The 115,343-nt window shown below is 39.1% G+C and carries 104 protein-coding genes, 1 tRNA gene and 1 pseudogene (2 of these 106 cut by a window edge); 56 read left to right on the top strand and 50 right to left on the bottom strand.

Going from position 1 to position 115,343, the window contains the following annotated elements:
- The 3 genes from H5126_RS02725 to H5126_RS02735 all read right to left on the bottom strand — a co-directional run.
- A protein-coding gene (locus H5126_RS02725) for an MBL fold metallo-hydrolase (protein ID WP_182720366.1) crosses the window boundary here: on the bottom strand, nucleotides 1–609 show its 5' portion. It extends 414 nt beyond the left edge of the window; only the first 609 of its 1,023 coding nucleotides appear in the window; it begins with the start codon at nucleotides 607–609; its stop codon lies off the left edge, out of view.
- Between the two features lie 63 nt (nucleotides 610–672).
- The gene (locus H5126_RS02730; protein WP_002957856.1) at nucleotides 673–978 is read right to left on the bottom strand and encodes a cell division protein ZapA; all 306 of its coding nucleotides are present in this window, start codon (nucleotides 976–978) and stop codon (nucleotides 673–675) included.
- On the bottom strand, nucleotides 978–1,208 hold the full coding sequence (locus H5126_RS02735; protein ID WP_182720367.1) for a cell division protein ZapB: 231 nt from the start codon (nucleotides 1,206–1,208) through the stop codon (nucleotides 978–980). The genes H5126_RS02730 and H5126_RS02735 overlap by 1 nt, the downstream gene beginning before the upstream one ends.
- A gap of 238 nt (nucleotides 1,209–1,446) precedes the next feature.
- On the opposite strand from H5126_RS02735, the gene H5126_RS02740 reads away from it, so the two are divergent.
- The gene (locus H5126_RS02740) at nucleotides 1,447–2,286 is read left to right on the top strand and encodes a 23S rRNA (adenine(2030)-N(6))-methyltransferase RlmJ (RefSeq protein ID WP_182720368.1); all 840 of its coding nucleotides are present in this window, start codon (nucleotides 1,447–1,449) and stop codon (nucleotides 2,284–2,286) included.
- A gap of 109 nt (nucleotides 2,287–2,395) precedes the next feature.
- On the opposite strand, the gene H5126_RS02745 is transcribed toward H5126_RS02740, so the two are convergent.
- The 3 genes from H5126_RS02745 to H5126_RS02755 all read right to left on the bottom strand — a co-directional run bounded on the left by H5126_RS02745 (nucleotide 2,396) and on the right by H5126_RS02755 (nucleotide 4,729).
- Nucleotides 2,396–3,214 (bottom strand): META domain-containing protein, encoded by an 819-nt coding sequence (locus tag H5126_RS02745; protein ID WP_138489730.1) that lies wholly within the window; start codon nucleotides 3,212–3,214, stop codon nucleotides 2,396–2,398.
- Nucleotides 3,215–3,334: 120 nt separating this feature from the next.
- Nucleotides 3,335–3,901, bottom strand: a complete 567-nt coding sequence (locus H5126_RS02750; protein ID WP_007586451.1) for a PhnA domain-containing protein — start codon at nucleotides 3,899–3,901, stop codon at nucleotides 3,335–3,337.
- Nucleotides 3,902–3,979: 78 nt separating this feature from the next.
- On the bottom strand, nucleotides 3,980–4,729 hold the full coding sequence (locus tag H5126_RS02755; RefSeq protein ID WP_024595823.1) for an ABC transporter substrate-binding protein: 750 nt from the start codon (nucleotides 4,727–4,729) through the stop codon (nucleotides 3,980–3,982).
- Nucleotides 4,730–4,878: 149 nt separating this feature from the next.
- Between H5126_RS02755 and H5126_RS02760 the strand changes: the two genes are divergently transcribed.
- The 7 genes from H5126_RS02760 to H5126_RS02790 all read left to right on the top strand — a co-directional run bounded on the left by H5126_RS02760 (nucleotide 4,879) and on the right by H5126_RS02790 (nucleotide 14,197).
- On the top strand, nucleotides 4,879–6,144 hold the full coding sequence (locus H5126_RS02760; RefSeq protein WP_024595824.1) for an EAL and HDOD domain-containing protein: 1,266 nt from the start codon (nucleotides 4,879–4,881) through the stop codon (nucleotides 6,142–6,144).
- 2 nt (nucleotides 6,145–6,146) lie between these two features.
- Nucleotides 6,147–6,761, top strand: a complete 615-nt coding sequence (locus H5126_RS02765) for a paraquat-inducible protein A (protein ID WP_024595825.1) — start codon at nucleotides 6,147–6,149, stop codon at nucleotides 6,759–6,761.
- Between the two features lie 94 nt (nucleotides 6,762–6,855).
- Nucleotides 6,856–7,218 carry a hypothetical protein gene (locus tag H5126_RS02770; protein WP_310736024.1) on the top strand — a complete coding sequence of 121 codons (363 nt, stop codon included), beginning with the start codon at nucleotides 6,856–6,858 and terminating at the stop codon, nucleotides 7,216–7,218.
- A gap of 257 nt (nucleotides 7,219–7,475) precedes the next feature.
- Nucleotides 7,476–8,852 carry a TolC family protein gene (locus tag H5126_RS02775; RefSeq protein WP_182720369.1) on the top strand — a complete coding sequence of 459 codons (1,377 nt, stop codon included), beginning with the start codon at nucleotides 7,476–7,478 and terminating at the stop codon, nucleotides 8,850–8,852.
- Nucleotides 8,842–10,413, top strand: coding sequence for an efflux RND transporter periplasmic adaptor subunit (locus tag H5126_RS02780; RefSeq protein WP_182758497.1), 1,572 nt, complete (start codon nucleotides 8,842–8,844; stop codon nucleotides 10,411–10,413). The genes H5126_RS02775 and H5126_RS02780 overlap by 11 nt, the downstream gene beginning before the upstream one ends.
- A gap of 8 nt (nucleotides 10,414–10,421) precedes the next feature.
- Nucleotides 10,422–13,541: an efflux RND transporter permease subunit gene (locus H5126_RS02785; RefSeq protein WP_182720008.1), complete on the top strand. Its 3,120-nt coding sequence runs from the start codon at nucleotides 10,422–10,424 to the stop codon at nucleotides 13,539–13,541.
- Between the two features lie 200 nt (nucleotides 13,542–13,741).
- Complete coding sequence (locus tag H5126_RS02790; protein ID WP_002957844.1) at nucleotides 13,742–14,197, top strand: hypothetical protein; 456 nt, start codon at nucleotides 13,742–13,744, stop codon at nucleotides 14,195–14,197.
- Nucleotides 14,198–14,334: 137 nt separating this feature from the next.
- Here the strand turns inward: H5126_RS02790 and H5126_RS02795 are convergent, their stop codons facing one another.
- Entirely contained in the window at nucleotides 14,335–14,841 is a 507-nt protein-coding gene (locus tag H5126_RS02795; protein ID WP_002957843.1) for a glycine cleavage system protein R, read from the bottom strand.
- Nucleotides 14,842–15,221: 380 nt separating this feature from the next.
- Here H5126_RS02795 and H5126_RS02800 point away from each other — a divergent pair, with 380 nt between their 5' ends.
- The 7 genes from H5126_RS02800 to H5126_RS02830 all read left to right on the top strand — a co-directional run bounded on the left by H5126_RS02800 (nucleotide 15,222) and on the right by H5126_RS02830 (nucleotide 23,869).
- Nucleotides 15,222–17,456 carry an ABC transporter permease subunit gene (locus tag H5126_RS02800; protein WP_182720009.1) on the top strand — a complete coding sequence of 745 codons (2,235 nt, stop codon included), beginning with the start codon at nucleotides 15,222–15,224 and terminating at the stop codon, nucleotides 17,454–17,456.
- Nucleotides 17,457–17,471: 15 nt separating this feature from the next.
- On the top strand, nucleotides 17,472–19,121 hold the full coding sequence (pstA, locus tag H5126_RS02805) for a phosphate ABC transporter permease PstA (protein ID WP_182720010.1): 1,650 nt from the start codon (nucleotides 17,472–17,474) through the stop codon (nucleotides 19,119–19,121).
- A 27-nt stretch (nucleotides 19,122–19,148) separates the two neighbouring features.
- Nucleotides 19,149–19,976, top strand: a complete 828-nt coding sequence (gene pstB / locus H5126_RS02810; protein ID WP_002957840.1) for a phosphate ABC transporter ATP-binding protein PstB — start codon at nucleotides 19,149–19,151, stop codon at nucleotides 19,974–19,976.
- A 46-nt stretch (nucleotides 19,977–20,022) separates the two neighbouring features.
- A complete protein-coding gene (gene phoU / locus H5126_RS02815; protein ID WP_007586465.1) occupies nucleotides 20,023–20,724 on the top strand; it encodes a phosphate signaling complex protein PhoU in 702 nt (233 codons plus the stop codon).
- Between the two features lie 150 nt (nucleotides 20,725–20,874).
- Complete coding sequence (locus tag H5126_RS02820) at nucleotides 20,875–21,552, top strand: TIGR00153 family protein (protein ID WP_002957838.1); 678 nt, start codon at nucleotides 20,875–20,877, stop codon at nucleotides 21,550–21,552.
- 39 nt (nucleotides 21,553–21,591) lie between these two features.
- The gene (locus H5126_RS02825; RefSeq protein WP_182720011.1) at nucleotides 21,592–22,860 is read left to right on the top strand and encodes an inorganic phosphate transporter; all 1,269 of its coding nucleotides are present in this window, start codon (nucleotides 21,592–21,594) and stop codon (nucleotides 22,858–22,860) included.
- A gap of 82 nt (nucleotides 22,861–22,942) precedes the next feature.
- On the top strand, nucleotides 22,943–23,869 hold the full coding sequence (locus tag H5126_RS02830) for a hydrogen peroxide-inducible genes activator (RefSeq protein ID WP_002957836.1): 927 nt from the start codon (nucleotides 22,943–22,945) through the stop codon (nucleotides 23,867–23,869).
- A gap of 18 nt (nucleotides 23,870–23,887) precedes the next feature.
- Here the strand turns inward: H5126_RS02830 and H5126_RS02835 are convergent, their stop codons facing one another.
- Nucleotides 23,888–24,100 (bottom strand): hypothetical protein, encoded by a 213-nt coding sequence (locus H5126_RS02835; RefSeq protein ID WP_002957835.1) that lies wholly within the window; start codon nucleotides 24,098–24,100, stop codon nucleotides 23,888–23,890.
- 191 nt (nucleotides 24,101–24,291) lie between these two features.
- Nucleotides 24,292–26,823: a GGDEF domain-containing protein gene (locus H5126_RS02840; protein WP_182720012.1), complete on the bottom strand. Its 2,532-nt coding sequence runs from the start codon at nucleotides 26,821–26,823 to the stop codon at nucleotides 24,292–24,294.
- A gap of 186 nt (nucleotides 26,824–27,009) precedes the next feature.
- Between H5126_RS02840 and queA the strand changes: the two genes are divergently transcribed.
- The 7 genes from queA (at nucleotide 27,010) to H5126_RS02875 (ending at nucleotide 35,295) form a co-directional block, all read left to right on the top strand.
- Nucleotides 27,010–28,041, top strand: coding sequence for a tRNA preQ1(34) S-adenosylmethionine ribosyltransferase-isomerase QueA (gene queA, locus H5126_RS02845; protein ID WP_182720013.1), 1,032 nt, complete (start codon nucleotides 27,010–27,012; stop codon nucleotides 28,039–28,041).
- Between the two features lie 183 nt (nucleotides 28,042–28,224).
- Nucleotides 28,225–29,352 (top strand): tRNA guanosine(34) transglycosylase Tgt, encoded by a 1,128-nt coding sequence (tgt, locus tag H5126_RS02850; RefSeq protein WP_002957831.1) that lies wholly within the window; start codon nucleotides 28,225–28,227, stop codon nucleotides 29,350–29,352.
- Between the two features lie 25 nt (nucleotides 29,353–29,377).
- Nucleotides 29,378–29,713, top strand: a complete 336-nt coding sequence (gene yajC, locus H5126_RS02855) for a preprotein translocase subunit YajC (RefSeq protein WP_002957830.1) — start codon at nucleotides 29,378–29,380, stop codon at nucleotides 29,711–29,713.
- A gap of 19 nt (nucleotides 29,714–29,732) precedes the next feature.
- Entirely contained in the window at nucleotides 29,733–31,592 is a 1,860-nt protein-coding gene (gene secD, locus H5126_RS02860) for a protein translocase subunit SecD (RefSeq protein ID WP_002957829.1), read from the top strand.
- Nucleotides 31,593–31,601: 9 nt separating this feature from the next.
- Nucleotides 31,602–32,549 (top strand): protein translocase subunit SecF, encoded by a 948-nt coding sequence (gene secF / locus H5126_RS02865; protein ID WP_002957828.1) that lies wholly within the window; start codon nucleotides 31,602–31,604, stop codon nucleotides 32,547–32,549.
- Between the two features lie 129 nt (nucleotides 32,550–32,678).
- On the top strand, nucleotides 32,679–34,466 hold the full coding sequence (locus H5126_RS02870; protein WP_182715871.1) for a GGDEF domain-containing protein: 1,788 nt from the start codon (nucleotides 32,679–32,681) through the stop codon (nucleotides 34,464–34,466).
- Nucleotides 34,467–34,485: 19 nt separating this feature from the next.
- Nucleotides 34,486–35,295: an ABC transporter substrate-binding protein gene (locus H5126_RS02875; RefSeq protein WP_182720014.1), complete on the top strand. Its 810-nt coding sequence runs from the start codon at nucleotides 34,486–34,488 to the stop codon at nucleotides 35,293–35,295.
- 53 nt (nucleotides 35,296–35,348) lie between these two features.
- On the opposite strand, the gene suhB is transcribed toward H5126_RS02875, so the two are convergent.
- Nucleotides 35,349–36,152, bottom strand: coding sequence for an inositol-1-monophosphatase (suhB, locus tag H5126_RS02880; protein WP_002957826.1), 804 nt, complete (start codon nucleotides 36,150–36,152; stop codon nucleotides 35,349–35,351).
- A 243-nt stretch (nucleotides 36,153–36,395) separates the two neighbouring features.
- On the opposite strand from suhB, the gene H5126_RS02885 reads away from it, so the two are divergent.
- Entirely contained in the window at nucleotides 36,396–36,812 is a 417-nt protein-coding gene (locus H5126_RS02885; RefSeq protein ID WP_002957825.1) for a VOC family protein, read from the top strand.
- Nucleotides 36,813–36,850: 38 nt separating this feature from the next.
- Here H5126_RS02885 and H5126_RS02890 read toward each other — a convergent pair whose 3' ends face one another.
- The gene (locus H5126_RS02890) at nucleotides 36,851–37,519 is read right to left on the bottom strand and encodes a LiaF domain-containing protein (protein ID WP_182720015.1); all 669 of its coding nucleotides are present in this window, start codon (nucleotides 37,517–37,519) and stop codon (nucleotides 36,851–36,853) included.
- A gap of 328 nt (nucleotides 37,520–37,847) precedes the next feature.
- Between H5126_RS02890 and H5126_RS02895 the strand changes: the two genes are divergently transcribed.
- The 4 genes and pseudogenes from H5126_RS02895 to H5126_RS02910 all read left to right on the top strand — a co-directional run bounded on the left by H5126_RS02895 (nucleotide 37,848) and on the right by H5126_RS02910 (nucleotide 39,842).
- Entirely contained in the window at nucleotides 37,848–38,414 is a 567-nt protein-coding gene (locus H5126_RS02895) for a BON domain-containing protein (RefSeq protein WP_024597541.1), read from the top strand.
- 72 nt (nucleotides 38,415–38,486) lie between these two features.
- Nucleotides 38,487–38,645, top strand: a complete 159-nt coding sequence (locus H5126_RS02900) for a YqaE/Pmp3 family membrane protein (protein ID WP_002957822.1) — start codon at nucleotides 38,487–38,489, stop codon at nucleotides 38,643–38,645.
- A 387-nt stretch (nucleotides 38,646–39,032) separates the two neighbouring features.
- A pseudogene (locus tag H5126_RS02905) lies at nucleotides 39,033–39,511 on the top strand (hypothetical protein).
- Nucleotides 39,512–39,765: 254 nt separating this feature from the next.
- Nucleotides 39,766–39,842: transfer RNA gene (locus H5126_RS02910), tRNA-Ile, on the top strand.
- A 223-nt stretch (nucleotides 39,843–40,065) separates the two neighbouring features.
- Here the strand turns inward: H5126_RS02910 and H5126_RS02915 are convergent.
- From H5126_RS02915 to H5126_RS02945, 7 genes are all read right to left on the bottom strand, one after another.
- Nucleotides 40,066–40,494 (bottom strand): JAB domain-containing protein, encoded by a 429-nt coding sequence (locus H5126_RS02915; RefSeq protein WP_182720016.1) that lies wholly within the window; start codon nucleotides 40,492–40,494, stop codon nucleotides 40,066–40,068.
- A 2-nt stretch (nucleotides 40,495–40,496) separates the two neighbouring features.
- Nucleotides 40,497–40,934, bottom strand: coding sequence for a DUF6641 family protein (locus H5126_RS02920; protein ID WP_182720017.1), 438 nt, complete (start codon nucleotides 40,932–40,934; stop codon nucleotides 40,497–40,499).
- 115 nt (nucleotides 40,935–41,049) lie between these two features.
- Nucleotides 41,050–42,582, bottom strand: a complete 1,533-nt coding sequence (locus H5126_RS02925; protein WP_182720018.1) for a hypothetical protein — start codon at nucleotides 42,580–42,582, stop codon at nucleotides 41,050–41,052.
- Between the two features lie 678 nt (nucleotides 42,583–43,260).
- Nucleotides 43,261–43,989: a hypothetical protein gene (locus H5126_RS02930; RefSeq protein WP_182720019.1), complete on the bottom strand. Its 729-nt coding sequence runs from the start codon at nucleotides 43,987–43,989 to the stop codon at nucleotides 43,261–43,263.
- A gap of 11 nt (nucleotides 43,990–44,000) precedes the next feature.
- Nucleotides 44,001–46,175: a hypothetical protein gene (locus H5126_RS02935; RefSeq protein ID WP_182720020.1), complete on the bottom strand. Its 2,175-nt coding sequence runs from the start codon at nucleotides 46,173–46,175 to the stop codon at nucleotides 44,001–44,003.
- Between the two features lie 62 nt (nucleotides 46,176–46,237).
- The gene (locus tag H5126_RS02940; protein ID WP_182720021.1) at nucleotides 46,238–46,597 is read right to left on the bottom strand and encodes a hypothetical protein; all 360 of its coding nucleotides are present in this window, start codon (nucleotides 46,595–46,597) and stop codon (nucleotides 46,238–46,240) included.
- Between the two features lie 151 nt (nucleotides 46,598–46,748).
- The gene (locus H5126_RS02945; protein WP_182720022.1) at nucleotides 46,749–50,675 is read right to left on the bottom strand and encodes a two-component regulator propeller domain-containing protein; all 3,927 of its coding nucleotides are present in this window, start codon (nucleotides 50,673–50,675) and stop codon (nucleotides 46,749–46,751) included.
- Between the two features lie 174 nt (nucleotides 50,676–50,849).
- Between H5126_RS02945 and H5126_RS02950 the strand changes: the two genes are divergently transcribed.
- The 3 genes from H5126_RS02950 (at nucleotide 50,850) to H5126_RS02960 (ending at nucleotide 52,490) form a co-directional block, all read left to right on the top strand.
- Nucleotides 50,850–51,041 (top strand): hypothetical protein, encoded by a 192-nt coding sequence (locus H5126_RS02950; RefSeq protein WP_182720023.1) that lies wholly within the window; start codon nucleotides 50,850–50,852, stop codon nucleotides 51,039–51,041.
- Nucleotides 51,042–51,567: 526 nt separating this feature from the next.
- On the top strand, nucleotides 51,568–52,092 hold the full coding sequence (locus H5126_RS02955) for a hypothetical protein (protein WP_024600169.1): 525 nt from the start codon (nucleotides 51,568–51,570) through the stop codon (nucleotides 52,090–52,092).
- Nucleotides 52,089–52,490, top strand: a complete 402-nt coding sequence (locus tag H5126_RS02960; protein ID WP_182720024.1) for a hypothetical protein — start codon at nucleotides 52,089–52,091, stop codon at nucleotides 52,488–52,490. Before H5126_RS02955 ends, H5126_RS02960 begins: the two co-directional genes overlap by 4 nt.
- Nucleotides 52,491–52,980: 490 nt before the next feature.
- Here the strand turns inward: H5126_RS02960 and H5126_RS02965 are convergent, their stop codons facing one another.
- Nucleotides 52,981–53,310: a 5-carboxymethyl-2-hydroxymuconate Delta-isomerase gene (locus tag H5126_RS02965; RefSeq protein WP_002957818.1), complete on the bottom strand. Its 330-nt coding sequence runs from the start codon at nucleotides 53,308–53,310 to the stop codon at nucleotides 52,981–52,983.
- 207 nt (nucleotides 53,311–53,517) lie between these two features.
- Here H5126_RS02965 and H5126_RS02970 point away from each other — a divergent pair, with 207 nt between their 5' ends.
- The 6 genes from H5126_RS02970 to H5126_RS02995 all read left to right on the top strand — a co-directional run bounded on the left by H5126_RS02970 (nucleotide 53,518) and on the right by H5126_RS02995 (nucleotide 58,571).
- A complete protein-coding gene (locus H5126_RS02970; RefSeq protein ID WP_182720025.1) occupies nucleotides 53,518–54,003 on the top strand; it encodes a CreA family protein in 486 nt (161 codons plus the stop codon).
- A 47-nt stretch (nucleotides 54,004–54,050) separates the two neighbouring features.
- Nucleotides 54,051–54,824: a hypothetical protein gene (locus H5126_RS02975; protein WP_002957816.1), complete on the top strand. Its 774-nt coding sequence runs from the start codon at nucleotides 54,051–54,053 to the stop codon at nucleotides 54,822–54,824.
- Nucleotides 54,825–54,835: 11 nt separating this feature from the next.
- Nucleotides 54,836–55,474: a LysE family transporter gene (locus tag H5126_RS02980; protein WP_182671445.1), complete on the top strand. Its 639-nt coding sequence runs from the start codon at nucleotides 54,836–54,838 to the stop codon at nucleotides 55,472–55,474.
- A gap of 27 nt (nucleotides 55,475–55,501) precedes the next feature.
- On the top strand, nucleotides 55,502–55,996 hold the full coding sequence (locus H5126_RS02985) for a gamma-glutamylcyclotransferase family protein (protein WP_024605481.1): 495 nt from the start codon (nucleotides 55,502–55,504) through the stop codon (nucleotides 55,994–55,996).
- A gap of 15 nt (nucleotides 55,997–56,011) precedes the next feature.
- Nucleotides 56,012–57,553, top strand: a complete 1,542-nt coding sequence (locus tag H5126_RS02990) for a serine hydrolase (RefSeq protein ID WP_182720026.1) — start codon at nucleotides 56,012–56,014, stop codon at nucleotides 57,551–57,553.
- Between the two features lie 100 nt (nucleotides 57,554–57,653).
- Nucleotides 57,654–58,571 carry a histone deacetylase family protein gene (locus H5126_RS02995; protein WP_182712045.1) on the top strand — a complete coding sequence of 306 codons (918 nt, stop codon included), beginning with the start codon at nucleotides 57,654–57,656 and terminating at the stop codon, nucleotides 58,569–58,571.
- A 13-nt stretch (nucleotides 58,572–58,584) separates the two neighbouring features.
- Here the strand turns inward: H5126_RS02995 and H5126_RS03000 are convergent, their stop codons facing one another.
- The 14 genes from H5126_RS03000 to rsmD all read right to left on the bottom strand — a co-directional run bounded on the left by H5126_RS03000 (nucleotide 58,585) and on the right by rsmD (nucleotide 74,692).
- The gene (locus H5126_RS03000) at nucleotides 58,585–58,878 is read right to left on the bottom strand and encodes a hypothetical protein (RefSeq protein WP_002957811.1); all 294 of its coding nucleotides are present in this window, start codon (nucleotides 58,876–58,878) and stop codon (nucleotides 58,585–58,587) included.
- Nucleotides 58,879–58,884: 6 nt separating this feature from the next.
- Nucleotides 58,885–59,694, bottom strand: coding sequence for a DUF2797 domain-containing protein (locus H5126_RS03005; RefSeq protein WP_024597548.1), 810 nt, complete (start codon nucleotides 59,692–59,694; stop codon nucleotides 58,885–58,887).
- 22 nt (nucleotides 59,695–59,716) lie between these two features.
- The gene (locus H5126_RS03010; RefSeq protein ID WP_182720027.1) at nucleotides 59,717–62,257 is read right to left on the bottom strand and encodes an EAL domain-containing protein; all 2,541 of its coding nucleotides are present in this window, start codon (nucleotides 62,255–62,257) and stop codon (nucleotides 59,717–59,719) included.
- 112 nt (nucleotides 62,258–62,369) lie between these two features.
- Entirely contained in the window at nucleotides 62,370–63,653 is a 1,284-nt protein-coding gene (gene purD / locus H5126_RS03015) for a phosphoribosylamine--glycine ligase (RefSeq protein WP_138489712.1), read from the bottom strand.
- Nucleotides 63,654–63,668: 15 nt separating this feature from the next.
- Complete coding sequence (locus H5126_RS03020) at nucleotides 63,669–64,490, bottom strand: class I SAM-dependent methyltransferase (RefSeq protein WP_182720028.1); 822 nt, start codon at nucleotides 64,488–64,490, stop codon at nucleotides 63,669–63,671.
- 106 nt (nucleotides 64,491–64,596) lie between these two features.
- Nucleotides 64,597–66,183 (bottom strand): bifunctional phosphoribosylaminoimidazolecarboxamide formyltransferase/IMP cyclohydrolase, encoded by a 1,587-nt coding sequence (gene purH, locus H5126_RS03025; RefSeq protein ID WP_024603688.1) that lies wholly within the window; start codon nucleotides 66,181–66,183, stop codon nucleotides 64,597–64,599.
- A gap of 325 nt (nucleotides 66,184–66,508) precedes the next feature.
- Nucleotides 66,509–66,799: a DNA-binding transcriptional regulator Fis gene (gene fis, locus H5126_RS03030; protein WP_002957804.1), complete on the bottom strand. Its 291-nt coding sequence runs from the start codon at nucleotides 66,797–66,799 to the stop codon at nucleotides 66,509–66,511.
- Nucleotides 66,800–66,818: 19 nt separating this feature from the next.
- Complete coding sequence (gene dusB, locus H5126_RS03035; RefSeq protein WP_024603689.1) at nucleotides 66,819–67,790, bottom strand: tRNA dihydrouridine synthase DusB; 972 nt, start codon at nucleotides 67,788–67,790, stop codon at nucleotides 66,819–66,821.
- A gap of 282 nt (nucleotides 67,791–68,072) precedes the next feature.
- Nucleotides 68,073–68,954, bottom strand: a complete 882-nt coding sequence (prmA, locus tag H5126_RS03040) for a 50S ribosomal protein L11 methyltransferase (RefSeq protein WP_002957801.1) — start codon at nucleotides 68,952–68,954, stop codon at nucleotides 68,073–68,075.
- A gap of 68 nt (nucleotides 68,955–69,022) precedes the next feature.
- Entirely contained in the window at nucleotides 69,023–70,873 is a 1,851-nt protein-coding gene (rpoD, locus tag H5126_RS03045) for an RNA polymerase sigma factor RpoD (RefSeq protein WP_002957800.1), read from the bottom strand.
- Nucleotides 70,874–71,263: 390 nt separating this feature from the next.
- Nucleotides 71,264–73,015 carry a DNA primase gene (dnaG, locus tag H5126_RS03050; RefSeq protein ID WP_165744708.1) on the bottom strand — a complete coding sequence of 584 codons (1,752 nt, stop codon included), beginning with the start codon at nucleotides 73,013–73,015 and terminating at the stop codon, nucleotides 71,264–71,266.
- 244 nt (nucleotides 73,016–73,259) lie between these two features.
- A complete protein-coding gene (locus H5126_RS03055; protein ID WP_007376027.1) occupies nucleotides 73,260–73,706 on the bottom strand; it encodes a GatB/YqeY domain-containing protein in 447 nt (148 codons plus the stop codon).
- 19 nt (nucleotides 73,707–73,725) lie between these two features.
- Nucleotides 73,726–73,941, bottom strand: a complete 216-nt coding sequence (rpsU, locus tag H5126_RS03060; RefSeq protein ID WP_002957797.1) for a 30S ribosomal protein S21 — start codon at nucleotides 73,939–73,941, stop codon at nucleotides 73,726–73,728.
- A 145-nt stretch (nucleotides 73,942–74,086) separates the two neighbouring features.
- Entirely contained in the window at nucleotides 74,087–74,692 is a 606-nt protein-coding gene (gene rsmD / locus H5126_RS03065; RefSeq protein WP_182720029.1) for a 16S rRNA (guanine(966)-N(2))-methyltransferase RsmD, read from the bottom strand.
- Nucleotides 74,693–74,899: 207 nt separating this feature from the next.
- Here rsmD and ftsY point away from each other — a divergent pair, with 207 nt between their 5' ends.
- From ftsY to rpoH, 4 genes are all read left to right on the top strand, one after another.
- Entirely contained in the window at nucleotides 74,900–76,939 is a 2,040-nt protein-coding gene (gene ftsY / locus H5126_RS03070; RefSeq protein ID WP_182720030.1) for a signal recognition particle-docking protein FtsY, read from the top strand.
- Nucleotides 76,940–77,026: 87 nt separating this feature from the next.
- Nucleotides 77,027–77,704: a cell division ATP-binding protein FtsE gene (ftsE, locus tag H5126_RS03075; protein WP_002957793.1), complete on the top strand. Its 678-nt coding sequence runs from the start codon at nucleotides 77,027–77,029 to the stop codon at nucleotides 77,702–77,704.
- A complete protein-coding gene (gene ftsX, locus H5126_RS03080; RefSeq protein WP_002957792.1) occupies nucleotides 77,701–78,687 on the top strand; it encodes a permease-like cell division protein FtsX in 987 nt (328 codons plus the stop codon). Before ftsE ends, ftsX begins: the two co-directional genes overlap by 4 nt.
- Nucleotides 78,688–79,001: 314 nt before the next feature.
- Complete coding sequence (rpoH, locus tag H5126_RS03085; protein ID WP_002957791.1) at nucleotides 79,002–79,865, top strand: RNA polymerase sigma factor RpoH; 864 nt, start codon at nucleotides 79,002–79,004, stop codon at nucleotides 79,863–79,865.
- Nucleotides 79,866–80,209: 344 nt separating this feature from the next.
- Here rpoH and H5126_RS03090 read toward each other — a convergent pair whose 3' ends face one another.
- The 4 genes from H5126_RS03090 to gpmM are packed head-to-tail and all read right to left on the bottom strand — an operon-like array spanning nucleotide 80,210 to nucleotide 85,009.
- A complete protein-coding gene (locus H5126_RS03090) occupies nucleotides 80,210–80,971 on the bottom strand; it encodes a divergent polysaccharide deacetylase family protein (protein ID WP_182720031.1) in 762 nt (253 codons plus the stop codon).
- Nucleotides 80,972–81,021: 50 nt separating this feature from the next.
- Nucleotides 81,022–82,287: a S41 family peptidase gene (locus H5126_RS03095; protein WP_182720032.1), complete on the bottom strand. Its 1,266-nt coding sequence runs from the start codon at nucleotides 82,285–82,287 to the stop codon at nucleotides 81,022–81,024.
- Nucleotides 82,288–82,321: 34 nt separating this feature from the next.
- The gene (locus tag H5126_RS03100) at nucleotides 82,322–83,461 is read right to left on the bottom strand and encodes a murein hydrolase activator EnvC (protein WP_182720033.1); all 1,140 of its coding nucleotides are present in this window, start codon (nucleotides 83,459–83,461) and stop codon (nucleotides 82,322–82,324) included.
- Between the two features lie 3 nt (nucleotides 83,462–83,464).
- On the bottom strand, nucleotides 83,465–85,009 hold the full coding sequence (gpmM, locus tag H5126_RS03105) for a 2,3-bisphosphoglycerate-independent phosphoglycerate mutase (protein ID WP_002957786.1): 1,545 nt from the start codon (nucleotides 85,007–85,009) through the stop codon (nucleotides 83,465–83,467).
- A gap of 339 nt (nucleotides 85,010–85,348) precedes the next feature.
- On the opposite strand from gpmM, the gene H5126_RS03110 reads away from it, so the two are divergent.
- The 4 genes from H5126_RS03110 to gpsA are packed head-to-tail and all read left to right on the top strand — an operon-like array spanning nucleotide 85,349 to nucleotide 87,600.
- Nucleotides 85,349–85,780, top strand: a complete 432-nt coding sequence (locus tag H5126_RS03110) for a rhodanese-like domain-containing protein (protein ID WP_002957784.1) — start codon at nucleotides 85,349–85,351, stop codon at nucleotides 85,778–85,780.
- Nucleotides 85,781–85,811: 31 nt separating this feature from the next.
- A complete protein-coding gene (grxC, locus tag H5126_RS03115; protein WP_002957783.1) occupies nucleotides 85,812–86,069 on the top strand; it encodes a glutaredoxin 3 in 258 nt (85 codons plus the stop codon).
- Nucleotides 86,070–86,103: 34 nt separating this feature from the next.
- Entirely contained in the window at nucleotides 86,104–86,589 is a 486-nt protein-coding gene (gene secB, locus H5126_RS03120) for a protein-export chaperone SecB (protein WP_002957782.1), read from the top strand.
- Between the two features lie 3 nt (nucleotides 86,590–86,592).
- On the top strand, nucleotides 86,593–87,600 hold the full coding sequence (gpsA, locus tag H5126_RS03125; protein WP_024597561.1) for an NAD(P)H-dependent glycerol-3-phosphate dehydrogenase: 1,008 nt from the start codon (nucleotides 86,593–86,595) through the stop codon (nucleotides 87,598–87,600).
- Nucleotides 87,601–87,668: 68 nt separating this feature from the next.
- On the opposite strand, the gene trmL is transcribed toward gpsA, so the two are convergent.
- Entirely contained in the window at nucleotides 87,669–88,133 is a 465-nt protein-coding gene (gene trmL, locus H5126_RS03130) for a tRNA (uridine(34)/cytosine(34)/5-carboxymethylaminomethyluridine(34)-2'-O)-methyltransferase TrmL (RefSeq protein ID WP_002957780.1), read from the bottom strand.
- Between the two features lie 160 nt (nucleotides 88,134–88,293).
- On the opposite strand from trmL, the gene H5126_RS03135 reads away from it, so the two are divergent.
- Complete coding sequence (locus tag H5126_RS03135) at nucleotides 88,294–89,160, top strand: cation diffusion facilitator family transporter (protein ID WP_182720059.1); 867 nt, start codon at nucleotides 88,294–88,296, stop codon at nucleotides 89,158–89,160.
- Here H5126_RS03135 and H5126_RS03140 read toward each other — a convergent pair.
- Genes H5126_RS03140 through H5126_RS03150 form a run of 3 tightly spaced genes read right to left on the bottom strand, consistent with a single transcriptional unit; the run spans nucleotide 89,120 to nucleotide 92,153 of the window.
- Nucleotides 89,120–90,067, bottom strand: coding sequence for an alpha/beta fold hydrolase (locus H5126_RS03140; protein WP_182720034.1), 948 nt, complete (start codon nucleotides 90,065–90,067; stop codon nucleotides 89,120–89,122). The genes H5126_RS03135 and H5126_RS03140 overlap by 41 nt on opposite strands.
- A gap of 3 nt (nucleotides 90,068–90,070) precedes the next feature.
- Nucleotides 90,071–91,486, bottom strand: coding sequence for an ATP-binding protein (locus H5126_RS03145; RefSeq protein ID WP_182720035.1), 1,416 nt, complete (start codon nucleotides 91,484–91,486; stop codon nucleotides 90,071–90,073).
- A complete protein-coding gene (locus H5126_RS03150; RefSeq protein ID WP_182720036.1) occupies nucleotides 91,464–92,153 on the bottom strand; it encodes a response regulator in 690 nt (229 codons plus the stop codon). Before H5126_RS03150 ends, H5126_RS03145 begins: the two co-directional genes overlap by 23 nt.
- A gap of 164 nt (nucleotides 92,154–92,317) precedes the next feature.
- Here H5126_RS03150 and H5126_RS03155 point away from each other — a divergent pair, with 164 nt between their 5' ends.
- Nucleotides 92,318–92,806: a periplasmic heavy metal sensor gene (locus H5126_RS03155; RefSeq protein ID WP_182695579.1), complete on the top strand. Its 489-nt coding sequence runs from the start codon at nucleotides 92,318–92,320 to the stop codon at nucleotides 92,804–92,806.
- 72 nt (nucleotides 92,807–92,878) lie between these two features.
- Here the strand turns inward: H5126_RS03155 and yacG are convergent, their stop codons facing one another.
- The 8 genes from yacG to nadC form a co-directional block, all read right to left on the bottom strand.
- A complete protein-coding gene (yacG, locus tag H5126_RS03160) occupies nucleotides 92,879–93,109 on the bottom strand; it encodes a DNA gyrase inhibitor YacG (RefSeq protein WP_002957774.1) in 231 nt (76 codons plus the stop codon).
- A 101-nt stretch (nucleotides 93,110–93,210) separates the two neighbouring features.
- Nucleotides 93,211–94,887, bottom strand: coding sequence for a type IV-A pilus assembly ATPase PilB (gene pilB / locus H5126_RS03165; protein WP_182675564.1), 1,677 nt, complete (start codon nucleotides 94,885–94,887; stop codon nucleotides 93,211–93,213).
- Nucleotides 94,888–95,013: 126 nt separating this feature from the next.
- Entirely contained in the window at nucleotides 95,014–95,655 is a 642-nt protein-coding gene (coaE, locus tag H5126_RS03170; RefSeq protein WP_182695578.1) for a dephospho-CoA kinase, read from the bottom strand.
- A gap of 1 nt (nucleotide 95,656) precedes the next feature.
- The gene (locus tag H5126_RS03175; RefSeq protein ID WP_182720037.1) at nucleotides 95,657–96,550 is read right to left on the bottom strand and encodes an A24 family peptidase; all 894 of its coding nucleotides are present in this window, start codon (nucleotides 96,548–96,550) and stop codon (nucleotides 95,657–95,659) included.
- A gap of 164 nt (nucleotides 96,551–96,714) precedes the next feature.
- The gene (locus tag H5126_RS03180; protein ID WP_182720038.1) at nucleotides 96,715–97,944 is read right to left on the bottom strand and encodes a type II secretion system F family protein; all 1,230 of its coding nucleotides are present in this window, start codon (nucleotides 97,942–97,944) and stop codon (nucleotides 96,715–96,717) included.
- Nucleotides 97,945–98,031: 87 nt separating this feature from the next.
- A complete protein-coding gene (locus H5126_RS03185) occupies nucleotides 98,032–99,054 on the bottom strand; it encodes an O-antigen ligase (RefSeq protein WP_259418319.1) in 1,023 nt (340 codons plus the stop codon).
- A 383-nt stretch (nucleotides 99,055–99,437) separates the two neighbouring features.
- The gene (locus H5126_RS03190; RefSeq protein WP_182694596.1) at nucleotides 99,438–99,860 is read right to left on the bottom strand and encodes a pilin; all 423 of its coding nucleotides are present in this window, start codon (nucleotides 99,858–99,860) and stop codon (nucleotides 99,438–99,440) included.
- Between the two features lie 483 nt (nucleotides 99,861–100,343).
- Nucleotides 100,344–101,195 carry a carboxylating nicotinate-nucleotide diphosphorylase gene (gene nadC / locus H5126_RS03195; protein WP_182720040.1) on the bottom strand — a complete coding sequence of 284 codons (852 nt, stop codon included), beginning with the start codon at nucleotides 101,193–101,195 and terminating at the stop codon, nucleotides 100,344–100,346.
- Between the two features lie 215 nt (nucleotides 101,196–101,410).
- Here nadC and ampD point away from each other — a divergent pair, with 215 nt between their 5' ends.
- The 7 genes from ampD to H5126_RS03230 all read left to right on the top strand — a co-directional run bounded on the left by ampD (nucleotide 101,411) and on the right by H5126_RS03230 (nucleotide 111,063).
- Entirely contained in the window at nucleotides 101,411–101,965 is a 555-nt protein-coding gene (gene ampD, locus H5126_RS03200) for a 1,6-anhydro-N-acetylmuramyl-L-alanine amidase AmpD (protein ID WP_182720041.1), read from the top strand.
- A 13-nt stretch (nucleotides 101,966–101,978) separates the two neighbouring features.
- The gene (gene ampE, locus H5126_RS03205; protein WP_182720042.1) at nucleotides 101,979–102,830 is read left to right on the top strand and encodes a beta-lactamase regulator AmpE; all 852 of its coding nucleotides are present in this window, start codon (nucleotides 101,979–101,981) and stop codon (nucleotides 102,828–102,830) included.
- A 352-nt stretch (nucleotides 102,831–103,182) separates the two neighbouring features.
- Nucleotides 103,183–103,932, top strand: coding sequence for a pyruvate dehydrogenase complex transcriptional repressor PdhR (pdhR, locus tag H5126_RS03210; RefSeq protein ID WP_002957764.1), 750 nt, complete (start codon nucleotides 103,183–103,185; stop codon nucleotides 103,930–103,932).
- A 90-nt stretch (nucleotides 103,933–104,022) separates the two neighbouring features.
- Nucleotides 104,023–106,689, top strand: a complete 2,667-nt coding sequence (gene aceE / locus H5126_RS03215) for a pyruvate dehydrogenase (acetyl-transferring), homodimeric type (RefSeq protein WP_002957763.1) — start codon at nucleotides 104,023–104,025, stop codon at nucleotides 106,687–106,689.
- Nucleotides 106,690–106,699: 10 nt separating this feature from the next.
- On the top strand, nucleotides 106,700–108,616 hold the full coding sequence (gene aceF, locus H5126_RS03220) for a pyruvate dehydrogenase complex dihydrolipoyllysine-residue acetyltransferase (protein ID WP_182720043.1): 1,917 nt from the start codon (nucleotides 106,700–106,702) through the stop codon (nucleotides 108,614–108,616).
- A gap of 205 nt (nucleotides 108,617–108,821) precedes the next feature.
- Nucleotides 108,822–110,246 (top strand): dihydrolipoyl dehydrogenase, encoded by a 1,425-nt coding sequence (lpdA, locus tag H5126_RS03225; RefSeq protein ID WP_002957761.1) that lies wholly within the window; start codon nucleotides 108,822–108,824, stop codon nucleotides 110,244–110,246.
- 136 nt (nucleotides 110,247–110,382) lie between these two features.
- Complete coding sequence (locus H5126_RS03230) at nucleotides 110,383–111,063, top strand: tRNA-uridine aminocarboxypropyltransferase (RefSeq protein WP_024594643.1); 681 nt, start codon at nucleotides 110,383–110,385, stop codon at nucleotides 111,061–111,063.
- A gap of 10 nt (nucleotides 111,064–111,073) precedes the next feature.
- Here H5126_RS03230 and H5126_RS03235 read toward each other — a convergent pair whose 3' ends face one another.
- On the bottom strand, nucleotides 111,074–111,589 hold the full coding sequence (locus H5126_RS03235) for a hypothetical protein (protein ID WP_182720044.1): 516 nt from the start codon (nucleotides 111,587–111,589) through the stop codon (nucleotides 111,074–111,076).
- Between the two features lie 936 nt (nucleotides 111,590–112,525).
- On the opposite strand from H5126_RS03235, the gene H5126_RS03240 reads away from it, so the two are divergent.
- The 3 genes in view from H5126_RS03240 to H5126_RS03250 are tightly spaced (each overlapping or abutting the next) and all read left to right on the top strand, a layout consistent with a single transcriptional unit that may run on beyond the window.
- Nucleotides 112,526–113,530, top strand: a complete 1,005-nt coding sequence (locus H5126_RS03240) for a Fe(3+) ABC transporter substrate-binding protein (RefSeq protein ID WP_039488277.1) — start codon at nucleotides 112,526–112,528, stop codon at nucleotides 113,528–113,530.
- Nucleotides 113,530–115,161 (top strand): iron ABC transporter permease, encoded by a 1,632-nt coding sequence (locus H5126_RS03245; protein WP_182720045.1) that lies wholly within the window; start codon nucleotides 113,530–113,532, stop codon nucleotides 115,159–115,161. Before H5126_RS03240 ends, H5126_RS03245 begins: the two co-directional genes overlap by 1 nt.
- A protein-coding gene (locus H5126_RS03250; protein WP_182720046.1) for an ABC transporter ATP-binding protein crosses the window boundary here: on the top strand, nucleotides 115,162–115,343 show its 5' portion. The gene runs 868 nt beyond the window's last position; only the first 182 of its 1,050 coding nucleotides appear in the window; it begins with the start codon at nucleotides 115,162–115,164; its stop codon lies off the right edge, out of view. It abuts the gene before it with no gap.

Consider the following 115,343-nt stretch of genomic DNA (forward strand, 5'->3'; position numbering starts at 1 on the left):
ACCACCAAGGTCGATAACTTTACGACTATTAATGACTATTTCGGGTTTGCTAAGCTGATACTCCTGCCAGCGAAAAAGTCGCTTTTTTGCAAGCTTTAACTTATCACGCCATTTAGCTTGCTCTTCTTTAGGGACATTCGCTAATCGTTGGTAGCTCAGCTCAATGCTCTTTTCATAGGTGTCTAGTTTGTCGGTATATGCTGTTTGGTAAAGGCTAAAATTTTTATTTACTTGCTGATGAACAACGAGCTTGGCATCAGGATAAAAATTTTGCATAACCGCCATACCTAGCAAGTGATCGTCATGGTAATGCGTGGCAACCAAATAGCATAAAGGTGTTTTAAGGCGTTTTTTTAAATCTTCAGCAAGTTGTTCAACTGCAGCAAAATTGGCACTCGTATCAACCAGTAGGGCACATTTTTCGCCTTCAATTAATACTTGGTTAGAGTCGTAAAAGCGAAGCTTGTCTTGTTGCTTTAAAAACTGAATATGAGGGTTTATTGTATTCCAAATAACGGCAGCGTAGGTGCTAGGTGCTATTGATAGTAAAGTGCATGCCAATAGTAAGTGCTTACATGAAGAGGTTATGTTTGAAAGTTTTAACTTCATTTATTATCTCTACGCTGAGGTTTAATTACTTTAATAATAAACAAAAAGCGCAGTATGCGCTTTTTATTTTTGGTGTTTGGGGTCATTTGCCAAATGCTGACTGAGTTTATCAATCAATTGGTCTTGATGCTGTTGTTCAACTGTAGCCTGTGTTTTTGCTTCTAGCAATTCGTGGCTTAAGTTTAATGCTGCCATTAGTAGGGCTTTTTGATCGTTTCTAACGGTTGAGCGTTGTTTCATTTGCTCAACTAAGTCATTTAGATTTTTAGCTGCTGCTATTAATGCATCTTCCTGCCCTTCGGGGCAAGCAAATTGCTGCTCTTTACCTAGCAACTCAACAGTGACCCGCTGGTTTTGCAGCTCAGACATTAGCTAGCCTGTTGTGCGCTTTGTAATTTATCAAGAAGACCAGATAAAGTAGTGCTGGCATCTTTTTGCTTTTCTTCATTTTCTAAAGCTTCAAGCTGTAGTAATTCGTTTTCATCGCTTAGTTTAGTGTTCTGTTCTTTTAAAGTAGCAACATCTGTTTGTAATTGATTATTACGTCCGATTAAAGAATCGATCAGTTGTTCGAGTTGTTGAAGAGTAGTGTTGTTCATAAAGGCGCTCATATAACTGTAATTAATGTCATGCAAATGTAAAGCAAAGTGTGTTGATTTGCCAGCATTTACGGTGGTTTTAGCTGATTTTTCTTCTGCGTTAAGGGATAATTCAGCATATGAGCTTTTTCATTCAGAAATGGTTCACTTTAACACTCTCTTATCTTGGTGTGAGTTGCCAAAGCCTAGTGCTTATGGTTCACTTACGATATTAAATTGCGTATGGCGAAAATAAATAATGCTTAGTTACAGACACTCATTTCATGCGGGTAATCCTGCCGATGTACTTAAACATTTAGTACTGGCACAAGTACTAAATTACCAAACAATTAAAGATAAACCGCTTGATTATATAGACACGCATTCAGGTGCTGGCTTTTTTGAACTGGCAGCTGCTGATGCGCAAAAAACGCAAGAGTATCAAGATGGTATTGAAAAACTTTGGCAACATAAAAGTGAACATGCTGAGCTTAATGAGTACATTGAATTAATTAAGTCATTTAACGACACTGACGAACTTGCATTTTATCCGGGTTCACCAAAAATTGCAGAGCATTACTTGCGCCGCCAAGATAAGGGTTGGTTTTTTGAACTGCACCCGCGCGATTTATTATTACTTGAAGAAAACATGCAAGGTAAGCGCTCCATTCGTGTGCGCGGAGAAGATGGCTTTACCGGCTTAGTAGGATTATTACCACCAGCATCTCGCAGAGCGTGTGTATTAATTGACCCACCGTACGAAATTAAAGATGACTACGAAACGGTTGTAAAAACGTTAGTTAAAGCTCACCAGCGTTTTGCTACAGGTACTTACATGATTTGGTATCCGGTAGTAGACAGAGAGCGCATTGATAATATGGAGCAGGGCTTAATTGATTCAGGAATGCGCAACATTCAGCTATTTGAATTAGGCACTGAAGCGGATACTGACGTACACGGCATGACAGCATCTGGCATGATTGTGATTAACCCTCCATGGAAGCTAAAGCAAACAATGGATGCAATAATGCCTGAACTTGTTGGTTTGTTAAGTGAGCCAAGTGGTTTTTATAGAAGTGAACAACTCGTTGATGAGTAGCTTTAAATAGCGCTTACAATGAATGATAAAATGCCCAGCTTTGCTGGGCATTTTATTTGAAATATATACGAATGTGTTAGGTAACACATATATAGGAGGGAGCTAAATATTAATTAAAATAAACAGCGTTAAAAGTAGCAAGCGTATTACCGCTGTTGTTTTTAAGTTTTAGTGACTCGCCTGTAATTTCCCACTTTGAAGTATTGTTAAGTACGTTAGACATAGCTGCCTCTTGGTCCATATTCTCCGAACACATCTTTTTTGTACTCGCTAATTGACTAAGTGTAATTGTGTGCTGCTCGGTGCTATAACTTCCGCTAAAATTATTACAGCCTAAAAAGCCATTAACACGGTAGTCTTTATCGAACTGAATAAACGGCTCTTTAGTTGTAACATTTACTGTTTGAGCATTGATTGTTATTGCTTTCCAGTACGTGTTTGTAAGCGTTACGTCTGGCTTTTCAACGGATACTTTTGAAAGCTCAATTTTATAAGGGCCAGTTAGCTGTGATTCTCTAAATGGGTCGTTATTTGTGGTACTTGTGTAAAGTACTTTGTCTTTATTTATGATTCTGGCGCTTAGGCTATAGCGGTGTTTATCGTTAACTTTACTGGCATCATAAGTTAGCTCTACAGTAAATGGTGGGGCTTGGGTAATATCAATCACTTCTTGGGTTATTATATCTGCTTTTACATCCATTTTAGATACATCCGAAAGCGTAACTATTAACTGTGAACCGGGGCGAAGCATACTGCGATCTTTGTAGCTAACTTGGGTAGTTAGAGTCGATATTGATTTTGCTTGCTCTGTATTTTCAGTCGGCTTTGTTTGTTGATCACAACCGGTTATAGCAAAAGCGCTCAGTGCTAATAAACTAAGTCCTGTAAGTGCTTTTTTACGTGAATGTACTGCTTGATGCTTTTCCATGTTTGTTATCCTTACTCAATATTATCCCCTAGTGTATTACCTAGTGACTTAATCATTCCTTAACTTATTTTAAACATAAAAAAAGGCGCATTAGCGCCTTTAATAATTAAAAACAAACGATTATTTTTTAACAAACTTAGTTAAAATAACTATGCGCTGGCCGTCAACTCGCCCTTCAATATGTTCAGGGTTGCTGGTTAGGCCAATATTACGAACAGCTGTTCCGCGTTTAGCTGTAAGGCTACTACCTTTAACGTCTAAGTCTTTAATTAGGGTAACAGTATCGCCTGCTTGAAGTACTACACCGTTGCTATCTACATGCTTTAAATCGTCATCTTCAGCAAGTGCTTTTTTAGCCCACGTTAGCGTATCTTCTTCAAGGTAAATCATGTCTAGCGCATCTTGTGCCCAGCCATTATCAGGCGCTAAACGAGAAAGCATTCTGTAAGCTACAACTTGTACTGCAGGAGTTTGGCTCCACATGCTATCGTTTAAACAGTGCCAATGCGTAGGCGTTATTTCGCTGTTATTCTCGATTTGATCTTTACATGTTTGACACGTGTAAATACATTTATCTGAGTGGGTTTCAGTTACCGGTGGTACTTCATAAACAGATAAGTTCTCGGTGGCTGCACACAATTCACATTGATTATTACTACGTTCGATTAAGGCTTTTTCAATACTCATGGGGCTCTTTCTGATTCTGGTCGAGTTAACATTTGCTGCTATTGTACTCCAAAACACGAGCTCTGCGCCATTAGTCCCTTAATTTTGTGTGGGTATATTACTCATATACTTATCTTCAATAGTTTTTATATATCCTTGAGCGTGAAGGTTTTTAATTGCTAGGTTTATCTGGGGCAATAATTCTTTGTGTTTGCTCAATAAGCGAATTCTTAAAAAACCATGGGAATGCTGTGCGCCAAAGGCAATGTTTATCCCTAACTGCTTTGCCCAATAGAGCGCAGTTAACTTACCTACTAGTGCAGCTTCTACACGGTTTCTTGATAGGGCTGTCATAAGTTCTTTTTCGGATGGAAAGTCAACACGCTCAAAGGTGTTGTCATTAAAGTAATAGTAACCTAGTACCGTTCCTATATTTTTACCCTTCAAGCTATCAGCGCTTTGCCAATGCTGGGCATTTTTAGGCAAGGTAACAATCATTTCTGTGGCATAAATAAGCGGCTCTGAAAAAACATAACGAGGGTCATTTCTCTCACTCTTTGAGAGCCATTCTAATGAAATAACATCAAAATCGATTATTTCATCTTGTAAATATTTGGTAATACGCTTTGTAGGTAGGTCGATATGAGAAGCTGCAATATTGGCATCATCGAGTACTTTTTCAATAATTTCGGGTAATATGCCAGGCTTTTCTGGATCATTTGTATAATATGGATAATGACTCCCTGACGCGCTAACATTATATTTGAGGGGAGTAGGATTAATGCTGGCATAGCTAAAAAATACAAATAGCAGAGGGCTCAGTACTAATAACCGAATAAAGTTAGTCAAATCTCTACCTTTTATATTAATATTTTATATTAGTGTTGTGTAATTTTAACGTTTTTGCAATGACGACTATATTTATCTTATGCGTGTTGCATTAAAGTACACATATTATTGGCTGTTTTGCCATCTTTTATTTATAGGTTTAGAGCCAAGTGAAATTACATAACATACCTGATGAAGTACAAAAAATAACTCAGTTTGTTGCGCGGCAACCTATTTTTGATATAGACCAGAATGTTTTCTCGTACGAATTGCTTTATAGAGACTCAGCCAATAATGCGTTTCCTGTAGGCACTTCAGATGTCCATGCGACAAGCCGCCTATTTTTTAATGCTTTAATGTTGGTTGGTTTAGATAGACTTACCGCACATCATTTAGCTTTTATAAACTTGTCATCAGAAACTATTCTCGATAACTTCCCCAAACTTTTATTGCCAGAAAATAGTGTTATTGAAATAGTGGAGCGCACGGGTAATATTCCTGCGGTGGCTGAGCGTGTGCAAGAACTTAAAAAAGAAGGCTATGTTTTTGCGTTAGATGATTACGATGGCGATCCAAAATGGGAGCCACTGTTAGCACATGTTGATTACATAAAAATTGAGATAGATGATCCGGTTATTAAAACCAATATGCGCATTAAAAAAATAAAACGCGCAAATCCACATGCAAAAATAATTGTTGAACGAATAGAGACGCATGAACAATTTAATGTATTAAAATTGGCTGGCTGCGATTTATTTCAGGGGTTCTTTTTTTCTCGCCCAGAAATGATTACGTATAAAGGTGTAGAGCCTTCAAAGCTAACCGTTTTTGATCTATTGCGTTTTACAGCAAAAGAAACACTTTGCTTTAAAGAAGTTCATCAACGAGTGGCCAGAGATGTCGCCATAACAGCGAGGGTTTTAAAGCTAGCTAACGCGCGTTCAGGCAAAGCAAATTTAGTCATTACGTCTATTTCACAAGCGGTTATTTATTTAGGTGAGGACACAATAAGACAATTTGTTCGCGTATTAGCAATTAGTGAGTTGGGGGTCGAAAAACCAACCGAATTAACTAAGCTTGCTTTAACGCGGGCTCAATTTATGTCGCTAATATTGGAGCAAAATAATAAAGAGTTGACCGAGCAAGGGTATCTGGTGGGTTTGTTCTCGGTGCTTGATGCTATTTTAGATGCTGAATTAAAAGACATAGTTAAAGAGTTTACTTTAGATGCTGCAATATCTGATGCGTTACTATTAGAGAGCGGCATCTTAGGGAACTGTTTATCGCTTATAAAAGAGTTTGAATTAGATAATATAGATGAAGCTATGGTCCATTTGGCCAACATAAACTCAGAGCTGCACATTGGCGATATATTTAATTTTTTATTGGATGCTGTTTTATACAGTGATGACATTATTGAGGCAATAACAGAATAAATATGCGTAATTGGTTGTCGGTTATAAGTGTAGTGGTTGCTCTTTGTTTATTGTTTCCTGGTATTACAAAACCAGTATTAACAATAGAGGGCAACATAGATAAATCAAAATTAGCGCAAGCGGGCATTGAAATGCTTGCTGAAGAGGGCGATGGTCGGACTCGTAGCATGCTAATGATGTTCTCGAATATGCTAGGGCTTGATAAGTTAGAGGGCGAGATCAGCGCCTATAACAAAACACAAAGTATTTTAGGCACAGTTCAAGAGCTTGCTAGTAATAATAATTTATTTGTAGCTGCTTTAGTGGGGTTGTTTTCTATTGTTATTCCAAGCTTGAAGCTGCTATTACAATTGCTTTATTGTTGCCTACCTTTGAATGGGTTGAAGCAAAAGCTCGGTCTGGTTATTTGTGCATTAAGTAAGTGGAGCATGGTTGATGTATTTGTTATTGCATTAATAGTGACTTACCTAGCAGGTAACGCTCATGGTAAAAGTGGTGAGCTACTTGTTATGAATACACAATTTGGTGAGGGCTTTTGGTATTTTAGCGCATATTGTATATTTGCAATTATAGCGAGTAACTTAATTAAAACACCTGATAAACCGCAGTCTACATAATTAAAGTATTTGTGGTTGCCGTTAGGTTATCTTACAATCATTTTAAAATTTATTAAAAGGCATAATGTTGCAACGTTTTTACTCTAGTTTACTCATGATAACTTTACTGCTCACTTTTGTGGGTCAGGCAGTTGCGTCTGTAGCTATGGTATGCGAAATGCCACATTTGCCAACGAAAACAGCAACGCATGCCCAAATGCCAATGACACACAGTAGTGATGCAACAGCTGTTGCTAGCATGTCTGAAAATATGATGCAGATGGATTGTTGCGACGACGAAAGTACGCCACAAAATGATTGCAAATGCCCTATCAGTGGCTGCGCTGCTAATTCAATGCTTAATGTTGATACTTTATTTAGCGTTACTTTATTTGAATCTGAAAAAGTAAATATAAGTGTATTTACTACACAAATTAATATACCTCGTTCACTTTACCGCCCTCCTATGTCTGCTTAATAGCAGGATAGGTGTAATATCAATTTTATTGAAAACATGCTCATTCTAGGAACTAAATACCTCTCTAACTGCGTTAAAAATTACTTATATAAAGCAACTATACTGCGTAATTTTTTCCTTGTTATAGAGCAATTTTCCTACCGCAATAATAGATCATTAATTCAATGCAATTGATATAAAAGGTTTTTGTAAAACTCCTAAACACCTTTTTTGCTTCCTAATTTAAGAATTTCTTTTATTTTTAGATGGAGCAGGTGATGAACCACGCTGTAAGTATTAAAGCCGTATTATGTAGTGTTGTGTTTTTTAGCACAGCTGTTAATGCGCAAAACAATTCAAATAACCTAAATATCGATACGCTAAAGCAAGCCCGCAATGAGCAAACGCTTAGCTTAACGCAAGCGCTTAATTATGCACTAACGCATGAGCCATGGCTAAAAGCGAGTGGCTACCAAGAAGATGCCGCAATAGCACAAAGTATTGCCGCAGGCACCTTACCCGATCCTGTTTTAACGGTTGGCTTACTTAACTTACCTACTAACGGTTATGCGTTTGATCAAGAAGGGATGACGCAGCTTAAAGTCGATTTGAGCCAAAAGTTTAGCCGAGGGAATAGTTTAGCGCTTAAACAAAAGGCATTAGCTCAGTCTGCTCAACAATACCCTTGGCAGCGCGCCGATCGCTTAGCACAAGTAAAAGCAATTGTGATTGAGTCGTGGTTAAACGCGTATCGTGCTCAGCGAAGTATTGCTTTAATTGAGCAAGATAAAGGGCTATTTACTCAGCTTATTGAAGTTACCGAAGCAAGCTACGCAAGTACCTTAGGTAAAACACGCCAGCAAGATATTATTCGTGCGCAATTAGAGCTCACTCGCCTTGAAGATAAGCTGGTTATGCTTGAGCAGCAATTTGAAAGTGCTAAAAACCGTTTAGCACAGTGGTTACCTATGAATATGCTTATGCAGCCCTTAAATGCCGAATTTACTAAAACCACAGGGCTGGTTGATTTTGCAAACCTTGAATTTGATAAATTAATACAGTTGCTTATGGCGCATCCCGCAATTATTGCGATAGAAAAAACCGTCACCGCAAAGCAAACCGAAGTTGCACTCGCCAAGCAAAGTTACAAACCTCAAATGGGCGTTAATGTGGGTTATGGTTACCGAGATGATACGCCTATGGGGGAGTCGCGAGCTGATTTACTTTCAGTAGGATTTAGCATTGATTTGCCATTGTTTACTGATAACAGACAAGATCAACAGGTTAAATCGGCTATTGCTAGTGCAGAAGCTACTAAAACACAAAAGCTGGTGGCGCTTCAAAAACTCAAAGGCATGTACTTTAAGGAGTTTAGCCAACTTGCTCGTTTGCAAAAACGCGATGCGCTTTATCAAAATACGTTATTACCGCAAATGTCAGAGCAATCTCAAGCAACACTTAATGCTTATACGCGCGACGATGGGGATTTTTCTGACGTGATGCGCGCGCGCATTGGTGAACTTAACGCCAAAATAGACGCGCTTAATATTCAAGTAGAGCAGCATATTATTACCGCTCGCCTTAATTATTATGCAAGTAGCTTAGACCCCCAAGTAATGAGCGAGCAAACTGGAGAATTACATAATGAATACTAATTTAAAGTTACTTGTTGCTGCCTTAGTTGGTGCGGTCGCATTTGCGTTAATTGGCGCCTTAGTGATGCAGTTTTTACCTAGCAGCTCGGAAATGAATGAACAGCAAAGTGCTGAAAAACAGCCCTTATATTGGGTAGCCCCTATGGATAGTAATTACAGGCGTGACGCGCCAGGGCTGTCGCCAATGGGAATGGATTTAGTCCCTGTATATGAAAACGATAGCAACGCTCAGGATGGACCAGGTGCAGTAACTATTTCGCCTGCAGTCATTAATAACTTGGGTGTAAGAACTGCCAAAGTAGAGCTTAAAACACTTCACAGCGATATAAATACTGTGGGGTATGTGCAATATAACCAAGACCAACTTATTCACATTCATCCGCGTGTAGAGGGCTGGATTGAAAGCTTGTACGTTAAAGCGCAAGGAGCACAAGTTAAAGCCGGTGAGCCTTTATATACTTTGTATTCACCACAATTGGTGAATGCACAGGAAGAGTTTTTATTGGCGGTTAATCGTAATAATACCGTGTTAATTCGCGCAGCAAAGGCACGTTTAGAGTCGTTAAATGTGTCTGATGGATTTATTGAACGTTTACAAAAAAATAAAAAGATAATGCAAAATATTACTTTTTACGCAAAGCAAAGTGGTGTGGTAGATGAGCTAACAGTACGAGAAGGCTTTTACGTTAAACCAGGCACATCAATGATGAGTATTGCTCAGCTTGATGAAATTTGGGTAGAGGCAGAAGTATTCGAGCGCCAATCAGAACAAGTGAGCGTGGGCTTGCCTGTTACAATGACGCTTGATTACTTAAAAGGTCAAAAGTGGGAAGGTAAGGTTGATTACATTTACCCCGCGCTTGATGCTAAAAACCGAACTTTGCGTGTAAGGCTTAGGTTTGAAAATGCAGATCATCGGTTAAAACCAAATATGTTTGCACAAGTGAGCATTCACGCTAAAGCGAGTAAGGCGCAATTTACAGTACCAAAAGAAGCGGTAATTCGCACGCAGCATCAAAACCGTGTAGTTATTGCATTAGGTGAGGGTCGTTTTAAATCGGTAGAAGTCGAAGTTGGGCAAATTAATAGTAATGAAGCGGTCATTTTGTCAGGTGTAATGACAGGTGACACGGTAGTGACCTCAGCGCAATTTTTAATAGATTCTGAGTCAAGTAAGAGCTCTGACTTTAAACGAATGGAAATGCCTAGTTCTAGCATTGGCTCAGGTATGAGTTCGGATTCTGGTTCAGACTCAAATATGAACATGGATATACAGCCACAAAGCGCCACGGTTAACGGCACTATTAATGCCATAGATACACAAAATCGCATTATTAATATTAGTCGAGAGGCCATTGAAAAATGGAATCGAGAACCCGCCACAATGGACTTTGTATTAGCGCCAGATATTGATATTACCAAGTTTGAAAATGCCCAGTATATTAATTTTACTTTTAGCATTATTAATGATGAATTTGTAATTACTAACGCGCAAAACGCAGAGCCGATTGATCATTCTACTATGCAACCTATGCAACCTATGCAACACAGTTCTCACTAGGAGCCATTATGATAACTGCCATTATTCGCTGGTCTGTTGGCAATCGCTTTTTTGTGTTGTTGCTTACATTAATTTTACTGGGTGGAGGATTGTTTGCACTAAAAAATACGCCCGTAGATGCCTTGCCTGACTTATCTGATGTTCAGGTCATTATAAAAACCACTTATCCGGGGCAAGCGCCGCAAGTAGTGCAAGACCAAGTTACATTTCCGCTCACCACTGCAATGCTTTCTGTGCCGGGTGCACAAACTGTAAGGGGTTTTTCGTTTTTTGGTGACTCGTACGTTTACGTTATTTTTGATGAAAAAACTGATTTGTATTGGGCTCGTAGCCGAGTACAAGAATACCTAAGCCAAGCAGCAAACCGATTGCCCGATAGCGCTACGCCAGAGCTTGGTCCTGATGCAACAGGCGTAGGTTGGATTTACTTATACGCACTAATTGATAAAACAAATAAACACGATATTAGTCAGCTACGAAGCTTACAAGATTGGTTTTTAAAGTTTGAGCTACAAACCGTACCAGGAGTCTCTGAAGTGGCTGCTGTTGGTGGCATGGTTAAGCAATATCAAGTTAATGTTGAGCCTGATAAATTACGCGCATATGGTATTCCGCTTAGCCTTATTCAAACCGCTATCCAGCAAGGCAACCAAGAGATGGGCGCCTCAGTAGTTGAAATGGCTGAAGCTGAATACATGGTAACAAGCACAGGCTACATTAAAAGTGTTGCCGACCTAGAAGCTATTCCGCTTGGCGTAAACGCTAATGGTACTGCGCTGCAATTGCGTGATGTAGCTGATATTAGAGTCGGGCCGCAAATGCGCCGTGGTATTGCAGAGCTTAATGGCGAAGGCGAAGTGACCGGCGGCATCGTTATTATGCGCTATGGCGAAAATGCACAAAAAACTATTGAGCTGGTAAAAGCAAAATTAGAATCGCTTAAAAAGGGATTACCAGAGGGCGTTGAAATAGTCCCTGTGTACGATCGCTCCAACTTAATAAATAACGCAGTAGATAATCTAACAAGTAAGCTAATTGAAGAGCTGATTGTAGTTGCTTTAGTGTGTGTGGTGTTTTTGTTTCATGTGCGCTCATCATTGGTGGCGATTATTACGTTACCGCTTGGGATTTTAACGGCATTTATAATTATGTACTGGCAGGGGATTAACGCCAACATTATGTCTTTAGGGGGAATTGCAATAGCGATAGGCGCAATGACCGACGGCGCTATCGTCATGATTGAAAATATGCACAAACATATGGAAAAAACGCCACTTACCAACGAAAACCGCTGGGAAGTTGTGGCTAAATCGGCGAGTGAAGTGGGTCCTGCATTATTTTTTAGTTTATTAATTATTACCGTCAGCTTTATGCCGGTATTTATTTTAGAAGCGCAAGAAGGACGTATGTTTGCGCCACTGGCTTACACTAAAACCTATGCTATGGCGGCGTCTGCTGGGCTTGCAATTACCTTAGTGCCGGTATTAATGGGTTACTTTATTAGAGGTAAAGTTATTTCGGAGCAAAAAAATCCAGTTAACCGATTACTCGTCGCAGCGTATCGCCCACTACTTAACTGGGTGCTTAAATTTCCAAAAATGACATTGGTACTCGCGGTGGTTGTTTCTGTTATTGGCTTTTACCCGGTAAACAAAATAGGCAGTGAATTTATTCCGCCACTTGATGAGGGCGACTTAATGTATATGCCCACAACGTATCCTGGTTTATCGGTAGGTAAAGCGCGCGAAATACTACAGCAAACCGACAAGCTAATTGCCACAGTACCTGAGGTTAAAACAGTATTTGGTAAAGTTGGGCGAGCAGAAACTGCAACAGATCCTGCGCCGCTTACAATGATAGAGACGTTTATTCAGCTAAAACCAAAAAACGAATGGCGCGAGGGTATGACGCTTGAAAAACTTAAAAAAGAACTCGACGGTTTGGTTAAGTTTCCGGGGTTGACGAACGCGTGGGTAATGCCAATTAAAACACGTATTGATATGCTCGCGACCGGTATTAAAACCCCTGTGGGTATTAAAGTTGCGGGACCAAAGTTGAGTGAAATTCAAAAAATTGGTCAACAAATAGAAGTGTTATTGAAAGATGTGCAAGGCACTGCATCGGTTTACTCAGAGCGAGTAGCCGGTGGACGTTATATAAAAGTAGATATAAATCGTGAAAAAGCCGCGCGCTATAGCTTAAATATTAGCGACATACAGCAAGTTGTATCTACTGCAATTGGTGGTACAAACGTAACTCAAACCGTAGAAGGGCAAGAGCGCTACCCAGTTAATTTGCGTTACCCGCAAGCATACAGAGACTCGCCAGAAGAGCTAATGCTGTTACCCATTGTAACGCCTACAGGGCAGCGTATAGCACTTGGTGATGTAGCCAATGTATTTATTGAAGATGGACCACCTGGTATAAAAAGCGAAAATGCACGTTTAAACGGTTGGAGTTTTATTGATATAGATGGCGTTGATATTGGTACTTACGTTGAGCACGCTCAGCAAGTGCTCGATAAGGACCTAATACTACCTGCTGGCTACTCAATTACGTGGGCTGGGCAGTATGAATACATGCAGCGCGCTAAAGACAAACTGACTTATGTATTACCACTTACATTAGCGATTATTATTGTGTTGCTTTATCTTAATTTTAGAAGCTTTGCTGAGGTCACTATTATTATGGCTACTTTGCCACTGGCAATGATTGGTGGCGTATGGCTAATGTATTTAGAGGGCTTTAACTTTTCAGTTGCAGTGGGTGTAGGTTTTATTGCCTTAGCTGGGGTAGCGGTAGAAATTGGGGTCATTATGTTGGTGTATTTAAACCAAGCCTATCAAGAAAAATGCATCGAAGCAGAGCAGGCAGATAAGCCACTTAGTTTAGTGCAATTACAGCAAGCTATTCTTGAAGGTGCAGGGCTTCGAGTACGCCCGGTTATGATGACTGTCGCGACAATTATTATTGGCTTGCTACCTGTGCTGTATGGCACAGGCACCGGAAGCGAAGTAATGAGTCGAATAGCTGCACCTATGGTTGGCGGTATGGGCAGTGCAATTGTACTCACCTTACTTGTTATTCCTGCGGTTTACCTACTGTGGCGCAAACAAGGACTTAAATAATATAAAGCAACAAGACGATAGAGCAGTGCGGTTACTACCCACGCATTGCTCTATAAAAATTACCTATAATTTGTAAGTTATTCTATTAAATTGCTAACTAATATCCATTTTAAAATTAACCTTCTGTTTTTAAATGGTTTTTTAATTGGCACGCTTTACGCAGTGTAGTACCTATACAGTCAACTAAGTAAGGAATGCACATGCAAGTTAAAACAATTAAAGAGGTATACGATTGGACCGTTTTGTTTCATACGCAAATGGCGGCTAATTTTCATAGCGTAAAGGATTTACTCGATGAACATAATGCAATGCTGGTGGACTACTACCTAAATTACGAAAAAAAACTCGCTGAAGATTTAGTCGGGTTTAAAGCGATAACCGAAATAAATACGCTCGATACGTACTGTTATGAATACTTTGCTAAAAATCCTGAGCTAATTACTTTCGAAGACATTAGTAAAGACCAGCAATTTGATGAGAAAGTTATTCAAGCTTATTTATCAGAGCAGCATCAAAAGGTAATTGAATTATACGAATACTTACTTGAGCGCGCTGAAACTCAAAGTGGCCAAGAAAAGCTGCAACAAATACTAGAGCTGGAAAAGCAAGGTATAAAGCAAATGATGCAAAGTACGAATCGTCATATGGATATGTAGCTTTATAAGATAACTATTCAAAATAGCCGATGCTTGCATCGGCTTATTTTATGTCTGCGTTAAATAACCCGCAGAGGGCTTTGATAAACTGGCTAAAATAATATGCGTGTCAACAGTGTGGCACGCACCTAGGGAGATCAAACTTCTTCTGTATCTACAATTAAATCACTTGTTATTGATTCCAATGCTTCAATGACTTCATCTTTATTCATACCATTGGGTAAAGTAACGGTAGCAACAGCGCTAAAAATAGGCACCCCCCAATTAGGCGCACTTTGCTGCCTTGAATTTAAATGAGTAATGTTAGCGCCTTTGTGGCGTATTACACTCGCCAACTCTTGAACAATACCTGGGCGATCGTTACCTGTTATAACCAGATTGATTTGTTCTAATGTTGATGGTTCAATTTCTGTGTTTCCGGTTTCAATTCGAACGTCTAACTTAGGTAACTTATTTAAAGCGCTTTGTAATGATTGAAAGTGTTCCTCAGCAACTTCAAGTTGAATAATACCTGCAAAATGACCTAATAAATGGCTTAAGTTACTGCTTAGCCAGTTGCCATGATTTTGTAACACGACGGATGAGATACTCTCTACTAAACCAGGGCGATCTTGCCCTAAAATAGTTATAACCAACTGCTTCATAAATAATTCTCTTTTTAAGCCCAAAGAAAGTAAATGCATAGGCATTAAGTGTATTGTCTAATCTAAATTGTGTGTTGTTGCACTTTTATAAATCGTTGATTTTAAAATAATAAAATTGAATTTGGTTGTGTTGACTATACGTGGTATTAATAGTCATTCTTATTTAGTAAGTACTCTTTTAGTATTGACCTCGATAAATGCTTTGTCCAATTATTTTATAATTTAGTTCACTTAAAAATCATCTATATGAGACTTATTTAGCGATTTTCTTCGCTAGTTTTATTTAAAACCGTTTTAACGTGCTTATTATTACTGCTGTAACATTACTGTCATCTTGATGAAATATAATTTATACAACGTTAAGATTTAAGGGTGTTTTGATGACTTCAAATCCGAATAAACCGACTTTTAATACGGATCGAAGCCGTCTATTTAAAGATCGGTTTGCCAAATTTGGTATAACCGCAGGTGGGATAATGGTATTGGTAGCACTGCTATTAATATTCTTTTACCTTCTTTATGTAGTACAGCCAATTTTTGAATCTGCAAAAGTAGAAAAACGCGATAGCTTTCAGGTCGCTAATTCGCAGCAAATAGCAGGCCTAGGTGTAGAAGAGCAAACTGAAGTTGCTTATTTACTCAGTCAGCAAGGGCAGGTTGATTTTTACAGTGTGCAAGATGGCAGCTTTGGTAAAAAGCTTAAAACATTAAACGCCGAGCTACCAAGTGATGCAACAAGCTTTGCAACTAGCGCGCCTTTTCAAGGGCATTATGCGTTTGGTTTAAAAGATGGCACTGTAATGGTCGTAGCACCTAAATTTTTGGTCACCTTTCCTAATAACGAGCGTAAATTAACGCCTCGTTTAGACTTTCCTCTTGGGGAAATGGCTTTGGAAGTAGATGAACAAGGCTCAGCTATTAAACGCTTTGCATTTAGCCACTATGAAGACAGAACAGCTGTTGTCGCACTTACAGAAGACAAACGGGTGCTGTTTAGCAGTTTTGTTGCTGAAGAGAATATGTTTACTGGCGAAGTTGAGTGGGTTGTTGAGCGCACAGAGCTAGATGTTGAAGGGCGTGTAGATGAGCTATTAATGTCGCCAGATACAACCCGTACTTTTGTACGTTCTGCTAATCAAGTTTACGTATACGATACACGTGACCCAAGTGATGTAGAGCAAATTCAGCTACTTTCAGCTAACGAAGAAAATGCCAATATTGTATCTGCACAATTACTAGCAGGTGCAAACTCATTAATGCTTGCCAATGATAACGGCGAAGTTTCGCAGTGGTTTGAAGTTAACACTGACACTGGCCGCGAATATGAAAAAATACGTTCATTTGAAACGACTAAGCAAAGTAAATTAAATGTATTTACAGAGTTCTACCGTCGTACTTTTTTTACGACCAGCAGTAACGGTGAGCTTGGGGTGTACTACACAACAAGCGAAGCAAAATTATGGCAAGGTAAAGTAAGTGAAGGCGCAATACAAAACTTTGCAATTTCACCGCGTTCAAATGCTGCATTAATTTTGGCGGATAACAAACTAACAGTATTAGAAATACATAACGAGCATCCAGAAGTCACTTGGTCAGCGCTTTGGCAAGAAGTGTGGTACGAAGGTTACCCAGAGCCAGGTTATATATGGCAGTCAACATCAGCCAGTGATGACTTTGAATCTAAGTTTTCATTAGTGCCAATTTCGTTCGGTACATTAAAAGCAGCCCTTTATGCGATGTTATTTGCAGTGCCTATTGCGCTTTCGGCGGCAATTTACACGGCATACTTTATGTCGAGTAAATTACGTAAGGTAGTTAAGCCTACTGTTGAAATAATGGAAGCATTACCAACCGTTATTTTAGGTTTTTTAGCCGGTCTTTGGTTAGCTCCTTTGATAGAAGAGCACTTACCTGCAATTGTTGGGTTACTCATATTATTACCTTTAGGTATGTTAGCGACAGGTTTAGCTTGGACTAAATTACCAACCAAAATCCGTCATCGAATTCCTGAAGGATCTCATTCAATTATCCTTATTCCGGTCGTTTTACTTATTGGCTGGTTTTCGTTTGCGATGAGTGAATTTGTTGAGCTTTGGATGTTTGACGGCAATGTACGTCAGTACTTAACAAATGAGCTAGGTATGACATTCGATCAACGTAACTCGCTGGTTGTAGGTATTGCGATGGGGTTTGCAGTTATTCCAACTATATTCTCAATTGCAGAAGACGCCGTATTTAGTGTTCCAAAGCATTTATCAAATGGCTCATTAGCATTAGGTGCAACGCAGTGGCAAACACTAATACGTGTTGTATTACTAACAGCAAGCCCTGGTATTTTCTCTGCGGTAATGATGGGACTTGGCCGCGCCGTTGGCGAAACCATGATTGTACTTATGGCAACGGGTAATACACCTATTATGGATTGGAGCATCTTCCAAGGTATGCGTACGCTTGCAGCAAATATTGCAGTTGAAATGCCTGAGTCAGAAGTAGGTAGTTCGCATTACAGAATATTGTTCTTAGCGGCCTTTGTACTATTCATATTCACATTCATTTTTAACACAGTCGCTGAGTTTGTTCGCCAGCAACTGCGTGAAAAATATAGCTCAATGTAAGCGGAGAGACATGACATGGTAAAGCAGTGGTTTAAGTCTGGTTCTCCTTGGATTTGGATGACCGGTGGTGCAGTGAGCATCAGTTTAATTTCAGTTCTAGGCTTATTAGCAATGATAGCCTGGAAAGGATTAAGTTTTTTCTGGCCTTCAGAAGTTGTGCAGTTTGAACTTGAAGGGTCAATTTCAAAACAAACCGTTATTGGCGAAGTTTATGACCGTGAATTAGTACCAAAAACGCGTTTAGCCGCGACAGGTATTGACGTTAGCGGATTTGAAAAAGAAGAAATAGAGCGCTTACTTATTAAAACAGGTAATCGTGAGTATGTAGATTTAGACTTTCGTTGGATATTAGAAACCGACATTAAAAATAAAACAACGCCTGCAACGCTTGCTGTATTTGAGCGTAGTAAAAACGGTAATTTTTATGGTTATGTTGAAAGTGTAATTAAAGATGGTAAACCAGTCGAAGGCGATAAAATTGAAGCTCTACATGAACTTGTAGAGCGTGCCGTGGATTTAAACGACGAAGCACTTGATTTACAAAATGGTGACATTGGGCATATTAACTATGAGCTTGAGCGTCTTCGTTTAAAAGAAAAGGGCTACTTACTAGATAACGCACTCACTGATGAACGTGTTGCTGAGCTTACTCAAGAGCGTGCTGAATTACGTGCGCAGTATGGTGTACTTGAAAAAGATTTATTTGCACTACGTAAACAAGCTAAACGTGATCACGTAACTGTAAAAGATATGCGCGGTGAAGTAGTTACGATTCCAATGTATCAAGTACTTGATGTTTGGTTTCCAAATGATATGGGCTTTTTTGCAAAGCTAGGGCACTACTTTGTGCAGCTAGGTAAGTTTGTATCTGATGACCCACGTGAAGCAAATACAGAGGGCGGTGTTTTCCCTGCTATATTTGGTACTGTGTTTATGGTTATGCTGATGGCTGTAATAGTGACGCCGTTTGGTGTTGTTGCTGCAATTTACTTACACGAGTATGCCGCTAAAAATGCAGTCACTAAGATGATTCGTATTGCGGTGATTAACTTGGCCGGTGTGCCTTCAATTGTGTACGGTGTGTTTGGCCTCGGCTTTTTTGTATACATGTTAGGTGGTAGCTTAGACCAATTATTTTACCCTGAAGCGGCACCAACGCCAGTATTTGGTACGCCAGGTGTAATGTGGTCGGCGTTAACGCTTGCTATATTAACTTTGCCAGTTGTTATTGTATCGACTGAGGAAGGCTTATCTCGTATTCCAAGTACCGTACGTGACGGTTCACTAGCGCTTGGCGCAACAAAGGTTGAAACGTTATGGCGCATAATTATTCCAATGGCAAGCCCTGCAATTATGACTGGTTTAATACTGGCAGTTGCGCGTGCTGCAGGTGAAGTTGCACCATTAATGTTAGTAGGCGTTGTAAAAATGGCCCCTACATTACCACTTGATGGTAACTTCCCGTATTTTCACTTAGATAGAAAGTTCATGCACTTAGGCTTTCATATATACGATGTTGGCTTCCAAAGCCCTAATGTTGAAGCGGCACGTCCGCTGGTATACGCCACTGCCTTTTTATTGGTGTCGGTGATTATTACCCTAAACATAACGGCCATTGGTATACGTAACCATTTACGTGAAAAATTCAGATCGCTTGAACACTAATTAGTAAAGATTTTATAGGTAACAAAAATGATTACAGTCGCTCCACAAGTAAACCAAGCTAATATCGGTCAAAAGTTAGACCTAGAAAATTTAACGGATGATCAAAAAGCGCTAGAGATTAAAGACCTCGATCTTTACTACGGTGATAAGCAGGCGCTTAATAAAGTAAATATGAACATTCCTAAAGGCCAAGTAACTGCGTTTATCGGGCCGTCTGGGTGTGGTAAATCAACATTACTGCGTTGTATTAATCGCATGAATGATTTGGTTGATATTTGCCGTATTGAAGGTGAAATATTACTCCATGGTCAAAATATTTACGATAAGAGCGTAGATGTAGCAGCACTTCGTCGTAATGTAGGCATGGTGTTTCAGCGCCCTAATCCATTTCCTAAATCAATTTATGAAAATGTAGTTTATGGCCTGCGCTTACAAGGCATTAAAGAGAAACGTAAATTAGATGAAGTAGTAGAGCAATCACTTCGTGGTGCTGCTTTGTGGGATGAAGTAAAAGATAGATTGCACGATAGCGCGTTTGGCTTATCGGGTGGTCAGCAACAACGTTTAGTTATAGCTCGCTCAATTGCAATTGAGCCTGAGGTACTTTTACTTGATGAACCAACATCAGCACTCGACCCTATTTCTACTTTGGTAATCGAAGAGCTAATAAACGATTTAAAAAACAAATTTACCGTTGTTATTGTTACACACAACATGCAACAAGCAGCGCGTGTATCTGATCAAACAGCCTTTATGTATATGGGCGAATTGATTGAATACTCAGACACAAATACCTTATTTACTACACCAACGAAGAAAAAGACTGAAGATTACATTACCGGTCGTTACGGTTAATTAGCCCGTTATAGCGTGTTGTACAAGATTAAGAGAGAAGGTAACTATGGAACATAATATTAATAAGCATATTTCTGGGCGCTTTAACCAAGAACTAGAAAATGTACGTAACCATGTATTGAGTATGGGTGGCTTAGTTGAGCAGCAATTAAATAGCGCGCTTGATGCGGTGAGTCGTAACGATGCTGAGCTTGCTCAAAAGGTACGTCAGAACGATTACAAAGTAAATGCAATGGAAGTCAGCATTGATGAAGAATGTACGCGTATCATTGCTCGTCGTCAGCCTGCAGCAAGTGACTTACGTTTAGTGATTGCAATTGCAAAAACTATTGCAGATTTAGAACGTATTGGCGATGAAGCTGAGCGAATTGCTAAAGTTGCACTAGACTCATTTACTAAAGATCAACAAGACTTGTTAGTAAATATTGAGAATATGGGCCGCCAAGTTCTAAAGATGTTACATGATGTACTAGACGCATTTGCACGTATGGATGTGCAGCGCGCATTTCAAGTACATAAAGAAGATGCAAAAGTTGACCGTGAATATGAAGCTATCACACGTCAAATAATGACTTATATGATGGAAGATCCACGCTCAATCCCTAAAATTATGGACTTAGTTTGGTCTGTTCGTTCATTAGAGCGCATAGGGGATCGTTGTCAAAATATTGCGGAATACATTATTTATTTTGTAAATGGCAAAGATATTCGTCATACATCTCAAGAAGATATAGAAAAATCGCTATAATTTTTTACCTATTTTTCTTTTTTATTAAAGCGGCTTAGTGCCGCTTTGTGCATTGCAAGCCTTAGTGAAGTAATAAAAAGCGTTCACAATCTTGGTTAATACTGTAAAATTCATGCTGCAAAGCATATCAATTTGATTAAAGGGTCAGTTATGCCTACAAACGCGTTTTTAGGAGTATTTGCAAAATCTCCTATCAAACCAATGGAAGAACACATCAAGAAGGTTCATCAAGCAAGTAAAGCTTTGATACCTTTTTTTAATCACGTATTTAAAGAAGAGTGGGTACAAGCTGAAGAGCTTCGCATCACTATTCGCAATTTAGAACGTGAAGCTGATGATATGAAAAGAGATATACGCTTACAATTGCCACGTGGTTTATTCATGCCGGTAGAGCGTACAGATCTTCTCGAATTAGTAACTCAACAAGATAAAATTGCCAATAAAGCAAAAGATATTGCAGGACGAGTGATTGGTCGTGAAATGACCATTCCTAAAGTGATGCAAGCTGATTTCTTAGCTTACTTAACCCGTTGTGTAGATGCGACTAAACAAGCATCTAAAGCAATTAACGAATTAGAAGAATTGCTAGAAACGGGTTTTAAAGGTCGAGAAGTCACCTTAGTAGAAAAAATGTTAGTTGAATTGGATGCCATAGAACAAGACACGGACGAAATGCAGATAAAAGTACGCCGCCAGCTACGTGATGTAGAGGGTGAGTTAAACCCAATTGATGTGATGTTTTTATATAAAATCATTGAATGGGTTGGCGAGCTTGCAGATATTGCAGAGCGCGTAGGATCACGTCTTGAGCTGATGTTAGCTCGTTAATTTAAAATCAGTTCAAACACGAAAGATTAAGGTTTTACAATGGATATCATTGCATCTTACGGCACGGTATTAATTTTAATTGCCGCAGCAGTCGGCTTTTTTATGGCTTATGGTATTGGCGCGAACGACGTAGCGAACGCCATGGGTACATCTGTAGGTTCAAAAGCGCTAACAATCAAACAAGCTATTTTTATAGCGATGATTTTTGAATTTGCAGGCGCCTATTTAGCAGGTGGTGAGGTTACATCAACAATTCGTAAAGGAATTATTGATGCAGCACCATTTACAGATATTCCGGAATTAATGGTTCTGGGTATGATTTCGTCTTTATTTGCAGCCGGCGCTTGGTTATTAATGGCCTCGTTCTTAGGCTGGCCTGTATCTACAACTCACTCAATCATTGGTGCAATCATTGGTTTTGCGTTAGTTGCAGTAGGTACTGAGGCGATTCAATGGGATAAAGTAGGTGGTATTGTAGGTAGTTGGATTATAACACCTGCCATATCAGGCTTTATTGCATACTTAATATTCATGAGTGCACAAAAACTTATTTTTAATACAGATGCACCACTAAAAAATGCTAAACGTTATGTCCCTCTTTATATGGGCTTAGCAGGTTTTATCATGGCATTGGTTACAATTAAAAAGGGCTTAAAGCACGTTGGTATAGACCTAGGCTCAGCTGAAGGCTATGCACTGTCAGTAGGTGTTGCAATAGTTGTTGCTGTGATTGGTAAAATTGCCATATCTCGCTTAAATATTGATCCAAAAGCAGATAAACAAATGCAGTTCAACAATGTTGAAAAAGTATTTGCTGTTCTTATGGTACTAACAGCATGTTGTATGGCATTTGCACATGGTTCTAATGACGTTGCTAATGCAATTGGTCCACTAGCAGCTGTTGTAAACATTGTTGAAAACAATGGTGAAATTGCTAAAAAAGCAGCTATTGCTTGGTGGATTCTACCTCTAGGTGGTTTTGGTATTGTTGCTGGTCTTGCTATTTTAGGCAAAAAAGTAATCAAAACAATCGGTGAAGGTATTACACATTTAACACCTAGCCGTGGTTTTGCTGCTGAACTAGCTGCTGCTTCTACCGTTGTTATTGCCTCAGGTACTGGTATGCCAATCTCTACTACTCAAACCCTAGTGGGTGCGGTATTAGGTGTAGGTATGGCACGTGGAATTGGCGCGCTTAACATGGGTGTTATCAGAAACATTGTAGTTTCTTGGGTAATTACATTGCCAGTTGGCGCTGCCCTTGCTATTGTTATTTTCTACGTACTAAGAACCGCATTTGGGGTTTAATAAAAAAGTACTCAAAGACTTTTAGCTTGAAAAGATCTCAATGCCCTAGGTGTTGGGGTCTTTTTATTTGTGGAAAGAAAAAATGACTAACCTTCCAAGTATTAAACAACTACAGTATTTATTAGCTGTTCATCAACATCAGCACTTTGGCAGAGCCGCTAGTGCCTGCTTTATAGGACAATCTACTTTAAGTAGCGCTATTCAAAATCTTGAAGAAACACTAGGCTGTCAGCTAATTGAGCGTGAAAATCGCAGCCTGATGTTTACCAGTATTGGTGAAGAAGTTGTTGAGCGTTCTCGTAAAATAATTAACGATACAATTAGTTTAAAAGAGCTTACAAAAAGCTTTTTAACACCACTAAGTGGTAAGCTGACTGTGGGTGTTATACCTACAATTGCAAGCTTTATAGCGGCTCCGCTTTATCATTTTTGTAAAGAAACCTTTTGTGATTTAGAGCTGGTATTAATTGAAGATACGAGTGACAAGCTACTGGATAAACTTGAACATGGGCATATTGATTTAGCGCTACTTGCACTGCCGTACGAAACAGATAAATTTCATACACAAGTATTGGCAAAAGATCAGTTTAGTTTAGTGCACCATAAGGATTACAGCGCTGCAAAGGGCGTAGTCGACTTTAATCTATTACCAGAGGCTAGCGTATTCTTATTAGAGCGCGAGCACTGCATGACGGGCCATGCGCTTAGTGCATGTCACTTAAACCGTGCCAGTTGTATTAACCCATTTGAAGCTGCAAGCTTACATACTCTATTAAGCATGGTTGAGCATCAGCTCGGGGTGACTTTTTTACCACAGATGGCGATTAATGCGGGTATTTTAGATAATAAAAATATGGTGGCTACACCATCACAAAGTGATGCATATAGAGATATTGGTATCTTGTGGCGTAAAACTACGGGCCGAATTCGAGACTTTAGGCTATTTAGTCAACAGCTTGAGGTGTTTTTAAAGCGTCAATGTAGTTTAGATTTTTCTAAAGCAGAATAATAAGTGAACTAAAGCAGCCTACAAAGGCTGCTTTTGATTTTGAAGATGGCTTTCAAAAGGCTCAAGTTCAGGTAAAAATAATAAATAAATCCATACCACCAAGTTAAAGTAAGGCACGCAGCCTAATACAGTAAATACCTTAACTGGGTAGCCTTTAATATTCGCGTAGCGGTAACACTGATACGCGATTGCAAAATGTATAATCAGTAATAACATAACTAGTTGTGTCATACCTTCTTCCTTAAAAGCTTAAATAGCTTTGAAACCCACTATAAATATCGGTACTACGCCGCCAAAAGGTAATGTCATGTTTTTAAAGTGAAATACATAAAAAGGAACGACATTTTTCATTTGATGCTGAAAGTATAGGCAAGAAAGGTAATATTGGTAGTAATAAAATGATTAAAATTGTTTAATTTTGTTTATTTTGGGCTAGCTTGTTGTTGGTAAAACGTTTTATTTTTAGAAATTTTTTCGAGTTCATCTTTTACTTTTTCAACAGGTATTGGGCGTGCAATAAAGTAGCCTTGCCCATAATCAACACCAATTTCTTTTAGTGCAAAAAATATCTCTTCGTTTTCAACGTACTCAGCTACAGAGCACTTATCGAGAGACCGACTAATATCATTTATTGCTTTTACTAACGCTAAATCTATAGGGTCATTGAGCATATCACTTACAAATGAGCCGTCAATTTTCACATGCTGTGCTGGTAGCTGTTTTAAATAATTAAATGTACTAAATCCAGTTCCAAAATCATCGATAGAAAAATGACAGCCTAAGCTATTAAGCTTCTCAATCATTTTACGAGTGGCCTTTAGGTTATTGATACTCGCAGATTCAGTTATTTCAAAAATTATCCGCGAAGCAGGCACGTTATACTTTTCAAGGTTTGATTCAATTAATGGCAATAAGCGTTCATCTAAGAACGATTGTGCTGACAAATTAATAGCAACTTGGTTTAACTCTGGGTGCTTAGATACACAAGCAATAGCATTACGTATAACGCATTGATCCATCAAAAATGTGTCGTTAAGCATTTCTAAAGAGGGAATAAACTGATTTGGGTATACGAGTTCACCTTTTAGTTTTAAGCGTAAAAGCGCTTCAAAATAAGCAACTTTACACTCTTTAAAATCCCAAATAGGTTGGTAATGTAGTTCAATATTATCTTGCTGTAGTGCTTGGCGAATTTCGTGGCCCCATTCAAGCCCTGTTTGTAGTGTATTGTTTTGAGCATCTTCTTTTGAATAGCAATGTACTAAGTTACGCCCTAGGTTTTTGGCAATATACAAAGCAATATCGGCTTGTTTTAAACACTCATTAGGGTCGTTATTTTGTGTCGTGATTTGAGTTAAACCAATAGAGCAGCTAATAGTGTATATCTGATCTTCTGATTTAAAAGCATGTTTTTCTATCGCACTACACACACCTTCTGCAATAAGGTGCGCATCCAGTAAATTCATATTGGTAAGTATGACTGCAAATTCATCCCCACCAATTCTGCATACCAGGTGATCGTCGCCAATATTTGCTTTAAATAATTGCGCCACTTCTTTTAAAACTATATCGCCCTGATGATGGCCTTTACTGTCGTTTATTATTTTAAAGTGATCGAGGTCAATATAAATAACAGCATGCTCTATGCCATCATAGGTGTATTTATCTTGGCATATTTTATTAAGCTGTTGATCAAAATAATAACGATTATGTAAACCAGTTAATGGGTCATGGTGTGCTAAATGACGTAGTTGAATCTCAGCTTGCTTTCGTTCGTGTATATTGTCGATAGTTGCGGTTATAGTCGCGTTGTTACGACTATTTTTTATTAGCTGCAATCTGCATTCAACCCAAATTAAATTGCCATTTTTGTGGGTTAACTTTACTTCTATTTGTTGCTGTTGCTCGCCACCATGTAAAATATCGTTAATAGTGTAGTCAAGCCTTCCTTTATCTTCGTTATTACAATAAGCGCTTAATGGGTTTTGTAGTGATGATTTAACACCAAAACCGCTTAATGTTTCCCATGCGGGGTTAATAAAACGAATATTACCTTGCTGATCGAGCTCTAAAACAACTGTATTTAAGTGCAATAAAATACGCTGATGAGCTGAAAATAACTCTTTGTAACGCACTTCGCTCACGCTTAATTGTTCTACTTTGTAAGCAAATTCAGCATAACTCACCATAAAATCTTCACGTCGTGCGGCGTGGTCACACACTTTGTTTAAAAATGAAGGATCGTAAGGGGCTCTAATAAAGTCGGTAACACCCGAAAGCAAAAGCTGCTCAGCGTAATCGGCATCGTCACTTTCTATAATTGTAACAATAGCTTGTTTAGAATTGTGCTGGAGGATTTCTTCAACGAGTACACTCGAGCTCTCTGCACTTGATGTAGTGGCATCGAGTAGCACAATTGAAAACTGCTGTTGGTTATAAGCGTTAAGTGCCGCTTTAGCTGAAGTTACGTGAGTGATAGCAAAGTTTAACTTTAACTGTTCACTTATTTTGTCTGCCGTATTTTGAAGTGGCTCTAATAATAATAAGTTTAGCCGGCTACTTTTTTCTAAGTGAGTAGATAAAACATTCGCAAGTACTTGAGGGAGCATATCTTTGTGCTCAAACGGTAGTACAGCATCTATCCCATAGCTTCGGGCTGTTGTTTCGGCAATCCGCTCACAGTAAATTGGCGGAATAAGTAAGATTGGTGTGTTTTTTGGTGTTTTTAATAATCCTGAGCGGATCATCCTAGAAAAGCGCCAGCCATCAATTTTACCAACATTAATGCCCGTTATTATAATATCAACAGGGTGTTGTTTTAAAAGCTTTAAAGCTTGTTGGCTGTCTTGGGCATCAATAAAGGTAAATACATTTAAGCTCTCTAAAGTGCCCTTAATCGCGCGACGTTCAGCACTACTTGCGTTTAATATTAGCAATTTAAGCTGGTTTGGCACGAGTTGAACACCCCTAATATAACTTATAATAATTTAGCCGAATAAGAATAGTGACATTTAACCATAAGAACAAGAGAATTTAGTGGCAAACACGCAAACAGACATTATAAGTTTGGCTGATTTCTTGAGCTTAATATCCGATACATATACACTTGGCGCGATTTTAAATGATGTGGATTACTAATTATGCGCGTGGCTGACTTTAGCTTTGACTTACCTGATGAATTAATAGCTCGTTTTCCTAAAGCGGACAGAACCAGCAGCCGTCTACTCACTTTAGATGGCCCAAGCGGAACTTTAGAACATAAAGTGTTTAGCGATATACTTGATTTAGTAAACGAAGGCGATTTATTGGTCTTTAACAATACACGCGTTATTCCAGCACGTATGTTTGGTCAAAAAGCTTCAGGCGGAAAAGTTGAAGTACTTGTAGAGCGGGTATTAGATGAGCATCGCGTACTTGCGCATGTACGGGCAAGTAAGTCGCTTAAGGTCGGTAACGAAGTTATTTTAGAAGGCAAAGCCAAGGCAATAATGGTTGCACGCCACGATACTTTATTTGAGCTTGAGTTCGATCATAGCCAAAACGTGTTAGATATACTTAATGATATTGGCCATATGCCACTGCCTCCTTATATTGACCGACCTGATACCGATGCTGACCGTGAGCGTTATCAAACTGTTTATGGTGAAAAACCAGGTGCAGTTGCAGCACCAACTGCAGGTCTACATTTTGACGATAAGTTAATGACAGCACTCAAAGATAAAGGCGTAAATATGGCTTTTGTTACGCTACACGTTGGCGCTGGTACTTTTCAGCCGGTACGAGTTGATAGTGTTGATGAGCATGTAATGCACTCAGAATACATAGAAGTACCTGATGACGTAGTTGCAGCTGTTGCGCAAACTAAAGCAAATTGTGGGCGTGTAATTGCGGTAGGCACAACTTCAGTTCGCTCATTAGAGTCGGCTGCTAAAGTTCACGGCGGCAAGTTAGATACGTATTTTGGTGATACCGATATATTTATTTTTCCTGGTTATCAATTTAATGTTGTTGATGCCATGGTCACAAATTTTCACTTACCAGAATCAACGCTTATAATGTTAGTCAGCGCATTTAGCGGCCAAGACAATATTATGGGCGCTTACAATACTGCAATAGAGCAGCAGTACCGCTTTTTTAGTTATGGCGACGCCATGTTTTTAACACGTAAGTAACAAAATATTGTTTAATACTCAGTAGAATATATTAAAACCCCCAGCTTAGTTGCTGGGGTTTTTGTTTGCGGCAATTGGCAAAACTGAATTTATCGCAGCTAATAGTATTAGTGAGGCAAAAAGGGTAGAATCAGGCGGTTAAATTATAGCTTGTTGGACTGTTTTTCCGACATTGAGGATGATATGAAATTTGAATTAGATTGTACTGACGGAAAAGCGCGCCGCGGCCGCTTAATTTTTGACCGTGGTGTAATAGAAACACCTGCTTTTATGCCTGTTGGTACTTACGGTACTGTAAAAGGTATGACGCCAGATGAAGTTAAAGCCACTGGTGCGCAAATATGTTTAGGTAATACCTTTCATTTAATGCTTCGCCCAGGTACTGAGATCATTAAACAACATGGTGATTTACACGACTTTATGAATTGGGACTTCCCAATTTTAACTGACTCAGGCGGTTTTCAAGTATTTAGCTTAGGCGCAATGCGCAAAATCACTGAAGAAGGCGTTTTATTTCAATCTCCAGTAAATGGTGATGAAATTATGATGTCGCCTGAAAAGTCGATGGAAGTACAGCGCGACTTAGGCTCAGACATCGTTATGATTTTTGACGAGTGTACGCCATACCCAGCAACTGAAAAAGAAGCTAAAGATTCTATGGAGTTATCTCTTCGTTGGGCTAAGCGTTCAAAAGAAGGGCATGGCGATAATCCATCTGCTTTATTTGGTATTATCCAAGGTGGTATGTACCCAGAATTACGTGCACAATCACAAGCTGGCCTTGAAGAAATTGGTTTTGACGGTTATGCATTAGGTGGCCTATCAGTAGGTGAGCCTAAAAACGAAATGATGAATATCCTTGATCATTGTGCGTTTAAAATGCCAGAAGACAAGCCTCGTTACCTTATGGGTGTAGGCAAGCCAGAAGACTTAGTTGAGTCGGTTCGCCGTGGTATTGATATGTTTGACTGTGTTATGCCAACACGTAATGCGCGTAACGGGCATTTATTTATTACCACGGGTGTAGTAAAAATACGTAACGCAGTGCATAAAACAGATACAGGGCCACTTGACCCTGAGTGTGATTGCCATACGTGTAAAAACTATTCACGAGCTTATTTGCATCACCTTGATAAATGTAACGAAATTTTAGGTGCGCGACTAAACACAATTCATAACTTACGTTACTATCAACGTGTTATGGAAGGTTTACGTAATGCAATTAGCGAAGGTAAATTAGAAGAATTTGTACAAGATTTTTATGCTCGCCGAGGCCAAGATGTGCCAGAGTTAGCAGATATAAAAAATTAAACTTTAAAATTAAAGAGGAAGTATCATGAGTTTATTTATTTCAAATGCACACGCAGCAGCTGGTCAACCTGCGGCAGGCGGTGGTTGGGAAATGCTAATAATGTTAGCTATTTTCGGTTTGGTTTTTTACTTTTTAATCTACCGCCCACAAGCTAAGCGCGTTAAAGAGCACAAAAGCTTAATGAGTATGATGGCTAAAGGTGATGAAGTACTTACCCAAGGCGGTTTAGTGGGTAAAATTGTGAAAATTTCTGAAGAGAAAGATTTCATCGTTATCTCTTTAAACGAGCAAGCAGAAGTTACAGTACAAAAATCTGCAGTATCTGCAGTATTGCCAAAAGGCACAATGAAGTCGCTATAAAAATAATAAGGACGACCCCGTGTTAAACAAGTTTCCAGTTTGGAAGTATTTACTTGTTTTAGCTGTGGTAGCCATTGGCCTTTTATATGCCTCTCCAAACTTGTATGGTCGCGATCCGGCCATACAAGTTTCAGGTGCTAAAGGCGCTGATGTCGATCTCAGTGTTGTAGACAAAGTAAACGCAATCCTTAAAACAAATAATGTAACCGCTAAATCGACAATACTTGAAGATGGACAAATTTTAGTTCGTTTAAAAAATGTTGAAGAGCAACTTAAAGCGCATGACTTACTACGTGATTCGCTGAGCGATGATTACATTTCTGCTATTAATATGGCACCTGCTCAACCAGCTTGGTTAAAAGCGGTCGGTGGTAACCCTATGAAGCTAGGTCTTGATTTAAGTGGTGGCGTACATTTCACCATGGAAATCGACATGGCAACAGCGGTTGATAACCAGCTTGAGCAAATGGAACAAGATTTTCGCAGTGACCTGCGCGAAGAAAAACTACGTTATCGTAGTGTTCGCCGCGTAGCAGGCTCCGATCGTATGCGTGTAGAAATGCGTACCGAAGAAGACAAAAATGCTGCAGAGAGTTTCTTAGAAACTCGCTACCCGCTAAATGTCTACATTGATGACAGCAGTAACGATAAAGCATTTTTTGCGACAATGAGTGAGCAAAAACTCAAAGAAATTCGTGACTACGCTATCAAGCAAAATGAAACGATTATTCGTAACCGTATCAACCAAATTGGTGTTGCAGAGCCTAACGTACAACGCCAAGGCGCTGAGCGTATTATTGTTCAACTACCAGGCATTCAAGATACTGCACGTGCTAAAGAAATTTTAGGCGCGACAGCAACACTTGAATTTCGTGAAGTAGACGAAAACGCAGATATTAGCGCTGCTGCCCAAGGTCGTATCCCAGCGGGTACTGAAATGATCATGAGCCGCGACGGTTACCCTGTTGTACTTAAAAAGCGTATTATTTTAGAGGGCAGCCATATTACGGGCGCGCAATCTGGCGCTGATGAATACCAACGTCCGCAAGTAAGTATTACGTTAGATAGCAAAGGTGGGGCAAAAATGAATGCCTTTACCAAGCGTGCTATTGGTAAGCGTATGGCAACGGTATTTATTGAGTACAAGCCATCAGGTAAAAAAGATGCAGACGGTAAAGCGCTTCCGCCTATTAAGGTTGAAGAAGTTATTAACGTAGCAACGATTCAAGCCCGTCTTGATCGCTCGTTCCGCATTACCGGCATTGATAACCCAGCAGAAGCACATAACTTAAGCTTACTACTTCGTGCTGGTGCACTTGTAGCGCCAATTCAAATTGTTGAAGAGCGCACAGTAGGTCCAAGCTTAGGACAAGAAAATATTGAAGCGGGTATGACTGCGGTTGCACTTGGCTTTGCGTTTGTACTTGTGTTTATGCTTGTGTACTACAAAGGTTTTGGTATGGTTGCAAACCTTGCGCTTGCGGCTAACTTAGTACTAATTGTAGGTGTTATGTCTTTAATTCCGGGCGCTACACTTACGCTACCAGGTATTGCCGGTATTGTATTAACGGTAGGTATGGCGGTTGATGCTAACGTACTTATTTTTGAACGTATTCGTGAAGAGCTGGCCGATGGCCGTAGCCCTCAACAAGCGATTCATTTTGGTTACGATAGCGCATTTAGCACTATATTTGATGCCAACATCACGACACTAATTGCTGCCATTATACTGTTTGCAGTGGGCACTGGTCCGATTGCGGGCTTTGCAGTGACACTTGCGATTGGTATTTTAACTTCAATGTTTACAGCCATCGTTGGTACCCGTGCGGTAATCAACTTATTTGTTGGTGGTAAACGCATTGATAAACTTTCGATTTAAGGAGCAGACATGCAAATTTTAAGTTTGGGTAGTAGAACCCTTCGTTTCATGTCTCTTCGAAAAGTGGCTATGGGTTTCTCGACGCTACTAATTTTAGCGTCGTTTGCATCAATTTTTATCAAAGGCCTAAACTTTGGTTTAGATTTTACCGGCGGTACTGCGGTAGAAGTGGGTTTTTCACAACCGGCTGACCTTAAAAAAGTACGTGATGCACTAGCTGATAATGGTTTTGCTGATGCATCAGTGCAGTTATTTGGTTCAAGCCAAGAAATTTTAGTTCGCTTAGCACCACGCGGTAGCGATGTAAAAGCTGAAGTAATTGGTAACCAAGTAATCGATGCACTTAAAAAAGCAGACGACAGCGTAGTAATGCGCCGTATTGAATTTGTAGGCCCAAGTGTAGGTGAAGACTTAAAAGAGCAGGGTGGCCTTGCCATGTTAACTGCGCTTATTTGTATCTTAATCTACGTTGCGTTTCGTTTTGAATGGCGCTTTGCAGTAGGTGCGGTAGGTGCACTACTACACGATGTTATCATTACTGTGGGTTTATTTTCGGTATTAGGTTTAGAGTTTGATTTAACTATATTAGCGGCAATTCTTGCGGTAATTGGTTATTCACTCAATGATACGATTGTTGTATCAGACCGTATACGTGAAAACTTCCGTAAGGTACGCATTGACGATACGATAGAAATTATTGATATTTCACTTACGCAAACACTTAACCGTACACTTGTAACATCAATCACGACTATTTTAGTATTGATTGCCTTGTTTGCATGGGGCGGACAAACCATTCATGGTTTTGCAACTGCATTACTGTTTGGTGTGTTTATTGGTACTTATTCTTCGATTTATGTTGCAAGCTCTGTTGCTATAGCAATGGGCGTAAGCAAAGAAGATTTAATACCAGAAGTAATAGAAAAAGAAGGCGCAGACCAAGACGCTATGCCGTAACTAGGTTTGTACTTAATAAAAACCGCTCTTATGAGCGGTTTTTTTATGAGCGCATTTTTTTGCGCAATAAAAATGTCATACACACTTGGTACTTTATTGCTCCAATCAAAATAGTTGTAAGGCAAATACGTGACGATTCAGCGCAAAGTATTAGAGTACATTTTAAAAAGCGGTGAAATAACAACGCTGTTTCAGCCTATTTTTGATATTAGTAATCAAGTTATTTTAGGTTACGAAGCACTTAGTCGAGGACCTAAAAATAGCCCGTTAGAAATGCCTAATACGTTATTTAAAGTTGCCCATGAGGAATGTTTAATTTCGGAGCTTGAATTACTATGTCGCTCTAAAGCGATTGAAAACTTTGTAAGGCTTAACCTACAAGGTAAATTATTTTTAAATGTAAGCCCTAAAACATTACTAGACCCTTGCCACCCTAAAGGGGAAACATTGCACCTAATAGAGCAATTTGGCTTAGCTGCTAACCGTGTAGTTATAGAGGTTACTGAGCAAGAAAAAGTAGATGATGGCTTCTTGTTATTAAAAACGATAGCCCATTATCGAGAGCTCGGTTTTACTATAGCAATAGATGATTTAGGCGCTGGGTATTCAGGGTTAAAGCAATGGTCTGAACTATGCCCTGATTTTGTAAAAATTGACCGCTATTTTATTGATCATTGTGATGAAAGCGAAGTTAAAAAAGAGTTTTTGAAATCTATTACTATTTTGGCCAGAGCTACTAATACTCAGGTTATTGCCGAAGGCATCGAACGTCCAGAAGAGCTTACATTTGTAGAAAACTTAGGCATTAGTAATGTACAAGGGTTTTTACTCGAAAAGCCAAGCATAAAGCCAAGTGAAGATTTCAGCTCAGAGCAACTAAAAGCTCTTTCATTTACGCAATCAAACACATTGTTTGATCAATCTATGGCCATAGGTCGCTTATCGGTTACGCAACCTGCAATAAGCAGCGACACTCGCTGTAAAGATGCGCATAAGCTCTTTGAGCAAGATAAATCTCTCATAAGCATTGCAGTGTTAAATACTGAAAACCAGCCAGTAGGGTTACTTCACAGAGATCAATTAACAGAAGTTTTTGCAGCGCCCTATGGGCATGCTCTTTACGATAAACGCCCCGTTACTGCACTGATGGATAAGCAGCCCTTAGTCGTTGACGAAAACCAATTACTCGATACCGTAAGTAAACAAATAACTGAGCAAGACTTTGATATACGCCGCCATATAGTGATAACCAGAGAAAACGCTTATTTAGGTTTAGCGCCGCTTCGCGATATTTTAAAACACATAACCGAAGAAAAAATACGCCATGCACAACACGCTAATCCACTGACTATGCTCCCTGGTAATGTGGCAATTAATGAAGCTATAGAGCAGCGATTAAAAGGTAGTAATCCGTTTTCACTCGCGTATATAGACTTAAATCATTTTAAGCAATTTAATGACTTATACGGCTACGCTAGCGGCGACAGTGTAATTAAACTATTAGCTGATGTAACAGTGCAAGCGTGTAAAAATAGTGCTAACTTTGTAGGACATATAGGTGGCGATGACTTTATGGTGGTGTTTGATCAGCACAACGCGGTTGATATATGTAATACCATTATTGAGCAATTTCAACTCCAGTCTCGTATATTTTTTACACCTGAGCACATAAAGAGCGAAGGGTATTGGGCCACAAATCGTGAAGGAGAAAAGCAATTTGTGCCGCTACTAACGTTATCGATTGGCTTAGTTGAGCCTGATTTACAACAATGTAAAAACAGTCACCAAGTTGCAGCACTCGCAACTGATGCTAAAAAAGAAGCCAAACGTTATCGCCATAGTTATTTGTTTATTTGCAAACGTAAAGGGCCTGCGCCCGCAGTGGTGCGCCTAGCAAGCAATAAGCAGGTAATTTAAATAAAAATAGGTAATTATTATGTTGCCAATAAAAATCTCGACCAGTGTACTTGGTCTGCTTGCAAGTTTTGCACTTATGGCGCAAGAGCAAATAATTAATGTAGCCCAAAAGCAAGATACTCAAAACGCACGAGAAGAGTACTTAAGTGAGCTACTGGTACGTGCACTTGAGAGTGTTAACTATCCTGGGGTTATTAGGATGACTCCCATATCAGATCAGCAAAAACGTAAGCTCATAAACCTAAATGATAACGAACTAGATATGTATTGGAGTATGAGTAGTCCAGAGCGAGAGGCACTTGCTTTAGCTATTAAAATACCACTATTTAAAGGTTATATAGGAAAGCGGGCTTTACTCACTAATAAACAAAACGTAGCACGCTTTAAAGACGTAAAAACCCTAGAGCAGCTAGGAGAGTTTTCAGCAGTGCAGGGTCACAACTGGCCAGATACAAGAATAATGTCCTATAACGGCTTACGTGTAAGGCCGCTTACCAATTACCAAGCCATGTTCACTTTAACGAGCCGTGGGCGAATAGATTACTTTCCTCGCTCGTTTATTGAGGTTAATTCTGAGCTTATTGAAAACAAACAAAGTAACTTAGTCGTTGTGCCTGATTTATATATAAGCTACCCAACGGGTATTTATTATTTTGTGACTAAGAGTAAACCCGAATTGGCAAAGGCAGTAGAGGAGGGCTTAATATTAATGCAGACAAACGGCGAGTTTGATGCATTATTTAATGAATACTTCGCAAAGGATTTAAATACACTACCTTATACAAAAGGTAAAACAGTAGAGTTGAAGCTCGATAACCCTTATTTTTAGGCACAAAAAAAGGAGCCTAGGCTCCTTTTTAGTATGCTATTAATAGCATTTAATTAGCGAAGTAACGACTCAGTTAATACTGGACGAATTTCGCGGATAATTGCTTGAGTCAGTTTTGGTGAACCACAGATAATATTGCCGCTGTGGTTATAGTTATTACCACCGGCGAAATCTACAACCATACCGCCCGCTTCTTTAACCATTAGTTCGCCCGCAGCAGAGTTCCAAGGTTTTAAACCAATTTCAAAAAATCCATCAACACGGCCAGCTGCAACGTATGCCATATCTAAAGCAGAACAACCTGCACGGCGAATATCAGCAGTGTGTACAAACAATGCTTTAAACGCTTCAGTGTATGCATCCATGTGGTTTTTGTTTTTGAAAGGGAAACCAGTAGCAAGTACAGTGCCTGCAAGAACCGTAGTTTTGCTAACGCGTAGACGTTTACTGTTTAACTGAGTGCCTTGACCGCGAGATGCAGTGAAAAGCTCACCACGAATTGGATCATAAATAACAGCTTGGTCTAAACGACCTTTAACTTTAAGTGCGATAGAAACCGCGTAATGAGGGATACCTTTGATGAAGTTAGTTGTTCCATCGATAGGATCTACAATCCATTGGTAATCATCATCCTTGCCTTTATGCTCACCTAGTTCTTCACCAACAATTGAGTGAGTAGGGTAAGACTGTAAAATAGTGTCACGAATTACGGCTTCGGCTTCTTTATCAATGTTAGTTACTAAGTCGTTAGCGCCTTTTTGTTGCACTTCAACTTTTGATAAATCTTCACTTGCGCGAAGTAAAATTTTGCCTGCGTTGCGCGCAGCGCGAACCGCAATGTTTAACATTGGATGCATGGTATTACCTTTGGGTTGTAAAAGAACGTTTATATATTTCAGCCGGCGTATTTTAGCGACTTTTGCCATAAAGTAAACAATAAACCCCAAATACTTGTGTTTGTTTTTTATACAAGATTGAAAAGTTTATATATTTTTAAAAAATAATTATCTGCATTTAAATAAATTAATTTTAAATAACACTTTACCTAAAGTTAACTTGAGGTTTTATCGTGCTCCTAACTTAACTGATAGGATAACATTATGTATTTAGAGCACGTAAACTTAGTCGCGAGTGATATAGATAGTATGCTTACATTTTATCGCGCTGTATTTCCACATTGGTCGATTAGAAGTGAGGGCAGAGGCGATTGGCATGGAAAACCAAGACGCTGGGTACACTTTGGAGATGACACGCATTACATTGCGATAAGCAGTCATGGTGAAGGTGAAAACAGAAACTTATCGGGCCATCAAATTGGTTTTGCACACTTTGCTTATGTAACTAATAATTTAAGCGCAGTAGTAATGCGCTTAAATAAAGCGGGTTTTACTCTAAGCAAGCAAGGTAGCGAAAATCCTTTCAGAAAGAATGTCTACTTTATTGATCCTGCAGGGTTTGAAGTTGAGTTTGTAGAGTATTTAAGTGATATACCAAGCGAGCGAAATAACGATTTATAATAAAATACTAAGCAGCACGCTAAAGTGCTGCTACTCAATTATAGTGAGCGGTTATTATTACCCGTGCCAAACTGGGTTTTTAGCTCATTTGCAAAGCTCATAAATTTTTCTTTAATTGTGCGCTTTATTTTCACTTCAACCGAGCCCATTACTGCCTTTCCTTCAATATGAATTGTAGGGCCTTGGCGTTTGTTAAGCGACACAGATTTATTTTCAAGGCTACTTAAAATACAAAACATTTTAGACACTACATTGACATGCTCTGGTACGTAAATTTCATCGCTACCAAAAATACAGTTAACGTGAATAGTTACATTTTGATGCGCAAAAATAGCATCGGTAAAATCAAGCACCACCGATCCCATAAAGTTACTCAAATATATATTTTTTGGTACAACCCACTGACCACTTCGCTCGTTAGATCCTAAAATACTGCGTAATGTAAAATCATCATCACTGTTTTGCTGTGCACTATAATGTGGTGTAAATTGCGATTGTTTTTCTGCTTTATATTGCTGATCGGTATTAAGTGTTAAGTCTTCTACTAAGGCTAGCAGTGCTTCGTTATTAGATGCATCCATCGCATTATCTAAACGTCTTTCGAATGCATCAACAGAAATAACACCATGACTGTAATTATAAATTAATTGATCAATCACTTGTTCGCGTACTTGCTCTATTGGGCGGTCTTCAACTTTTACAGACATGAGTTATTCCTTCTTATATTTACTATTGATACTGCTCTTGTAGTTAGATTGCAAACCGCGTACCAAATATAATTTCATTAATAATCAATTGGTTATTATTTAACGGTGTTTTTTGTTTTGTTATATTAACGATAGATTAACCAAAAGAGCAATTATCTAGCTATTTTCACTATTTGAGAAAGTTTTACCGAGTAGCCTGTAAATAGTTACACAAACATAGATAAGGTTTTATCTTTTAATTAATTCAAGTCTTTGAATTTTAAGTATAAATAAAGTTGGCCTGAAGCTCGCATTAGTTAAAGTGTCTTTAATCAAAAGGAGAAAGATTATGAAAACATTTAACAAATCTATTATCGCAGCTCTAGTTCTTGGTACTACGGCTATGGGTGCCCAAGCAAACAGCTGGGAAAACGAAAGTAAAGATGCTTGGATTGATGGTAAGGCAGAAACCGTTCTACTTATGAACACTAATCTAAACAACTTTGACATTAACACTGATGTAAAAAATGGCAAGGTAGTACTTACAGGTAAAGTTAATAGCGAACTCGATAAAGAGCTAGCAGAAGAACTTGTACTTAGCCTAGATGGTGTAACTGATGTTGATAACAGCCTTACTGTTGTTAAAAGCATGGACACCGAAGATAAAAGCAACGACATGATGGACGATGATGATAACGACCTAACGGACGCTAAAATCACCACTGTAATCACAACTCGCTTCCTGTTTGACTCAGAAGTAGGTGGTACAGACATTGATGTTGATACCGACAACGGTGTGGTAACTCTGAATGGCTCTGTAGAGTCTGAAGCTGAAAAGCAACTAGCAGTTAAAATTGCTAAAAATGCTGAAGATGTTCGCGACGTAGTTGATAAACTAGCTATTGTTGCTGAATAATACAGTATAGTTAAGGCCCAGTAATACTGGGCTTTAAGTCTTTTCAATGTTTAATTTAAATGGAGTTTGATCATGGATATTATTCGTATAATACTTTCGGTTTTATTACCGCCATTAGGTGTGTTTTTGCAAGTTGGCTTAGGTATGCATTTTTGGTTAAATATTCTATTAACACTGCTAGGTTATTTCCCAGGGTTAATACATGCAATCTACATTATTGCGAAAAAATAATGACAGATTATATATTGTGTAAGCCGACTACTGAGGTTTAGCTAAATACTTCAGTACCGATCGGCTCACAATATTAGTTTTTAGATAGTTTTTAGGTTAAATCCAATTTTTAAAGCTCTTCAACTCATTAATTCACTTCCTTAACTCACTCCCAATATTATTTTAAAACTATACTTATTGTTTACTAATAAGCTTTCCAGCTAACAGTCGCGCTCAGATTCTGATTTGATGCCATTTAGGAAATCTTCAACATTAGTGTGTTTATACATCCATAATATACAATCAAATACCTTATTATTTAGTGACAATATTACCTTCACTTCTAGTGTTATCATTAAACTAGGTTTTTAGGCATGTTGAGGTAGTTAATTGAATATTCGACTTATAATGTCAGGCGTTGTGTCATTCATTTTTTATTTTAGTTGGGCCTTCTGGGCAAATAGTGCGGCAGACATTGCTAAATCGGTCACTTTTCAAGCTGCATTAGTGCAAGGGTTGTATAGTGGATTTGTAACGCTGTTTTTTACCTTTATTTTAGAAAAGGTCGTCAACAAGTATAAGTTTAGTTATGTAACGCTTGCGTTCGTAACTCCAATTATTTGTATGTTTCATTCTAAAACACCACAAAACGTCGCAATACGACAAAGTTTTAATAATGCAATTAACTCTAGCGCCTCGTATTTAAGTAATAAAAAAATAGCAGGCGTACTTTTTGCGCCTATTATTCCGATTACTGTTCAATCGAGCTTAGTGATTATGGTGAATGTAGTTAATCAGACACCTAATCTGGCACTGACAGTAGCCCCAAGCATATTTTTACAGCCTTGTATGCCTACACATATATGTTAGCTTTGCTTAAAAAGTAGAGGGTTAAATATAAAAGACTATATGGGATAGGTTTTGTTTATAATTTAATGCAGTGAATAGCACGGTAAATATCTTACATTTTATGTTTATGCCCACTTAAAAGATTACTATTTAAGCAGTTAGCTTGTTGATTGTTAAAATAAAGGTTTTTGGTAGTGACAAGCACCTAAAAAGTTTTTATACTGCAACCCGCTTTAGTCGCTCTGTGACTAAACGCTTCAAAAATTAACTGCTTTGCAGTTATATAAAAGTTGGCCCCTTAGCTCAGTTGGTTAGAGCACACGACTCATAATCGTTAGGTCCCCAGTTCGAGTCTGGGAGGGGCCACCATCTCCACTAAATACGTGGGCTAGATGGTGAATAACTTCTCACTATTTTCTGTTTTACCAGATAAGTCGCCAATCCCGACCAAGGTCAACTAGGACCACCTCTATTTTCCCTAAATTACATTTTAAAAAGTAGCCACGTTTGATTGGGGATCGCCCCTAGTAACGAAATTCGTGTAATTTTTTGGTAACTATGAATTTGGTTGAAACCCTGATTTTAACAGGGCTTAATCTCTGACAGCTCTATCAAAACTCTCATATCCAATAACAACATGGTCAAGCACATCGATACTGAACATCTTTGCGGCTTGTTTAATTTGCTCGGTAAAATGAAAATCCTGCGGGCTTGGTTTTGGATCACCTGATGAATGGTTATGAATTAGAATAATAGCTGGTGCGTTAATTAAAATGGCTGTTCTCAATACTTCAGCCGAACGAAGTGATATCTGATTTACCGCGCCAATCGCTATAACTTCATAATTGATGATTTGATGCTGGCTGTTCAAGTTCACCACGATAAAACGCTTTTTGGTTTCATGTTTCAAATGCTTAAACACTTGATAGACCTTCTCTGGACTATCAAGTGTTACATTCAAAATATCATCATCTACTTCCCTAAAGGTATAGACACAGCTTATTTCACGTAATATAGCCACGCCTAGACCTTTGCTTTTCTTGGTCCAGTAACGGCTTTTAGCTGAGTATCTAACTCTCCTTTTTCAACAGCCTGAATTAAGGTGTCGATTGTTGTTAGTAAATTTTCTTGCTTACCCACTTCAATCGCAACTTTGCCTTTCTGTAATTCCAATGACTTGTTGCCATACTTTATTTCAAAGAACCAAGTATCATTCACTTGATAGAACCACTGTCTTAGCTTCTTAGGTTGCTTTACTCGTTTCTTCTCTCCGGTAATACCATCGTTTATCCAAACCTCTTTATAAGCGGTATACACCTCACTTTCCAATAAGCAAGCAGCCATAGCACGTTGTTCGTTTAATCGGGCAATCAGTTTTTCGCGTTTAACTTGAATAGGCTCGATAGCTGGAATAGTCGGGCGGGCTGTACATTTCAGTTTTGCTAGTGTTGTTTGTGTCATTTGGTTACCTTTTATGGTTGCGAATACCCATTAACCTTCCAACCAGTTTGTATTTCAAGACAACAAAAAAAGGCGATCTTTTAGATCGCCAATTACGGAACGAATAACTTATTGATTATTCAGCACATTCGCTCCAGTTTTCACCATCCGTACTGCACTCATATAATATCGTTCCATCTGCTTGCTTAGTTGCTCTCTGCCAGTTGCTTTCATTATCAACATCAATTTGTACATCACCTTCTTCTTTACGTTTACGCCAATATGCAGTATCAATAGTTACTTCATCTTCCCACTTATAAGGAGTTAGCACTAAGATATCTATCATCTGCTGGACATCAAGCTCGTTTTTACCTTCAAACTCTTTCCAGTCAGACAATTCCATAAAGCGACTTTGCTCTGCTCTAAAGTAGAACTCTGCACTATATGTTGACTCACCGTCTTTATATCTAAGGTGATAGTTTCTCTCATAAGGATTCGAAAAATCATCAAAGTTACAATTTTCAAACGAGTCAGCTAAAACATCTGAATCAGAACCATTACCTAACTCATAATGAATCCCATCAACATCAAAACTGACTCTTTCGTTTTTCGCGCAGCGGTATGTACCGTCAGAATCTCTGTACGCGTCCTTTCTAACACTTAACCAGCCATTTTTATCTTGATCATTCCATTCTTGACCTAACTCATGAAACTTACTGGTGATGAAGTCAATTTTATTAAGCTTGTCGGTATCTTGTAGCTTGCTAAATTCGATAAAATCTTCAGTGCCTAAAAATATAACTTCGTCACGATACCAGCCGTTATCAATTTGAAAATATTCATCTAGTTCAGGGTTTCTGTGTACAAATACTCGGATCTCAGCATTTGGATAGTCTGAGTATTGTGCTCTTAAATCCGTTTTACGCTTATAAGCTGCTTTTAATCCTTTCATAATATCTTGTGCAGCGTGAAAAGCCTCAGAGTCTTTATCCGCAATAAAGTCAGCATATATTTGATCCGCTGATAGATTGTAAAACTGAACCAAGCCATTAACTGTATCTTCTATTTCTTGTTGTAGCTCTTGTACAACTTCATCGTGATTTTTCAGGTAATGGCAATGTTTAGCGTTTGAGGCACTATCATTCGGGTTGTTACCTTTGTTTTGTGCAAATGGTGGATAACTGCGCTCAATCGCTTCCCATACCACTGTAGTTAAAGGGGAAATATTTCTGACTAAACCGTTAGTGAAGTCTTCTTCTGTGATTGGTTCAAAAGTGGGCTGCAATACAATTTGATAGGGTTCAGTTACTTCATGAGCTTCAACACCTTCATCTTCAGAGCCTTCATCCCATGCACCTGCTGGCACATCGACAATGATTGCAGAATATGTCAAACACTCAGCATCTTCTTCAGGAACATCTAGAGTGTAATCGCCACCTTCTTCGGTGTCTTTTTGTGGCTCATTGGGTTCGGCTTTACCGTTACCATTGATATCCAAAAATACCGTTCCACCAACGATATAACCATCAATAGCTTTTCCAGTTACAGTTAATACTTTTGCCGTAGGGGTTACGGATTGATTATCATCTTCTGAAGAACTACCTCCACAACCACTAAGAACTAAGCCAAATGCCAGTGATATTGCTAAAGTCACTTTACTTCTTATCATCTTCATTTCCTTTTAATGTTAATACCCAGTTAGCTTCTAACCAGTTGGTAAGAAAGAAAACATAGGCTTAACGATATGAAATAAAATGACTTTAAGTGTTCACTCCACCGACAATTACTTGTACATTACCGACGAATTATATGGCTGGAGTGCCGTTGAGTAGAACTTCAAGCGAGAATTTAAGCTGATCGTTAGTCCGAAAATTTAACAACCACGCTGGATTTTTCTTTGCTTACGCTAACTAACTCTAAATCTCTTAAAATGCCAATAATATGGCTTCCATATACTGGGCTTAGGCTACTTTTCATAGTGTTGGATTGATAGGTTGAAGTATTAAATGAAATCCCTGGCCGTTACGTGAAATTGATAGCAAGTATCAATATTCACCCAAAAGTACTCTTTATGCTCAACGCCATAATGTAAAACACGTTCTAGCTGAGAAAAATCCCAGCTAGAAAATGCTTCAATATGATCGATTTTCCCATCGTGATTTTCATCGTATCCACCATTTACTGGTCCACGATGATATCGGCCTACTGATGAATTAAGGTCATTTGATATACCGCATTTATTTAAGGGAGTTAATTGGCATCCCTGAATAAAAGTGGAAATTATTATTACCCCAAAAAAAGCCTTATTTTATGGAGTGATGTAGTTTCAAGTGTGCAGGAAAGTTTGCTATAAATCATCAACAGCAAAGCTCTCTTCCTGCTTCTTATTATCTGCTTGAGCTTTGTTTATATTACTTCTATTAACTTTTATAGCATTGAGGTAAGCCGATTCATCCAAAAGAAGTAAACCAAACTGAAACCTTGAACGATGTTGCTTTCTGTATGGCTCGTAGCCAAAGTGTTTTAGTTCCCAGATATCATCATTCGATATATAAGGGTACGATTTATGGCCTGCACTTATAGCAGGACCAATATTTCCATATAACATATAGCTGTCCTGCTGAGACCAAGATTTCACGTTTTTGTAAACATAATAATTATTTTTGTCTTTATAAGTGTACTCAGCTGTATCCCAAGAGCCAGTTTGACCCGGCTTTATCTCGTTTGCTAAACCATACTTTTCTGACAGCGCTTCAACTGTGAGGTTATAACTTGATTCTTTTGGTTCAGCTGTAGCAACAAATAGCCTAACTATTTTATTGTTAAGTGTATGAAATAGTATGTAATCTACTCGTACACCAGCTAAAGTGCTAAATTTAGAGTTTACTGTTGGTTTGTAGACGCAAATATGGGTAGTTGATTCCTTTACAGGTGATTTGCAATCTACTCCATTAGTATCAAAAGTGGAGCTTAGATCCCTACCTAAAGTTAACCCCTTAAATGATAGAGGTTGTTGTGCCAAAGCTAAGTTATTAAAGCTCATGGCTAAGGTAAAAAATAAAACAAATTTAAACATCTAGAAATCCTTTATATATCTGACTTTTTGTTGGTTTTTTCTTGTTCTGTCTTTAACTTTTTAGCTTCATCATCAGCTTTCTTTTTGGCTAGCTTTTCTTCTTGGTAGTTAAAAATTATGTCATCCAATTTTGAAGCTCGTCCTGGCTGGTCTATAGTTAGAATATCGCGGTATGTTTTGCTCTCAAAAATTCCTGACCAATTCGCAAGCCCGTATGTACCAAGTAACTGGTGTGGAGCTAGAGAAAAATTAATTTCTTGACTAGCTATTTTTGAAACACCATCTACGCTCGACACCTTAGACTTATATTTTGTAGAGAGAGCATTGAGCAGCTTTGTCTGATGATCTTTACTAAGCGAAAGGTATACAGTGATTCGTGAAAGCTTATTATCGACAAACTGAAACAGCGCTTCTCTAGCTGAATCTAATCCAGCTATCGTTCTATATAAATGAGATGCATCATTAAGGTAACAGCTAGCATAATTATATTTGCTCACCTTTGAACATTGAAACTTGGGGTGTTCCTTAAGTTCTTCGTATCTAGTGCCATCAAATGTTATGTTTTTTAGCCCTTCTCCAGCCTTCGATGGCATTACAGCCTTGGAGTTTTTTGCGATTAAACTGGCTAACTCATTTTGACCATTGTACCAAGCATAGTTAACGCTTCTTTGTAATGTTTCATTACTCAGATAATCTGTAAATCCAGTATTTAATATTTGTTTTACTTCATTGAAATTCGATGTGCCGTTTTTTTGAGACAGCTTCTCGGTTAAATTATAAAAGTGATCTTGATAAGGTTTTTTATCATCAAAATATGGGTATTGCTTTGAGCTTAAAATACTAAACGCTAAATCTGGATTTTTTTCGTGGACCAATACAAAAAATGGAAGTGGATAGTCTTTACCTTTCTTCTCAATTACCCAAGGGGTCTTCAATTTATCACCCCAGTTAATAACGGCTTGAGCACATCTGTTTTTTATAGCATCAAACATACCTTGGTCATAACTTCTGTATCCCTCATTTGAGTATGATTTGATGATATTTAAATCGTTAAGTAATTTTCTGTTTTCTACTAAATATTGAATTCTATTGCAGCCATCTAATTGACTTAATGCGAGTGTCATTTCGTCTTGTGTATTCTGTTTGGCTAGTGCTGCTTTTTCCCGCTCAACTTGCAATGGTGTTTTTCCCTGCAGGTATATTTTTTGTTCAGGGTTTAGTTTTAAAGAAGAAACAAAGCTCAAGTGGGCTGAACCAGTTTCTTTATCTAGTTCTTTTAGTACACTCAGAAAACCTCCGTCTTCATTCGAACGTTCGAAACTAGCACCTTTTTCAATAAGGTGTTTAAGTAAATTTTTATTACTAGGTTGTTCATGCAAGCTTTCTGAAACATATACAATTAACCTCTTACCTTGTTGGTGAATTTTATTAAAGTCATGGCCTGCATCAATTAAATCTATTACAGTTTTAGACGCACCATAAGATATTAAGTCTTGAGTTTTGGGATAAGGTTTATTTGCGTCATAACCATTTTCCAGCAACCAACTTTTTAGTGTGTCTAGTTTATTGAGGGACGCAAATATAAATGGATCTACACTTTTAACTCCTTTAGATAACAAATCTTCGTTAATTGATACTCTTGAGTTTGGATTATTAGGAGAGTGGGTAAATATTGAGTTGTAATTGTCACTACAGCTATGCTTAATCATTTTGGCTCGATATAGAGGGCGCTTAACTCTCCCATTATTGTGATCTATTTGAATTTTTTCGCAGGTATTCAAACCTTCGGCTTTAGAATTATTTTTTGTGGTTCGAGCAACTTTAGATGAGTCTTGTTCTGCGATTAAATTTAGTTCGCTACTCGATTTTGCATTGAACTCATTAAGCACATTTAGTACTTCGGGGAAATTCTTTTGTAATGCTACATCTTTAAGGTTGGCGCCAGTAACGCCTTGATTTGGATCTGCGCCCAATTCAAGTAGATAGTGTAATTCATGATGACAACCATTGAGTACTGTCTGTCCGACTATTTCATGATCCTTTAGCCTAGGATCATTCTTTTGAAATTCAAGATGTTCGAGTGATTCTTCCATATAATTGCATATGGAGTTTAGCTTTTCTGTCTCGTATTGCTCGCCACAGCCAACAATAGCTAGAAGAAGTGTTACAATAATTACTTGTTTCATATACGCTTCCATTTGGTTATTTCAGGTATTTCTTTGGGGTAGTTGAAAACTATCATTGGGCGCTATTTGATTTGTTTATGACAAACATACTTAAAAACAGACGTAAGCCTAACTAAGTCACCATTGTTTTCGTTATAAATTTCAACCACCTCCATCTGCGTCATATTTGATATTTTTTTAACAACAGTTGTTGAAAAGCTTTTAGCCCAATTTTGAAAGTTTGGAGTTCCGTATTGTTCTCCAATAGATTCACCTCTCTGGGTGATCGCGGTGAGATCTATTGGTTTTTCGGTAGCCTTATTAATAACCAAGGAACTAATGAGCATTCCAAAATCTAAACAATAGTTTTCGACATCCCCGTCTGTCGTTGCGTAGGATGAAGTCGACATTAGAGTCAGCACTAGCAATAAGAGTTTTTCCATACTTATCTCTTTTAGGATTGTTTTATGAACACCCCTTAATCGTTTAAAAAAGGGAACAACAATAAAGGTAAATAAATTCAGTAAGTTAAGGGTGAACTAATCCGACAGATAGGTGTACATAGCCGACTTTTTGCTTTGTCGGCCATGTATTTTACTTAGGTGACTGAGTTATAAAGTCTTTTGGAGACTGTCCGAAAGCGGTTTTAAAACTTCGGCTGAAATAACTTGAAGAATTAAAACCAACTAAATCAGAAGTCAGAGAAATAGATTTACCTTCAATTAGCAACTCCTTTGCTTTAAGCAATCGGTAATTTCGAATGTACTCTGCTGGCGTTTGGTTAAATAGTGCCTTTAACTTTCGTTGTAACTGCCTTTCACTCATGGCAATTGAGTCAACGAGCTTTTCGACACTGAATTCATTATCAGCATAATTTTTTTCGACTATTAGATTGAAACGCTCAATGAATTTTTGATCGCGCTCACTAACGATATTTTCAACGGGTTCATCATGATTTTGCTGAGTTTTAAATCTTAGCTTCTGGCGCTCTAGTGTATTTTTAACTTTTAAGAGCAGTTGCCGAGCTTCAAAGGGTTTTGCTATGTAGTCTACTGCTCCCAATTCGAGCCCTTTTAATTTACTTTCTTCATCCGCTTTAGCTGTTAATAATATAGTTGGGATATGACTGGTATTATCATGTTCAGCAAGGGCTTTAACTAACGTGAAACCATCCATTTCTGGCATCATGACATCTGAGATTATCAAATCTGGTATGTGTTCAATGGCGAGCTCTAACCCTTTTGAACCATTAGCTGCATTGAATATTTTATAATCGCTTGATAGTAAATCGACCAAGAAACCTCGTAGTTCATCATTGTCTTCGACAATCAGCAGTGATTGTTGCTCTTGATTGCTAGATACGGCTTTACCAGCACCAAGCTCTATTATTTGCCTTTGAGCTGGAGACTCTTGATTGCTTTCTATGCAAAAATCATTAATGGTTAAACTAAAAGCAACTGAACCTGTTTTACTTGAGCAGGTTATCTTCCAACCATTTTGGCTACATATATCTCGTACCAGCGATAAACCCAAACCAAAACCTGGTTCAGAGTCGGATTGACCTAAGCGTTCGAATCGTTCGAATATTTTGGTTGTTTGTTCATTTGCTAATCCTGAGTGTTGATTTTCAACAATAAGCTGATATTTACCATCGACCAGCATTGAATCGAGTTTTACCCAACCTTCAGCACTTGTGTATTTCAATGCGTTGGAAAGTAGGTTTTCAAGTATCGAAACCAGATCATCTTTATGTGCGTCTATGATTGCATTACTATTAAGATGTTGTTTTAATTCAATCTTTTTTTGCTGCATCAAAGGCTCAAAGGCAATCACATAACGTATAAGTAAGTCATCAATGTTAATATGCTCAACTTGCTTTTCTTTTTGTTCAACTTTACTAAGGTGCAATATCCGCTCAACCAAGCCAAATAATCGCTTGCCATTATTCTGTGCCAAGTGAATAAGCTTTTGCTGCTGGTCAGTTAAACTAGGTTGTTGAGCTAATTGTTCAATTGGTGCATTGATTAAAGTAATAGGAGTTCTAAGCTCGTGAGATATATTGGCAAACAGCTGATTTTTTTGATCCAACGTAGAAGCTAGCTCAGCCGTTTTTTCATCTACTGTTTTCTGAAGTTGCGCTTTTTGCCTTAATAGAAAGCTTGTTCGATACCGATAATAACCATAGCCTGTGAATATCAATAATAAGAAATATAGGGTGAGTGCAACATCTGACTGATAATAAGGTGGGCTCACCAAGATATTTACGTCACTTTGTGCATTATTCCATTCTATTCCATCGTGTGAATATTGGAGTTCAATGCGATACAAGCCTTTTGCTAAACCACTGAGTTGAATACTGCTAGCACTACCATTATTAATCCACTTCCCTTCATTTAAACGATACCTAAATTGGCGTTGTTCGGGTTGAAAGTAATCATCAACGAAGTACTCAAGTGCTATCGTGTCTGTTGACGCCATGAACTCTAAACTAAGTGCATCACTAACTAATGCTTTGCTATCGGGTGAAATCCATCTCAAACTAGCGGCAGAATCACCTTGCACTAATCGCTCGGGAATAATTTTTGAAACACCATCAATACCTGAAAAATAAAGGCTTCCATCAACTCCAGTTGCAACACCTTTGGTATTAAACTCACTACTTTGTAACCCATCGCGTTTAAAGAATGCTTTTAGTTGATTCGTTGATTTATTCCAACGATACAGACCATTAAACGTCGATAACCAAAAGATGTTTTGCGACTCCTTGGTTATAGCCTGTATGTAGTGACTTTTTAGTGGTAACGGATAGTGCTTAAACGTATCTGAAGATGATTGATATTGATAAACTCCGTTGCTGGTGCCAAGGTATAGCTCTGCATCATCCATATACACATAGTACACAGTAACTTGGGGCTGGTTATCGCTTAATTGTAGTGGGTAGTGGTGAATTACATCACTTTCAATATCATAACGATTTACTCCGTCCATCGTACCAATCCAAAGTTGATTGCTCTGGCCTTCTGCAAGTGCATAAATATTGGAGTTTGCTTTAATACCCCGTGCATTGCCACTAACACCCACTTGCTTAAAATAACCCTGATATTCATCCACCAGCGTTGTTAATCCACCACGCCAATTCGCTACAAAGATCTGGCCTTGTGTAGTTTCAACTACATCTAAAACTGCGCCTTCCCCAGCAATATCAGGTATTAATTTGGAATGGTCATTGTGTGAGATCGTATTCAATGCGGCATCAAGGTGATACAAGCCATTGTTTGTCGCCAACCAAAAACTGCCGTCTTTAGATCGTTCTATTTTTAGGGTAAAGGTATCAAGCACTAACTTTGCTTTACCCAACCTACCATCATCTGAAATTGGGTAGCGATATAAGCCACCAACAGCGCCAGTCCAGAGATAACCATTGTTGAGCGTTAATGAATTTATATCGTCGGATTTAAGGCTATTTTGAGCCTGTTCTGAATACTGATAGTTTTGAATTGCAAAGCCATTAGCAGGAATGGCTATCACACCACCTTGAAAACTGCCTAGCCAAATGGTGCCATCTCGACTTATAAATACTGAGCGAACATCGCGGGTGATATTTCCAAGCTCATAAGGTTTAAGCATTGGGTAATTGCTGAACGTTTGAGTTTCAAATGAAAATTGACTCAGACCATTATTAGTTGCAATCCACAACGAATCTGCGTCTTCAGCCAAGTTAGGTACAGTCAACTGCTGATACTCTGGATTTGGGTTAAATCGTTCAAAGCACTCACAATCTGCTTTAAATCGGCTTAAGCCACCTTGAACTGTTCCAAGCCAAATTTCATCCTCAGTCGTATTAAATACGGTATATACAGTATCAGCACTCAGGCTGCGTCTATCATTCGAATCATGACGGAAGTAATCAAAACGCTTTAACGTAAGATCATAGCGATTTAAACCACCTCCCCATGTAGCAACCCAAATGTAGTTACCTTGCCGTGCAAGTGAACGAATCCATTTGTGGCTCGTTCCATAAGCGTTATCTTTGATTGGAAAAGTCGATACCTCATGCGTAGTTATGTTGAGTACATCTAAACCATTATCTGTGCCTAACCATAGTTCATCACCTACTTTAAGTACCGCTTGAATATTGTTGTGTGATAAACCTGAAGAAATTCTAAAGGTAGTAAAACTATCTGATTCTTTATGATATTGGCTGATCCCATTATGGGTCGCTATCCATAGCGAATTGTCAGGTGCCAGATAAACCTGATTAATACTATTTCCCGCCAAGCTATTTGCATCTGTCGGATCATATCGGTAAACCTTAAAATTCTGACCATCAAAACGGTTCAGCCCATCCTCAGTCCCAAACCACATATAACCATCACTGTCTTGAGCAATGGTGTATACCATACTATTTGATAAACCATCTTCAATGTTATAGCTGATGTAGTTAGGGTTCGGTAAAAATTGCGCGGCTGATGATGCCGAATAGATGAATATAAAAAGTAAAACCGTCTGTAGTAACGCCATAATCAAATTAAGTTTTTAGAATTATTATAATGATAAGCAAATCATACTTTATTTCTTACTCGGTCTCATACACTTAACCGACACACACATGTCGGCATCCGACAAAGTACCAGAACATCGTTGTCTCAAAATCGAAACCACAGGAAGGTTATATGGTATCAATAAGGAGAGATCATGCTAACGAACAATCAGATCAACCAGATAGCCGAAATGTTGATTGAATCAGGTAATCTTAACGATGATATTAGTGAGCATATTGGTCTTATTTTGGAAAACATTGCTGGTATTGAGCTATTGGATGACGACCAACTTAATTCGCTGCATTCAAAAATCGAGCAAGCAGTAAAAACCCTCAAAAGCTCATAGAAAGCCCACCTGCTTAGCCTGAACCCGAATAGTTAGGTGCAGAGTTTATTTCACCTGAAAGGATATCCAGATCCGTTGATTTTTTTAACAAGACACAGTAAGTACCTAATGCTCGTATCAAAGAATATCCGCGTACGGATCCCACAGTAGTGCCCAGTAAAGCGAAGCCATTTACTAACGGGTTCAGGTTCAATACCAGACATACTTAAGTGTTCTTTAGTTAATAACATACGGCTAGAAACAATCAGGTTTTTATCGAAAATCTAAATTTGATGGAGTATATCTGTAGTGGTCAACTAATTTTGGCCACAGTTTTAGAATCTTTGTATCTGACCTCATAATCGTTAGGTCCCCAGTTCGAGTCTGGGAGGGGCCACCACTTTTACAAGCTTTCCAAGTAAATATCTACTTACCGAAATTACTCTGTGCTCCTTTTTTTTAAAATGGAAAAAGATAAAATAATTCAAATGTGGAAAGTAATAAAAAATTGATGTACCCTTTTATTTTTATTGAACGAGGGAATGTTATGTCAAATAAAATTATGATCGAACGAAATATCGGTGTTTTGCGCGAAAAAATTAGAAACGCAGATACAACAACTGTCATGGGGTGTGTTGCGATTGCAACAAGCGCTGATATGCTATCAGGCGCAAAATTATCTAAACGGCAATATAGCTTCATTGTTAACAGTCGTCAGCGATGTAACCTAATAAAAACCGCTCTGTATAAAGATTTAACTAAGTTAATAGCTGAAAAGGCCATACCTAAAATATTATCTGCTGCAGATCCAACCTCAGATTTATCTAAAACTGCTTTTATGGCCGAAGCTACCGCAGACGCTGCCGGTGAGGCTCTTGAGGTGAAGACAGGTATACCAGCATTTAAAACAGCTGCTGTTTTAAATGCATTAAGTACTGGTATTCAGATTAAAACTATGTGGGATATTCAAGCGATCGAAGATGGCTTTGCTCAAACCCCAAAACAGTTTGAAAAATTATTTGCCGATTGGAGAAGTTGGAATATTGAAGAGCGTTATCAGGTGGACCGATGAAAAAATTATTAATTTTATTACTACCCAGCACATGTTTTGCACAATTTTCAGACTTATCGTTATGTGAAAACAAACAAACTATGCTTGGATTGGATTTTTATACAAATTGTGTGGGGGTCGCAGATGCCTCTGTGCATAAATTAAAGTCTGAGATAACTGCTAAACAGCTATATGAATACATAACTATTGGTATCAAAGACGTTAGTGTTTTAGAAGAGCACCTTTCAGATGATTTGATAGGAATTGTACATGCATTAATATCGATTGATCCAAACCCACTTTATTATACTACTGTTGGTAACAATGTTTTAGTCAAGACTAAAGAAGGGCTTAATATTTTTGAAAAGCATGATGGTTATTGGTTACAAAAATTAGTATCAGAGAAATCCGGTAGATAAATAGAGTTATCTCAAAAGTAATTTGATATTGATAATTATTTTAAACAGGTTTCAGTAATTTCAGCTCTAAAGTAGTCTAGCTCTTGTGGTAAAATTTTAAGAGCTAGCGATCTGCTAAGTCCTAATTTTGTAGCTTAGTCATCCTTCCTTATACGTAACTATATTTAAGTCTATGAGTGCTGTTAGTAAAGAGCAGATCGCGATTAGATGCTTTTGAAAGTGAACATTTACGGCCTCTGTCAGTATCTTAGCGTTGCAGATAGTTAATTTCCCTACCAGGCACTGTCATAGGTTGCTCTAAGCCTCTTTGTTCTTTCACAGTGTGTTTTGCGCATTCTTCTTGTTTATTAGTAATGTTATCTACTGGCGTTCGTAACTCATCAGAAGTTTTTATAAACAGCTGTGAACAAGTATTTAATACAAAAAAGCCCCTATTGGGGCTTTTTACTTACTAGTGTTTACTTTTATTGCTCAAAGCTACAAGAGTTAACTAATTTTTACGGTATATCTCATGCTCAATATCGTAAATATTTACGCTTAGACTGTCTGATGCTCTGCAATATGTTTTTAAACATGAAAGTAGCAGTTCGCTTAACATTTGTTTTTGCTCAATTGAGCGTCCTGCCAAAATATGTACCGCGATATGTATAAACCCTGATTTTCCTGCGCCAAGTTGATATTGCTGATAAGCAATAGCACGTGTTTTTATGGTTTCTAATTCAAACAAGTTACTTTCGAAAGCGGTTGTATGAATTTTTTCTACCAGTACTTGAGGTAAAACGGGGAGGTCTTCTGAGTGTTCAATAATAATGTGCGGCATTTAGGCGTTTCCTATTATGAGTTACTGCATGAGCGAGAGGTAATTGTACCAAATACAAGAGGGGTCACTAAACCCTGAGCTATCTAAAATCTTTACTTTAAACTAATTTAGTCGTATTTATTTTTGATGTTAGTATAAAAACAAACAGGTGAACCTTCGCTTAGTAACTTATCTACTAAGTTACCTATATATTGATTAAGGATAAGTATGAAATTACCACATAAATTTAAACGTTTAGCTTTACTTGCAGGTGCAATTGTTACGTTAAGTGCTTGCTCTGACGATGTTGCGTCGGTAAGCCTTGGGTTATTTACAACTAAAGATGTTGTGGTGAATTCGCAGCAAGATCCTATTGTTGAGGGCGTTACTTGTCATATTAGTCATATAGAGGCTAATTTGGACTTTTCTGATCCCTCTGATATGTCTATAGCGTGTCGTCAAACGGGGCCAATTACAGCGCAGCAGCTACAAAAAATAGACCGTAGCAAATCGGGCGAGGTGATCTTTAAATCATCTAAAAGTATATTATTTAAATCACTAAAAGTGCGTCGTATTTACGATGCTGAAAATCGTACTTTATTGTACTTATCGTACTCAACTAAAGAGTCCAGTGGAAGCCACCACCATGCGCTATCAACAGTGCCGCTATACAATACTCAAGCGTGGGACTGGGCGCTTACACAAAAAGACTAAGTTAGCACCTACGTAAGTACCTAAACTAAAACCTAAAAGAGCACACTATGTTAGCTTTATTTAAATCAAAGCCATTATTAGAGCAGCAAGAACAGCAATGGCTTATTGATACATTTATTTGGGCTGTAGAAAACTTTGATGCTGAGTTTTTTACAAAGCACACTCAAATAATACTGCCAACGGCCACTTTTTTCCCTGATTCGGTATCGAGCATTGAAGAAATGGCGAGTAATGTTTTTAACCGCGTTACTAATTACGCGGGTATGAACGCATGGCCTATCCAACTAGTTGCACCGCAGCAATTACAACCGCAAGTTTTTCCACACTTTGAATTTAGCAATGAAATACGTGGCGAAGGCAGCCATCTAATTGTGCCGCCAAGCCATACGATTAATATTTCTTTTAATCCTAACCAGATTAATCAGCCACAAGATTTAGTGGCAAGTTATGCAGGTACTCTGGCCACCATACTTATTCATCACGTTGGGGTGCTACCGCCAGGTGGTAGGGAGTATTTACCACAAGCTGCTGATGCACTTGCTTGTTTTTTAGGGTTTGGTGTGATGATGAGTAATACGGTGTATCAGTTTAAAGGCGGGTGTGGCTCTTGCTATAACCCATACGCTAACCGTGAAGCTAAGTTAAGTGAAACGCATACGGTATTTATGCATGCCCTAATTAGTTACTTTAAAAACGATAAAGTGTCTAAAAAGCATTTAAAGCCGCATTTACGTGGCCAGTTTAAAAAAGCACAAAAAGAAATTAAAGCATTGGTAAATAACTCGGCCAACCCGCTGTTATTAGCTTATTCGCCAAACTAGCAAGGATCTGCGTGGAATACTTAGATGAATTTTTACTGATTGTTATTGCTCATTTTTTTGCAGTAGCAAGCCCTGGGCCCGACTTTGCCGTTGTGCTCAAGCAAAGTGTGCAACAAGGTAGGCGCAATGCATTGTGGACAAGCGCCGGTGTTGGCGCTGCTATTTTACTGCACGTTGCCTATTGCGTTTTAGGTGTTGCGCTTATTTTAACGCAATCGCCTAGTTTATTTATGGCGCTCAAGTACCTTGCTGGTGCATATTTAGCTTACTTAGGCGTACAAGCTCTTAGAGCTGCAAAACCGCCTGAAAGTAATGAAGGCGAGGCTGTAAAAGATGTTGAAAACAAAACCGTTCAAGAGGAACCCGTTTGGGTGGCTTTTAGGCGCGGCTTTTTCACCAATGCATTAAACCCAAAAGCCACGTTATTTTTTATGTCGTTATTTACACTCGTGATTAGCCCAACAACACCTACTAGCGTACAGGTCGGCTACGGCGTGTACATGGCATTGGCTACTTGGGCGTGGTTTTCAATGCTTTCAATGATGCTTTCTCGCGATAATGTAAGGGGCTTTTTCCAACAACGCGGTTATTGGTTTGACCGTGGAATTGGCATTATTTTAATTGCACTTGCAGTACGTGTTGTTATTTAACTTATTCAAAAAGCGCAGGAGATAAAAATGCCGCTATATAATTTTTCGTTTGGTTCTAATATGTCATCTAACCGTTTGTTAGCGCGCTTGCCCAATGTAAAGCGTGTAGGAACTGCGATACTTAAAGGCTACGAGCTTACTTTTGATATGCTATTTAAAGATGGCTCAGGTAAATGCAGTATTTGTCCAAGCGATAAAGAAGATGCATTGGTTTACGGCGTTATTTATGAGCTCAATGAAGAAGAAAAAGCTATTTTAGATGGTATTGAGGGCGTAGGTTACGATTGTGTAGATATAGCCCCAACGCTTTTAACGGGTGAGACTGTAGCCGCACATTGTTATATAGCTAATACCCATGACAGCAATGTACTCCCATATGATTGGTACATAAAACACGTTCATCGCGGTTCACTTGAAGCGGGCGTACCAAAAGAATACAGTGATGCCATATTAAATCGCGCACAAAAAAGCGACACCAATCAAGAGCGCGCAGCAATTGAATTTGCAGTTCATCAAAAATAATAAAATAGGATTGATATGAAATTAACCAAACTTGCCGCAATTGCACTATTAGCAGGCACTACGTTTAGCAGCTGGGCACAAGTTGATACCAACAAAATTGACGACGTAATTAAAGCGTCAATGGCACGTTTTGACGTACCCGGTATGGCAGTTGCCATTGTTGAAAACGATAAAGTAATATTTGCTAAAGGCTTTGGTGTAACTAATCTCGATACCAACAAAAAAGTAAACAAAGACACTTTATTTGGTATTGCTTCAAACACAAAAGCATTCACTACTGCGGCACTGGCAAAGTTGGTTGATGAAGGTAAATTAAGCTGGGATGATCGCGTAATTGATCATTTACCCGAGTTTAGATTGTACGATTCGTACGTAACACGCGAAATGCGTATTCGTGACTTATTAAGCCATCGCAGTGGGCTTGGGCTTGGGCAAGGCGATTTAATGATTTGGCCAAGTACCGATAAATCAGTTGATGAAATTTTAGCGGGATTACAGTATTTAAAACCAGCGAGCAGTTTTCGTAGTAAGTACGCTTATAACAACTTGATGTTTGTTACCGCTGGTGAAGTGGTTGCACGCGTATCGGGTATGAGCTGGAACGATTACATCGAAAAAAATATTTTACAGCCGCTGCACATGGATAACTCACGCGCGGGCTTTTCACGTATTCCAAAAAGTAATAAAAACTGGGCGACAGGTCATATTCCTATGGATGGCACGCTTCATCCATTTTTTGTGAACTACCTTGAGGACTTTAGAGGCGCAGGCGCCATTGCATCAAGTGTAAGCGACATGAGCCAATGGCTTCGTACGCAATTAGCAGGCGGTAAAATGCCAAGTGGCGAGCAGCTATTTAGTGAAAAGCAACAAGCGCAAATGTGGCACCCACATATTACATCTATGGCGTCTAAAAGTGCGTTTGAATCGTATCATCAGCAGTTTAGGGGTTATGGGTTAGGCTGGAGCATTGAAGACTACCACGGCTTTAAAAAGCTAGGTCACGGCGGTGGTATTTTGGGAATGGTATCGCAAGTTACTTTATTGCCTGAGAAAAACCTCGGTATTGTTATTTTATCTAATCAACAAGCTTTTGGTGCACTTTCGGCAGTAACCCATGAAGTGCTTGAAGATGCACTTGAACTTGAAGATAAAGACTGGGTAGAAGATTTAGCTAAAAGTCATTTTGAAGGCAAGCAACAAGCGTATGCTAATGCAAAACCAGAAGCCCCCGCTGACTACCAACCACAATTACCAAACATTAATTACACCGGTACATTACACGATGATTGGTATGGCGATGTAATTATTGAGCAGTTAGATGGTAAATTACGCATTGATTTTACCCACACTAAACGCTTGAAAGGCACTCTTGAGCATTACACTGGCAATACATTTATTGTTAAGTGGGATGAAAAATTACTAGAAGCAGATGCGTTTATTCGTTTTGACATGAGCTCACAAAACCGTGTAAACAGTGCCAAAATGCGCGCGGTATCAACACAAGTGACCGACTTTAGCTTTGACTTTAGAAACCTACATTTAAAAGCAAAATAGCTAATATTGATATTTAAAGTATTGATATAAACCAAAGTCGCAAAGCCACCCATCGGTGGCTTTGCTATATTAAGTTTTTACACCTTGTAAGGGACTTTTTATGCGTACCGCTGTTATTTCTCATCCTCATTGCCGTAAGCATAAAATGATAGGCGACCACCCCGAGTGCCCAGAGCGTCTAGATGCCATAACCGATAGATTACTTGCCAGCGGCGTAGATGTTGGCTTAACACACCTACAAGCACCCAAGGCCGAGCGTGAGCATTATTTACTTGCTCACGATGAAGCTTTACTTAAACACGTAGAAAATACGCTACCAACAGAAGGGCTCGCTAATTTAGATGGCGATACGTGGCTGTGCCCCGATTCGTTTAAAGCGATTGAGCGGGCAGTAGGAGCAGGATTGTTAGCGGTTGATGAAATACTTGCCGATAAACTCGATGCTGCTTTTTGCTCAGTACGCCCGCCAGGGCATCACGCTAATAAAAACTCATCATCTGGGTTTTGTGTGTTTAATAACTTAGCTATTGCTGTTAAGTACGCACAAAGCAAAGGGGTTAAGCGCATTGCTATTGCGGATTTTGATGTACACCACGGTAATGGCACGCAAGATATTTTTATTGATGACGAAAATGTACTGCTTTGTTCGTTATTTCAGTATCCGTTTTATCCAAATACAGCGGTTAAAAATAATAGCCATATAGTTAATTCACCTCTGCCAATTGCCAGTAATGGCGACGATTTAAAAGAGGTGTTTACTGGGCAATGGCTACCAAAATTAAAAGCGTTTAAACCTGAATTACTTTTTATAAGCGCAGGGTTCGATGCTCACCTAGAAGATGATATGGCAAGCTTAAAGTTTGTAGAGGATGACTATATTTGGCTTACCGAGCAACTATGTGGTGTTGCTAAAGAGGGCGGTTGTAAAGGGGTTATTTCGTATTTAGAAGGTGGCTATGCGCTATCAGCTTTAGGTCGCAGTGCTGTAGCGCATATAAAAGTGCTTACTGAGGTTTAAATAAAGAGAGTGTTTATAGCCCTAGTAAATCAAACGCCTGCGCAGTACTTAGGGTTTTGATTTTACCAAGGCAGCATTGCCCTTCATTTAATAAGTAAGCTGTAACAAGCTGTGCTAGTTGCTCGCCATTCAATTTAGGGCAAACAGTGCCTTGTAAATTAAGGTAGTCACCTTGCTTGTTAAGTACTCGCACATCGCTTAGCTCACTTTGCGTAACGCTGTGCAAGCACTCTTGTTGCTCTTGTTGGTTATGGGCTATCTCAAGCTCATTATAAATAACCAATAATTGTGGGTAGCTGTTTAACATGGCCCGTTAGCCTACGGTTACTTCATAAGACGTAAATTTACGTATATTAATAACGCCTTTTTCAAAGATTAAGTACTGACCTTTAATACCTTGTAAAACACCACTTACAACAGGGTCTTTATCAAAGTTAAATGAGCTGATTTTTGTTGGGTATTCGGTTACTGGAAAGTTTAAATCAACCACATCTTCATCAAGTTGCTCTATTGCTGTTGCGCCAAATAATTCACTGAGCTCGTTTAGCTTTTCACTAATTTGTGGGATCAGCTCGGCTGCCGCTGCTTTTAAGTCAATTGCGTCGTTTTGACCTTTTAGCATATTGCGCCAATTAGTTTTGTCGGCAATAAATTCAGCCAATGCAACTTCTACTAAACCAGATTGCAGGCGAGTTTGCACTTTAAAAATAGGTAATGCCTGAGTGGCGCCTTGATCAACCCAGCGAGTCGGTATTTGTGTGTGGCGGGTAATACCTACCTTTAAACCTGAGGTGTTAGCGAGATACACATAGTGTGGGATCATGCAGTTTTCTTCGCCCCACTGCGGCTCTCGGCAAGTGCCTTGATCGTAGTGGCAGGTTTCTGGTTTCATTATGCACATATCGCAACTAGCAAGCTTGCGCATACATACAAAACAGTGACCTTGAGAATAGCTTTTTTTGGTTTTTTTACCGCAGTTAGAACATAAAATAGTGCCACTAAAGGTAAGCGTAAGCTCCTTACCTATAAATGCATTTAAGTCTACTAAGTGTTCACCTACAGGTAAGTGATATTGTACTGGTTCGGTTAAGCTCGATTTTAGTTTACGCAGTGTGCCTTGCATCTTTACTTGGCCCCTAAAGATGTTAAAAAGAGGAGTCTAACATTTTTAAGCTATATTGGCTTTTTAAGAAGTGTAAATAGTCGGTGTAAGGCAGTGCTTTTGCGTATAAATAACCTTGGGCGGAATCAGCGTTCATATCTTTGAGCAAGTGATGGATTTCTTGGGTTTCTACCCCCTCAATTGTTATTGATAAATTGAGGTTATGCGCCATATCAATGGCTGTTTGTACAATAACTTGGTGAGTTGGGTTGTTAGGCAAATCAAAAACAAATGACTTATCTATTTTAAGCTCACTAAAGTGATAATTAACTAAGTAGCTAAGTGACGCGTAGCCTGTCCCAAAGTCATCCAGTACCACTTTAATACCTAATGCGGTTAACTCATCAACTAACTTTATAAGTGCATCTTGACTATCTACGAAGGCCGATTCGGTTAGTTCAAATTTAAGTAAGTGTGCCGGCACTTGGTATTTAATTAAAATATTTTCTACTTTTTCGGCTAAATTATTTATGGTTAAGTTTTTAGCACTTAAATTTACGCTAATTGTGTGCTCGTTATAGCCATTTTTAGTAAGCTCAACTATGTCTTTACAAGCTTGCTCTATTACCCACAGTGTTAGCTCGTTAATAATACCGGTGTGTTCAGCAAGTATTATTAGCTCTTCAATTGATAAGTTGCTGTAAGTTGGGTCGGGCCAACGTAATAAAGCTTCAGCACCACTTACGTGGTTACTTAATAAGTTTATTTGAGGTTGGTAATAAAGCGCCAGTTGATTTGTTTTGATTGCTTGTTGCAGCTTAGCGGCTAGAGCAACGTCCATCATCAGATTATTACCGTTTGACGATGACCCAACTTGATTAACGCTACCTTTTGCTTTTTTAAGCGCTAAATAACCACGCTTTAACCAATATTCAAAGTCGTTAGTCTTGCCTGCACTACTAATACCTATACTGTAACTAAGCTGCAGGTTTAGCCCTTTAATTTCATATTGTTTTGGTAGGCTACTAATTATTTTAGTCAGTAGTGCTTCTAGCATTTCTTGGTTTTGTGTTTTTGTAGAAATACAGGCAAATACACCACTGCTTAAATCGGCTAAGCGAGGACTGGTGTTTAAATCTGTTTCGAGGTTTGTAAATTCACGTTCATGGCTGAGTTCTAATTCAAGCTCTTTGGCTATATGCTTTATAAGTGTGTAGCCCTGAGAAGAGGTAATAATCGTATTGAGTGAATTAAAGTGACGTATTTTTATTAAACACAACGTTGTTGAGCGATTTTGGCTCTGTAGTGCCATAAATGCTTGTTTTAGCTTGGAGCTATTAAGTAATCGTGTTTGTTGTGTATGCGTGGCATGGTAAAGCGCACGTTCTCGCTGATACCTTACCCTGTCTGCTAATGCCATCGCCATTAAAATAACTTCGCACAAAATAGCGACTAAAAAGGCATGGCGGGTTGCAAAGGTATACGGTAAAACACCAGTGAGTTCCATAGGTTGAATTGCCGCACCAAAAATTAGCGGTATCCATGATAAAACATAAAACTTAGCCCACCTAAAACCACTGCGTAACTTGTTATATATTAAAATAATACAAGTAATATAAAGCAGTACCATTACACCAAAAAATATAGGAGCCGCTATATTTTCAGGAATAAACAAGCTACATACAGCAAGAGTAAACATAAGCCAAAGTAGAGCTATACTCATTTTGTAACGCCAACATTTATCTTTATGATAGCGCAAAAACATGGTGCAAAAAGCAAGGGTGAAAAAGGCGACCCCATAATTACTAAACACAATTTGTTCGTGAATAAAGAGCTGCCATTGCTTAGGCCATAAATAAAAACCAAAGCCCAGTACTGCACCCATTAGTGTAATAGCGCTGACGATGTAGCCAATATAAATTAAATAAACACGGTCTTTTATACCAAAATAAAGCACCAAGTTATAAAGCGCAGCCATCAATAGCACGCCTACAAAAATACCCCAGATCCCAGTTTGAGAGCGCACTAAGTCAATAAACTCTTTATCACGATACAAGTTTACAGGTGTTTTACTTATGCCTATTGTGTCTATTTTTATTACTAGGCGTTGTGATGATTTTCTTTCTACTAAAAAGCGAATATGCGGTACGCTGTATTCAAACAAAGAGAGGGCTTCTTCTTTATCGCCGAGTTTGTATGTTTCAATTAGTTTGTTATTTTTATCGAGGCGATAAACCGTAAGGTGATCGACCATAGGGTTGTCAAAATGTGCTACAACATTTTGCTTGTTAATACTTTTATTTTCTAAATCAAGAAACAACCAATAATTTTGTTGGCTAAAGCTCCATGGAACATCTGAAAATGGTTGATGAGTAAGTAATTCAGGTTGGTTAATGATGGTATCGAATGTTTTAGTTTTGGTTTCGTCAATATAGTAGGCGTAATCGAGGTACATTGGAGCCGTTTTATCAATTGTATATCGTGTAGGCACGACTAAGTTTGATGCCAATGTACTGATTATAAAAAATATAAAAATCAGTATGGCAACAGCAATTGCATGGTAACGTAAAGTTCTTAGTTCCAACGTTAATTTACTTTTAAAAAACCTTTTAATTAGTGTAGCACTAAAAAAGCGCAGGGAAACTGCGCTTTTTTAGTTAAATTAATTGGTTATACCAATGAATAGGTATTATAGGCTATTGCTCGCGTGCAATAGCACGGTAAGCTATATCTGTACGATATTCCATACCATCCCAGCTAATTTGTTTAACAAGCTCATAGGCGCGTTGCTGCGCTTGCGTAACAGTGTTACCAAGTGCTGTTGCGCATAATACGCGACCGCCTGCGGTTACAACGTCATTGCCACTTTGTTTAGTACCCGCATGAAACACTTTTTCACCTGCAGGGTAATCCACTTTTAGCCCCGAAATAGCGTCACCTTTAGGGTAATCACCAGGGTAGCCTTTAGCGGCAAGTACAACACCAACGGCTGCGCGTGGGTCAAACTCAATCGTTGTTTTATCAAGTTCTACACGGTTAGCAGCTTCAATCAATTCAACCAAATCTGATTGCAAACGTAGCATCATTGGTTGAGTTTCAGGATCGCCAAAGCGACAATTGTACTCAATTACTTTAGGGGTGCCTGTTTCGTCAATCATTAAACCTGCATATAAAAAGCCGGTGTACGGATGGCCTTCGCTTGCCATGCCTTCTACCGTAGGGTAGATCACTTCGTTCATAATACGCTGGTGGATTTCATCAGTAACAACTGGCGCAGGTGAGTATGCACCCATGCCACCCGTGTTAGGACCCGCATCGCCATTGTAAGCGCGTTTATGATCTTGGCTTGTTGCAAATGGTAATACGTTTTTACCATCAACCATTACAATGAAAGACGCTTCTTCACCGTCTAAAAACTCTTCAATAACAACACGACTTCCCGCATCGCCAAAAGCATTACCCGCAAGCATATCGCGAATCGCTTCTTCGGCATCGGCCTCCGTCATGGCTACAATTACGCCTTTACCCGCAGCCAAACCATCTGCTTTTACAACAATTGGCGCGCCTTTCTCTTTTAAATAAGCAAGGGCAGGCTCAATCTGTTCAAACGTTTGGTAGTCGCCAGTTGGGATTTTATGACGTGCTAAAAAGTCTTTAGTAAACGATTTCGAACCTTCAAGCTGAGCTGCGCCCGCCGTTGGTCCAAAAATAGCCATGTTATGCTCACGAAACTTATCAACAACACCCAGTACTAACGGTATTTCTGGACCTACAATAGTAAGCTCTACCTTATTTTGCTGTGCAAAACTAAGTAAACCATCTAAGTCGTCAACGTTTATTGCTACGTTTTCAAGTTTTGGTTCAAGTGCAGTACCTGCATTACCAGGGGCTACAAATACAGTATTTACTTTGGTGTTTTGAGCGGCTTTAAACGCAAGTGCGTGTTCGCGGCCGCCGCTGCCAATGACTAAAACATTCATGGCGAAAATTCCTATTTAAAGCGGTTTCTTAAATTTCAGCGTCATGCGGTCGCTTTCACCAATGGCTTTATATTTGTCAGCATCTTGTTCGCCGAGTCTTAAGCTTGGTGGCAGCGTCCATACACCTTTAGGGTGATCGGCTGTATCTTTTGGATTTGCATTTATTTCACTGCTTGCTACTAATTCAAACCCAGCTTGTTCAGCAAGGTCTACTACGTAGCTCTGCTTCATATAACCTGATGTTTTTTGATCTTCATCAGCACGCTCTTCAGCTAAACGGTGTTCAACTAAACCTAATGTACCACCTGGTTTAAGGGCTTTATAAAAAGCTTGGAATGCACTTAATGTACCGCTTTTATCTTTGCCCATATACCAGTTATGTACATTACGAAATGTTAAAACCATATCGGCACTGCCAGCTGGTGCAATATCTAAATGTGTTACAGGTGCAAATTCAGTAATTTTAACGCTACTAAAGCGCTCATCTTCAGCTACTTTTTGTTTAAAGCCTGCAAGAGAACGTTGGTAGTAGCCAACTGATGAATCAGCAGGAAAGTGCGCGGCATAATAAGTGCCTTGCTCTTTTAATGCTGGCGCTAAAATTTCACTATACCAACCATCACCGGGTGCAATTTCAACAACTGTCATGGTTGGTTTAAAGCCAAAAAATGCAAGTGTTTGAGCTGGGTGACGATATTCATCACGAGCGCTGTTTTTAGCACTGCGTTCGCTTGATTGAAGTGCATGTTCAAGGCTTGATTCGTGGTTATGGCTAAGCGCCATAGTCGATGTCATTGTTAGTGTGGCTACAAGTAGCGATTTTAGCGCAAATTTCATTGTTTGTTCCTTCACATTATAATTTTAAATAGGTTATTGAATAATCAGAATACGTGAATTTATAGCAAACAAAAAGGGTTAAACCAACGTTTAACCCTTTGTGTGATTAGTGGCGGAAATGGCGCATACCAGTTAGTACCATTGCCATGCCAGCTTCATCAGCAGCTGCAATCACTTCTTCATCACGCATTGAGCCACCAGGCTGAATTACCGCAGTAATGCCAGCGGCTGCGGCTGCGTCAATGCCATCACGGAATGGGAAGAATGCGTCAGACGCCATAACTGAACCTTTAACTTCAAGGTTTTCGTCGGCGGCTTTTATACCTGCAATTTTAGCTGAGTATACGCGGCTCATTTGGCCTGCGCCTACACCAATGGTCATACCGTCACGGGCATAAACAATTGCGTTTGATTTAACAAATTTAGCTACTTTCCAGCAAAACAGTAAATCTTTAAGTTCTTGCTCAGAAGGCTGGCGCTTAGAAACAACTTTTAAGTCGCCTTGCGTTACCATGCCTAAGTCGCGGTCTTGAACTAAAATACCGCCGTTAACGCGTTTAATATCTTGGCCAGCTGCTTTACCTGTCCACTGTCCACATTCTAATAGGCGCACGTTCTTTTTAGCTTCAACAATTTTTGCAGCGTCGCTCGAAATACTAGGTGCAATAATTACTTCAACAAACTGACGGTCAACAATTGCTTGTGCAGTTGCTGCATCTAGCTCTCGGTTAAAGGCAATAATGCCACCAAATGCTGATGTAGGGTCTGTTTTAAAAGCGCGCTCGTATGCTTGTAGAATATTGTCGCCAATTGAAACACCACACGGATTAGCATGTTTTACAATTACGCACGCAGGTACGTCAAATTCTTTAACACATTCAAGTGCTGCATCGGTATCTGCAATGTTGTTAAACGAAAGGGCCTTACCTTGCAATTGAGTTGCTGTTGCAACTGATGCTTCAGCAATGTCATTTTCAACATAAAAAGCAGCATCTTGATGTGAGTTTTCACCGTAACGCATATCTTGCTTTTTAGTGAACTGCATATTGATAGTACGTGGGAATTTAGTCTCTACAGCAGCTTCCTCGGTGTAATCAGGCACCATTTTACCGAAGTAGTTAGCAATCATGCCATCGTATTGTGCAGTGTGCTCGTAGGCGGCAATCGCTAAATCAAAACGTGTTTTGTACGTTGTTGAACCATTGTTGTTTTGCATTTCACTAATAACACGGTCGTAGTCGCTTGCGTTTACCACGATTGTTACATCTTTGTGGTTTTTAGCTGCTGCACGAACCATTGTAGGGCCGCCAATATCAATGTTTTCAATGGCATCTTCAAGGCTGCAGTTTTCTTGAGCGACTGTATTCGCAAAGGGGTATAAGTTAACTACAACTATGTCGATAGCAGAAATGTTGTTATCTGCCATTACGCTTTCATCTTGTCCGCGACGGGCTAATATGCCGCCGTGAATTTTTGGGTGAAGGGTTTTTACGCGACCATCCATGATTTCAGGGTGGCCTGTGTGATCTGATACTTCAGTCACTTTTATAGCGTTATCAGCAAGTAGTTTACATGTGCCGCCAGTTGATAAAATATCAACGCCTTGCGCTTCAAGTGCGCGGGCAAATTCAACAATACCGGTTTTATCAGACACACTTAATAGTGCGCGACGAATGGGACGATGAGTATCCATTGTAGTTTGATTTCCTCAGTTAATGAGCTAGCTTAGAAGCGGGCATTTTAACTGATTACTACTCAAAAAACGACTTATAAAGGCTCAATAAGCGTGAGCATTTTGCAATTTAGTTAATAAACTGTAGGCATAAAAAAAGCACCCTAAGGTGCTTTTTTTGCAAAATACCAGTTGTATTGGATTAGTAAGTAGTAATAACGATAGAAAAACAAGTCTATAACAAGGCAAAAATTTTGCAGTGTAGTTATTCTACATAAAAAACTTTTAACGACGTTATGGGCTTGTTTAGCTCGTTAGAATACTTACGCTTTCAATATAATTGGTATTAGTTCATGCCGTATTTTTTAAGCTTTTTACGTAAAGTACCACGGTTGATACCTAGTAAAATTGCTGCACGAGTTTGGTTACCACGTGTATATGTCATTACTTCTTCAAGTAATGGCGCTTCTAGCTCTGAAAGAACAAGGTCGTAAACGTCTTGCACATCTTGACCGTTAAGCTGCTTTAAATAGTGGTGAACAGCTTTTTTTACTGCATCACGCAATGGCTGCGGTTTCTCGTGTGACTGAACATGAGGGTTAGTGATAAATGGAGAAGTCACGTTTTGTTCGAACATTATTAAGTCTCTTTCTTTCTTAGTTAGCTGCTAGTGTTTTAAAGTATTGCTCTAATGCGACGACCTGTGCCTGTGGGTTGTCGAGCGCATTAAATACTCGCCTAAACTGACCATCACTGTCATGGGTTTGCAAATACCAAGATACATGTTTGCGAGCAATTCGCGCTCCCATTGGCTCACCGTAAAACATATGGAGGTTTGTTAAATGCTCCATTAATATACTGCGCACCTCTGCAATAGCAGGTGGCTGTAAATGTTCCCCAGTTCGCAAATAGTGGTCTATCTCCCTAAATATCCAAGGGCGACCTTGGGCGGCTCGGCCAATCATAATGGCATCTGCACCCGTATAGTCTAAAACCTGTTTTGCTTTTTCTGGTGATGTAATATCACCATTGGCAACAACAGGAATCGACACTGAACGTTTTATATCCCTAATCGTGGCGTACTCAGCATCACCTTTGTACATACATGCGCGCGTACGCCCATGTACAGCAAGTGATGCAATGCCATAACGTTCAGCTATTCTCGCAATCTCTACACCATTACGGTTATCCGGATCCCATCCTGTACGGATTTTAAGTGTCACAGGTATATCAACAGCATTAACAACTGCATCAATAATCTCTTCCACAAGTTCAGGAAACTGTAATAAGGCAGAGCCTGCGAGTTTCTTGTTCACTTTTTTTGCTGGGCACCCCATATTGATATCTATGATCTGTGCACCATTAGCAACATTGAATTGTGCGGCCTGCGCCATAAGCTCAGGATCTGCTCCTGCAATTTGCACCGCGCGTATACCCGACTCACCGCTGTGATCCATACGGTTCATCGACTTTTCTGTTTTCCAAACCTTAGGATTTGACGATAGCATTTCAGACACAGCTAAGCCCGCACCTAAGCGTCGACAAAGTTGTCTGAATGGTCTGTCTGTAATGCCTGCCATTGGCGCGACAATTACATTATTCTCAAGTTGGTATTTACCGATACGCACTATATTCAATAGGCCTCTTTTCAAGGGGCGCTAAGTTTACGGTTTTTTTCACAAAAATCAAAGGCTATAAATTGAACAAAAGTAACTTTTTTTTGCCCTTTTCGTATTGACATTTGATAACCACATGACAAGTAGGTTGATTTGTTTGAAATTCATACAGATTTTATTTTTTACAAGATAACTAGAAAATTTTTTGATATGTAAAAAAATAGTAAAGCCTGTTAAATACAGGCTTTACATGCATGTTTTGAGTTAATGCTCTAGATTTGATTGTTCGATTTATTACGCTTTTTTAGTGCCACTTACTCGAGTCCAATCACCTTCAACGGCAATGTCATCTAGTTCAATAAACGGTGCATAAATGTCAGCAACCGATTGTGCTTGTTCTTCTAAAATACCTGACATGGCAATTTTACCACCTGGCTTTAATAACCCTAAAATCACACTATGTAATTCGCGAAGTGGCTGGGCTAAAATATTGGCCACTACTATATCTGCACTAAACTCAGGTTGGTTTTCTGGAAGGTATACTTCGAGTTTGTCTGCAACACCATTTCGGTTCGCGTTATCAAGGCTAGCTTCAAGCGCTTGAGGGTCAATATCTATCCCAATCATACGCTCTGCACCTAGTTTTATAGCTGCAATACCTAAAATGCCTGAGCCACAACCAAAATCAACAACCGTTTTACCCGTCAGATCTTGGCTTTCTAACCATTTAAGGCACAAGGCCGTTGTTGCATGCGTACCCGTGCCAAAAGCAAGGCCAGGGTCTAGCAATACATTTACAGCATCAGGGTCAGGAATGTCGCGCCAGCTTGGGCAAATCCATAGTTTTTCGCCAAATTGAATAGGGTGGAAGTTATCCATCCATTCACGTTCCCAGTCTTTATCTTCAAGTTGCTCGATTTTGTATACTAAATTGTCTTTTAGCTCATCATGGCGCTTCAATAACGCAACGACTGCGTTCATATCATGATTAGCTTCGAACAGGCCAATAACTGTGGTATCAGCCCAGAACACAACGGTGCCAATTTTAGGCTCGTAGATAGGGGTGTCTTTTGCGTCAATAAAGGTTACTGAAGCGCTACCCGCTTCCATTAATAGATCGCTTACGGCATCAGCTGTTGCAGCATTGGCATTAATACGAATTTGGATCCAAGCCATGGTTATTTCCTTCAAATAGAAAAAAGGCCGCTATAGCGGCCTTTTTAGTTTATATAGTAGCGCTAAAATTATTTAGCGTCTAAAAAGCTTTTCAGTAAATCTGAGCGAGAAGGGTGGCGTAATTTACGCAGCGCTTTCGCTTCTATTTGACGAATACGCTCACGTGTTACGTCAAACTGTTTACCTACTTCTTCTAAGGTGTGGTCGGTATTCATATCAATACCAAAACGCATACGTAGTACTTTAGCTTCACGAGCTGTTAAGCCTGCAAGTACATCGTTAGTTGCGCCACGAAGAGATTCCATTGTTGCCGAATCGATTGGCGAATCAATAGTTGTATCTTCGATAAAGTCACCTAAGTGAGAATCTTCATCATCACCGATTGGTGTTTCCATTGAAATTGGCTCTTTAGCAATCTTAAGTACCTTACGGATTTTATCCTCAGGCATCATCATGCGTTCTGCTAATTCTTCTGGATTTGGCTCACGACCCATTTCTTGTAACATTTGACGAGAGATACGGTTAAGTTTATTAATCGTTTCAATCATATGCACAGGGATACGGATTGTTCTTGCTTGGTCAGCAATAGAGCGTGTGATTGCTTGACGTATCCACCACGTAGCATAAGTAGAGAACTTATAACCACGGCGATATTCAAACTTATCAACCGCTTTCATCAGACCAATGTTACCTTCTTGGATTAAATCTAAGAATTGTAAGCCACGGTTTGTGTATTTTTTAGCAATTGAGATTACAAGACGTAAGTTAGCTTCAACCATTTCTTTTTTCGCACGGCGTGCTTTCGCTTCACCTATGCTCATTCGACGGTTGATGTCTTTAATACGCTCAATACTTAAACCTGTTGTTTGTTCAATAACAGATAATTTATTAATGCTACGAATGATTTCTGGCTTAACTTCTTCAAGTTTAGCTGAATACTTTTCGTTACCTGAAATTTCTAAATCAACCCAAGAAGCGTCAGTTTCGTTATTAGCAAAATGCTTAACGAATGTTTTCTTTGGTAATTTAGCAATTTGAACAGCTTGCTTCATGATTAGGCGTTCTTGAACACGAACACGATCCATCATTTCACGCATGTTATTTACCATGCGGTCAAACTGTTTAGGTATTAATTTAAATGTTCTGAAAAGCTCACCAATTTCAAAAATGGCTGCTTGTGATTCAGGATGCGAACGACCTTTAGCTTCAAACGTATCACGTGCTTTATTATATAAATCACGTAAATTTTCAAAATGAATACGAGCTTCTTCAGGATCTGGCCCTGTGTCTATCTCTTCTTCATCTTCATCATCGCTATCAGCATCATCTTTGTCATCTTTATCGTCGTCCTCAAGTTGCTTAGCACTTAATTCTGAACCGATGTTAGTTGCTGAAATTGGCGCTGTATCTTCATTAGGATCGATAAAGCCAACGATAATATCGCTTAAACGCATTTCTTCAGCTTCAAACTTATCCCACTGCTCTAGTAGGTAAGTGATTGCTTCAGGGTACTCTGCAACAGAAATCTGTACTTGATTAATGCCTTCTTCAATACGTTTAGCGATTACAATTTCGCCTTCACGTGTAAGAAGTTCAACAGTACCCATTTCGCGCATGTACATGCGAACTGGATCCGTTGTACGGCCGATTTCTTTTTCTACAGTCGCAAGGGCTGCAGCGGCAGCTTCAGCTGCGTCTTCGTCTGTCGTTGTTTCTTGCATCATTAATTCATCAGCATCAGGCGCGTTTTCGCTAACCTTGATACCCATGTCATTAATCATGCTTATGATATCTTCTACTTGATCTGAGTCTATAATGTCTTGTGGAAGGTGATCATTTACTTCTGCAAAAGTTAAGTAGCCTTGCTCTTTACCTTTCTGAATCAGAAGTTTTAATTGTGACTGAGGAGTTGGATCCATAGAGATTGTTTCTTCCACTCTGATAAGTTGATACAACAGGCGCCATCATGTAGTTTGCATTAAAGCTAACTAGAATAATGTGACGCAGTGAATAGCACAGTATAACAGTTTAAATCAATTTTGACTAGGGTCTGTTGGTCTTTCAGGATTAAAGTTTGTTCTATCCAAGGGTGGTTTAATCGCGGCGCGAGGTTTGTAACCTAGTGGGCTAAGTAAAAACCGAGCAACAAAGAGTAAACCTCCCTTGGGTCGAACCCAAAGGGCAGCGCGTGTTTGGTATTTATGCTGCGTTATCGCCTATTTATGTGGAATAACCACACTACATAAGCTCTGTCTTGTCTAAATACCAAACACACTGCTGTAAACTTAACCTCGAAAGATAAACAGACCCTAACTGTTAGTCGCTTTTAACGCTGTCATTAACAAATGACACTCAAGCCTTTCATCGCTACTAAGGCCTTGTGTCTTGTCCTTTATTAATAAGGTCTCGAGTCGATAATTTAAACACTGATCTTCAATAAACTTGAAAGTATTTTTAAAAACCGTCTCTAAACGTTCTTCATTTATCTCATGTTGCCACGTTGCAAGCTTGATTAATGGCTCGTAATCTTCAGTTCCTCGAAAAAACTCGAGCAGTTGCGCAGTGGTCACATTTTCTTTTTCTAAAGCTTGTTCTTGTAATCGTAATAACAGCCCTATGCCAGCAATGTTCATTTGTGCAAGCTCAGGTAAATACGGCACACTTTTAGCTAAATTAGGGTGCTGGATCAATATACCGATAGCTTGGCGCATAGGTGTTATTTTAAATTTACGTTCAATAGAGTGTTGTTGTTTAGGCGTTTTTAAACGGCTATTCAACTGCTCACGCGTTCTGCCAATTAAGCGTCCTAATTGTTCAAGAATGTTTTCTTGATAAAACTCACTTGGAATTTTTTCAATTAGTGGAAGTGCTGCACTAAGAAGTTTAGCTTTTCCTGAATCGAGTGTTAAATCAACCTCTTGGCTTAATTTATTAAACAATACTTTGGTAAAGTCATCTGCTTGGCTTAGGCGCAATTCGAATTGCTCCTTACCTTCTTTTTGTACAAGCGAGTCAGGGTCTTCGCCATCTGGTAAAAATGCAAATTGTAGTGCTTTACCATCGTTTAAATAAGGGAGTGCATTTTCAAGTGCCCGCCAAGCAGCGTCACGGCCAGCCCTGTCGCCATCGTAACAACAGATTACTTTATCAGTAGTTCTAAATAAAGTGTGCATGTGCTCGCTTGTTGTTGCTGTCCCCAGTGATGCAACTGCATATTCAATCCCTTGTTCAGCTAAGGCAACAACATCCATATAACCTTCAACAATCATTACATGATCAAGTTTTTTATGGGCTTGCTTTGCTTCGTAAAGCCCATAAAGCTCAAAGCCTTTATGGAAAATTCGGGTTTCTGGCGAGTTTAGATATTTTGGCCCTTGGTCGGCTTGCATTACACGCCCACCAAATGCAATAACGCGTCCGCGTTTATCGCGAATAGGGAACATTAGGCGATCGCGAAAAAAATCAAATTGTCTGCCTGGTGTTTTTTCTGAAGCTAGCTTTAGCTCAACCAATTGCTCTTTTTGTTCTTTATTACGACCAAGCTGTAGGCATAGCCCATCCCATTCACTGGGAGCGTAGCCAATCATAAATTTTTTAACAGTTTCACCGCTTAAACCACGGCCTTTAACATACTCAATAACAGCAGCAGAATTACTATGGTGTTTTAATTGGTGCTGATAAAAGCGAGCAGTATGAAGCATTAAGTCGTAATCGGAGCGCTTTTGCGCAGCCGTACGCTCTGGTGCTGAATTTGCGCCTTGTTCTCGAGGTACTTCTAAGTTAAGCATGCTGGCTATTTCTTCAATAGCATCTACAAACTCTAGCTTTTCGTACTCCATTACAAACGAAATTGCATTACCATTAGCGCCACACCCAAAGCAGTGATAAAACTGTTTGTCTTGCGATACAGTAAATGAGGGAGATTTTTCGTTATGAAATGGGCAGCAAGCTTGATAATCCTTACCTGCTTTTTTTAGACCTACTTTTGAGTCTATCAGGTCGACAATATCGGTTCTGGCAAGTAAATCGTCTATAAAGTTACGTGGGATCTTTCCGGCCATTAGTAAAATACAGTCCTGAAATAATAAGAAGAAGAACGAATATGAAATTTACTTTTTTATACTTGCTTGATGCAAAATATAGTGTGCTTTAACTTACCAAAATGACAGCGAAATAAATAGGGAAGCTATAAAAAATTTCATTTTAAAGTAACCTAATCGGTGTACTTTTTATTAAAGTTAAAAACAAAGAAACCGAGCGCTAGGCTCGGTTTACTTCAATCATACTTTAATGTATGTGGGAGTATTAGGCAGTTAATCGTTGCTTAATTAAACCAGAAATCTTACCCATATCGGCTCGACCTTCAGCTTTGCTTTTGATTATACCCATTACTTTACCCATGTCTTGCATACCTGCTGCATTAGTATCAGCAATAGCCGCGTCAATGAGAGCAATTATTTCTTCTTCACTCAATTGTTGAGGTAAAAAAGTTTCAAGCGCTACTATTTCATTGGCTTCAATATCAGCTAAATCATCACGCCCAGCATCTTTGTACTGAGTGTAAGAGTCACGACGTTGTTTAACAAGCTTCACTATAACGGAGGTAATACCTGCGTCGTCTAGCGTTATTTGCTCGTCAATTTCACGTTGCTTGATTGCAGCAAGTACCATACGAATAGGGTTAAGACGTTGCTTGTCTTTAGCTCTCATCGCATCTTTTTGCGCATCTTTTAGCGTTATTAAAAGGCTCATTTATACAAGACCTAATATATTAGTATAATTTAACGCGACGAGCGTTATCACGAGAAAGTTTTTTCATGTGACGTTTAACTGCAGCAGCTTTTTTACGCTTACGCTCAGCTGTTGGTTTTTCATAGTGCTCGCGACGACGAACTTCTGAAAGGATTCCTGCTTTTTCACATGAACGCTTGAAGCGACGAAGTGCTACGTCAAACGGTTCGTTCTCTCTTACTTTAATTACTGGCATTAAAAATTCACCTACCTAAATTATGAGCGTTGCTCAAGTTGATCAAACATTGATCAAGTGGTTCAAAAATGGTGCGGTATTGTAATCCGAAGCAACACCACATGTAAAGGACAATATTAACAGAAACGCATTACGTTAAACAGTATTAATTTGCTTGGCGCTGGTACAGTTGGCAAAGTACTTGTCCCGCCTTTTTTTCTTTAATTAACAACCAGTTGGTTGGTGTTTCTAAGGCGGCTAGCTCTGCCTCTACTTCAACATAAATTAATGCGTCGTTGCTTAACCATTGGTTTTTTTCTAATAAATCGCAGGTTGTTTGCGCTAAATCTTTACGAAATGGTGGGTCAACAAATACAAGATTAAAGGCTTTGTTTGTGTTTTTTTGCTCTAAAAAGGAGAGTGAATTAGTATGCTTAACGTATGCGTTGTCGAGCTTTAAAGTGCTAATATTTTGTTCTAATTGCTTAGCGGCTAATGAGTCGAGTTCGATAAATGTAGCGCTTTTAGCATATCGTGATAGCGCTTCAAATCCCAATCCACCAGAACCGGCAAAACAATCAAGTACATTTGCGTCACGCGTATCTTGCATTAGCCAATTAAATACAGTTTCTTTAATTCGATCGGTAGTAGGTCTCAAGCCTTCTACGTTTTTAACCGGGAGTTTACGGCCTCGAAATTGACCACTAATCACTCTAATAAAGCCATCACTGGGCTTGTTAGCTGCTTTATTTTGCGTTGTTTTTTTTCTCATTTAGCTCACTAAAAAATGGTATATGGTATCTAGCTCAGATAATATTATGGGCGATTACGTGTAGCTTCATTTTTCAACCGCATTAAAAGTGTTACTATTAAACACTTACGTTTTGAATGGTTGTATTTATTAGCAACTATTGCTGGGCATTGCCAAGCTATTTCAAATTTTAGTTTATCAGATTTTTATAAGTGGTTATTAGCAAGTATGACAAAAAAAAGTAAATTCATGTCGTGGCTCGGTTTTGGCAAGTCAGATAAAAAAGAAGCAGAGCAAAAAGCAGCAGCTGATAAACAACAAGTATTAGCGCAAGAAGAGGCCCAGAAGCTAGAGCAAGAAAAACTAGCGCAGCAAGAAGCTGAAGCTGATCGTTTAAAAGCTGAGGCTGAAACAGAGCGCTTAGAGCAAGAGCGTATCGCTGCTGAAAAAATTGAAGCAACACGTTTAGAGCAAGAAAAACTAGCGCAAGAGCAAGCTGAAGCTGAACGGTTAAAAGCAGAGGCTGAAACAGAGCGTTTAGAACAAGAACGCCAGCGTGCTGAAAACGCGGAAAAGATTGCCATTGAGCAGGCCAATGCTGAATTGCTTGCAAAACAGCAAGCAGATGCCGAGGCGCAAAGACAAGAACATGCGCACCGTTTAGCCGACCAAGAAAAAGAGATGCGCTTAGAGCAAGAACGATTAGCGGCAGAAAAAGTAGAGGCTGAGCGACTAGAGCAAATACGCCTTGAAAAACAAGATGAGGCAATCAAAGCCGAAAAGCTTGCAATAGAGCAAGCGAATGCTGAGTTATTAGCAAAAGAACAAGCGGATGCTGAAGCTCAAAGGCAAGAGCAAGCGAAGCGCTTAGCAGAACAAGAAGCGCAGATGCTTTTAGAGCAAGAACGCATTGCGGCTGAAAAAGCAGAGAATGAACGCTTAGAGCAAGTACGTATTGCAGCTGAAAAAGCAGAGAATGAGCGTTTAGAGCAAGAACGCTTAGAGCAAGAACGCCTTGCAGCTGAAAAAGCAGAAAACGAGCGTTTAGAGCAAGAACGTATTGCAGCTGAAAAAGCAGAGAATGAACATTTAGAGCAAGAACGCCTTGCAGCTGAACAAGCAGAGAATGAACGCTTAGAACAAGAACGCCTTGCTGCTGAAAAAGCAGAGAATGAACGCTTAGAGCAAGAACGCCTTGCGGCTGAAAAAGCAGAAAATGAGCGTTTAGAGCAAGAACGTATTGCAGCTGAAGAAGCAGAAAATGAGCGTTTAGAACAAGAACGTATCACAGCAGAACTTGCAATTGAAGAAGCTAAAAAAGCCGAAAAGCCAAAAAAAGAAGGGTTTTTCTCTCGTCTTAAAAAAGGCTTGTTAAAGACTCGCGTTAATATAGGTTCTGGTTTTGCGTCTATTTTTAGTGGAAAAAAAATAGACGACGAATTATTTGAAGATCTTGAAACTCAATTACTCACCGCCGATTTAGGCGTTGATACCACCATGAAGTTGATTGATCGTTTAACTGATGCAGCGAACCGTAAACAGTTAAAAGATGGTGATGCGCTTTATGAGTTAATGAAACAAGAAATGGCTGCGATGCTTAAAACGGCAGAACAGCCTTTAGTCATAAGCGAAGATAAAAAGCCGTTTGTTATTTTAATGGTAGGCGTAAATGGTGTTGGTAAAACAACGACTATTGGTAAAATGGCTAAGCAATTTCAAAACGAAGGTAAGTCGGTTATGCTGGCTGCTGGTGATACGTTTAGAGCGGCAGCTGTTGAGCAGCTTCAGGTTTGGGGTGAACGTAACAGCATTCCCGTTATTGCACAGCATACAGGTGCAGATAGTGCATCAGTTGTGTTTGATGCATTCCAAGCGGCTAAAGCACGTAATATAGATGTGTTAATTGCTGATACAGCTGGGCGCTTGCAAAATAAAGATAATTTAATGCAAGAGCTTGAAAAAATAGCTCGTGTAATGAAAAAGATTGATCCTGATGCGCCGCACGAAGTGATGTTAACTATCGATGCAGGCACAGGGCAAAATGCAATTAGCCAAGTAAACCTGTTTAATCAATGTGTTGGTTTAACTGGTATTACGCTTTCAAAACTTGATGGAACTGCAAAGGGTGGTGTTATTTTTGCGGTTGCAGATAAGTTTAATATTCCAATTCGTTACATTGGTGTTGGTGAAGGTATTGATGATTTACGCGCTTTTAAAAGCGATGATTTTATTGATGCGTTATTTAGCCAAGATGAGGACGACGTTTAATTTACCAAAAAAGGGAGCTAGCTCCCTTTTTAATTGCGAGGAATACTAATTTCATTAATGTGTTAATGGAGTTGGCATAATAAAAAGATGATAAATTTTCAGCAAGTAAGTAAGACCTATCCTGGAGGGCACCGCGCCCTCGAAAAAGTTAATTTTCATATTAAACCGGGTGAACTTGCCTTTTTAACTGGCCACAGTGGTGCGGGTAAAAGTACGTTGCTTAAGTTAATTAGCTTAATGGAACGTCCTTCAGCAGGTAGTGTATTTATCAACGGTGTTGATTTAAACAAAGTAAACTCGCGTCAAATTCCTTATGCTCGTCGTGATATAGGTATTATTTTTCAAAATCATAGGTTATTAGAGCGCTATACTATTTTTGATAACGTGGCATTACCTCTCATTATTGAGGGGACTCACCATAAGCAAATAGCTAAACGGGTCCATGGCGCGCTTGACAAGGTAGGCCTAATTGACAAAGTGAAATGCCATCCTTCAATGCTCTCTGGAGGCGAACAACAACGTGTTGGTATTGCCAGAGCTATTGTAAACTCCCCACCAATTTTACTAGCTGATGAACCAACAGGTAATCTTGACCCAGAGCTTTCAATGGAAATACTAAAGTTGTTTGAAGACTTTAATAAACACGGTACCACTGTTCTTATCGCAACGCATGATTTGGGTTTGGTTGCACGTATGAAGTATCGTAGCTTAACCTTAAAAGATGGCCGTATGCTTCAAGACCCGCTTGCTGAGGGGGCACTATGAGTTTACTTTTTAAAGGTCGCCAAAATAGTAACGACAAGCAAAAAAAATCAGTATTAGCTGGCGGTTACTTTTTTATTATTAATATTTTTCGCCAAGGTGTGCATAGCTTAGGTGAAATGTGGCGCACGCCGCTTGCGTCTATGATGACTATCGCTGTACTTGGTTTGAGCCTAACGTTACCTGCAACACTTTACTTAGTCGTTAAAAACGTACAGCAAGTGAGTAGTGGCTTTGAAGAGGCGAGTGAAATATCGTTGTTCGTAAAAGAAAGTATGAACGAGCAAGAAACGCAAACATTAGTAAAGCGTTTAGCACTTTACCCAGAAGTGGAAAGTGTTGAGTTTATTTCAAAACAACAGGCATTAACTGAATTTAAAGATGTATCTGGCTTTGGGCAAGCTTTGGAGTATTTAGATAAAAATCCATTACCGGATGTGGTACTCGTTACTCCAACAAAACGTCACAGACACCCAAATGCCGCTAAAGTACTGCTAACTAAATTAGAAAGTGAACGTGAAGTTGATTTTGGTAAGCTCGATATAGCCTGGTTAGAGCGTTTAAATGCATTACTAGATTTACTCAAAGAAAGTGTAATAACTATCGCATTATTACTACTTACCTCAGTGACACTTATTATTGGTAACACCATTCGTTTGTCGATCATGGATAAAAAAGAAGAAATACAAGTAATGAAGCTAGTAGGCGCAACGAACACCTTTATACATGCCCCATTTTTGTGGACCGGTATTTGGTATGGTGTAATAGGTGGTTTGTTTGCCTTTATATGCGTAGGACTGATGATGTGGTGGCTTTCAAGCGCTGTGAGCAGTGTAGCGGGGGTGTATCAAACAAGTTTTTCGTTAATAGGATTATCGCTTAATGAACTCGGCTTTTTAGTGTTACTTGCAACAAGCTTAGGATTTGTAGGCTCGTACCTTTCTGTAAATCGATATATTAAAGAAATAGAACCCGATAAAGTATAAAAAACCCTGCAAACTATAAGTGAACCAACCCAGCTTGATATGCGTAACGTATCGGACTGGGTTGTACCTCCCGTTACTAAAACTGTCATATTTGTGTACTATCCTCCCATAAAGTAATGAGTTGTAAATAAGGTGATGCGGTTAGGTTAATTGGCTGCAATCCCTCAATTCATCACTTATTCAGTCGCTTGTAGTAGACTAAACACATACTAAAAACTGCTTGATTTATACTTTTAAAAAGTTTTAAATTGGGGTTAGCACTCTTAGAGAAAGAGTGCTAAGATAGTTTCAAATGTTTATCACCGAGGTGAAAAATGAGTAAAGATTTATACGCAATGGCACTTACAGTCGGACAACAAAGCGCAAGCATGGACGGTTACCTTCAAGCGGTAAGCACTATTCCTATGCTTAAAGTTGAACAAGAGCAAGAACTTGCTAAAAGACTTCAGGAAGAAGGCGATCTTAGTGCTGCCAAGCAACTCATTATGTCGCATTTACGCTTTGTAGCACATATTGCTAAAAGCTACTCGGGATACGGCTTACCACAAGCTGACCTTATTCAAGAAGGTAATATAGGCCTGATGAAAGCGGTTAAACGTTTTGACCCTACAGTGGGTGTACGTTTAGTGTCGTTTGCAGTGCATTGGATTAAAGCCGAAATACACGAGTTTGTTCTTAAAAACTGGCGCATAGTTAAAGTTGCAACCACTAAAGCGCAACGTAAATTGTTTTTTAATCTTCGTAAAAACAAAAAGCGTTTAGGCTGGTTCAACCAAGCTGAGGTTAGCACTGTTGCTAGCGAGCTAGGTGTGAGTGAAAAAGAAGTACGTGAAATGGAATCGCGCATGAGCGGCCAAGACATGGGCTTTGACCTAACTGGTGACGATAACGACGATGCACCAACAAGTACATACTCTCCAGTACAGTATTTAACAGATGGCGCAGCAGACTTAGCTGACGACGTTGAACAAGAGCAGTGGAAAGAGCAAGCGCATACTCGTTTATTTAGCGCACTTAAAACACTAGATGAACGTTCACAAGATATTGTTAGCGCACGTTGGTTGTCTGATGATAAAGCAACCCTTCAGGAGCTTGCACAAAAGTACAGTGTATCTGCTGAGCGTGTTCGTCAGCTTGAAAAAACAGCGATGAAAAAGTTACAAAGCGCTATGAGCTAATATTGCTCAAGCAGCAAAATTTAAAAAGCCCTGCATGAAAATGCGGGGCTTTTTGCTTTTGAGTAGGTTGGTTTGAGCGAAGCGAAACCCAACGATAAAATATCTAATCAAGTAATACCGATACTCTGCATTATCGAATGGTTATACCAATCCGCAATAATACTTAATCATTTTGCGAGGCTAAACGTGTCGCTACCTGCGTTAAAAAAGTCTCATTTGGAACAACTGAATAGTGAATTTTTTGCCTAGCTATCAACACGTTTTTCCGCCCTCAAAATAGACCACTTAATTAAGCGAATTGGTATTAGTTTATTATTCGGATATAGCATTATTTAAAGCTTATATTACCTAGCACTCACTCCCTTTCTCTCAGCATGCGCTAACTGAATGTACTTACGTTCAACTAATTGCGAAACCGGTACGAGTTCAAAACCTTGCTTAGTTAGCTCTGGTAAGGCATGGCGTAAAAATTCGATGGTTTCAGGGTAGGGATGAGCAATTGCAATGGCAAAGCTATGGGAAATGGCTAATTGTTTTAACTCTTCAAGCCTTAGCTGCAGTTGTTCTGGTGTAGTTATGTTGTCTAAAAACACTTGGCGACTAATATTAGCAACACCCAAAAAGTTAGCGGCATTTTGTGCCTGACTCAAATCGGTTGTGCGACTATCTAAAAAATATAAATGACGCTTTTTAAGTACTTCCATTGTCCACTTCATAGCTTGGCTTTTTTGCGTAAGCGCTGAGCCCATGTGGTTATTAACGCCTTTAACTTGCGGTAAACTAGCGAGAGCTGTTCCAAGAGTTTGCTGAAGCTGCTCTTTATTCATATTTAAAGTAAGCGCACCAGGCCCTAGTTCTTTACCGTTAAGTGCTTGCATAGGTACATGAAGCAATAACTCTTTATTTGATTGACTGGCAAGTGTTGCAAAAATTTGCGAATAAGGGGTATGGGGCAAAATTGAATACGACAATTGCCCAGGTAAGGAAAGGAACTCTAAGTCCCGTTGATGATAGCCTATATCGTCTATCACTATTGCTATTTGCTTGGCGCTAATTGTTGCAGAGCTAAAACAAATAGCTAATGTTAGCCATTTTATTATTTTCACGTTTATAGTTTTTATTATCTTTTTAGCTTTATTTATACAGCTTATACAAGCTATTGCATGCTGAGTAATTGTTTGGCTTTAACCAACTGTAAATCGGTTAGATTACCAGTAAGTAATTGCGCATTATTGTTAGTGTGTTCATTTTTTATTATAACGGCTTTATTACTTTGTGAAAGGTTTGTTTGATTAACCGCCACATCTGGGGTTATTCCTATTCCATCAATCGATTTACCTAACGGTGTGAAGTATTTCGCTGTGGTGAGCTTTAATGCGGTATTGCCATCACCGAGTGGAATGAGTGATTGTACAGAGCCTTTCCCAAAAGATTGGCTGCCAACAATGGTTGCTCGGTTATTATCTTTAAGTGCTGCTGCAAGTATTTCGGCTGCAGAGGCAGAATTTTCGTTTATAAGCACAACTATGGGCGCATTTTTTAGAATGTCTCCACGCTTTGCATAAAATGCTTGGTTAGCATCGTAAAAACGTCCTTTAGTCGTCACTATAGTGCCACTTTGTAAAAATAGGTCTGATACAGCCACTGCGCTTTGTAATGTCCCCCCTGGGTTATCACGTAAATCAATTACTAAGCCTTTAAGTGGGTAGCCAAAATGGCTTTGCAGGGCGGCAACTTGTAGTGCAACTTCATGTAATGTGTGGTTAGAGAAGTTATTGATAGCTATGTAACCAGTTCCAAAATCTAAAAGTTCGCTTGTTACACTTTCGAGGTTTATTTGGCGACGTGTGACATGAAAAGTGAGTGGGTTTTTATTGTTATCGCGATTTACAATTATATCTATATTCGAAAATTCACTGTCTCTTATTAGTGTTGCTACTTCGTCGATAGTAAGGTTTTGAGCTGCGTTGTTGTTTACACTTACAATAATATCGCCTGGTAAAATACCTGCTGCTTTTGCGGGCGAATTATTAACCACGTTAACAATAGTCATATTCTCGTCTATGTTCTTAACTTCTATACCAATACCTGTGTAACGACCATTTGTATTATCAAATAATGAGGCTAACTCATACTCATTTAAGTACTTAGAGTAGGAGTCGAGTTTTGAATATAAACGCTCAAACTGCTGGTTGTTATATTTAATATGGTGGCTATTTTGTAAGGTGAGATCTTCAACGTAATAGGTATGAATGTTAAAGAGTATTTCGTCTATTTGTTGTCTTTTAAGATCTTTAATTGAGCTTGCTAGTGCATTACTAGTAAAGGTAATTAGGGTTAGTAATACAAGTAAGTACAGACTTATATAAAAGTCTGCACTTTTTTTATTAACGGTATTTATTGTGTGTTTTTTAGTTGTCATCAGCTGCTCCAAGGCGGTGCAGCGATTTATCTAATTAAATACGTTTGCACCATTTTACAGGATTTACTGCGCGTCCTTTGTGGCGTATTTCAAAGTATAGACCAGAACTTGCCTGTCCGCCGCTTTGGCCTACTAAAGCGAGGGTTTCGCCTTCACGTACCATATCCCCTACATCTCTTAGTAGCGTTTGAGCGTGGCCATATAGGCTCATAAAACCTTCACCATGGTCTACAACAATTACCCATCCATAACCTTTTAGCCAATCGGCAAATACAACTTGGCCGTTGTGCACGCTATTAATATTAGTGCCTTCTTTTGCACCAATTAACACGCCTTTCCAATCAATACCACCATGCTTACGTTGGCCGAATGTGTGCTCTAACTTGCCTTTGCTCGGCCAGTCTAATTTGCCCTTGCTCTTATTTAGGCCAAGTAATTCTATTTTTTGTGTTTTTTCTTTTTCGAGCTCTTTAATCGTTGTTACTAAAGTTTGTTGGTTTTCTTTTAAATAATTTATTGAGCTTTTAGTGCTGTTGAGCTGAGCTTGTAAGTTTTTAAGATTAGCTTGGCGTTCACTTTGTGCATTAAGTAATGCAGTTTGGCGCCTTTTTTGTTCATCAAATAAAAGCTCTAGTTTTTCTTGCGTTTTAACGAGCTCTTCTTGGTTTTGTACTATTTGCTGTTGAAGATCTTTTAGATCTTCGATTTGTTCAATACGGGCTTTATTTAAGTAATTGTAATAGCTAAGTGTGCGCTCAAACTTGGCTGTGTCTTCTTGATTCAACAGCATTTTAGAGTAGTCGTCGCCACCGGCCATATAGGCACTTTTGAGTTGCGCGGCTAAAATTTTCTGAAACTGAGCGTGTTTTTTATCAAGCTCATCGGCTTTACTTTGTAACTCTTTTTGCTGTGTTTTAGTCTCTTTTACGGATTGCTCTGCCATGTTAAGTGCTTTAGCATTTTTAGCTATATCGAGTTCATGGCTTTTTAGATTTTTTTGTAGCGACGCTATTTTTTTTCTTTGGGCGTTATATTCAGCTTGGCTTTGCTCAAGTGCATTTTGAACCTCTGATAAGTCTTTTTTAGTACGATCTTCATTAGCAACTGCAGATGCAGCCACTAATGAAGTTAGTATCAAACCGCACTTAATTAACCGGTTAATACGTTTGTTCATGTGTTATTTCAACATCATGATAGGCGTACCAGTCATTTCTTTTGGTTGCTCCATACCCATTAAGTGAAGCATTGTTGGGGCTACATCACTCAAGGCTTTACCTTGCATTGGCTCTGCATCGCGACCAACATAAATAAAATGCACAGGTTCGCTAGTGTGGGCAGTATGTGCTTGGCCTGTTTTGAGATCAGCCATTTGCTCAGCATTACCATGATCGGCTGTAATTAGTGCTTCACCACCAAACTCTTCTAGCGCATCAACAACACGTCCGATACAGCTATCTACAGCTTCACAAGCTTTAACAGCGGCTTCAAATACACCTGAGTGACCAACCATATCGCCATTAGGGTAGTTACAAATAATAGCATCGTATTTACCGCTTTTAATTGCTTCTACCAGTTTGTCGGTTAGCATTTCTGAGTTCATTTCAGGTTGTAGGTCGTAGGTTGCTACTTGCGGCGAAGGAATTAGCTCGCGTGTTTCACCTTTAAATTCGCTTTCACGTCCGCCACTAAAGAAAAATGTAACGTGTGCGTATTTTTCGGTTTCTGAAATACGAAGCTGTGTTTTATTATTTTTTTCAAACCATTCACCGAGTACGTTTATTAGTGGTGTAGGTCCAAATGCAACAGGTGCGTCTATATCGGCTGCATACTCTGTCATCATTACAAATGCGCTAAGCTCTGGCGTTCTTTTTTTAGTAAAACCATCAAATTCAGGCTCAACAAAAGCGCGGGTAATTTCGCGGGCTCTATCTGCTCTAAAGTTAGCAAAAATAACGGTGTCACCATCGTTTATTGAAGCCGGAGTGGCACCTGTTGGCGTAATAGTCGTAGCTGCTACAAACTCGTCGTTTTCGTCGCGCTCGTACGCTGCATTAAGTGCTTCAACACCATTATCAAAATTAAAGTCGCCTTCGGCGAGCGTCATTACGTTGTAAGCTTTTTCTACACGGTTCCAACGGTTGTCTCTGTCCATTGCGTAGTAACGGCCAATAAGTGATGCTAAACGTCCGCACTTAAGTTTACTAAATAACGCTTCAATTCGTTCAATTGATGCTTTTGCGCTACGTGGAGGTGTGTCACGGCCGTCTAAAAATGCATGGAAATAGACTTCTTTAGCACCACGTTTTGCCGCCAGCTCAATACTTGCAACTATATGATCTTCATGGCTATGCACACCACCTGGGCTTAAAAGACCCATTATGTGAACCGCTTTACCAGCACTTACTGCTTTGTCTATGTTTTCAACTAAGGCTGGGGTTGAATCAAACTCGCCATCGTTAATTGCTTTGGTGATACGGGTAAAATCTTGATACACAATGCGCCCTGCACCTAAGTTTACATGGCCAACTTCTGAGTTACCCATTTGACCATCAGGAAGACCAACATCTAAACCCGAAGCCGATATTAATGTGTGTGGGCGGGTGGCCCATAAGTTGTCTAATACAGGTGTGTTAGCTGCAAGAATAGCATTACTTTGCGTATCTTCGCGGTGTCCCCAACCGTCTAAAATCATTAATACCAGTGGTTTTTTATGCTCTGTCATAATAGCTCCTGAAAATTAGTATCTGTTGATGGATACTGTGCACCTAAAAAGGTTTATTAGCGTGGTTTTAGCATACCGTGTTTTTAAGCTAGGATCAGCATTGAAAACAAGATATTAAATTTTTTCACTTATACCTCATTGACTAACCTGAACTCTGCTTGAGATAGATTTATTATCCAGAGTTCTTGTTAACTATATATGGGGGGCTTTATCGTTTTTTAAACGCCTCTAAGTGCTCCTAAACTCGCATTTTAGGTTGGTTTGGGTATACTTGCGTGGCTAAAGTACAAAATCCTTAAAACATCACGTTTTAAAACATAATTTCATAGTGGAAGTAGAATGGATCAATATATTGAATTTATTACAAATCATCCCATTTTAAGCCTTGCTTGGGTTGGTATTGTTTTCCTTATTGTTAGTGGCTGGATAAAGAGTAAGCTTTCAGCTGTTCGTCAAATAAATCCCCAGCAGCTTACGTTACTTATTAACCGTGATGACGGTCAAGTAATCGATATACGTGCGCAAAAAGAGTTTAATGCAGGGCGTATTTCTGGTGCTGAGCACTTAAGCCCAGAGAATGCGAAAAAATCTGACTTTTCAAGCCTTGAAAAGTACAAGACTAAACCCATTATAGTTGTATGTACTACAGGTATGACTGCCCAAGGTACTGCAGCCGCTATGAGTAAAGCTGGTTTTGAACGAGTTTACTTATTAGCAGGTGGCATGGGTGCGTGGCAATCTGCCAGCTTACCAACTACAACAGGTCGCTAATCAGTTTAGCTAGGCCGATAGAGGATTTATTATGAGTAATGTTGTTTTATACACCAAGGCGTATTGTCCATTTTGTCAGCGTGCTCTTTCGCTTTTAAACAGCAAAGGCGTTGAATACACAAATTATGATATTGGTGTGCAGCCTGAGCTACGCGATGAAATGATTGCCAAAGCAGGTGGTGCAAGCACAGTACCGCAAATTTTTATTAATGATGAACATATCGGTGGCTGCGACGACATGATGGCTATTGAAGCGCAAGGTAAACTTGACGCTAAGCTAAACGCTTAATTTAATTATAATAACGAACAAGTTAGGAATAACAATGAACGAAGAAAATCAAAACGTAGCAGCTGCTGAAGCTGGCGCACAATTTACTATTCAACGCATTTACACTAAAGATGTATCGTTTGAAACGCCAAACTCTCCGGCCATCTTTCAAAAAGAATGGACACCAGAAGTTAAGCTAGACCTAGATACACGCTCAAACAAGTTGGACGAAGGTGTATTTGAAGTTGTTTTAGCGCTAACTGTAACTGCATCTATTGGTGAAGAAACTGCGTTCTTATGTGAAATTCAACAAGCAGGTATTTTTACTATTGCTGAAGTTGAAGAAGTGCAACTTGCGCACATGCTAGGTGCATTTTGTCCTAACGTGTTATTCCCATATGCACGTGAAGCTGTTTCAAATCTTGTTAACCGTGGTACTTTCCCACAGCTTAACCTTGCGCCAGTTAATTTTGATGCGTTATTTGCACAATACATGCAACAACGTACTGCGCAAGCTGACCAGGCTTCAGCAGACGCATAACTTATGAGTACAGCAACTACAGCTGTTACTGTATTAGGGGCGGGGTCTTACGGCACCGCCCTTGCTATTTGTTTAGCCCGAAATGGTCACCAGGTGACACTTTGGGGAAGAAATAGCGACGACGTTGCCACGCTTGCAGCTGAGCGGAAAAATCAACGTTACTTACCTGATGCTCCTTTCCCAGATACTCTTACTCTTGAAGCTAACCTACAACATGCCGTTGCTAGCAGTGCTATTGTACTTGTTGTTGTGCCAAGCCATGCTTTTGGCGACACGCTTGCGCAGATAAAACCTGCATTGCAAGAGGGTGCTAAAGTAGCGTGGGCAACTAAAGGGCTTGAGCCTAATACTGGACGTTTGTTACAAGAAGTTGCTTTGCAAGAATTGGGTGATGACATACCACTTGCGGTACTTTCGGGTCCTACGTTTGCAAAAGAAATGGCGATGGGGTCACCTACAGCTATTTCAGTGTCTTCTACGTCACCTGAATTTGCGCAGCAACTGGCTGATTTACTTCATTGTGGTCGCTCATTCCGTGTGTATAACAATGATGACTTTATTGGTATACAGCTCGGTGGTGCGGTTAAAAATGTAATTGCAATTGGCGCCGGTATTTCGGACGGTGTAGGTTTTGGTGCTAATGCGCGTACCGCGCTCATTACCCGAGGCCTTGCAGAGCTCACTCGTTTAGGCTGTGCTTTGGGTGCTAAGCCAGAAACCTTTATGGGAATGGCAGGCCTTGGTGATTTAATACTAACCTGTACAGATAACCAATCACGTAATCGTCGATTTGGTTTGGCGTTAGGTAAAGGCGAGAGCGTTGATGCTGCTATTGAGTCTATTGGCCAAGTAGTTGAAGGCTTTAGAAACACTAAAGAAGTGTACTTACTAGCGCAGCGTGCTGGCGTAGAAATGCCAATCACTGAGCAAATTTATAAAGTACTTTATGAAAATAAAGACATGAAAGAAGCCGCTATGGCTCTTTTAGGACGAGAACAACGCGCTGAATAAGCGCTTGAGCTAGGCCTTAACTAAAAAACCGACACTATGTCGGTTTTTTATTGCCTAACGGATTATATTTACTGGGCGTTAGGGAAGCCCAACTGACGCCACGACTCGTAAACAAACACGGCGACTGCATTTGACAGGTTCATACTACGGCTATTTGCTTGCATAGGAATACGTACACGCTGATCGTTTGGTAATGCTTGAATCATTTCATCAGGCAGGCCGCGTGTTTCAGGACCAAATACCAAGCAGTCGCCAGCTTCGTAACTTGCTTCATGATGAAACTGACTGCCTTTAGTTGTACAGGCATACACTTTTTTAGGTTTGCATTTTTCAAGGTAGTCCTCAAAAGAGGCATGGCGTTGAACATGGCTAAATTCATGGTAATCAAGGCCCGCACGTTTCACGCGTTTATCGTCCCATTCAAAACCTAATGGCTCAATTAAATGTAATGCATAGCCAGTATTGGCACATAGGCGAATAATATTACCTGTGTTAGGCGGTATTTCAGGTTGGTATAAAACAATATCCAGCATAATGAGCCTTATAAAATAATCTGTAGTTTGACGAAGGGCAGTATACACGAAACCTTTTAAAAAAATGATATACTCAACACATTCAATACAGTGATTAATGGATACACGCGTGCATAACCGTAGCTACGAATTTTGGGTTAAAACTTCCAGCATTGTTACCATGGTCATGGTTAGCTTAATGATCGGCGCAAAAACATGGGCCTGGCTGGCTTCTGGCTCGGCTTCAATGCTTGGCTCGTTAACTGATTCGTTAATGGATATTACTGCCACCGCTATGAGCTTTTTAGTGTTGGGTTACGCACTGCGCCCAGCAGATGATGACCATAGATTTGGACACGGAAAAGCTGAAGCACTTGCAGGACTTGGCCAAGCCGCATTTATTGCTGGATCAGGTTGCCTACTTGCTTTTCATGGTATTGAGCGATTATTTAACCCTATACAGTTAAGCCATTCTTTATTAGGTGTGTGGGTAAGTATTTTTGCTATTGCGTGTACGCTCGTCATTGTATTTGTACAAAACAAAGTGGTTAAGTATACCGATTCAATTGCTATAAAAGCCGACTCAGTACATTACAAAGGCGATTTAATATTAAACGCTGCTGTGCTGTTAGCTATTTTGTTAGCTTATTATGGCGTGTTGTATGCAGATCCTATTTTTGCAATAGGTGTAGCGGGTTACTTACTTTATAACAGCTGGGATATAGCTCGCGATAGTGCCGATCATTTAATGGATAAAGAACTGCCGGACGATGAAAAGCAAAGCATATTTGATATAGCCAGAGCCCATGCTGATGTACATGGTGTGCATGATATTCGTACGCGCCAAGGCGGAAAAGTTAAGTTTATCCAAATGCACTTAGAGCTTGATGATCATTTAAGTTTGATTCGCGCACATAACGTAGCTGATGAAGTAGAGGCAATGCTTAGCGAACGCTTTGAGTCTGAGGTAGATATACTGATCCACCTCGACCCTTTGTCGGTACTTGTTAAGCCGTCACCGACTCACAAAACTGATACAAGCTCTTAAGCAATGGCTGGCGTATTTCATCACGTTCAAAAAACAGCTCGTGTTTAGCGCCTTCAAAGCTTTTAAGTACTGTATTTGCATGTCTGTTTGCTAATTTGTATTGGGCATTGTTATCAACCACTTCGTCGTTTTGCGCACTGGCAATATAAAGTGGAATAGTCACGCTCAAGTTATCCACAGAAGTTATAAATGCAAACGTCGCATTTAGCCAGCCGTAAGTAACACCGCCGAGCTGTAGTAATGGCTCTTCTTGATATGTTTGCCTAAATAGCTCGTAACGCACTGGACTGCTGGTTAATACATTTGTAGCAAATTCATCGGGTGTATAATCGGTTTGACCTAGTGCGTAGTTGTCTTTTTGACCCAAAAGGGTCGCGGTACTGGCTATTAATTTAGCTAAAGGTTTTGGTGTGTTTTTTGTGTAAATATCAAGCATAGGCGCTGATAAAAACGCACCACTAAAATTGTGTTCAAAACGCGCAAGGTAATCAAAAGCAATAGCGCCGCCCATTGAATGACTCACTAATATCTTTTTGCCCGGCCAATAAGTATCGACAATTTGTTTATTAAATAAGTTTAGGTCTGCGCTGTAATCTTTAAATTCATTAACATGGCCTTTGTGCTTATTTAGTAGGTGGCGATAAGAGCGGCCTTGTCCTTGGTGGTCGGCTATGAATATGGCAAAATTATTATTATAAAGCTCCCATAATAGCTCTTTATATTTGTCTAACCCTTCAAGGCGCCCCGAACTGATAACAATGGCAGTTTTAGCTTTATCAGGTATGGCATAAGCATAAAATAATTGCCCGTTAGGCGTATCTAAATAAGCTTTAATTAGCGTGCTTTTATAAAAGTTATTAATTGTTATTTGATTACTTTTAAGCTCACGCTCACTACTATAAAACATGCTTTACTCTTTAATTAATGGCAAGGTTATATTAGCACACAAGCCACCTTGTTCTTTATTTGATAATACTAAACTGCCACCATGCGCAGTAATAGCATTTTTAGCAATCGCGAGACCTAAACCCGTGCCACCACTTACGCGATCCCGCGCATCTGATTGCCTAAAAAAGGGCTCGCAAAGCTTGCCCAGTTGCTCATTTGGCACACCAGAGCCATCATCACATATTTCTATATAAATGGCATCAGCATGCTTTAGAGTAATGCTAATAGTATTATTTGCGTATTTGATAGCGTTGCGTAGTAAGTTTTCAAGTGCGCTGGCAATAAGGCTTTCGTCGCAATTAATATTTACGTCTACAGCGCCCACTATATTTAGCTGCTTATTATTTTGTTTTGCTTCAAACTGCGCATCGTTAATAACGTGATCTACAATTATTTGTAATGATTGTTTTTGCAGTGAAAGCGCTTGGCTTTTTGCTTCTAAGCGAGAAACTTGCAGCACGTCTGCAATCATTTTATCGAGCTGGTTTGCTTCTTTTTCTATGCGTAATAAATACGATTGGCTAGCGTCGTTAGCTTGCATTTGTGCAAGTCCGGTAGCCATTTTTAAACGTGTAAGAGGCGATCGTAATTCATGTGATATGTCGGCTAATAAGCGTTTTTGTGAGCTAATTAAAAGCTCTAACTGATTAGCCATGCTGTTAAAATCTCGCCCAAGTATTCCGAGTTCATCTTTACGGTTTACAGAAATATCAGCCCTTGCACTTAAGTTACCCGCAGATAATTTAATAGCTGCTTTTTTAAGGCTATTTATAGGGGCTATTAAGTTACGGCTAAATACAAAACTTAAAATGAGAGATGCAACAATTGCGATGACTATTTTCATCCAATTAGGCATTAGCTTAAAGCGCATTATTAGCGGCGGTTGATGGTTAATATCTATTTCATAAAGATAAAAACTCCCTTCAGGCACTTTTATATTAACAGGGCCGAAGGCTTGGTATTTTTCAGTGAAAATAATTTGCGGTGACATGTTTTGAGTAAAGTTTAATAAACTTAAGTCGATGCTCTCTGGCACTTCTTTGTTACTAAGTGAGTCATCGGATTGTGCTGCGCTTAAATATAAAAGTTTACGCTTTGATAGGCGAGGGTGAACTAATACTTCGCTTAGGGTGCGCTTATGTTTAACAGCAGATCGCTCAATGCTTTTAGCGGTATATATCAGGTTTTTTTTCATCGGCCCATAAAGTGGCTCGTTAGATACCGCATTAATAGCCGTAATATTACTTAAAAATACAAGCGCTGCTACGGTGCCGATTATAGTTAACCAAAACCAAATAAATATTTTAAAAAATAGGTAGTGCCCAGGGTGCTTTAACCAAGCAAAGTAAGTGCTTTTATTCGCCTTGGATAAAGACATAACCTGTACCTCGCATTGTTTTAATTCGCTCGCCTGGAATATGCTCCGCAATTTTTTTACGGATATTACTTACATGCATATCGATAGAGCGATCAAAAGAAGCTAAGCGCCTGCCTAACACTTCTTCGCTAATTTGCTCTTTACTAACAACTTCGCCTGCATTTTTACACAATAGCGTGAGTATTTCGTACTCTGTACCGGTAAGGGTTAGTGTAGAGCTTTCTATTGAGGCCTCTCGCGCTGCAAGGTTAACAGTAATACCATTAACGAGTAACTTACTCGTTGTAGCTACATTTAAGCTATTAATGTGCTCTATACGGCGAGTTATCGCTTTTACGCGGGCAAGTAATTCACGATGATTAAAAGGCTTTGGAATGTAATCGTCAGCGCCTAGCTCTAGACCAAAAATACGGTCAAAGTCTTCACCTTTTGCTGTAAGCATTATTACCGGTGTGAGTTTTGTTTGCCTAAGTTGTTTAAGTACTTCAAAACCATCAAGCGTTGGTAACATTACATCTAGCAATATCAGGGCGTAGTCATTTGCTTGTGCTAGTTTAAGGCCTTGTTCACCGTCGTGTACGCTTTGTATTTCAAAGCCTTGGGCAGTTAAATATTCACTTAATAGCTCACAAAGGCCAGTGTCGTCATCAATCATTAATAGTTTCATTTACAAACCCTTAGAGTTGTTTATAGCGTTATTTTACCCGCTAAATAGTGCAAAGGTGAATCTTTACACAACCTTTACACTGCTTTGCGTTACTTTGCGTTGAGTTAGGTATAGTTAACTCACTGGCTTAGCAGCCACAACCACCCAATATTAAGGTAATGATTATGACTAAATTAAACACACTTTCAAAATTAGTACTTATCTGTGGCTTAGCAACAGCAACGCTTGGTGCTGGTAGCGTGTTAGCTAAAGGCGACGGACATAAGCAAGGCCATTCTCAAGCTCGTTTTTTACTTTCTGAGCGCGGCGTTGAAAAATTAAACCTAACAGATGAGCAGCAAACTAAGCTAAAGGCTATTTTTGAAGCGCAAAAAACACAAATGAAAGCTCTGCGTGGCGACGATAAAGAAGCCCGTAAAGCGATGCGTGAAGCGCACAAAGCAAAAATGGATGCATTACTTTCGGCTGCGACATTTGACGAAAATGCAGCAAAAGAGCTATTAAATGAACGCCGCGAAAAAGGTGAGCAATTTGGTTTAATTAAACTAAAAACACAACACCAAGTAATGCAAGTGCTTAACGCTGAGCAAAAAGAGAAGTTTGCTAAAATGCAAAAGCGTATGAATAAAAAGCACCGTAAACAAAAAAGTTAATTTTACTTTTTTGTAAATACTAAAAAACCAGCGTAATGCTGGTTTTTGTATTTAGGGCATTATGAAGATAAATCACTTAAAAAAGTCATCTTCATTTTTAGCCATCATTGCTTCAATATCTTCAATCATGTCTTGGCTAAACTCTTCAGCCGAGGTGATTGGTGCAGAAATTTTATTATTTTCGAACGACCATTCACCTAAATCAATTAGTTGGCAGCGCTTTGAGCAAAAAGGGCGAAATGGGCTTTGCTCTGACCATTCAACTTTAGTTTTACAGGTTGGGCAGTTTACAACAGTAGGCATAAATTACTCTCTACAAATTTTTGGTGCATATTACATTACTTAGATATGAGTCTCTAGCTATAAGGCTCTGAGCTTAGAGCCTTATCTTTTACTGTGGGACTTTAAAAATTGGTTACGCGGTTTATTTCACCAAGGGATGTAAGGCCATCGGCTGCTTTGCGTAAACCCGATAAACGTAAATTATTAAAACCGGCTTTAAGTGATACCTCTGCTATTTCAAGCGAATTTCCACCGCGCATAATAATTTGGGCAATTTCAGGAGTAATTTGCATTACTTCGTAAATACCCACACGCCCTTTGTAACCATCAGTACAGCTATCACACCCTTTAGGCATATATAACGTCATTTCTTCAATTTGCTCGGCACTAAATCCTTGGCGAGCTAGTTCTTCACTCGGAAGTTGTTCTGGCGTTTTACATTTAGGGCACAAGCGACGTGCTAAACGCTGGGCTATTATTAAGCTAATCGAACTTGCTACGTTATAAGCAGGTACACCCATATTTAATAAACGAGTGATTGTTTCCGGCGCTGAGTTTGTATGCAATGTTGATAAAACCAAGTGACCTGTTTGCGCCGCTTTTATTGATATTTCTGCGGTCTCTAAGTCACGTATTTCACCTACCATAACTACATCAGGATCTTGACGTAAAAATGCGCGCAGTGCGTTGGCAAAAGTCATGTCGGCTTTAATATTTATTTGTACTTGGTTTACACCTTCAAGGTTAATCTCAACCGGATCTTCCGCAGTACTAATATTACGCTCAGGTTGGTTTAATATATTTAAACCTGTGTATAGCGATACTGTTTTACCAGAACCGGTGGGCCCTGTTACAAGTATCATCCCTTGAGGCTGGGCAAGCGCATCCATGTAAAGCTTTTTCTGCTCAGGCTCATAGCCTAATACATCAATGCCTAACATAGCGCTTGATGAATCAAGAATACGCATTACTATTTTTTCGCCCCACAAGGTAGGCATGGTACTTACACGAAAGTCGATACTTTTGCGTTCAGTAATTTTTAGCTTTATACGACCATCTTGTGGTTTGCGTTTTTCGGCAATATCGAGTCGCGACATTACTTTAATACGCGCAGAAAGCTTGGTTGCTAATGTATTAGGTGGGCTTGCCACTTCATGCAAAATGCCATCAATACGAAAGCGAATACGGTACTTGTGCTCATACGGTTCAAAGTGTAAATCAGAGGCGCCTTTTTTAATGGCATCCATTAAAATTTTGTTGATGTATACGATGATAGGCGCATCATCTTTATCGTCATCTTGTGGTGCTGTATCTCTTTGGCTTTCTGAGTCTAAGTCAGCAAATTCTTGAAACTCGTCATCAGTTAGATTTAAGCTGCCAGTGGCATCTAGTAATTGCTCTATTTTGGTATCGAGTTGAATATAATCAACAACAACAATTTCGCATGAAAGACCGGTACTAAACTCAAAGTTTTCGAATGCGCCGTAATCTGTTGGGTCTGATGCTGCTATATAAACTTTTCGATCTTTTTGAACAAGCGGCAAAATATGATGTTTACGTATAAGTTTTTCTTTTACGAGGTCGGCCGGGATTCTTGTAGGATCAAAGTCTTTTAAATCAAAATAAGGTACGCGAAACAAGTCGATACATTGTTCAGCTAAATCTTTACTATCGATTTTTCCACATTTAGAAATAAGCTCAGCTGTTGAGGCAAATTCATTTTGTTTGTTTTTAACCGTGTCGGCATCAATGCGGCCAAGGGTTATAAATTTTCTCAATAACGGTGAGTTAATATTCATTGCGCACCTGTTTTATTCCTTCAATAGTAAGCAATTTATCAGAAAAAAGAAGGGGATTACATCACCTTTCATTCTTTGTTGTGATTTTACTAACTAAAATACGAGTTTGTGTGAGTTAGGACAGTGTTAATGTGAGTTAGTTTTGTTGTGTAATGCATATTGTAGGTACTTTTTATGCAGATCAACAAGTTCTATATGCACTAGGTTTAAACTACGGTCGTTATTTAAAATATCATCCGCTTTTTGCTGTTTATCGGCACGTGACATTTGCGAGGCAATAATACTTTTAACTTGCTCACGACTTGTGTTGTCACGTTTTGCTGTACGCGCTATTTGTACACAGCTTGGTACGTCAATAAGTAAGGTATGGTCGCAATATTTATCAAGGTTGTTTTCAAATAATAAAGGCGCTACTAAAACAACATAAGGGCTAGTTGCACTATTTAAATCGTTTAGTATTTTTAACCGAATAAGAGGGTGTAGCAACGCATTAAGCCATTCTTTGTCACTGTTGTTAGTGAATATTTTTGCGCGCAATTCTGCTCTATTTAATGTGCCATCAGGCAATAAAATATCTTTGCCAAAGTGTGCTGTAATCGCTTTTAGCCCTTTGCTATTTGGGAGTACGACTTCACGCGCAATTATATCGGCATCAACTATTGTAATACCAAGCTCTTCAAACATGTTACTGATGGCCGTTTTACCACAGCCAATACCGCCTGTTAAGCCTAATACCCAGCTGTTTACTTTAGTTATTTGCTCACTCATTTTAATAACCTATTAAATTAAAATAAGCGCCTTGAATTTGGTTGCCCCAAAGCATAGTGATCCAGCCTGCTATCGCTAAATAAGGGCCAAAAGGGATAGGGGTCGCTTTGTCTTTACCTTGTATGCTCAACAGCGCAATACCTATAATGGCACCTACTACGCTCGAAAGCAGAATAATAGTAAGTAATGACTGCCAGCCAAGTAATGCCCCAAATACAGCGAGTAGTTTAAAGTCGCCATAACCCATGCCTTCTTTACCGGTTAATAACTTAAATAGCCAAAACACGCTCCACAAACTTAAATAACCGCAAGCCGCACCAATAATGGCATCTGTAGGTGTAATTGTGTAACCCATTACAGAAGCAATAAGTGCAAGCCATACTAGCGGAAGTGTAAGTTGATCTGGCAGTAACATGTGGTCAATATCAATAAAGGTCAGAGCTACCAATATCCACGTTACAAAAATATATAAAAGGGCTTGCTCGGTCGCACCAAAGCTATAGGCAACAATTAAACTTAATAGGGCAGTAATTAGCTCTACAGCAGGGTATCGGACCGAAATAGGATTACTGCAGCTTGCGCATTTACCTTTAAGTATTAACCAACTAATAATAGGAATATTCTGCCAAGGCTTAATGGCTGTTTTGCATTTAGGACAGGTAGAGTTGGGTTTTACTAAGTTAAAAGGCTTATTGATATTGGCTTGTTTAGATTTATTAGCTGTAAGCTCATCATCTAGCAATATGCGGCATTCGCTTTGCCACTCACGTTGCATCATCAGTGGTAAGCGATAAATAACCACATTTAAAAAACTACCAATACATAAACTAATTAAGCCAATAGTGGTTAAATAAAACCACAACTGGCTTTGCATTACTTCAATAATACTTTGCATTATGTTACCTGAAAACTGTTCTAAAAGATTAAGTGTCTAAAAATTAAGTGAAGTATTTATCACATAGAGAAGTGAAAGAGAGTAAATGAGAAGACATTAATAGCCATACCTTATCAAAAAAGTAAGCCTCTCTTTTATTTCCTGTAAATTGTTATTTTTAGTAATTAAATAACAGAGCCCAATTGGAAAATAGGTAAGTACATCGCAACAATCAAGCCACCAACAAGTACACCTAGTACGGCCATAATAAGTGGCTCAAGTAGGCTTGAAAGGCCATCTACTGCATCATCTACTTCTTGCTCATAAATAGTTGCTACTTTTGCGAGCATGCCGTCTAGTGAGCCAGATTCTTCACCAATTGCAACCATTTGTATTACCATATCAGGGAATATTTTTGAGTTACGCATTGCCCAGTTCATTTGATTACCAGAGCTCACTTCAACTTTAATATCTAAAATGGCACAACGATATACTGCATTGCCGGAAGCCCCTGCGGCAGAGTCAAGCGCATCAACCAGAGGCACACCTGCAGCAAACGTAGTCGAAAGAGTTCGTGCATAGCGAGCAACTGCTGCTTTGTTTAAAATCATGCCTATAACTGGGAGTTTAAGTATAGCTCGGTCGGTTGCATCTCTGAGTTTTAAACTTCTAAGCTTGGCTTCTTTAAAAGCGTATCCAAAAGCTACAATAGCGATTAGTATCATCCACCAATATGCTTGCATAAAGTCTGATATGCCAATAACAAACAAAGTGAATGCAGGAAGCTCTGCCCCAAAACCTGCAAATATATCTTGAAACTGCGGCACTACAAATATTAATAGTATTGAGGTTACAATGCCGGCAATTACTAATACTGAAATAGGATAGAACATCGCTTTTTTAATTTTTGATTTTAGCGCTTCGGACTTTTCTTTATACAAAGCAACTCGGTCAAATATTTTATCAAGTGCACCAGATTGCTCGCCAGAGGCTACAAGGTCGCAATATAAATCATCAAAATAACGTGGGTGTTTTCTAAGTGCTGTAGATAGTGGTTGTCCCGCTTTTACTTCATCAGCAATAGTTTCCATTAATTTGGCGACACTTTTATTGGTCGAGCCAGAGCCAATCATTTCAATGGCCTGTATTAAAGGAACTCCCGCCATCAACATAGTCGCAATTTGGCGAGTAAGTAGTGCTATATCTTTAGGGGTTACCTTTTGAACACTTTGAATACCGAACAGTGGTTTTGCTTTACGCTTCACTTTTGAAGGAGTGATACCTTGCTTACGAAGCTGAGCTTTTACTAATGCAATACTATTACCTGTAAGCTCGCCTTCAAGTTTCTTCCCTCGTGCACTTACACCGACCCACTGAAAAGTATCGAGGCCTTTATCTTGTTGTTTTTTTGCCATTAAGGGTACCCAGCTGAATTTGGTTTAAAACTTCATTATTATAAGCATAACTTAAACTAATGATTCTTGGTAGAAAAGTTGGGTGCTTTAAAATCGTTGCCCAACGGACCAAAATCTAGGTCCGTAAATATAGCCCTTATTAGGGTTAATGTTATTATAAATACTTATCGCTTTTTGTAAGTAAAGGTACCATGCAAAAACAAATAAAATGGTTACTAAAGCTTTTAAGTCTTTATTTATTGAAATGCTTTGGCCTCTTTTTTTATCAACTCTACCAAGTAGCAACCCCCACATTATAAATAAGAGTGTTTGCGAAACCGGCATTACATGCACACCAGAAAATAGTGAGTATGTAATACCTATAGCAAAAGAGTAAAAGAGGCTTTCAGTAATGATATCTTTTTTATGTTGCTTTAAATGTGTAATCGCTTTTCTAAAAGTTGTAAAAACAACTGTTAAAATACATATAAGGGCGATTAGTCCCCACTCATTTAAAATTTCAATTAATGAATTATGAGGGTGACTAAAAGGAGCTGAACTTCCAAGTGACATTTCAAACACTCCAGGACCATTGCCGATAAATAAATGCTTTAAAGATAGGCTTGAAAGAGTATTAAACCATAAATCAATACGGCCCGAGGTGGATGTGCGTAGTATTTCGGCCCCCCCTTTATTTAATGAGTCCAGAGCATAAAAAGCAATGCTACTTAAAACAAAGCAAGCTAATCCGATAAGTACTTGTTTTTTTAATGTGGTTTTTAAAGTAAGAGCAAAAATAGAGAAAGCTAAAAATGAGAGTAAAGCCCCACGAGCTTGCCCAATAAATATAAGTAATAAGTTTAAAAACAAAATAATAAATACAACACGCTGAATGCTTTTAAATTTTAGGAGTAGCACCAAAAAAGGAAGAATAAATACTTGTACTTGGTTAAAAAAGCGAATGTTAATAAATCCAGAGTAAATTATGTATGGATTTAAAGGTTGTTGCTCAGAAAGTGTAAAAATAATATTGAGTAGGCATATTAGGATTAAGCTTGTATGAGTTATAAATAATGCATAAATGATAAATAAAACAGGTTTTTTATCATTTATAGTGCTTACATAGTACATGGTTAAAATAAGTAAACTTATATGAAACGTGTACAGCAGACTAAAACTTTGCTCCATACTCATCAATGCAGATAAGCAGCCACTGAAAATAAAAATTAAGTACAACACACTACTTTTATTATTTGGTGAAAGCTTAAAAGTAGGTTTTTTATTACCTAAAAAAGCTGTAAGCACTAGTAGGCTTGTGATAAGTAAAAAAGCTATTTGAATGATACGTTGGTGGTTATGGTAATCGTAGGAAACTATTGGTATTAAAGGTATTAATGTGAATGTAAGAAATGCACTAACAAGCAGTGATTTTATCAAATTTACCTTGTTCATAAACGTCATTACTTACTTGTTAAAAAAGCGCCATAAAGGCGCTTTTCAGAATTAAAATTTCACTAAGATTGTGGACAACTTTTAGGAGCTAAACCTTTGTTGTCATCTGATAGCGCGCTAGTTGCACATGTCCACGTACCTACATCGCTTCTAGACCATGTTAATACAGCTGATGCAATTTGTGTAGGTGCATTTTTAATCGTACAAACAATAGTTGTTGCTGTTGTAGTAATAGCACAGTTTTCAGTTGATGCGCTTAAACCAATATCTGTTACTGCGGGTGCTGTCGACAATCCATTATTTTTAGCGATTTCAAAACCAGTTCTACCAGCAGATATTTCAGCTAAACCAGCAGTCAATTTAGATGTTGCTTGATAGTTCGAATACGCAGGCAATGCAATTGCAGCAAGAATACCGATGATTGCTACTACAATCATTAATTCAATTAGGGTGAAACCCTGTTGTTTTTGAGTCATTGTTTTCATGTTTCCTCTCCTAAAGGATAGATTTTTGTAACTTAAATCACTTAAGCGGCAAAATGCCTCACTTAATTTAACTGATTTACTTTACAGTTTTACTTAAAATTAATTTTATTACACTTTAGCTTTAGAGTATGAAACACAAAAGCCGAATGTGAATTCATTATGTTTAGTACTAATTATAAAAGTTTACTAAGTGCACTACATGTTGTAGCAACAAATAGTATAGGCATAAAGTAAGTAGTTTAGTTGCTTTAGTTTTTAATTATGTCTTTAAAAACTAAAGGCACTAGTTATTTATGACTATCTTTTTAAATAAAATAGTACAACAGAATTAGTCTACCATTTTATTTTAGTATTTAGCACGTATCTTATTATAAAAAAGCGATTTTATTTAACAATTTGTTACAAAGTAAGCCTTTTGGGTTATTTAATGCTTTTTTACTTAACTTGTCAATTAATTAGCGGTATTAATTACCCATTATTGCTTCATAATTGTTCAAAGCGCATCGATAAATCGATTGATTGTAAGTTTTTTGTTAATGCCCCGCTTGATATAAAATCGACACCTGCTTGTGAATAAGTTTTGAGCGTTTCTAGGGTCATATTGCCTGAAACCTCTAGTTTTGCGCGCTTATTGGTTAAAATTACAGCTTGCTTAATTTGCTCTACGCTAAAGTTGTCTAGCATAATTATGTCGGCGCCAGCTTCAATTGCTTGCTTAAGTTCTGGGAGGGACTCTACTTCTACTTCGACAGGTTTGTTTGGGTGATTTTGTTTAGCTTGAGCAACGGCTTTGTTTATTGTGCCACAAGCCGCTATATGATTTTCTTTAATTAAAAATGCGTCAAATAAACCAATACGATGATTTGCACCCCCACCACATTTTACTGCGTATTTTTGAAGTGCTCTAAGGCCTGGTATGGTTTTGCGTGTATCGAGTAGTTGCGTTGTTGTGCCGCTTAGCTCTTTTACATAATGTGCTGTAGTAGTGGCTGTACCCGATAACGTTTGTACAAAGTTAAGTGCAGTACGCTCGGCAGTTAATATTGAACGAGCTGAACCAGTGGTTGTAAATAATGTGCTGTTTGCTTTAACTGCGTCGCCATCATTAATAAGTACATTAACCTTAACGCTTGGGTCTACTTGTTTAAATACTTCAAGGATGATGTCTTTTCCACAAAAAATGCAGTCTTCGCGGGTAATTACTTTAGCATTTGCGTGCTCGTTTTGTGGGATAAGCTGCGCGGTAATGTCGCCGTCTTGTGCAGATTGATAATTTAGATCTTCATCTAAGGCGAGGGTGACAAGTTGAGTAATAAGCGTGTGCGAAATTGACATATGAAGGCTCATAAGTGTTAATAAATTAAGCAAATTTTACTATGTTTAAATAACTAATAGAAGCGCTTTTAAATGAGCAGGGGTTATTACACCTACATATATAGCATGGCTACTAAAAGTAATGCTACTAGCTGAATGTTAGCTAACCGCAATGGCTATCATTCTTTATATAAATCCTTTAGCATCAAGTTTATGTATACCGTGGTATTAAAATAATGCAGATAGATTCAAGCGGAGTTGCCGCTAATATAACGCAGCGGCCCTGTACGCATTTTGATGAGCGCCCTGAAAATACCGATATTTCGCTGTTGGTAATTCATAATATTTCCTTGCCGGCTGGGCAATTTGGCACCGAATACGTTGATGCACTGTTTATGGGTGAGATTGACTGTAATGCGCACCCCAGTTTTTGTGATTTAAATGGGCTTAGAGTGTCAGCGCACTGTTTTATAAAACGTACTGGCGAGATTATTCAATATGTGCCATTTAATAAACGCGCGTGGCATGCCGGGCAATCTGAATATGAAGGGCAAAGCGCATGTAATAACTTTAGTATAGGTATTGAGCTTGAAGGTACCGACACTACGCCATACTCTTTAGCGCAATACGAAGTATTAACTACACTTAGTAAATCTATAATACAACGCTATCCAAAAATTACCCCTTCGCGTATTGTTGGGCATTGCGATATTGCCCTGGGACGTAAAACCGATCCTGGCAGTAGCTTTAATTGGCCATTGTTTTTTAATATGCTTGAACAACTAAGTTAAGAGAGTTATTCCCATGATTTTAGTTTCTATAATAATTGCATTAATTCTGGAGCGTTTAGGGGCTCGGTCTAATTACTGGCAGATAAGCTATTACACAAATGGTTATTTAAATCGCTCTAATAAGCTACTAGGTGACAAAGGCTTATTTAGTTCTGCTCCGGGCTTTTTAATTTGGCTGTTACTTCCAGTAATAGCAATAGCGTTTATTTATTGTTTATCTGATTTTGTACTATGGCAGTTAGCTATTAATATTGCTGTGCTTTTGGTTTGCTTTGGTTGTGCCAAGCAGCGTGCTTTATATAAGTCTTACTTAAATGCGTTAACGCGAGATGACGGTACTGCTGCATCTTTATATGCGTTGCAAATAGGTCAAAAGCGTACAGAAGACGAAGAAAGTGGCGAGACTTTTGGGCAAACATTGGCGTGGGTAAACTTTAGATTTTACTGTGCGGTTATTTTTTGGTTCGTTGTTTTAGGCGCGCCAGGTGCGGTTTTATATGCACTGGTACGTACTTTAGCTGATTTAGTACGAGAAGATCATAAAGTAATATTTGCTAAGCGTTTTAAACTTATACATAAACTATTGTTTTGGCTCGACTGGTTACCTGCACGTATTACCAGCTTTGGCTATTTAGTAATAGGTAACTTTAATAAAGGCACAAGTTGTTGGCTACGTTACGTGCTTAACTTTAAGTCTCCAAATCGCGAAGTAGTAACATGTACTGCACTTGCTGCAGAGCAAGTTGAAAAGCGTTATTACGGCTGTACCTACGAAGCCACGTGTATGATTAAGCTTGTTAAGCGTAATGTATTATTTTACTTAGTACTTATAGCGTTGCTTACATTATTTGGTGGGCTGTCTTAAGTTAATACTTTTTTAATAAAGTACCTTATGCAATGTAAGGTGCTTTAATCTCTTCCTGCAGTTTTTAAGTACAATAAAATAGAGCTAATATTCTAATTTATTCTGGTCAGACCAATTGTTTTCATCCCAAATACGTTATAACAATTTTTGTAAATTGCGCATTGTTTGATCTTCGTTCAAAATGCGTTACGCTACTTTAATTGCTCAAACTACCTGTAAATTGACAGCTAATAGTGTTTTTGATACCGTATTGAAAATTTTTGGTATGACCAATTTACCTTTTGGGTAAATCATACTACTTAAAGCCCCGTTTTATGGGCTCTTGGTATTTATACAACGCGGACGTTGATTCATGTCTTTAAAGATTAAAGCGGCAAAATTATCTGATGTTATTTTACAGCAACTTGAGAATATGATTCTTGAAGGCTCGTTAGCACCAGGTGAAAAGTTGCCACCAGAGCGTGAACTAGCAAAGCAATTTGAAGTGTCTCGCCCGTCACTGCGTGAGGCAATTCAAAAATTAGAAGCGAAAGGTTTAGTTACGCGTCGCCAAGGTGGCGGCACGTTTGTAAAAAATCAGCTCGAAGAAGGGCTTACTGATCCACTTTTTGATTTGATTAGTAAACACCCTGAGTCGCAGTTTGATTTACTTGAATTTCGTCATGCATTAGAAGGGATTGCTGCTTACTACGCAGCACTGCGCGGGACCAGCAACGATTTTAGCAAAGTAAAACAAAGCTTTGATGAAATTGCCTTAGTTAATGATGATTTACAGCAAAAAGCAAAAGCAATTAATGCATTTCACTTTAGCGTGGCAGAAGCCTCGCACAATGTGGTGTTACTGCATTTAGTTAGAGGTATGAAAGCGCTGCTTGAGCAAAATGTATTGCAAAATTTAACTGTTCTATTAAAAAAGTCAGATATTAGCAGTCAGTTAGCTCAACACAGGCGTTTATTAATGGATGCCGTTATTGACGGTAATCCAGAACAAGCCCGTTTAGCAAGTAATGCGCACTTAGCATTTATCGAAGAAGCACTACTTGAAGCAGGCAAAGAACATTCGCGAATTGAACGTAGTTTAAGACGCACTAAACAAAATTAAGTTAGTACATAACTACTTTGAACACACAAATTAAGTAGCTGTGATATTAAATTAACAATATTCGTATTTTAAACATAAGGAAACCTCCATATGTCTGAAGTCAATAAAATTGACGTAGACGCGCTAGAAACACAAGAGTGGTTACAAGCTCTTGAATCAGTTGTGCGCGAAGAAGGTGTTGAACGAGCTCAGTTTTTACTTGAGCAAGTATTAGAGCAAGCCCGTTTAGACGGCGTTGATATGCCAACGGGTATTACCACGAACTACGTTAATACTATTCCTGTAGATCAAGAGCCTGCTTACCCAGGTGATGTAAATCTTGAACGTCGTATTCGTTCAATTATACGTTGGAACGCGATTATGATCGTTCTACGTGCATCTAAAAAAGATCTCGACTTAGGCGGCCATATGGCGTCTTACCAATCATCTGCTGCATTTTATGAAGTGTGTTTTAACCACTTCTTTAAAGCACCAAATGATGTAGACGGTGGTGACTTAGTTTATTACCAAGGTCATATTTCTCCAGGTATCTACGCACGTGCATTTGTTGAAGGTCGTTTATCGGCTGCGCAACTAGATAACTTCCGCCAAGAAGTTGATGGCGAAGGCTTACCATCGTACCCACACCCTAAGTTGATGCCTGAGTTTTGGCAGTTCCCTACGGTATCAATGGGTTTAGGTCCTATTTCATCAATTTATCAAGCACGATTCTTAAAATACTTAGATGGTCGTGGCTTAAAAGACACTAAAAACCAACGTGTATATGCGTTTTTAGGTGACGGTGAAATGGATGAGCCGGAATCGCGTGGTGCTATTTCTTTTGCTGCACGTGAAAAACTAGATAACCTTTGTTATTTAATCAACTGTAACTTACAGCGTTTAGACGGCCCAGTTATGGGTAACGGTAAAATTATTCAAGAGTTAGAAGGCTTGTTTAAAGGTGCTGGCTGGAACGTAATTAAACTTGTATGGGGCAGCGGTTGGGATATTCTGCTTGCTAAAGACACTACAGGTAAATTACTACAATTGATGAACGAAACAATTGATGGTGATTACCAAACTTACAAAGCTAAAGATGGCGCATACGTGCGTGAGCATTTCTTTGGTCGCTACCCTGAAACAGCTGCCCTTGTTGCAGATATGACAGATGACGAAATTTTTGCGCTTAAGCGTGGTGGTCATGAGCCATCAAAACTATTTGCTGCATTTAAAAAAGCAGAAGAGACAAAAGGTCGTCCAACTGTAATTCTTGCTAAAACTGTAAAAGGTTACGGCATGGGTGAAGCAGCTGAAGGTAAAAACATTGCGCACCAAGTGAAAAAAATGGACATGTCGCATGTTGCACATTTACGTTCACGCCTTGGTCTTGATGACTTAGTATCTGAAGAGCAATTAAAAGAATTACCATACCTAGAGCTTGAAGAAGGTTCACCTGAGTACAAGTACCTACATGCGCGTCGTGATGAGCTTAAAGGTTACACACCTAAGCGTATTCCACGTTTTAGTGAAAAACTTACGTTGCCAGAAGTAGATGCATTTAAGCCACTACTTGAAGAGCAAAAGCGTGATATATCTACTACTATGGGCTTTGTTCGTGCACTTAATATCTTATTAAAAGATAAAGGCATTGGTAAAAATATCGTACCAATTATTGCAGATGAAGCGCGTACATTTGGTATGGAAGGTTTATTCCGTCAAATCGGTATTTACAATCCGCATGGCCAAAACTACACGCCACAGGATCGTGATATTGTTTCTTACTATAAAGAAGCAACTTCAGGTCAAGTATTGCAAGAAGGTATCAATGAGTTAGGTGCTATGTCGTCATGGGTTGCTGCTGCAACATCATACAGCACTAACGATTTACCAATGATCCCATTCTACATTTACTACTCTATGTTTGGTTTCCAACGTGTTGGCGACATGGCATGGATGGCGGGCGATCAACAAGCACGTGGTTTCTTATTAGGTGCTACAGCGGGTCGTACAACGCTAAATGGTGAAGGCTTACAACACGAAGATGGTCATAGCCACATTCTTGCAAACACGGTTCCTAACTGTGTTTCTTATGACCCAACTTACGCGTTTGAAGTGGCTGTTATTGTACAAGACGGTATTCGTCGTATGTACGGTGACGACCAAGAAAATATTTACTACTACCTAACGCTTATGAACGAAAACTACCATCAGCCAGCTATGCCAGAAGGCGCTGAAGAAGGTATTCGTAAAGGTATTTACAAGCTTGAAAGTTACGAAGGTAAAAAAGCCAACGTACAGCTATTAAGCTCAGGTACTATTATGACTGAAGTGCGCAAAGCTGCTTCAATCTTAAGCGAAGAATATGGTATTGCATCAGATGTTTACTCAGTAACATCTTTCAATGAGCTAACGCGTGATGGTCAAGATGTTGAGCGTTTTAACATGCTTAATCCTGAAAGCGAGCAAAAAACAGCATTTATCACAAGCGTATTAAACGACTCTGTGACTGTTGCAGCAACGGATTACATGAAAAACTACGCAGAACAAGCGCGTTCATTCATTCCAAGCAGCAACTACAAAGTGTTAGGTACAGATGGTTACGGTCGTTCTGATAGCCGTGAAAACCTACGTCGTCACTTTGAAGTTAACGCAAGCTACGTTGTTGTTGCTACGTTATCTGAACTTGCTAAACGCGGTGAAGTTGAGAAGTCAGTAGTTGTTGAAGCACTTAAAAAGTTCAACATCGACACTAACAAACTTAACCCACTGTACGCATAAGAGGTTTGCAATGAGTATTGAAATTAAAGTACCTGATATTGGTGACGACGAAGTAGAAGTAACCGAAATATTAGTAAGCGTTGGCGATAAAGTAGATGTTGACCAATCATTACTAAATGTTGAAGGTGACAAAGCATCAATGGAAATACCTGCTTCTCAAGCGGGGACTGTAAAAGAGATTAAAGTTAACGTTGGCGACACCGTTACAACAGGCTCTTTAGTATTTTTGTTTGAAGGCGAGAGTGAAGGCACTGATGAGGAAAATACATCAGCCGCTGCTCCAGCTAAATCTGAAGAAGCAGCACCAGCTGCTTCTACAGGTTCTTCAATTAAAGAAGTAACCGTACCAGATATTGGCGATGATGAAGTTGAAGTAACTGAAATCATGGTTGCTGTTGGTGACACCGTTGAAGAAGAGCAATCTATCTTAAACGTGGAAGGCGACAAGGCGGCAATGGAAGTACCAGCTCCATTTGCCGGCACAGTTAAAGAAATAAAAGTAGCCGCTGGCGACACAGTTAAAACTGGCTCGTTAGTGTTTGTTTTTGAAGTAGCAGGAAGTGAATCTGCAGCACCGGCTAAAGAGTCGGCTCCTGTAGAAGCGCCAGCTGATAGTTCAACAGCAAGTTCAGCACCAAGCACTAAAGAAGTTAATGTGCCTGATATTGGTGGCGATGAAGTTGAAGTAACTGAAATTATGGTTGCCGTTGGCGACGAAGTTTCAGAAGATCAATCAATCTTAAACGTTGAAGGCGACAAAGCTGCAATGGAAGTACCAGCTCCATTTGCAGGTACAGTTAAAGAAATTAAAGTAGCCGCTGGCGATAAAGTATCGACTGGTTCATTAATTTTTGTATTTGAAGTTGCAGGCAGTGCGCCAGCGGCATCTGCACCAGCTGAAAAATCAGCACCTGCAGCAGCGGCTAAAACTGAGTCAGCACCGGCTCAAGCAGCACCTGCAAAAGCAAGTAATGAAAGCTTCACAGAAAACAGCGCGTATGCTCATGCATCACCCGTTGTTCGCCGTTTAGCGCGTGAGTTTGGTATTAACCTAGCTAACGTTAAAGGCACTGGTCGCAAAGCCCGTATAGTTAAAGAAGACGTGCAAAACTACGTTAAAAACCTAGTTAAGCAAGTTGAATCTGGTCAATTATCTGCAGGCAGTAACGCAGGTGGTAGTGAGCTTGGTCTTATCCCATGGCCTAAAGTAGATTTTGCTAAATTTGGTGAAATTGAAGAGAAAAAACTGTCTCGCATTCAAAAGCTATCAGGTAAAAACTTACACCGTAACTGGGTACAAATCCCACATGTTACACAGTTTGATGAAGCTGATATCACAAGCCTTGAAGTATTCCGTAAAGAGCAAAATGCACTTAGCGAGAAGAAAAAGCTTGGCGTTAAAATCACACCACTTGTGTTTGTGATGAAAGCAGCGGCTAAAGCACTTGCAGACTTCCCAACATTTAACTCTTCACTGTCTAGCGACGGCGAAAGTTTAATTCTTAAGAAGTACATTAACATCGGTGTTGCTGTTGATACGCCAAATGGTTTAGTAGTGCCAGTGTTTAAAGATGTTGATAAAAAAGGCATTATTGAATTATCACGTGAACTAATGGAAGTATCTGTTAAAGCACGTGACGGTAAGCTTACATCTTCTGATATGCAAGGCGGCTGTTTTACTATCTCTAGCCTTGGCGGTATCGGCGGTACGGCATTTACGCCAATTGTTAATGCGCCAGAAGTTGCTATTTTAGGTGTATCTAAATCTGAAATGAAACCTAAATGGAATGGCAAAGAGTTTGAACCTAAACTAATGGTTCCGCTGTCTATGTCATACGACCATAGGGTTATTGACGGAGCATTAGCTGCACGCTTTACTGTGACTCTTGCAAGTTACATGAGCGATATTCGCCAGTTGGTGATGTAACCAGTTTAGTAAAATTGGTATACGCAATAAAATAAATAGAATCAAATCCCAGCCAGTTGTTTTTAGCTGGGATTTTTACCATTTGCAATGATACAATCTTTGTACGAATTGCATCACTTTGTGCGCTGCTCACTCTTTCTGCCTTGCAGAAACATGGCAGTTAAATTTTAGGGCAGTGTCCCGTTCAAACAATTAAGGTAAAAGCATGAGCAACGAATTAAAAACTCAAGTTGTTGTACTAGGCGGTGGTCCTGGTGGTTATTCTGCGGCTTTCCGTGCTGCTGACTTGGGCTTAGAAGTTACATTAGTAGAATCTCGCGAAACATTAGGTGGCGTATGTCTTAATGTTGGTTGTATTCCTTCTAAAGCACTTTTACACGTAGCTAAAGTGATTGATGACGCAGCAGAAATGTCATCTCACGGTGTTACTTTTGGCGCACCAAAAATCGATCTTGACCAAGTTCGTACTTGGAAAGATTCTGTAGTTGGCCAGTTAACTGGTGGACTAGAAGGCATGGCCAAAATGCGTAAAGTGAAAGTTGTATCTGGATACGGCAAATTCACTGGCAGCAATACTTTAGTAGTTGAAGGCGCAGACGGCGCTACAACTATCACGTTTGATAACGCGATTATTGCAGCAGGTTCTAAACCTGTTAACTTACCTTTCATCCCAGAAGATGACCGTGTAATTGATTCAACTGGCGCACTAGAACTTAAAGACGTACCAGAAAAGCTACTTGTACTTGGTGGTGGTATTATCGGTCTTGAAATGGGTACGGTTTACCGTGCTCTTGGTTCTGCAATTGATGTTGTAGAATTTGCTGATCAATTAGTACCAGCAGCTGATAAAGACATTATCAAAATTTACCAAAAATACGTAAGCAAAAAATTCAACGTAATGCTTTCAACTAAAGTTGTTGGTGTTGAAGCTAAAGAAGACGGCTTATACGTAACGTTTGAAGGTAAAAACGCACCAGCAGAACCAGTACGTTACGACAAAGTACTTGTTGCAGTTGGCCGTACTCCAAACGGTAACTTACTTGATGCTGAAAAAGCGGGCGTAAACGTTGATGAGCGTGGCTTTATTAATGTTGATAAGCAATTACGTACTAACGTAAGCCATATTTTTGCAATTGGTGACTTAGTTGGCCAGCCTATGCTTGCGCATAAAGCGGTTCATGAAGGTCATGTTGCTGCAGAAGTTATTTCTGGTCAGAAGCATTTCTTCGACCCTAAATGTATTCCTTCAATAGCGTACACAGACCCAGAAATCGCTTGGGTAGGTGTTACTGAGAAAGAAGCAAAAGAGCAAGGCTTAAAAGTTGAAACTGCGGTATTCCCGTGGGCAGCATCTGGTCGTGCAATTGCATCTGCTCGTACTGAAGGTTCTACTAAACTTATCTTTGATAAAGAAAGTGGCCGTATAATCGGTGGTGCTATGATCGGTATTAACGCGGGCGAAATGCTTGGCGAAATCGGTTTAGGTATTGAAATGGGTGCTGATGGTGAAGACTTAGCGCTTACAATTCATGCTCACCCAACATTGAATGAATCAATCGGCCTTGCAGCTGAAATTTTTGAAGGTTCAATCACTGATTTACCAAACAAAAAAGCAGCTAAAAAGAAGTAATTTAACTTCTTAGTATTTGCTTAAAAAACCCAACTTCGGTTGGGTTTTTTTATGTCTATTTTTAACTTAGATAAATATAAGATTAAATAACAAGAAGTCGTTACAATGCGCGCTTAATTAATTGAAGGTAAATACAGTGAAAAACTCAGTTTTAGCATTACGCGCTCAACAAATAAGTGAATCTCGTCGAGAGTTTAATGCTCGAGGCGGTAAATTAGATCGCTGTGAACAATGCCTGATTGCTAAGCACTACTGTATTTGCAAAGGTGTTGAGCATGCAGATTGTAAGGCCGCTGTGTGCTTACTGATGTATCATAATGAAAGCTTTAAACCTTCTAATACAGGGCGTTTAATTGCTGAAATAGTGCCAGATAACCACGCATTTAGATGGGATAGAACAGATCCTAACCCCGCTCTTTTAGCTTTAATAAATGATTCGCAGTATCAGCCAATGGTCGTCTTTCCTGCTGAAGATGTAGAAGAGGGCAGAGCCATTACAGAAGTGAGTATTGAATCAGGTAAAAAGCCGCTATTTATATTCTTAGATGGTACGTGGCGCGAAGCTAAAAAAATGATTCGCAAAAGCCCTTATTTAGATAACTTGCCTGTACTTTCTGTTACTGCTGATAAACTATCTGATTACCGATTACGTGTAGCCCCTCATGCGCATCAACTAGGCACTGCTGAAGTGGCTATTATGGTATTAGCACTTGCGGGCGAAATGGATGCATCGACAAAATTAGAGCAGCATTTTATTAAGTTTCGTGATGCGTATTTATTGGGTAAGCGCAATAAAGGCCGACCGCTAGAAGGTTAATTTTACGAAGTTAAGCAAATGCTTGCTGATTTTTTAAGTGAGCAAGTGCTTTATTTTGAATTGCTCTGAAGCCTTCTTCAGATGTTAATTGTAAAACAGTATTATACAATTGACTTATACTATTATGCACTTGAATAAACGAGATACAGTCTTCACCAATCATTTCTTTTGCTTCTTCAACTCGTTTTAAAAAGTAGCAGTTAATGTCTATTTTGCCATTAAATTGAGTCGTTGCAATTGCGTCTGCTATTCTATTAAGTTGATAACTAAACTCATCAGGTCGAGCACCTTCACCCCACTTGCTAATACGAATGTCGCGTTCTAACTGATTAATTTCGTTAAGTATATTTTTAAACTCACTCATTGGCATATTTAAAAAGTTATAACCTTTGGGGTTAAATAAAGCTTTATAGGGATTTTCGCTGGGGGTTTGGGCACTAAATACACCAATTGGTTTTGCTGTACTTGCGTCTGATACTTTACATAAAAAGGTATTACTTTGAGATGTTTTAAAATTCATATCCATTGAGTATTTATGATCCTTGCGTTATTTAGTTATCGGCGCAATTAATAAAAAACTTAGCGAAATTTAAAATATTAATAAAGTATTTTAAGGTCTTAGCATTGATTTGCTGTGACGCGATATTACTCAGTAAAGATTAGTGATAGTTGCTCAGTGCTTTACTCACCCAAATTTTAGGCAAAGAAAAGCGCGCTCTATCTCTAGGCGCGCTTGCGGAATCTTCTAATTTTCTGCATCCTGCAATTGAACTTAATCAACTCCAATTTTCACTAATCCATGTTTATTACTATATTACTTTTTAGTTCTATGTAATGTAGACCGTCCGGGCCTGTATCCTTTAATTCCTAAACATCCTGTAGGGTAAATACTATTACCAAATCCTTAATTACACTTCCTAGTGTATCCTTGTTTTAACCAATCCCTTGTGTTGCCTTAAAGGCCTGTCCATTTATTCCTTCAACATCCTGTTGAACAACTTAGCCTTGTTGTTATCCTTTTCGCATCTTCCTGACGCTGTCCTTTTTACAACATTGCGTTGTGATACTCATCCTGAGCCTGTCCTAAAATCCGTGTTGTCCTGATAACCTAATCATTGGTTGGTTGAGTAAGCAGTCCGTTTCCTTTTACTCAATAAGCGTCATTGCTTGGTTGATGCGTAAATTATAGTGCAATAGAGCAACTAAAATAGAGATAAAACTACATTCAATTAGTGTTTTTGCAATAGCAATAAAAATAAATTTCATATAATTCATGGGTTTAATTGTTTTTGCGTTGTTTTTTATCTTGTTTTTTACTCATTAGCTGTCACATCCGTAAGACATCTCTTACACCGTATTTCCTTTTTGGGCGTTATTTACATATTTACATTTATTTAAAGTGTGCACTTTTAGAATGAGCACGGTAGAATTCGTTGATAATAACAGTTATTTAGGTGGAATAATGAAGAAAGTATTTGCACTTGTTTTAGGGGTAGTTGCATCGGCACCAGTCTTTGCAAACGATGTTGTTAACATCTACTCTTTTCGTCAACCGTTTTTAATTCAGCCAATTTTAGAAGACTTTACAAAGCAAACAGGCATAAAAACCAATGTTGTTTTTGCTAAAAAAGGGCTAATTGAGCGTGTTAAACGCGAAGGCAAGCACAGTAAAGCTGATTTAGTATTAACCTCTAACTTTAGCGCGCTTATTCAATTAGAAGATTTAAAATTAACACAAACTATAAAAAGTGACAGTGTAAATAATAATGTTCCAGCCGCCTTTCGTGACGGTGATGGCCAATGGGTTGCGCTTACTAAGCGAGTGCGTAATGTGTATTCATCAAAAGAGCGAGTTGGTGAGTTACCTAAGCTCACTTATGAAGATTTAGCAGACTCTAAATACAAAGGACAAATTTGTACGCGCTCAGGCAAACATCCATATAATTTAGGTTTAGTAGCTTCTATGATTGCACACCATGGTGAAGCGCAAACTAAAGAGTGGCTTGAAGGTGTGAAGGCTAATTTAGCGCGCAAGCCTCAAGGTAACGATCGTGCTCAAGTTAAAGCTGTTAAAGAAGGTTTATGTAACTTGGCATTAGGCAATAGTTACTATCTTGGCAAAATGCTAGAAGATAAAGAGCAAAAAGGTTGGGCTGAGGCCGTAAATATTAACTTTCCGAATCAAACTAATCGTGGCTCACACATAAATGTTTCGGGTGCGGTTATTACCAAATATGCTAAAAACCCTGAAAATGCATTAAAGCTCATCGAGTATATGACCGATAGCAAAGCACAAAACATGTATGCCTCATTAAATATGGAGTATCCAGTTAAGTCGGGTGTTGAACTATCAAGTTTGGTTGCCTCTTGGGGTAGTTTTAAAGAAGACAGCTTGCCACTTGATGAGATTAGTAAATATCGTCCGTTAGCGCTTAAGCTAATTGATGAGGTGAAGTTCGATCTTTAATGACTAATAAATTTAAGCTGTCTAAATGGCAGCTCTTTGCGTGGTCGACAGGCTTAATTCTATCGGCTCCGTTGTTTTTTCTTCTTTTTGAATCTCTACAAGGTAGCTCTGAGGTGTTTTCTCACCTGTGGGATACCGTGCTTTGGGATTACATAAACAATACCGTATTGCTTGTTTTAGGTGTTTGCGTCCTTAGCTGCGCCATAGCTTTGCCACTTGGGTGGCTAACGGCTTACTGTAGTTTCCCGGGTAAAAAACAGTTTGAATGGGCTCTTATGCTGCCCCTTGCTATGCCCACCTATATTATTGCCTATGTATACACTGATTTATTAGATTATGCGGGCCCGGTGCAAATAGCGCTGAGAGACTGGTTTGGCTGGCAATCTCCTAGCGACTATTGGTTTTTTGATATACGTACACTACCCGGCGCCATAGTTATGATTGCCTTGGTGCTTTACCCGTATTTATTTTTAATTTTTAAAACGGCCCTTCGCGAGCAGTCATTCAAATTAGTACAAGCTAGCCAGTTAATGGGGCTATCTCCTTGGCAAAGCTTTTTTAAAGTTAGTTTAGTGCTCTCTCGTGGGGCTATTGTGGCGGCTCTTGCGCTTATAAGTATGGAAACCATGGCTGACTTTGCAACAGTGAGTTATTTTGCCGTAAGTACATTAACAACCGCCGTATACGATACGTGGTTTGGTTATTACTCACTTACAGCGGCCGCTAAAATATCGGGTGTGATGTTATTACTGTTATTTTTAGCATTAATGGCAGAGCGCTTTAGTCGCCGAAACCAAGCGGTATTTGAGCGCCAATCAAGCGTAAATAGTGAATCTCTCTATGTATTAAAAGGAAAGTCTGCTTGGCTCGCAACGGCATTTTGTAGCTTTATTTTACTTATCGCTTTTGTAATTCCTATTGCAGTACTTATAAATTACGCCATTACCTACTTTGATAAAGCATGGAATGTTGAGTTTTTTAGTTACGCTTGGCAAAGTTTAAAAGTGGCAGTGGTTGTAAGTGTTATAACCATTACATTGAGTATTTTTGTTGTTTTTTATCAGCGTGTGGCAAAGCAAACGTATCCGCTTGTTCCCGGGCGTTTAGCAAGCACAGGCTATGCGTTGCCAGGAACTGTACTCGCTATTGCGGTTTTGTTACCCCTTACATTATTAGAGAACACCATTAACACAGCACTCGAGCCGTATAACTTAGACATTGGCTTACTGCTTACAGGTAGCATTCTTACTATTATTATTGCTTATATTGTTAGGTTTTACGCCATTGCACACGGAGCAATTGAGTCGAGTTTTTTACGTATTAGTCCATCACTTGATATGGCAAGCCAATCAATGGGTAAAAGCCAAGGGCAAACGCTGCGTTTAGTGCACCTACCTTTACTGCGAAGAGGATTGCTCACTGCTGCCTTATTGGTATTTATTGAGTGTATGAAAGAGTTGCCAGCTGCGCTATTGCTCAGACCGTTTAATTTTGAAAGCTTAGCTACTCATGTATTTCAATATGTGAGCGACGAGCAATTAGAGCTTGCTTCAATATCTGCATTATTTATTGTTATCGTTGGGTTTATTCCTTTGTATTTTATTAATCGTTCTATGGAGCAGCGTAGTTAAATGAGTAGTTTAATTTTACAAGGCGTGAGCTATCACTATAACGGCACAAAGGTTATTCACGATTTAGATTTAACAGTGGGTAAAGATGAAATTGTTTGTCTACTCGGGGCGAGTGGATGCGGCAAAACAACCACATTAAAGGCGATTGCAGGTTTAATTGAAGCCAAGCAAGGGTCTATTTT

Origin of the sequence: Pseudoalteromonas sp. SG45-3, assembly GCF_014164075.1 — a bacterium.
GTDB lineage: Bacteria > Pseudomonadota > Gammaproteobacteria > Enterobacterales > Alteromonadaceae > Pseudoalteromonas > Pseudoalteromonas distincta.

Excerpts from the sequence above, each read along its gene's own strand:
- H5126_RS02730 (WP_002957856.1), bottom strand. The coding sequence starts at position 978 with ATGTCTGAGCTGCAAAACCAGCGGGTCACTGTTGAGTTGCTAGGTAAA.
- H5126_RS02735 (WP_182720367.1), bottom strand. The coding sequence starts at position 1,208 with ATGAACAACACTACTCTTCAACAACTCGAACAACTGATCGATTCTTTA.
- H5126_RS02740 (WP_182720368.1), top strand. The coding sequence starts at position 1,447 with ATGCTTAGTTACAGACACTCATTTCATGCGGGTAATCCTGCCGATGTA.
- H5126_RS02745 (WP_138489730.1), bottom strand. The coding sequence starts at position 3,214 with ATGGAAAAGCATCAAGCAGTACATTCACGTAAAAAAGCACTTACAGGA.
- H5126_RS02750 (WP_007586451.1), bottom strand. The coding sequence starts at position 3,901 with ATGAGTATTGAAAAAGCCTTAATCGAACGTAGTAATAATCAATGTGAA.
- H5126_RS02765 (WP_024595825.1), top strand. The coding sequence starts at position 6,147 with ATGCGTAATTGGTTGTCGGTTATAAGTGTAGTGGTTGCTCTTTGTTTA.
- H5126_RS02770 (WP_310736024.1), top strand. The coding sequence starts at position 6,856 with ATGATAACTTTACTGCTCACTTTTGTGGGTCAGGCAGTTGCGTCTGTA.
- H5126_RS02775 (WP_182720369.1), top strand. The coding sequence starts at position 7,476 with ATGAACCACGCTGTAAGTATTAAAGCCGTATTATGTAGTGTTGTGTTT.
- H5126_RS02780 (WP_182758497.1), top strand. The coding sequence starts at position 8,842 with ATGAATACTAATTTAAAGTTACTTGTTGCTGCCTTAGTTGGTGCGGTC.
- H5126_RS02785 (WP_182720008.1), top strand. The coding sequence starts at position 10,422 with ATGATAACTGCCATTATTCGCTGGTCTGTTGGCAATCGCTTTTTTGTG.
- H5126_RS02790 (WP_002957844.1), top strand. The coding sequence starts at position 13,742 with ATGCAAGTTAAAACAATTAAAGAGGTATACGATTGGACCGTTTTGTTT.
- H5126_RS02795 (WP_002957843.1), bottom strand. The coding sequence starts at position 14,841 with ATGAAGCAGTTGGTTATAACTATTTTAGGGCAAGATCGCCCTGGTTTA.
- H5126_RS02800 (WP_182720009.1), top strand. The coding sequence starts at position 15,222 with ATGACTTCAAATCCGAATAAACCGACTTTTAATACGGATCGAAGCCGT.
- pstA (WP_182720010.1), top strand. The coding sequence starts at position 17,472 with ATGGTAAAGCAGTGGTTTAAGTCTGGTTCTCCTTGGATTTGGATGACC.
- pstB (WP_002957840.1), top strand. The coding sequence starts at position 19,149 with ATGATTACAGTCGCTCCACAAGTAAACCAAGCTAATATCGGTCAAAAG.
- phoU (WP_007586465.1), top strand. The coding sequence starts at position 20,023 with ATGGAACATAATATTAATAAGCATATTTCTGGGCGCTTTAACCAAGAA.
- H5126_RS02820 (WP_002957838.1), top strand. The coding sequence starts at position 20,875 with ATGCCTACAAACGCGTTTTTAGGAGTATTTGCAAAATCTCCTATCAAA.
- H5126_RS02825 (WP_182720011.1), top strand. The coding sequence starts at position 21,592 with ATGGATATCATTGCATCTTACGGCACGGTATTAATTTTAATTGCCGCA.
- H5126_RS02830 (WP_002957836.1), top strand. The coding sequence starts at position 22,943 with ATGACTAACCTTCCAAGTATTAAACAACTACAGTATTTATTAGCTGTT.
- H5126_RS02835 (WP_002957835.1), bottom strand. The coding sequence starts at position 24,100 with ATGACACAACTAGTTATGTTATTACTGATTATACATTTTGCAATCGCG.
- queA (WP_182720013.1), top strand. The coding sequence starts at position 27,010 with ATGCGCGTGGCTGACTTTAGCTTTGACTTACCTGATGAATTAATAGCT.
- tgt (WP_002957831.1), top strand. The coding sequence starts at position 28,225 with ATGAAATTTGAATTAGATTGTACTGACGGAAAAGCGCGCCGCGGCCGC.
- yajC (WP_002957830.1), top strand. The coding sequence starts at position 29,378 with ATGAGTTTATTTATTTCAAATGCACACGCAGCAGCTGGTCAACCTGCG.
- secF (WP_002957828.1), top strand. The coding sequence starts at position 31,602 with ATGCAAATTTTAAGTTTGGGTAGTAGAACCCTTCGTTTCATGTCTCTT.
- H5126_RS02875 (WP_182720014.1), top strand. The coding sequence starts at position 34,486 with ATGTTGCCAATAAAAATCTCGACCAGTGTACTTGGTCTGCTTGCAAGT.
- suhB (WP_002957826.1), bottom strand. The coding sequence starts at position 36,152 with ATGCATCCAATGTTAAACATTGCGGTTCGCGCTGCGCGCAACGCAGGC.
- H5126_RS02885 (WP_002957825.1), top strand. The coding sequence starts at position 36,396 with ATGTATTTAGAGCACGTAAACTTAGTCGCGAGTGATATAGATAGTATG.
- H5126_RS02890 (WP_182720015.1), bottom strand. The coding sequence starts at position 37,519 with ATGTCTGTAAAAGTTGAAGACCGCCCAATAGAGCAAGTACGCGAACAA.
- H5126_RS02895 (WP_024597541.1), top strand. The coding sequence starts at position 37,848 with ATGAAAACATTTAACAAATCTATTATCGCAGCTCTAGTTCTTGGTACT.
- H5126_RS02900 (WP_002957822.1), top strand. The coding sequence starts at position 38,487 with ATGGATATTATTCGTATAATACTTTCGGTTTTATTACCGCCATTAGGT.
- H5126_RS02920 (WP_182720017.1), bottom strand. The coding sequence starts at position 40,934 with ATGACACAAACAACACTAGCAAAACTGAAATGTACAGCCCGCCCGACT.
- H5126_RS02925 (WP_182720018.1), bottom strand. The coding sequence starts at position 42,582 with ATGATAAGAAGTAAAGTGACTTTAGCAATATCACTGGCATTTGGCTTA.
- H5126_RS02930 (WP_182720019.1), bottom strand. The coding sequence starts at position 43,989 with ATGTTTAAATTTGTTTTATTTTTTACCTTAGCCATGAGCTTTAATAAC.
- H5126_RS02935 (WP_182720020.1), bottom strand. The coding sequence starts at position 46,175 with ATGAAACAAGTAATTATTGTAACACTTCTTCTAGCTATTGTTGGCTGT.
- H5126_RS02940 (WP_182720021.1), bottom strand. The coding sequence starts at position 46,597 with ATGGAAAAACTCTTATTGCTAGTGCTGACTCTAATGTCGACTTCATCC.
- H5126_RS02945 (WP_182720022.1), bottom strand. The coding sequence starts at position 50,675 with ATGGCGTTACTACAGACGGTTTTACTTTTTATATTCATCTATTCGGCA.
- H5126_RS02950 (WP_182720023.1), top strand. The coding sequence starts at position 50,850 with ATGCTAACGAACAATCAGATCAACCAGATAGCCGAAATGTTGATTGAA.
- H5126_RS02955 (WP_024600169.1), top strand. The coding sequence starts at position 51,568 with ATGTCAAATAAAATTATGATCGAACGAAATATCGGTGTTTTGCGCGAA.
- H5126_RS02960 (WP_182720024.1), top strand. The coding sequence starts at position 52,089 with ATGAAAAAATTATTAATTTTATTACTACCCAGCACATGTTTTGCACAA.
- H5126_RS02965 (WP_002957818.1), bottom strand. The coding sequence starts at position 53,310 with ATGCCGCACATTATTATTGAACACTCAGAAGACCTCCCCGTTTTACCT.
- H5126_RS02970 (WP_182720025.1), top strand. The coding sequence starts at position 53,518 with ATGAAATTACCACATAAATTTAAACGTTTAGCTTTACTTGCAGGTGCA.
- H5126_RS02975 (WP_002957816.1), top strand. The coding sequence starts at position 54,051 with ATGTTAGCTTTATTTAAATCAAAGCCATTATTAGAGCAGCAAGAACAG.
- H5126_RS02985 (WP_024605481.1), top strand. The coding sequence starts at position 55,502 with ATGCCGCTATATAATTTTTCGTTTGGTTCTAATATGTCATCTAACCGT.
- H5126_RS02990 (WP_182720026.1), top strand. The coding sequence starts at position 56,012 with ATGAAATTAACCAAACTTGCCGCAATTGCACTATTAGCAGGCACTACG.
- H5126_RS02995 (WP_182712045.1), top strand. The coding sequence starts at position 57,654 with ATGCGTACCGCTGTTATTTCTCATCCTCATTGCCGTAAGCATAAAATG.
- H5126_RS03000 (WP_002957811.1), bottom strand. The coding sequence starts at position 58,878 with ATGTTAAACAGCTACCCACAATTATTGGTTATTTATAATGAGCTTGAG.
- H5126_RS03005 (WP_024597548.1), bottom strand. The coding sequence starts at position 59,694 with ATGCAAGGCACACTGCGTAAACTAAAATCGAGCTTAACCGAACCAGTA.
- purD (WP_138489712.1), bottom strand. The coding sequence starts at position 63,653 with ATGAATGTTTTAGTCATTGGCAGCGGCGGCCGCGAACACGCACTTGCG.
- H5126_RS03020 (WP_182720028.1), bottom strand. The coding sequence starts at position 64,490 with ATGAAATTTGCGCTAAAATCGCTACTTGTAGCCACACTAACAATGACA.
- purH (WP_024603688.1), bottom strand. The coding sequence starts at position 66,183 with ATGGATACTCATCGTCCCATTCGTCGCGCACTATTAAGTGTGTCTGAT.
- fis (WP_002957804.1), bottom strand. The coding sequence starts at position 66,799 with ATGTTCGAACAAAACGTGACTTCTCCATTTATCACTAACCCTCATGTT.
- prmA (WP_002957801.1), bottom strand. The coding sequence starts at position 68,954 with ATGGCTTGGATCCAAATTCGTATTAATGCCAATGCTGCAACAGCTGAT.
- rpoD (WP_002957800.1), bottom strand. The coding sequence starts at position 70,873 with ATGGATCCAACTCCTCAGTCACAATTAAAACTTCTGATTCAGAAAGGT.
- dnaG (WP_165744708.1), bottom strand. The coding sequence starts at position 73,015 with ATGGCCGGAAAGATCCCACGTAACTTTATAGACGATTTACTTGCCAGA.
- H5126_RS03055 (WP_007376027.1), bottom strand. The coding sequence starts at position 73,706 with ATGAGCCTTTTAATAACGCTAAAAGATGCGCAAAAAGATGCGATGAGA.
- rpsU (WP_002957797.1), bottom strand. The coding sequence starts at position 73,941 with ATGCCAGTAATTAAAGTAAGAGAGAACGAACCGTTTGACGTAGCACTT.
- rsmD (WP_182720029.1), bottom strand. The coding sequence starts at position 74,692 with ATGAGAAAAAAAACAACGCAAAATAAAGCAGCTAACAAGCCCAGTGAT.
- ftsY (WP_182720030.1), top strand. The coding sequence starts at position 74,900 with ATGACAAAAAAAAGTAAATTCATGTCGTGGCTCGGTTTTGGCAAGTCA.
- ftsE (WP_002957793.1), top strand. The coding sequence starts at position 77,027 with ATGATAAATTTTCAGCAAGTAAGTAAGACCTATCCTGGAGGGCACCGC.
- ftsX (WP_002957792.1), top strand. The coding sequence starts at position 77,701 with ATGAGTTTACTTTTTAAAGGTCGCCAAAATAGTAACGACAAGCAAAAA.
- rpoH (WP_002957791.1), top strand. The coding sequence starts at position 79,002 with ATGAGTAAAGATTTATACGCAATGGCACTTACAGTCGGACAACAAAGC.
- H5126_RS03095 (WP_182720032.1), bottom strand. The coding sequence starts at position 82,287 with ATGACAACTAAAAAACACACAATAAATACCGTTAATAAAAAAAGTGCA.
- H5126_RS03100 (WP_182720033.1), bottom strand. The coding sequence starts at position 83,461 with ATGAACAAACGTATTAACCGGTTAATTAAGTGCGGTTTGATACTAACT.
- gpmM (WP_002957786.1), bottom strand. The coding sequence starts at position 85,009 with ATGACAGAGCATAAAAAACCACTGGTATTAATGATTTTAGACGGTTGG.
- H5126_RS03110 (WP_002957784.1), top strand. The coding sequence starts at position 85,349 with ATGGATCAATATATTGAATTTATTACAAATCATCCCATTTTAAGCCTT.
- grxC (WP_002957783.1), top strand. The coding sequence starts at position 85,812 with ATGAGTAATGTTGTTTTATACACCAAGGCGTATTGTCCATTTTGTCAG.
- secB (WP_002957782.1), top strand. The coding sequence starts at position 86,104 with ATGAACGAAGAAAATCAAAACGTAGCAGCTGCTGAAGCTGGCGCACAA.
- gpsA (WP_024597561.1), top strand. The coding sequence starts at position 86,593 with ATGAGTACAGCAACTACAGCTGTTACTGTATTAGGGGCGGGGTCTTAC.
- trmL (WP_002957780.1), bottom strand. The coding sequence starts at position 88,133 with ATGCTGGATATTGTTTTATACCAACCTGAAATACCGCCTAACACAGGT.
- H5126_RS03135 (WP_182720059.1), top strand. The coding sequence starts at position 88,294 with ATGGTCATGGTTAGCTTAATGATCGGCGCAAAAACATGGGCCTGGCTG.
- H5126_RS03140 (WP_182720034.1), bottom strand. The coding sequence starts at position 90,067 with ATGTTTTATAGTAGTGAGCGTGAGCTTAAAAGTAATCAAATAACAATT.
- H5126_RS03145 (WP_182720035.1), bottom strand. The coding sequence starts at position 91,486 with ATGTCTTTATCCAAGGCGAATAAAAGCACTTACTTTGCTTGGTTAAAG.
- H5126_RS03150 (WP_182720036.1), bottom strand. The coding sequence starts at position 92,153 with ATGAAACTATTAATGATTGATGACGACACTGGCCTTTGTGAGCTATTA.
- H5126_RS03155 (WP_182695579.1), top strand. The coding sequence starts at position 92,318 with ATGACTAAATTAAACACACTTTCAAAATTAGTACTTATCTGTGGCTTA.
- yacG (WP_002957774.1), bottom strand. The coding sequence starts at position 93,109 with ATGCCTACTGTTGTAAACTGCCCAACCTGTAAAACTAAAGTTGAATGG.
- pilB (WP_182675564.1), bottom strand. The coding sequence starts at position 94,887 with ATGAATATTAACTCACCGTTATTGAGAAAATTTATAACCCTTGGCCGC.
- coaE (WP_182695578.1), bottom strand. The coding sequence starts at position 95,655 with ATGAGTGAGCAAATAACTAAAGTAAACAGCTGGGTATTAGGCTTAACA.
- H5126_RS03175 (WP_182720037.1), bottom strand. The coding sequence starts at position 96,550 with ATGCAAAGTATTATTGAAGTAATGCAAAGCCAGTTGTGGTTTTATTTA.
- H5126_RS03180 (WP_182720038.1), bottom strand. The coding sequence starts at position 97,944 with ATGGCAAAAAAACAACAAGATAAAGGCCTCGATACTTTTCAGTGGGTC.
- H5126_RS03185 (WP_259418319.1), bottom strand. The coding sequence starts at position 99,054 with ATGTACTATGTAAGCACTATAAATGATAAAAAACCTGTTTTATTTATC.
- H5126_RS03190 (WP_182694596.1), bottom strand. The coding sequence starts at position 99,860 with ATGAAAACAATGACTCAAAAACAACAGGGTTTCACCCTAATTGAATTA.
- nadC (WP_182720040.1), bottom strand. The coding sequence starts at position 101,195 with ATGTCAATTTCGCACACGCTTATTACTCAACTTGTCACCCTCGCCTTA.
- ampD (WP_182720041.1), top strand. The coding sequence starts at position 101,411 with ATGCAGATAGATTCAAGCGGAGTTGCCGCTAATATAACGCAGCGGCCC.
- ampE (WP_182720042.1), top strand. The coding sequence starts at position 101,979 with ATGATTTTAGTTTCTATAATAATTGCATTAATTCTGGAGCGTTTAGGG.
- pdhR (WP_002957764.1), top strand. The coding sequence starts at position 103,183 with ATGTCTTTAAAGATTAAAGCGGCAAAATTATCTGATGTTATTTTACAG.
- aceE (WP_002957763.1), top strand. The coding sequence starts at position 104,023 with ATGTCTGAAGTCAATAAAATTGACGTAGACGCGCTAGAAACACAAGAG.
- aceF (WP_182720043.1), top strand. The coding sequence starts at position 106,700 with ATGAGTATTGAAATTAAAGTACCTGATATTGGTGACGACGAAGTAGAA.
- lpdA (WP_002957761.1), top strand. The coding sequence starts at position 108,822 with ATGAGCAACGAATTAAAAACTCAAGTTGTTGTACTAGGCGGTGGTCCT.
- H5126_RS03235 (WP_182720044.1), bottom strand. The coding sequence starts at position 111,589 with ATGGATATGAATTTTAAAACATCTCAAAGTAATACCTTTTTATGTAAA.
- H5126_RS03240 (WP_039488277.1), top strand. The coding sequence starts at position 112,526 with ATGAAGAAAGTATTTGCACTTGTTTTAGGGGTAGTTGCATCGGCACCA.
- H5126_RS03245 (WP_182720045.1), top strand. The coding sequence starts at position 113,530 with ATGACTAATAAATTTAAGCTGTCTAAATGGCAGCTCTTTGCGTGGTCG.